This window comes from Pseudomonas iridis (assembly GCF_017980685.1).
Classification (GTDB): Bacteria; Pseudomonadota; Gammaproteobacteria; order Pseudomonadales; family Pseudomonadaceae; genus Aquipseudomonas; species Aquipseudomonas iridis.
This window is the reverse complement of sequence record NZ_JACXXO010000012.1, coordinates 56,678-146,464: the sequence shown is the minus strand read 5'-3', so window position 1 is coordinate 146,464 and position 89,787 is coordinate 56,678. Positions and strand designations below refer to the sequence as shown.

General features: G+C 59.8%; 81 protein-coding genes, 1 other RNA gene and 2 pseudogenes (1 of these 84 running past the window's edge). 23 read left to right on the top strand and 61 right to left on the bottom strand.

Going from position 1 to position 89,787, the window contains the following annotated elements:
• Positions 1-252: 252 nt before the first annotated feature.
• From IEQ42_RS19640 to IEQ42_RS19610, 7 genes and pseudogenes are all read right to left on the bottom strand, one after another.
• Positions 253-813 carry a phosphonate degradation HD-domain oxygenase gene (locus IEQ42_RS19640; RefSeq protein ID WP_210704762.1) on the bottom strand — a complete coding sequence of 187 codons (561 nt, stop codon included), beginning with the start codon at positions 811-813 and terminating at the stop codon, positions 253-255.
• Complete coding sequence (locus tag IEQ42_RS19635) at positions 813-1,946, bottom strand: TIGR03364 family FAD-dependent oxidoreductase (protein WP_210704761.1); 1,134 nt, start codon at positions 1,944-1,946, stop codon at positions 813-815. The genes IEQ42_RS19640 and IEQ42_RS19635 overlap by 1 nt, the downstream gene beginning before the upstream one ends.
• A 200-nt stretch (positions 1,947-2,146) precedes the next feature.
• The gene (locus IEQ42_RS19630; RefSeq protein WP_210704760.1) at positions 2,147-3,172 is read right to left on the bottom strand and encodes a putative 2-aminoethylphosphonate ABC transporter substrate-binding protein; all 1,026 of its coding nucleotides are present in this window, start codon (positions 3,170-3,172) and stop codon (positions 2,147-2,149) included.
• Between the two features lie 34 nt (positions 3,173-3,206).
• Complete coding sequence (locus IEQ42_RS19625) at positions 3,207-4,931, bottom strand: putative 2-aminoethylphosphonate ABC transporter permease subunit (protein ID WP_210704759.1); 1,725 nt, start codon at positions 4,929-4,931, stop codon at positions 3,207-3,209.
• A pseudogene (locus IEQ42_RS19620) lies at positions 4,931-5,721 on the bottom strand (ATP-binding cassette domain-containing protein). The gene IEQ42_RS19625 and the pseudogene IEQ42_RS19620 overlap by 1 nt, the downstream one beginning before the upstream one ends.
• A 185-nt stretch (positions 5,722-5,906) precedes the next feature.
• Entirely contained in the window at positions 5,907-6,770 is an 864-nt protein-coding gene (locus tag IEQ42_RS19615; RefSeq protein ID WP_042562237.1) for a LysR family transcriptional regulator, read from the bottom strand.
• A 16-nt stretch (positions 6,771-6,786) separates the two neighbouring features.
• Positions 6,787-9,042, bottom strand: a complete 2,256-nt coding sequence (locus tag IEQ42_RS19610; protein WP_210704758.1) for a heavy metal translocating P-type ATPase — start codon at positions 9,040-9,042, stop codon at positions 6,787-6,789.
• Between the two features lie 85 nt (positions 9,043-9,127).
• Between IEQ42_RS19610 and cadR the strand changes: the two genes are divergently transcribed.
• Positions 9,128-9,577: a Cd(II)/Pb(II)-responsive transcriptional regulator gene (cadR, locus tag IEQ42_RS19605; RefSeq protein WP_105704602.1), complete on the top strand. Its 450-nt coding sequence runs from the start codon at positions 9,128-9,130 to the stop codon at positions 9,575-9,577.
• 122 nt (positions 9,578-9,699) lie between these two features.
• Here the strand turns inward: cadR and IEQ42_RS19600 are convergent, their stop codons facing one another.
• The 3 genes from IEQ42_RS19600 to IEQ42_RS19590 all read right to left on the bottom strand — a co-directional run bounded on the left by IEQ42_RS19600 (position 9,700) and on the right by IEQ42_RS19590 (position 12,399).
• On the bottom strand, positions 9,700-10,671 hold the full coding sequence (locus IEQ42_RS19600) for a thymidylate synthase (RefSeq protein WP_034153704.1): 972 nt from the start codon (positions 10,669-10,671) through the stop codon (positions 9,700-9,702).
• A 50-nt stretch (positions 10,672-10,721) separates the two neighbouring features.
• Positions 10,722-11,537, bottom strand: coding sequence for a prolipoprotein diacylglyceryl transferase (lgt, locus tag IEQ42_RS19595; protein WP_042561612.1), 816 nt, complete (start codon positions 11,535-11,537; stop codon positions 10,722-10,724).
• Positions 11,538-11,616: 79 nt separating this feature from the next.
• Entirely contained in the window at positions 11,617-12,399 is a 783-nt protein-coding gene (locus IEQ42_RS19590; RefSeq protein ID WP_042561613.1) for a sulfite exporter TauE/SafE family protein, read from the bottom strand.
• Between the two features lie 130 nt (positions 12,400-12,529).
• Between IEQ42_RS19590 and IEQ42_RS19585 the strand changes: the two genes are divergently transcribed.
• On the top strand, positions 12,530-13,276 hold the full coding sequence (locus IEQ42_RS19585; RefSeq protein ID WP_210704757.1) for an NRDE family protein: 747 nt from the start codon (positions 12,530-12,532) through the stop codon (positions 13,274-13,276).
• Positions 13,277-13,402: 126 nt separating this feature from the next.
• Here the strand turns inward: IEQ42_RS19585 and ptsP are convergent, their stop codons facing one another.
• Together ptsP and IEQ42_RS19575 are read right to left on the bottom strand one after the other, a co-directional pair.
• Entirely contained in the window at positions 13,403-15,682 is a 2,280-nt protein-coding gene (gene ptsP, locus IEQ42_RS19580; protein ID WP_042561615.1) for a phosphoenolpyruvate--protein phosphotransferase, read from the bottom strand.
• 22 nt (positions 15,683-15,704) lie between these two features.
• A complete protein-coding gene (locus IEQ42_RS19575) occupies positions 15,705-16,184 on the bottom strand; it encodes an RNA pyrophosphohydrolase (protein WP_003229203.1) in 480 nt (159 codons plus the stop codon).
• A 143-nt stretch (positions 16,185-16,327) separates the two neighbouring features.
• Here IEQ42_RS19575 and IEQ42_RS19570 point away from each other — a divergent pair, with 143 nt between their 5' ends.
• Positions 16,328-16,984, top strand: a complete 657-nt coding sequence (locus tag IEQ42_RS19570) for a histidinol-phosphatase (RefSeq protein ID WP_210704756.1) — start codon at positions 16,328-16,330, stop codon at positions 16,982-16,984.
• Positions 16,985-17,105: 121 nt separating this feature from the next.
• Here IEQ42_RS19570 and IEQ42_RS19565 read toward each other — a convergent pair whose 3' ends face one another.
• Together IEQ42_RS19565 and ilvA are read right to left on the bottom strand one after the other, a co-directional pair.
• Entirely contained in the window at positions 17,106-17,519 is a 414-nt protein-coding gene (locus tag IEQ42_RS19565; RefSeq protein ID WP_210704755.1) for a DUF2269 family protein, read from the bottom strand.
• A gap of 40 nt (positions 17,520-17,559) precedes the next feature.
• Entirely contained in the window at positions 17,560-19,074 is a 1,515-nt protein-coding gene (ilvA, locus tag IEQ42_RS19560) for a threonine ammonia-lyase, biosynthetic (RefSeq protein WP_042561618.1), read from the bottom strand.
• Positions 19,075-19,222: 148 nt separating this feature from the next.
• On the opposite strand from ilvA, the gene rpiA reads away from it, so the two are divergent.
• Positions 19,223-19,897 carry a ribose-5-phosphate isomerase RpiA gene (gene rpiA / locus IEQ42_RS19555; protein WP_042561619.1) on the top strand — a complete coding sequence of 225 codons (675 nt, stop codon included), beginning with the start codon at positions 19,223-19,225 and terminating at the stop codon, positions 19,895-19,897.
• A gap of 146 nt (positions 19,898-20,043) precedes the next feature.
• On the opposite strand, the gene IEQ42_RS19550 is transcribed toward rpiA, so the two are convergent.
• From IEQ42_RS19550 to IEQ42_RS19535, 4 genes are all read right to left on the bottom strand, one after another.
• Positions 20,044-20,961: an SdiA-regulated domain-containing protein gene (locus IEQ42_RS19550; RefSeq protein ID WP_210704753.1), complete on the bottom strand. Its 918-nt coding sequence runs from the start codon at positions 20,959-20,961 to the stop codon at positions 20,044-20,046.
• A 133-nt stretch (positions 20,962-21,094) separates the two neighbouring features.
• Positions 21,095-22,018: an SdiA-regulated domain-containing protein gene (locus tag IEQ42_RS19545; protein ID WP_210704752.1), complete on the bottom strand. Its 924-nt coding sequence runs from the start codon at positions 22,016-22,018 to the stop codon at positions 21,095-21,097.
• Positions 22,019-22,276: 258 nt separating this feature from the next.
• Positions 22,277-22,942 carry a fumarylacetoacetate hydrolase family protein gene (locus tag IEQ42_RS19540; RefSeq protein ID WP_210704751.1) on the bottom strand — a complete coding sequence of 222 codons (666 nt, stop codon included), beginning with the start codon at positions 22,940-22,942 and terminating at the stop codon, positions 22,277-22,279.
• Positions 22,943-22,983: 41 nt separating this feature from the next.
• Positions 22,984-24,378: an FAD-binding oxidoreductase gene (locus tag IEQ42_RS19535; protein ID WP_042561623.1), complete on the bottom strand. Its 1,395-nt coding sequence runs from the start codon at positions 24,376-24,378 to the stop codon at positions 22,984-22,986.
• A 204-nt stretch (positions 24,379-24,582) separates the two neighbouring features.
• Between IEQ42_RS19535 and serA the strand changes: the two genes are divergently transcribed.
• Complete coding sequence (serA, locus tag IEQ42_RS19530) at positions 24,583-25,812, top strand: phosphoglycerate dehydrogenase (RefSeq protein WP_042561624.1); 1,230 nt, start codon at positions 24,583-24,585, stop codon at positions 25,810-25,812.
• Positions 25,813-25,933: 121 nt separating this feature from the next.
• Here serA and IEQ42_RS19525 read toward each other — a convergent pair whose 3' ends face one another.
• Positions 25,934-26,359, bottom strand: coding sequence for a DUF4399 domain-containing protein (locus tag IEQ42_RS19525; RefSeq protein ID WP_047304028.1), 426 nt, complete (start codon positions 26,357-26,359; stop codon positions 25,934-25,936).
• Between the two features lie 135 nt (positions 26,360-26,494).
• Here IEQ42_RS19525 and IEQ42_RS19520 point away from each other — a divergent pair, with 135 nt between their 5' ends.
• Entirely contained in the window at positions 26,495-27,058 is a 564-nt protein-coding gene (locus IEQ42_RS19520) for a transporter substrate-binding domain-containing protein (RefSeq protein WP_210704750.1), read from the top strand.
• A 233-nt stretch (positions 27,059-27,291) separates the two neighbouring features.
• Here the strand turns inward: IEQ42_RS19520 and IEQ42_RS19515 are convergent.
• A pseudogene (locus tag IEQ42_RS19515) lies at positions 27,292-27,777 on the bottom strand (2-thiouracil desulfurase family protein).
• 1 nt (position 27,778) lies between these two features.
• Positions 27,779-28,411 carry a 2OG-Fe(II) oxygenase gene (locus tag IEQ42_RS19510; RefSeq protein WP_210704749.1) on the bottom strand — a complete coding sequence of 211 codons (633 nt, stop codon included), beginning with the start codon at positions 28,409-28,411 and terminating at the stop codon, positions 27,779-27,781.
• A 108-nt stretch (positions 28,412-28,519) separates the two neighbouring features.
• On the opposite strand from IEQ42_RS19510, the gene IEQ42_RS19505 reads away from it, so the two are divergent.
• The gene (locus IEQ42_RS19505; protein WP_042561629.1) at positions 28,520-29,251 is read left to right on the top strand and encodes a DUF2059 domain-containing protein; all 732 of its coding nucleotides are present in this window, start codon (positions 28,520-28,522) and stop codon (positions 29,249-29,251) included.
• A gap of 129 nt (positions 29,252-29,380) precedes the next feature.
• Here IEQ42_RS19505 and bipL read toward each other — a convergent pair whose 3' ends face one another.
• On the bottom strand, positions 29,381-30,328 hold the full coding sequence (bipL, locus tag IEQ42_RS19500; protein ID WP_210704748.1) for a phospholipase BipL: 948 nt from the start codon (positions 30,326-30,328) through the stop codon (positions 29,381-29,383).
• Between the two features lie 99 nt (positions 30,329-30,427).
• Between bipL and IEQ42_RS19495 the strand changes: the two genes are divergently transcribed.
• Together IEQ42_RS19495 and IEQ42_RS19490 are read left to right on the top strand one after the other, a co-directional pair.
• Entirely contained in the window at positions 30,428-31,006 is a 579-nt protein-coding gene (locus IEQ42_RS19495) for a DUF6436 domain-containing protein (protein ID WP_210704747.1), read from the top strand.
• Between the two features lie 102 nt (positions 31,007-31,108).
• Positions 31,109-33,520: a penicillin acylase family protein gene (locus IEQ42_RS19490; RefSeq protein ID WP_210704746.1), complete on the top strand. Its 2,412-nt coding sequence runs from the start codon at positions 31,109-31,111 to the stop codon at positions 33,518-33,520.
• A gap of 380 nt (positions 33,521-33,900) precedes the next feature.
• Here IEQ42_RS19490 and IEQ42_RS19485 read toward each other — a convergent pair whose 3' ends face one another.
• The 8 genes from IEQ42_RS19485 to IEQ42_RS19450 form a co-directional block, all read right to left on the bottom strand.
• Positions 33,901-34,791 carry an ABC transporter permease subunit gene (locus IEQ42_RS19485; protein WP_210704744.1) on the bottom strand — a complete coding sequence of 297 codons (891 nt, stop codon included), beginning with the start codon at positions 34,789-34,791 and terminating at the stop codon, positions 33,901-33,903.
• Positions 34,788-35,669 (bottom strand): ABC transporter permease subunit, encoded by an 882-nt coding sequence (locus IEQ42_RS19480; protein ID WP_232392849.1) that lies wholly within the window; start codon positions 35,667-35,669, stop codon positions 34,788-34,790. Before IEQ42_RS19480 ends, IEQ42_RS19485 begins: the two co-directional genes overlap by 4 nt.
• A gap of 35 nt (positions 35,670-35,704) precedes the next feature.
• Positions 35,705-36,847 carry an ABC transporter ATP-binding protein gene (locus IEQ42_RS19475; RefSeq protein ID WP_210704741.1) on the bottom strand — a complete coding sequence of 381 codons (1,143 nt, stop codon included), beginning with the start codon at positions 36,845-36,847 and terminating at the stop codon, positions 35,705-35,707.
• Positions 36,848-36,913: 66 nt separating this feature from the next.
• Positions 36,914-38,011, bottom strand: coding sequence for a polyamine ABC transporter substrate-binding protein (locus IEQ42_RS19470; RefSeq protein ID WP_210704739.1), 1,098 nt, complete (start codon positions 38,009-38,011; stop codon positions 36,914-36,916).
• Positions 38,012-38,199: 188 nt separating this feature from the next.
• Entirely contained in the window at positions 38,200-39,312 is a 1,113-nt protein-coding gene (locus tag IEQ42_RS19465; RefSeq protein WP_210704737.1) for a polyamine ABC transporter substrate-binding protein, read from the bottom strand.
• Positions 39,313-39,483: 171 nt separating this feature from the next.
• On the bottom strand, positions 39,484-40,848 hold the full coding sequence (locus IEQ42_RS19460) for an aspartate aminotransferase family protein (protein ID WP_210704732.1): 1,365 nt from the start codon (positions 40,846-40,848) through the stop codon (positions 39,484-39,486).
• Positions 40,849-40,905: 57 nt separating this feature from the next.
• Positions 40,906-42,264, bottom strand: a complete 1,359-nt coding sequence (locus IEQ42_RS19455; RefSeq protein WP_042561639.1) for a glutamine synthetase family protein — start codon at positions 42,262-42,264, stop codon at positions 40,906-40,908.
• 95 nt (positions 42,265-42,359) lie between these two features.
• On the bottom strand, positions 42,360-42,719 hold the full coding sequence (locus tag IEQ42_RS19450) for a glutamine amidotransferase (protein ID WP_210704731.1): 360 nt from the start codon (positions 42,717-42,719) through the stop codon (positions 42,360-42,362).
• A 278-nt stretch (positions 42,720-42,997) separates the two neighbouring features.
• Here IEQ42_RS19450 and IEQ42_RS19445 point away from each other — a divergent pair, with 278 nt between their 5' ends.
• Both IEQ42_RS19445 and IEQ42_RS19440 read left to right on the top strand, forming a co-directional pair.
• Positions 42,998-44,374: a glutamine synthetase family protein gene (locus tag IEQ42_RS19445; RefSeq protein WP_210704730.1), complete on the top strand. Its 1,377-nt coding sequence runs from the start codon at positions 42,998-43,000 to the stop codon at positions 44,372-44,374.
• 227 nt (positions 44,375-44,601) lie between these two features.
• Positions 44,602-45,234: a TetR/AcrR family transcriptional regulator gene (locus IEQ42_RS19440; RefSeq protein ID WP_210704729.1), complete on the top strand. Its 633-nt coding sequence runs from the start codon at positions 44,602-44,604 to the stop codon at positions 45,232-45,234.
• Between the two features lie 161 nt (positions 45,235-45,395).
• Here the strand turns inward: IEQ42_RS19440 and IEQ42_RS19435 are convergent, their stop codons facing one another.
• From IEQ42_RS19435 to argE, 11 genes are all read right to left on the bottom strand, one after another.
• Positions 45,396-45,611, bottom strand: a complete 216-nt coding sequence (locus IEQ42_RS19435) for a TOBE domain-containing protein (protein WP_003229256.1) — start codon at positions 45,609-45,611, stop codon at positions 45,396-45,398.
• Positions 45,612-45,717: 106 nt separating this feature from the next.
• Complete coding sequence (gene ssuB / locus IEQ42_RS19430) at positions 45,718-46,524, bottom strand: aliphatic sulfonates ABC transporter ATP-binding protein (protein WP_210704728.1); 807 nt, start codon at positions 46,522-46,524, stop codon at positions 45,718-45,720.
• The gene (gene ssuC / locus IEQ42_RS19425) at positions 46,521-47,303 is read right to left on the bottom strand and encodes an aliphatic sulfonate ABC transporter permease SsuC (RefSeq protein ID WP_210704727.1); all 783 of its coding nucleotides are present in this window, start codon (positions 47,301-47,303) and stop codon (positions 46,521-46,523) included. Before ssuC ends, ssuB begins: the two co-directional genes overlap by 4 nt.
• Before the next feature lie 8 nt (positions 47,304-47,311).
• Positions 47,312-48,460 (bottom strand): FMNH2-dependent alkanesulfonate monooxygenase, encoded by a 1,149-nt coding sequence (gene ssuD, locus IEQ42_RS19420; RefSeq protein ID WP_042561643.1) that lies wholly within the window; start codon positions 48,458-48,460, stop codon positions 47,312-47,314.
• A 25-nt stretch (positions 48,461-48,485) separates the two neighbouring features.
• A complete protein-coding gene (locus IEQ42_RS19415; RefSeq protein WP_210704726.1) occupies positions 48,486-49,451 on the bottom strand; it encodes a sulfonate ABC transporter substrate-binding protein in 966 nt (321 codons plus the stop codon).
• Positions 49,452-49,541: 90 nt separating this feature from the next.
• Positions 49,542-50,135, bottom strand: a complete 594-nt coding sequence (gene ssuE, locus IEQ42_RS19410; RefSeq protein WP_210704724.1) for an NADPH-dependent FMN reductase — start codon at positions 50,133-50,135, stop codon at positions 49,542-49,544.
• Between the two features lie 284 nt (positions 50,136-50,419).
• Positions 50,420-51,058: a peroxiredoxin gene (locus IEQ42_RS19405; protein WP_210704722.1), complete on the bottom strand. Its 639-nt coding sequence runs from the start codon at positions 51,056-51,058 to the stop codon at positions 50,420-50,422.
• Between the two features lie 296 nt (positions 51,059-51,354).
• On the bottom strand, positions 51,355-52,689 hold the full coding sequence (locus tag IEQ42_RS19400) for an OprD family porin (protein ID WP_210704721.1): 1,335 nt from the start codon (positions 52,687-52,689) through the stop codon (positions 51,355-51,357).
• A gap of 426 nt (positions 52,690-53,115) precedes the next feature.
• Positions 53,116-54,444, bottom strand: a complete 1,329-nt coding sequence (locus IEQ42_RS19395; protein ID WP_210704719.1) for an OprD family porin — start codon at positions 54,442-54,444, stop codon at positions 53,116-53,118.
• 570 nt (positions 54,445-55,014) lie between these two features.
• Complete coding sequence (gene argA / locus IEQ42_RS19390; protein WP_150597876.1) at positions 55,015-56,316, bottom strand: amino-acid N-acetyltransferase; 1,302 nt, start codon at positions 56,314-56,316, stop codon at positions 55,015-55,017.
• A gap of 267 nt (positions 56,317-56,583) precedes the next feature.
• Complete coding sequence (argE, locus tag IEQ42_RS19385) at positions 56,584-57,738, bottom strand: acetylornithine deacetylase (protein ID WP_210623138.1); 1,155 nt, start codon at positions 57,736-57,738, stop codon at positions 56,584-56,586.
• 155 nt (positions 57,739-57,893) lie between these two features.
• On the opposite strand from argE, the gene IEQ42_RS19380 reads away from it, so the two are divergent.
• A complete protein-coding gene (locus tag IEQ42_RS19380) occupies positions 57,894-59,264 on the top strand; it encodes a CYTH domain-containing protein (protein ID WP_210704717.1) in 1,371 nt (456 codons plus the stop codon).
• 115 nt (positions 59,265-59,379) lie between these two features.
• Here IEQ42_RS19380 and IEQ42_RS19375 read toward each other — a convergent pair whose 3' ends face one another.
• Entirely contained in the window at positions 59,380-59,844 is a 465-nt protein-coding gene (locus IEQ42_RS19375) for an Lrp/AsnC family transcriptional regulator (protein ID WP_016983809.1), read from the bottom strand.
• 126 nt (positions 59,845-59,970) lie between these two features.
• Here IEQ42_RS19375 and IEQ42_RS19370 point away from each other — a divergent pair, with 126 nt between their 5' ends.
• The 3 genes from IEQ42_RS19370 to IEQ42_RS19360 all read left to right on the top strand — a co-directional run bounded on the left by IEQ42_RS19370 (position 59,971) and on the right by IEQ42_RS19360 (position 62,574).
• On the top strand, positions 59,971-60,309 hold the full coding sequence (locus tag IEQ42_RS19370; RefSeq protein WP_210704715.1) for a hypothetical protein: 339 nt from the start codon (positions 59,971-59,973) through the stop codon (positions 60,307-60,309).
• Between the two features lie 92 nt (positions 60,310-60,401).
• Positions 60,402-62,186 (top strand): type IV pilus assembly ATPase TfpB, encoded by a 1,785-nt coding sequence (gene tfpB / locus IEQ42_RS19365; RefSeq protein WP_210704713.1) that lies wholly within the window; start codon positions 60,402-60,404, stop codon positions 62,184-62,186.
• A gap of 70 nt (positions 62,187-62,256) precedes the next feature.
• A complete protein-coding gene (locus tag IEQ42_RS19360) occupies positions 62,257-62,574 on the top strand; it encodes a DUF2388 domain-containing protein (RefSeq protein WP_042561654.1) in 318 nt (105 codons plus the stop codon).
• Between the two features lie 100 nt (positions 62,575-62,674).
• Here the strand turns inward: IEQ42_RS19360 and gcvP are convergent, their stop codons facing one another.
• The 10 genes from gcvP to IEQ42_RS19310 form a co-directional block, all read right to left on the bottom strand.
• On the bottom strand, positions 62,675-65,548 hold the full coding sequence (gene gcvP, locus IEQ42_RS19355) for an aminomethyl-transferring glycine dehydrogenase (RefSeq protein ID WP_210704712.1): 2,874 nt from the start codon (positions 65,546-65,548) through the stop codon (positions 62,675-62,677).
• A gap of 255 nt (positions 65,549-65,803) precedes the next feature.
• Entirely contained in the window at positions 65,804-66,187 is a 384-nt protein-coding gene (gene gcvH / locus IEQ42_RS19350; protein WP_042561656.1) for a glycine cleavage system protein GcvH, read from the bottom strand.
• A gap of 48 nt (positions 66,188-66,235) precedes the next feature.
• Entirely contained in the window at positions 66,236-67,318 is a 1,083-nt protein-coding gene (gene gcvT / locus IEQ42_RS19345) for a glycine cleavage system aminomethyltransferase GcvT (protein WP_210704710.1), read from the bottom strand.
• A gap of 155 nt (positions 67,319-67,473) precedes the next feature.
• Complete coding sequence (locus IEQ42_RS19340; protein WP_210704709.1) at positions 67,474-69,090, bottom strand: ABC transporter permease; 1,617 nt, start codon at positions 69,088-69,090, stop codon at positions 67,474-67,476.
• Positions 69,091-69,234: 144 nt separating this feature from the next.
• Entirely contained in the window at positions 69,235-70,239 is a 1,005-nt protein-coding gene (locus IEQ42_RS19335) for an extracellular solute-binding protein (RefSeq protein WP_042561659.1), read from the bottom strand.
• 187 nt (positions 70,240-70,426) lie between these two features.
• The gene (locus tag IEQ42_RS19330; RefSeq protein ID WP_210704764.1) at positions 70,427-71,644 is read right to left on the bottom strand and encodes a 2-octaprenyl-3-methyl-6-methoxy-1,4-benzoquinol hydroxylase; all 1,218 of its coding nucleotides are present in this window, start codon (positions 71,642-71,644) and stop codon (positions 70,427-70,429) included.
• 9 nt (positions 71,645-71,653) lie between these two features.
• Positions 71,654-72,139, bottom strand: a complete 486-nt coding sequence (locus IEQ42_RS19325; RefSeq protein ID WP_210623145.1) for a DUF4442 domain-containing protein — start codon at positions 72,137-72,139, stop codon at positions 71,654-71,656.
• On the bottom strand, positions 72,132-73,319 hold the full coding sequence (gene ubiH, locus IEQ42_RS19320) for a 2-octaprenyl-6-methoxyphenyl hydroxylase (protein WP_200612542.1): 1,188 nt from the start codon (positions 73,317-73,319) through the stop codon (positions 72,132-72,134). Before ubiH ends, IEQ42_RS19325 begins: the two co-directional genes overlap by 8 nt.
• Positions 73,316-74,650: a Xaa-Pro aminopeptidase gene (pepP, locus tag IEQ42_RS19315; RefSeq protein WP_150593516.1), complete on the bottom strand. Its 1,335-nt coding sequence runs from the start codon at positions 74,648-74,650 to the stop codon at positions 73,316-73,318. The genes ubiH and pepP overlap by 4 nt, the downstream gene beginning before the upstream one ends.
• A 27-nt stretch (positions 74,651-74,677) precedes the next feature.
• A complete protein-coding gene (locus tag IEQ42_RS19310) occupies positions 74,678-75,238 on the bottom strand; it encodes a YecA/YgfB family protein (protein ID WP_210704708.1) in 561 nt (186 codons plus the stop codon).
• Positions 75,239-75,356: 118 nt separating this feature from the next.
• On the opposite strand from IEQ42_RS19310, the gene IEQ42_RS19305 reads away from it, so the two are divergent.
• The 4 genes from IEQ42_RS19305 to IEQ42_RS19290 all read left to right on the top strand — a co-directional run bounded on the left by IEQ42_RS19305 (position 75,357) and on the right by IEQ42_RS19290 (position 76,774).
• Positions 75,357-75,566 (top strand): TIGR02449 family protein, encoded by a 210-nt coding sequence (locus tag IEQ42_RS19305; RefSeq protein WP_016985919.1) that lies wholly within the window; start codon positions 75,357-75,359, stop codon positions 75,564-75,566.
• Positions 75,563-75,880, top strand: coding sequence for a cell division protein ZapA (locus IEQ42_RS19300; protein WP_007967943.1), 318 nt, complete (start codon positions 75,563-75,565; stop codon positions 75,878-75,880). The genes IEQ42_RS19305 and IEQ42_RS19300 overlap by 4 nt, the downstream gene beginning before the upstream one ends.
• A gap of 30 nt (positions 75,881-75,910) precedes the next feature.
• Positions 75,911-76,089, top strand: a non-coding RNA gene (gene ssrS / locus IEQ42_RS19295) — 6S RNA.
• 79 nt (positions 76,090-76,168) lie between these two features.
• Complete coding sequence (locus IEQ42_RS19290; protein WP_042561665.1) at positions 76,169-76,774, top strand: 5-formyltetrahydrofolate cyclo-ligase; 606 nt, start codon at positions 76,169-76,171, stop codon at positions 76,772-76,774.
• Positions 76,775-76,807: 33 nt separating this feature from the next.
• Here the strand turns inward: IEQ42_RS19290 and IEQ42_RS19285 are convergent, their stop codons facing one another.
• Positions 76,808-76,963 carry a hypothetical protein gene (locus IEQ42_RS19285; protein WP_164488117.1) on the bottom strand — a complete coding sequence of 52 codons (156 nt, stop codon included), beginning with the start codon at positions 76,961-76,963 and terminating at the stop codon, positions 76,808-76,810.
• Positions 76,964-77,160: 197 nt separating this feature from the next.
• Here IEQ42_RS19285 and IEQ42_RS19280 point away from each other — a divergent pair, with 197 nt between their 5' ends.
• Positions 77,161-77,610 (top strand): EVE domain-containing protein, encoded by a 450-nt coding sequence (locus IEQ42_RS19280; RefSeq protein WP_210704707.1) that lies wholly within the window; start codon positions 77,161-77,163, stop codon positions 77,608-77,610.
• A gap of 102 nt (positions 77,611-77,712) precedes the next feature.
• On the opposite strand, the gene IEQ42_RS19275 is transcribed toward IEQ42_RS19280, so the two are convergent.
• A complete protein-coding gene (locus IEQ42_RS19275) occupies positions 77,713-78,120 on the bottom strand; it encodes a flagellar basal body-associated protein FliL (protein ID WP_042561670.1) in 408 nt (135 codons plus the stop codon).
• 150 nt (positions 78,121-78,270) lie between these two features.
• Between IEQ42_RS19275 and IEQ42_RS19270 the strand changes: the two genes are divergently transcribed.
• Positions 78,271-79,248, top strand: coding sequence for an NADPH:quinone oxidoreductase family protein (locus tag IEQ42_RS19270; RefSeq protein WP_042561671.1), 978 nt, complete (start codon positions 78,271-78,273; stop codon positions 79,246-79,248).
• Positions 79,249-79,448: 200 nt separating this feature from the next.
• On the top strand, positions 79,449-80,798 hold the full coding sequence (glpT, locus tag IEQ42_RS19265) for a glycerol-3-phosphate transporter (protein WP_210704706.1): 1,350 nt from the start codon (positions 79,449-79,451) through the stop codon (positions 80,796-80,798).
• Here glpT and IEQ42_RS19260 read toward each other — a convergent pair.
• The 7 genes from IEQ42_RS19260 to IEQ42_RS19230 all read right to left on the bottom strand — a co-directional run bounded on the left by IEQ42_RS19260 (position 80,774) and on the right by IEQ42_RS19230 (position 88,913).
• A complete protein-coding gene (locus IEQ42_RS19260) occupies positions 80,774-81,442 on the bottom strand; it encodes a gamma-glutamylcyclotransferase (protein WP_042561674.1) in 669 nt (222 codons plus the stop codon). The two genes, glpT and IEQ42_RS19260, sit on opposite strands and share 25 nt — an antisense overlap.
• A gap of 196 nt (positions 81,443-81,638) precedes the next feature.
• On the bottom strand, positions 81,639-82,607 hold the full coding sequence (locus tag IEQ42_RS19255) for a CDP-6-deoxy-delta-3,4-glucoseen reductase (RefSeq protein ID WP_210704705.1): 969 nt from the start codon (positions 82,605-82,607) through the stop codon (positions 81,639-81,641).
• On the bottom strand, positions 82,607-84,073 hold the full coding sequence (gene ubiD, locus IEQ42_RS19250; RefSeq protein WP_150593506.1) for a 4-hydroxy-3-polyprenylbenzoate decarboxylase: 1,467 nt from the start codon (positions 84,071-84,073) through the stop codon (positions 82,607-82,609). Before ubiD ends, IEQ42_RS19255 begins: the two co-directional genes overlap by 1 nt.
• A gap of 80 nt (positions 84,074-84,153) precedes the next feature.
• Entirely contained in the window at positions 84,154-86,109 is a 1,956-nt protein-coding gene (locus tag IEQ42_RS19245) for an acyltransferase family protein (RefSeq protein ID WP_210704704.1), read from the bottom strand.
• Positions 86,110-86,247: 138 nt separating this feature from the next.
• Entirely contained in the window at positions 86,248-87,507 is a 1,260-nt protein-coding gene (gene rho / locus IEQ42_RS19240) for a transcription termination factor Rho (protein WP_042561678.1), read from the bottom strand.
• A gap of 248 nt (positions 87,508-87,755) precedes the next feature.
• Positions 87,756-88,085, bottom strand: a complete 330-nt coding sequence (trxA, locus tag IEQ42_RS19235; RefSeq protein ID WP_003206727.1) for a thioredoxin TrxA — start codon at positions 88,083-88,085, stop codon at positions 87,756-87,758.
• Positions 88,086-88,205: 120 nt separating this feature from the next.
• Positions 88,206-88,913: a FadR/GntR family transcriptional regulator gene (locus IEQ42_RS19230; protein WP_210704703.1), complete on the bottom strand. Its 708-nt coding sequence runs from the start codon at positions 88,911-88,913 to the stop codon at positions 88,206-88,208.
• A 255-nt stretch (positions 88,914-89,168) separates the two neighbouring features.
• Between IEQ42_RS19230 and IEQ42_RS19225 the strand changes: the two genes are divergently transcribed.
• Positions 89,169-89,787, top strand: the 5' portion of a protein-coding gene (locus IEQ42_RS19225) for a transporter substrate-binding domain-containing protein (protein ID WP_150616818.1). Its footprint extends 167 nt past the window's final position; the window shows 619 of its 786 coding nt (coding positions 1-619); its start codon is at positions 89,169-89,171; its stop codon lies beyond the right edge, outside the window.

The window sequence follows — 89,787 nt, the reverse complement described above, 5'->3', positions numbered from 1 at the left end:
CATTATTACAATCGGATCAGGCTGCACAGCCACAACGGATATCGAACTCCGGTAGCAATGGAAGCCTTGGCAGCATGAGAAATGACCTAAACCCTATAACCGTGTCCAGTATCATTTGACCAGATCAAAGGGAGCAGATCTTCATGCTTTTCAAATCCTGAGTTCGGCTGGATATCTCAGGTCGGCGCATAACTGAAGATCACTCCGTCGGCCCCCTCTCCCTCTGGGAGAGGGCTGGGGTGAGGGTGACTTTCACAAGCCCGACAACAATGTCACTGCCTTGCGCTTCAATACCCCAAGGTCCATCACCGGCACCGCCCTTTCCTTCGCTAACTCATCCCACTGGCGCATGCGCAAACTCACCGCGCACAACGGATCCCGTTCAAATACCTCAGCTTCGACCTCCGTCATCACTCCGCCCTGATATTCCAGCGTCCTGCGACTCGCCTCACTCAACCGCTCAAAATACCCAGGCTCGCGCAACGTCAGGTAACGCTTGGCCTGCACGTGATACTCCACCAGCCGCGCCATGCGTTCGCTGAATCCGGCCTCACGTAAATAATCCGCCCCGAGCCGTTCATGGCTGACCACGCCATAACCGCCCATGTTCTCCGCGCCCTCGGCACACAAATGGCCGATGTCATGAAAGAACGCCGCCAGCACCACTTCGTCGTCGAAGCCCTCGGCGATAGCCAGTTCGGCCGCCTGGGACATGTGCTCGATCTGCGACACCGGTTCGCCGATGTAATCACGGGTGCCGAAGCGCTCATACAACCCGAACACCCTCGCCACGATTTGCTCACGGCCTGCCATCAAACTTCCTCCAGCAACTGCGCCACGTTGCGCTCGGCCATCGCCGGACCAACGCTCATGCCGACGCCGGTGTGCATCAACGCCACACTCAACCCCGGTGCCGGGCGCAGGAACGAAAACGGTCCCGGCCCCCGAGAACCATAGACGCCCTGCCAGCGTTCAACCACTTGCACCTTGCAGCCCAGGGTCTGTTCGGCCAGCTCTAGCATCCAGGTATCGACTTGTTCGGCGTTGAACGGTGAAGCATCGCTGCCGTAATGGTGCGAGTCGCCGATGATCAACTCGCCATACGGCGTCGGGCTGATCAGCAGGTGGATGCCGTTTTCGTGCAGATGCGGTTGCTCACGCAGAATCTGCGCTTGTACCGCCGCCGCTTCCGGCAGATCGGCGAAGGCGCCGTAGTGCACGCAACTCAAACCCGTGAGCAACGCGTGTTGCAGATCAAGATCGATCTGCGGCCGGGCGCGAAGCATTTGCAGGCGACAGATTTGCGGGTCGAGCGCGGCAATCGGCTCTGCCAGCAACGTCTGATAATCGTGGCCGGAGCAGACGATGATCTGCTTGGCAGTGAACGTGCCGGCCGTGCTTTGCAGGCGTCCGGACTCGACATCGCGCACCAGCGTGGAAAAGTGAAATTGAACACCGAGGTCGCGGCGCAGATAGTCGATCAGCGCCGCAATGGCTTCGCGCGAGTACAGCTGTTGGTCGTCCATCCCGTGTAACGCGGCGCGGTGGTGGCTGAACTGGCCGTTGTACAGATCGCGCAATGCAGCGCCGCGCAGCAAGTCGACGTTGTAACCGTGCTCCACTGCGCGGCTCGCGCAGAAGGCTTCGAGCAGATGCTCTTCGGCTTCGCTGCGGGCGAACAGGTACGAGCCGTTGCGCTTGATTTGCAGCCCGGCGAGTTGCGCCCAGTCCCCCCAGATGTCACGGCTTGCCTTGGCCAGTTCGAGCATTTGGCCGGGGGGTTGGCCGGTGACCAGTGCCTGGCCGAAGTTACGCACCGAAGCGCCGAGTGGCGTGGCGGTGCGTTCGAATACGGCGACCTTGAGACCGCGTTTGGCGGCGGCGTAAGCGTGTGAGAGACCGAGGATGCCGGCGCCGACGACCAGCAGGTCTTTGTGTTGTGTCATATGGAAATGTCCTGCATGAGAGACCGCTTTCGCGAGCAGGCTCGCTCCCACAGGGTACTCCTGGTGCCCACAGAAAATGTGTTCACTGAAATGCAATGTGGGAGGGGCCCTGCCAGCCACCACAGGGAATTGTGTTGTGAACACGATCCAATGTGGGAGCGAGCCTGCTCGCGAAGGGGCCCTGTCAGTCGATAGAAATCTTACTTGGCGGCGACTTTCTCGGACTTGCCGTCGTAGCGCTTGCGCCACTCGGTCAGGATTTCGTCGCGATTTTTCGAGGCCCAGGCAAAGTCGTTCTTGATCAGACGCTGCTCGTAGTCAGCCGGCAATTCGGTCTGCGGCTTGGCGATGCCCGGCTGCGCGAGGACGGCGAAGTTCTCTTTGTACAAGTCCATCGCTTCGGCGCTGGCGGAGAAGTCGGCGAGTTTCCTGGCCGCGTCTTCATGCGGGGTGCCTTTGATCACGGCGGTCGCTTCGATCTCCCAGCCCAGACCTTCCTTCGGCAGGATGATGTCCAGCGGCGCGCCTTGGCGCTTCAACTGTACGGCCGGGTATTCAAAGGAAATCCCGATCGGAAACTCCCCCGCCGCCGCCAGTTTGCATGGCTTGGAACCGGAGTGAACGTACTGGCCGATGTTCTGGTGCAGACCGTCCATGTAGGCCCAGCCCTGTTTCTCGCCGAAGGTTTGCAGCCAGGCGCTGACATCGAGGAAGCCCGTGCCGGACGAGGCCGGGTTAGGCATGACGATCTTGCCTTTGTACTCAGGCCTGGTCAGATCCTGCCAGCTCACTGGCTTGGTCAGCCCCTGCTTTTCGGCCTCAATCGTGTTGAAGCAAATGGTCGCGGCCCAGACGTCCATACCGACCCAGGCTGGCGGGTTGGCGGCATCGCGATAGTTCGCGCCGATCTTGGCCAGATCCTTTGGCGCGTAGCTTTGCAGCATGCCTTGCTGATCGAGGATCGCCAGGCTCGACGCCGCCAGCCCCCACACGGCGTCAGCCTGCGGACGGGCCTTTTCGGCCAGCAGTTTGGCGGTGATGATCCCGGTGGAATCGCGCACCCACTTGATCTCCACGTCCGGGTTGGCTTTTTCGAAGGCGTCTTTGTAGGTCTTCAACTGTTCGGCTTCGAGGGCGGTGTACACCGTCAACTCGGTTTTTGCCGCGAAGGCATTCAGGCTGAAAGTAGCGAGCACAGCAGCGGCCAGGGCCATAGGCTTGAACATGATCGATTTCCTGTAGGTGAGTTGAACGTGTGAATCAGTGACCGGGCGCGGTTTGCCGCCAGGCCTGGGAGCGGCGCAACAAGCCGCGCGAAGCCCACGCCAGCAGCAAGGACACGCCCGCCGAGGTGAACAGAATCAGGGTCGACATCGCCGCCGCGCCGCCCACGTTGCCGGCGTCATCCATGTTCAGCACTGCCACCGCCGCGAGGATGGTGTCGGGGCTGTAGAGGAAGATCGCTGCGGAAACCGTGGTCATCGCCGAGACGAACAGGTAGCGCACGATGTCCAGCAGCGCCGGCAGGCTGATCGGCACGGTCACGCGCAGGTAGTGCCGGTACAGCGGCGCCTTGAGCGACAGCGCGGCGGCTTCGAACTCGGCGTCGAGTTGGCGCAGCGCGGTGGTCGCGGTCATTTGTGCGGTGGTCAGATAGTGCGCAATGGTGCAGACGATCAGCAGCGTCATCGTCCCGTACAATACGTGCAGCGGATTGCCGGTGAGGTTGAAGAAAAAGACGTAACCCAGACCCAGCACCAGCCCCGGCACCGCCATCGGGATGAAACTCAGCATGCGCAACGCCAGGTTGAGGCCGCGCTGAGTGCGGGTCTTCTCCATCAGATAAGCGCCGGTGAAGATCAGCACGCTGCCGATCAGCGCCGTGCCCAACGCCATCTTCAAGCTGTTGCTGTAGGCCAGCCAGCCACCGCCGGCCGTCTCGTTGAACTGGTAGTGATTGAGCGACAGCGACAGGTTGTACGGCCAGAACTTCACCAAGGAGGAGAACACCGCCATGCCGAACACCAGCAGCAACGCCGCGCTGATCAACAGGACAATCGCCAGATAGCAGCTGTCGCGCAGTTTCGACGGTGCCGGTTTGAACACCTGAGCGCGACCGCTCATGGAGTCGCCGTGACGGCGGCGCAGCCAGGCATCAACTCCGAAGCTGAACAGCGCCGGCACCAACAGCACCATGCCGATCAACGCGCCGCGACCGAATTGTTGCTGGCCGACCACCGCTTTGTAAGCTTCCAGCGCCAGCACCTGGTAGTCGCCACCGACCACCACCGGCACACCGAAGTCGGTGATGGTCAGGGTGAACACCAGACAGAACGCGGCGAACACAGCCTGACGCGTCGCCGGCCAGGTGATGCTGCGAAAGGCCTTGGCGGGACTGGCGCCCATGCTCGACGCGGCATCGAACAAACGCGCATCGGCCAGCGACAAAGCCGAGAGCAAAATCATCAGCGCATGGGGAAAGGTGTAGATCACCTCACCCAGCACAATCCCCCAGAACCCGTAAATGTTGTCCGAGAGCAGCCCGCGCAACATGCCCTGGTTGCCGAACAGATAGACCAGCGCAATGCCCGGCAGCATCGACGGCGCCATCAGCGGCAGCAGGGAAATCCCGCGCCAGATGCCCTTCGCCGGTATCAATGTGCGTTGCAGTGCGTAGGCAAACAGGTAAGCCAGCGGTACGACGATGGCCGCAACACTGATGGAAACTTTCAGGCTGTTGCCGAGCAGCCAGTGGAAATTCTCGCTGGTCACCAGTTCCTTCGCCGCGACCCAGCCACCGCCCTGCCCGGCCTCGCTGCTGAAACCACGCCAGAAGATCGCCAGCAACGGCAGCAACACCGCAACGCCGAGCAATACCAGCAACAGCAGTTTGCCGCCGACGACAAAAATGCGGTCGCCGATCTCGGCTCGGGAGGTCTGCCGCACCTGCTTGTGCGGTAGCGGCAGCGCCAGATTGCTGTTCATCAGGCAAACACCTGCAGGCTGCGCGGCGGCAAGGCGACCATGATTTGCTGGGCGCCGAGGCGCGGCATGGCTTCCGGCGCCAGTTCGGCGAGCAGTGCGTGGCCCGGCAATTGATCGAGTTCGAAGCTCATGCGGCAGCGGTTGCCGAGGAAGGTGATCTCGCGGACTTTCGCCGGAAAGAGGTTTTCCTCATGCACCAGCGGATTGACGTTGATCGCTTCCGGACGACAAAACAAACGGCCCGACGCCCGCTGGACGCTGCCGTCACTCAGGCGCAGGTTCATCCCGCCGACCTGGGCGTGGCTTTCGCTGCTGCGCTGGAACGGCAGCCAGTTGCCCTGACCGACAAACTCGGCCACGAACGGCGTGGCCGGGCAGTTGTAGATTTCCTGCGGGGTGGCGTATTGCTCGACACGGCCGTTGTTCATCACCGCGATGCGATCCGCCATCAGCATGGCTTCGTCCTGATTGTGGGTGACCATCAGGGTGGTGATGCCGAGGTTGCGTTGCAGTTGGCGCAGCTCGGTGCACAGATGCTCGCGCACCCGGGCATCGAGGGCCGACATCGGTTCATCGAGCAGCAGCAACGACGGCGCCGGAGCCAAGGCGCGAGCGAGCGCAACGTGGTCTTGCCGCAGCCCGAGGGGCCGAGCAGGCAAACCAGTTCACCGGCGGCGACGTCGAGGGAGACGTTATCCAGCGCGGTGAAAGCGCCGAAGCGCTTCTGCACGCTGCGCACTTTCATCGGCGCACCGGGGTTGGTCAGGGCAGTTGCAATGGCAGGATTCATGGACAGACCTCATCAAGCAGATGAGGCCAATCCTAGGGTTGTAATGCGTCCGTCATGTGGCAGTGAGGCAAAAACGGCCGATAGTGGTATTCGGGGATTTTGGTTCAGAGTCTGGATCTGTGTTGTCTGACCTGGCGCCATCGCTGGCAAGCCAGCGATGAGGCCGGTGCTGCCCACGCAAGGGTTCAGGCCGGGGACATCTCTTGCGCCAACCCGAGAAACGCCGCCGGCAACCGCGCGCCCTTCCTCTCCTTCAGGCAATACAGGTACTCAGGAATCTGCGGCGCGTTCTCGATGGTCAGCACGCGCAACTGCGGATCGTGCGGTACTTCCTGCCGGGCAATGATGCTGATGCCGATATTGCGCAGCACCGCCTCGCGAATCGACTCACGGCTGCCTATCTCCAGCAATGGCCCGAAACTCACCCCGGCACCGGCCAGCAACTCTTCGGTCAGCCGCCGTGTGGTCGAGCCCGATTCACGCATCAACAGCGTATGCCCGGCCAGCGCACTCAACGCCACATGCTCTTGCGCCGCCAACGGATGGTTGCGATGCACCGCCAAGACCAGCGGATCAGTGCCCAGCACCCGGCGGATCAGCCGCGCGTCATCGAGCAACTGCGAGGACGCCGCGATATCCACGCGGTAATCCTCCAACGCTTCGAGCACTTGCTGCGAGTTGCCGATTTCCACCGACACCTCCACCTGCGGCAGGCGCTCACGAAAGGTCTTCACCAGATCGAGGATGTAATACGGCGCGGTCGCCGCGATGCGCAGTGTGCCCTGCACCTGGCCGCTGTTGCGCAGGAAGAACTCGATGTCCGCCTCTTGCTGCAACAGCGTTTTGACCATCGGCAGCAACCGCGCGCCTTCGTCGCTGACGCTCAAACGCCGACCGCCACGGTAGAACAGCTCCACCGAATACTGGCTTTCCAGATTGCGGATCTGCGTGGTCACGGTCGGCTGGCTGAGGCCGAGCTTTTTCGCCGCCAGCGTGATGCTGCCCAAGCGGGCCACCATGTAAAACGCCTTCAGCTCGGCACTCAGCACAACCATCCCTCATCGTTTATTTGCGCAGCAGGCGCAAACCATTGAACACCACCAACAGACTCACGCCCATGTCGGCAAACACTGCCATCCACATGGTGGCGAGCCCGGCGAAGGTTACCCCAAGAAAGATAGCCTTGATCACCAGGGCCAACGCAATGTTCTGTTTCAGGATGCTGGCGGTATCGCGCGACAGGCTGATGAAGGCCGGAATCTTGCGCAGATCATCGTCCATCAGGGCGACATCGGCCGTCTCGATCGCCGTGTCGGTGCCCGCAGCGGCCATGGCAAAACCGATCTCGGCGCGAGCCAGCGCCGGGGCGTCGTTAATGCCGTCGCCAACCATGCCGACGCGATGACCCTGCTTGTACAGGTCTTCGATGGCTTGCAGTTTGTCGGTCGGCAGCAAATCACCGCGCGCTTCATCGATGCCAACCTGCGCCGCAATCGCCTGCGCGGTGTGGACGTTGTCGCCAGTCAGCATCAGGGTTTTCACGCCCAGCGCATGCAACTGACGGATCGCCTCGCGGCTGGTCTCTTTAACGGTATCGGCCACGGCAAACAGCGCCAGCGGGCCAGACGAGTCGAGCAGCAGCACCACGGACTTGCCCTGTTTCTCCAGCGCGAACAGCTTTTCTTCCAATTGCGGCGAGCACAGACCCAGCTCTTCAACCAGACGATGGTTGCCCAAGTGATAGGACTGGCCGTTGATATCGCCCTTCACGCCCCGCCCGCCGAGCGCTTCGAAGTTATCCACATTCAACGGGGCGAAGTTTTTATCCACAGCGGCTTTGGCGATGGCCAGCGACACCGGGTGGTCGGAACGCCCGGCCAATGCGGCGGCAATTGCCGGTGCCGTGGCATCGGCCGTCGGCTCAAGGGACAGGTAATCGGTCTGCACCGGTTTGCCGTGGGTGATCGTCCCGGTTTTATCCAGCGCCAGATAGTCGAGCTTGAAACCGCCCTCCAGGTACACGCCACCCTTGACCAGAATGCCTTTACGCGCCGCTGCCGCGAGTCCGCTGACGATGGTCACAGGGGTTGAAATCACCAGTGCACAAGGGCACGCAACTACCAGCAACACCAGTGCGCGATAGATCCAGTCGAACCACACCGCACCCATGAACAATGGCGGAATGATCGCTACCGCCAAGGCAAATACGAACACCACTGGCGTGTAGATTTTCGAGAATTGATCGACAAAGCGCTGAGTCGGTGCGCGTGCGCCTTGGGCTTGCTCGACGGCGTGAATGATCCGCGCCAGGGTCGAGTTGTTTGCCGCAGCGATCACTGCGTATTCCAGCGAACCTGCCTGATTGATGGTGCCGGCGAAGACTTTGTCGCCGACGGTTTTTTCTACCGGCAGACTTTCGCCAGTGATCGGCGCCTGATCGATGGTCGAATTGCCGCTGACGACTTCACCGTCCAGCGCAATTCGCTCACCGGGTTTAACCCGCACGCGGGCGCCGAGTTCGACGCTCTTCACTTCCTGTTCGAACCAAGTGCCGTCAGCCTGCTGAACGGTCGCCTGTTCCGGGGTCATCTGCATCAGGCCGCTGATCGCGTTACGCGCGCGATCCAGCGAGCGGGCCTCAATCAACTCGGCCACGGTGAACAGGAACATCACCATCGCCGCTTCCGGCCACTGACCGATAAGGATCGCACCGGTGACAGCAATGCTCATCAGCGCATTGATGTTGAGGTTGAAGTTTTTCAGGGCGATCCAGCCCTTTTTGTAGGTGGTCAGGCCACCGCTGAGGATCGAAATCAAGGCGATGATCGCCACCACCCAGTTGGGTGCGGCGTTGGTGAAGTGGATAACTTCAGCCGCCAATGCGCCAACGCCCGAGAGAGCCAGCGGCCACCAGTGTTTTTTTACCGGAGCCGGCGCCGGCGCTTCGACGCCCGCCTCCAACGGCTCGGCGTGCATGCCGATGGATTTGATCGCGTCGATGATCGGCGCGGTGTCCGGCAGATTGTGGGTCACGCCGAGCACGCGGTTGATCAGGTTGAATTCCAGTTGCTCAACGCCAGCGAGTTTGCCGAGCTTGTTCTGAATCAGCGTCTGTTCGGTCGGGCAGTCCATCGCCTCGATGCGGAAACTGCTCAGCCGGGCGTCGGCACTGGTCTTTTCGCTGAGCTGCACCAACGCAGGCGCAGCCGTTTTCGACCCGCAGCAGGAATCGCCGCCATGGACATGTTTATGCACAGGCTGCAGTTTATGACTGTGATCGTGCCCGTCGCCGGGCTTGTGGGTGTGAAGGGAATCGCTCATCGGGTCGCGTCCATGAAGGTGCCTGTTGCCAAGTAAAGACCCTGTAGCCACTATAGGGTCAAGCACCCTTTTGGAGATTGCCGTCATGAAGATCGGAGAACTGGCCAGACTGACCGACTGCGCCGTGGAAACCATCCGCTACTACGAGCGCGAAAACCTGCTGCCGGAGCCGGCCCGCAGCGACGGCAACTACCGCGTCTACACCCAGGCCCACGCCGAACGCCTGACCTTCATCCGCAACTGCCGCACCCTCGACATGACCCTCGAAGAGATCCGCAGCCTGCTCGCCTTGCGCGACAGCCCGCAGGATCAATGCGAAAGCGTCAATGCGCTGATCGACGAGCACATCCAGCACGTGAAGGCGCGAATCGATGGATTGCTGGCATTACAGACGCAACTGCTCGACCTGCGCCAACGTTGTGGCGAAGGGCCGATGGCGGATCAGTGCGGGATTTTGCAGCGACTGGAAGTAAGTGGCGGGGTTGTGGCAACGGAAGTTGAGCACTCCCATGTGGGCCGCAGTCACGGCCATTGAAAACACCGAATATCCCTGTGGGAGCTGGCTTGCCAGCGATAGCGGTCTGTCAGCCACATTAATGTTAAATGTGCCGCCGCAATCGCTGGCAAGCCAGCTCCCACAGGTTTAATGGCAGACCTTCAGACCGCCATCGGCGCGGTCATTGGCGCGTGGTGCTCGTAGCCTTCCAGCGAGAAGTCGCTCGGCTCCACCAATTCCAGCCATTCCGGCTGATACACACCGGTCTTGGCAAACTCCGGCACGCGATCCGAGATTTTCAGCTTCGGCATGGCGAACGGCTCGCGCTTGAGCTGTTCGTTGAGCATGTCCAGGTGGTTTTCGTAGACGTGCGCATCACCGATGAAATAGGTGAACCAGCGCGGCGTGTAACCGGTCAGGCGTCCGATCAGGCTCAGCAGCGCGGCACCTTCGGTCAGGTTGAACGGTGTGCCCAGACCCAGATCGTTGGAGCGGATGTAGAGGGTCAGAGAAATCTCTTTGGTCTCGACATTCGGGTGGAACTGGTACAGCAGATGGCACGGCGGCAAGGCCATTTCATCAAGCTGAGCAACGTTCCAGCCGTGGAACAGAATACGGCGACTGCCCGGATCGTTGATGATCGTGTCGACGCACTGGCGCACCTGATCGATGGCTTTGTACAGGACCACATAGGCCTGACCGTCTTCTTCGCCTTGAGCGATTTGCTTGTAGCCGTTGCTCAAGGTTTGTTCGATGGCGGCGGTGTTGCTCAGCGGAATCTGCTTGTACGCGGGCCATTTGCGCCATTGCACGCCGTAGATTTCGCCGAGGTCGTCGTCGCCCTGACGGAATGGGTTGGCCAGCCACTGCGCGTTTTCGTTGGCGTTCTGATCCCAGACCTTACAGCCCAACGCGCGGAATTCAGCCGCGTTGTTCACGCCACGCAGAAACCCGCACATCTCGCCGATGGCCGATTTGAAGGCCATCTTGCGCGTGGTGATCGCCGGAAAACCTTCCTGCAGATCGAAACGCAGCATCGCACCCGGAAAACTGATGGTGTTGATGCCGGTACGGTTGGCCTGCTTGGTGCCGTTCTGAATGACGTGCGAGACCAGTTCGAGATATTGCTTCATGAATTACCTGTGTCCTTTGAGCCCCGGCGTCGCGCGCCGGGGTTCGTAGTTTAAGCCGTCGGAGCGAGTGGTGCTGCCGGCGCGCGACGATAGGCCAGCCAGATCAGGAACAACCCGCCGACGATCATCGGTACGCACAGCACCTGGCCCATGGTCAGCCAGTTCCAGGCCAGATAGCCCAACTGGGCGTCCGGTACGCGGACGAACTCGACGATGAACCGGAAGATCCCGTAGAACAGCGCGAACATACCCGATACGGCCATGGTCGGACGCGGTTTGCGCGAGAACAGCCACAGGATCAGGAACAGCGCCACGCCTTCGAGCGCGAACTGATACAGCTGCGACGGGTGACGCGGCAGTTGTGCCGGGTCGCTGAACGGCGGGAAGACCATGGCCCACGGCACGTCGGTCGCCTTGCCCCACAGTTCGGCGTTGATGAAGTTGCCGATACGCCCGGCGCCAAGACCGATCGGCACCATCGGCGCGACGAAGTCCATCAGCTGGAAGAACGACTTGCCATTGCGCTTGCCGAACCACAAGGCCGCAAGCATTACGCCGATGAAACCGCCGTGGAACGACATGCCACCCTTCCACACTTCGAAAATCAGCATCGGGTTGGCGAGGTACGCGCTCAGGTCGTAGAACAGCACATAGCCCAGACGTCCGCCAACAATGACGCCCATCGACAGCCAGAAGATCAGATCGGAGAGCTTCTCCTTGGACCAGGTCGGGTCAAAGCGGTTGAGCCGGCGCGACGCCAGCAGCCACGCACCGCCGATGCCGATCAGGTACATCAGACCGTACCAGTGGATTTTCAGCGGACCGATGGCCAGGGCCACCGGGTCGATCTGCGGGTAAGGCAGCATTGCGACTCCTCGTTAGAGTTGAAAGCAGAATTCCCGGGCGACGCTGCCACCTCAGGATTAAGCCAGGATTGCCACGTGGTCAAAGCAGAAAGCTTAATCCCACGCAGAACAGCAAAGCGGCGAACAGTCTTTTCAGCAACTTCGCCGACAACCGATGGGCCAGCCGCGCGCCAAAACGCGCGAAGACCATGCTGGTCAGGGCAATGCCCAGCAGCGCCGGCAAATAGATAAAACCGAGACTATGGGCCGGCAACCGCGCATCGTGCCACCCCAAAATCATGAAACTTAAAGCACTGACCAGCGCAATCGGCAGCCCGCAGGCCGACGACGTGGCGACCGCTTGCTGCATCGGTACGCTGCGCCAGGTCAAAAACGGCACGGTAAGCGAGCCACCACCGACGCCGAAAATCGCCGAGGCCCAACCTATTACGCTGCCGGCGGCCGCCAGCGCAGCCTTGCCAGGCACCGTGCGGCTGGCCTTGGGTTTGACGTCCAGCGCGAGTTGCACCGCAATCGCCAAGGCAAACACGCCAATGATTTTCTGCAGGTTCGGACCGGAAATGGCTTCGGCAGTCAGGGCGCCCAAACCGGCACCGATCAGGATCCCGACCGCCATCCAGACAAAAATCGGCCACTGCACCGCGCCTCGTCGATGATGCTCACGCACGGCATTGACCGAGGTGAAGATGATCGTCGCCAGCGAAGTACCGACCGCCAGATGCGTGAGGATCGACGGATCAAAGCCCTGCAAGGTGAAACTGAACACCAGCACCGGAACAATGATGATCCCGCCGCCAACCCCGAACAGCCCGGCCAACACGCCCGCACAGGCGCCCAGCGCCAGATAAAGCAGAAATTCCATGACCGTCTCCCTGACGCATCCGCAAAACCGGAGCGGCATGGTAACGGATGCACACCCTTCCGCTCCACTTGCGATGGATGCGCGGACGCCGGATGCGTAGAGTGAGCAAAAAACACACAAGGACCACCTTATGTGCCTGATCGTTTTCGCCTGGCGCCCGGACCATGCTCAACCGCTGATCGTCGCAGCCAACCGTGACGAGTTCTACGCCCGCCCAAGCCTGCCGCTGGCGCAATGGCCGGAGACGCCGCAGGTGCATGCCGGGCGCGATCTCGAGGCCGGGGGTACCTGGCTGGGGATCGGTGCCAATGGGCGCTTCGCCGCATTGACCAATATCCGTGACCCGCATCAGCCACCGGCGCGTAAATCGCGGGGCGAGCTGGTGGCCGGGTTTCTCACGGGGGATCAGTCGCTGGAGGATTATCTGGCTGACGTGGTCGACCGCTCGCCGGACTACGCGGGTTTCAACCTGCTGCTCGGCAACCACCATGAACTGTGGCACTTCAATGCGCGGATGTCCGAGCCGGTGATGCTGGAGTCCGGGGTCTACGGGTTATCCAATGCCGGGCTGGATACACCGTGGCCGAAGTTGCTCAAGGCCAAGGCAGCGTTGAGCGCGGTGCTGGAGGATCCGACGCCTGCGCGGTTGCTGGAGTTGCTTGGCGATGCACAGACGGCGCCGTTTGCCGAGTTGCCGGATACCGGCGTGGGGCTTGCGACTGAATCACTGCTGTCGAGTGTGTTTATTGCCAGCCAGAGTTACGGGACGCGGGCGAGTACAGCGCTGATTGTGCAGGCGGATGGGACGCGGCGGATGGTGGAGCGCAGTTTTGGGCCCTATGGCGGGCATCTGGGCGAGGTGGAGATTTTGATTTAGGCGGCGTCTGGACTGACGCTATCGCTGGAAAGCCAGCTCCCACAGGTTTCTTGGGTGCTCACAGATGTCGTGTTCACTGAAGACCCCTGTGGGAGCTGGCTTGCCAGCGATGAGGCCATTGGCCTTTTAGAGGGCCTTGTTGACCGCCGGCGGATTCATCTTCGACAAACCGAGATTCTTCAGCGCCAATTGCAGTGAGCTGTGGATAACTTGCGGATTGTCGATGGTCATCAGCTCGGCCAGCAACTCCTTGGCCTTGCTCAGGTTCACCTGACGCAGCATCCACTTCACCTTCGGCAAGTTGGTGGCGTTCATCGACAGGCTGTCGAAACCCATCGCCATCAACAGCACCGCCGCTGCCGGATCACCGGCCATCTCGCCGCAGATACTGACCGGCTTGCCTTCGGCATGGGCGTCGCGCACCACGTTTTGCAAGGCTTGCAGCACAGCCGGGTGCAGGTAGTCGTAGAGGTCGGCGACGCGCGGGTTGTTGCGATCGACTGCCAGCAGGTACTGGGTCAGGTCGTTGGAGCCGACCGACAGGAAGTCCACTTGCCGCGCCAGTTCCTTGGTCTGATACACCGCTGCCGGAATCTCGATCATCACGCCAATCGGCGGCATCGGCACGTCGGTGCCCTCGTCGCGCACTTCGCCCCAGGCCCGGTGGATCAGGTGCAGGGCTTCTTCGAGTTCGTGGGTGCCGGAGATCATCGGCAGCAGAATGCGCAGGTTGTTCAAGCCCTCGCTGGCCTTGAGCATCGCGCGGGTCTGCACCAGGAAGATTTCCGGGTGATCGAGGGTCACGCGGATCCCGCGCCAGCCGAGGAACGGATTGTCTTCCTTGATCGGGAAGTACGACAGCGACTTGTCACCGCCGATGTCGAGGCTGCGCATGGTCACCGGTTGCGGGTGGAACGCGGCGAGCTGCTCACGGTAGATCGCCAGTTGTTCTTTTTCGCTCGGGAAGCGCTGGTTAATCATGAACGGCACTTCGGTGCGGTACAGACCGACACCTTCGGCGCCGCGCTTCTGCGCCCGCGCCACGTCCGCCAGCAGGCCGGTGTTGACCCACAGCGGCATGCGGTGGCCATCGAGGGTCACGCAGGGCAGGTCGCGCAAGGTGTCGAGACCCAGCGCCAGTTGTTTCTCTTCTTCCACCACCTCGGCGAACTGCTTGCGCAGTACTTCGCTGGGGTTGGTGTAGACCTCGCCGCGTGTGCCGTCGACGATCAATTCGATACCGTCGACCTTGGCGTACGGCAGGTCGACCAGACCCATTACCGTCGGAATGCCCATGGCCCGGGCCAGGATCGCGACGTGGGAGTTACCCGAACCGAGTACCGAAACCAGACCGACCAGCGTGCCTTCCGGCACTTCGCCGAGCATCGCCGGGGTCAGCTCTTCGCTGACCAGAATGGTTTTTTCCGGGTAGACCAGATTCTGCTGACGCTCTTCCTGCAAGTAGGCAAGCAGACGGCGACCGAGGTCTTTGACGTCCGATGCCCGCTCGCGCAGGTAGGCGTCGTCCATCAGTTCAAAACGGTTGACGTGTTCGGTGACCACTTGGCGCAGTGCGCCCTGGGCCCACTGGCCGGTCTTGATCACCGTGGTGATTTCGCTGCCCAGCGAAGCATCGTCGAGCATCATCAGGTAGACGTCGAACAGCGCGCGCTCTTCCGGGCGCAATTGGGTCGCCAGTTTGGCGGACAGTGCGCGCATGTCGGCGCGCACGCCTTCGATGGCGGTCTTGAACAAGCCAAGTTCGGCATTGATGTCGGTGATGGTCTTGTCCGGCACCACGTCCAGGTCGGCAGGCGGCAGCATGACCACCGCGGTACCGACCGCCGCACCCGGCGAGCCCGGCACGCCGACGAATTTGGCTTCCTGAATACCCTTGCCCTGACGGCCCAGACCACGAATCGACCCCGTAGCCTCGGCGTGGGCGATAACGCCTGCGAGCTGCGCGCTCATGGTTACGAGGAAGGCTTCTTCACCTTCGTCGAACTGGCGACGCTCTTTCTGCTGGATAACCAACACGCCGACGACGCGGCGGTGGTGAATGATCGGTGCACCGAGGAACGAGGCATAGCGCTCCTCGCCGGTTTCGGCGAAGTAGCGATAGCGCGGGTGATCCGCGGCGTTTTCGAGGTTCAGGGGTTCTTCACGCGTGCCGACCAGACCGACCAGACCTTCGTTGGGTGCCATGCTGACCTTGCCGATCGAGCGCTTGTTCAAGCCCTCGGTGGCCATCAGGACGAAGCGGTTGGTCTCGGGATCAAGCAGGTAGACCGAGCAGACCTGGCTGCCCATGGCCTCTTTGACGCGCAACACAATAATCCCCAACGCCGCCTTGAGATCCTTGGCGGAGTTAACTTCCTGGACGATCTTGCGCAGCGTATTGAGCATGGCTCGGGGTCGAACTCCGTCGTCAGTCGCGCGCTAAAAGGCGCGGGGCAAGCTCTTTGAGGGCGCGGCGATACACCTCGCGCTTGAATGTCACCACCTGGCCCAACGGATACCAATAGCTGACCCAGCGCCAGCCATCGAACTCCGGTTTACCGGTCAAATCCATCCGCACCCGTTGCTCGTTGGAGATCAGGCGCAGGAGAAACCATTTCTGTTTCTGGCCGATGCACAGCGGTTGGCTGTGGGTACGCACCAGACGTTGCGGCAAACGATAGCGCAACCAGCCTCGAGTACAGGCCAGTATTTCAACATCTTCACGTTCCAGGCCAACTTCTTCGTTCAGCTCGCGGTACAAGGCGTCTTCCGGCGTCTCCTCAGGGTTGATTCCCCCTTGCGGAAACTGCCAGGCATCTTGATTGATACGGCGAGCCCATAGCACCTGGCCGGCGTCATTCGTCAGAATGATCCCGACATTGGGGCGGAAACCATCGGGGTCGATCACGGGCACAACCTCGCAAACGCATGTCGCCGCATTGTTCCACAAAGGTTCATAAGGCGGCAACGAAGCTTCCTACCTTATGTGCACTCTTGTGAAAAGACCGTATTCTTGTCGCCTTTTTACAGACTTATCAGCGGGTAACTGCAATGCGCCTGGCTCTATTCGATTTGGACAACACCCTTCTGGGCGGCGACAGCGATCACGCTTGGGGCGACTATCTGTGCGAGCGCGGCTTCCTCGACCCGATTGCGTACAAGACGCGCAACGACGAGTTCTACCAGGATTACCTGGCCGGCAAACTGGATAACGCCGCGTACCTGAACTTCTGCCTGGAGATCCTCGGTCGCACCGACATGGCCGTGCTCGATCAATGGCACCGCGACTACATGCGCGACTGCATCGAGCCGATCATGCTGCCCAAGGCGCTGGAACTGCTGAAAAAGCACCGCGACGCCGGCGACAAACTGGTGATCATCACGGCGACCAACCGCTTCGTCACCGCGCCGATCGCTGCGCGTCTGGGTGTTGGAACCCTGATCGCTACTGAATGCGAAATGATTGATGGCCGCTACACCGGGCGCAGCACCGACGTTCCGTGCTTCCGTGAAGGCAAGGTAACGCGCCTGAATCGTTGGCTGGAAGAGACCGGGTATTCGCTGCAAGACAGCTATTTCTACAGCGATTCGATGAATGACCTGCCGCTGCTGGAGCAGGTAGCGAATCCGGTAGCGGTTGATCCGGATCCGAATTTGCGCGCTGAAGCCGAAAAACGCGGCTGGCCGGTAATGACTCTGCGCGACTGATGACGCCATCGCTGGCAAGCCAGCTCCCACAGGGACTATCAGTGGACACAAATTTTGTGGACACCTCAAAAACCTGTGGGAGCTGGCTTGCCAGCGATTTGGGTCGACTCGGCCTCAAGCCTTAAACCGGCTTGGCCCCCATCAACGCCGCAATGGCGAGAAATCCGACGCCGCTCACAATGGCCAGCGCCAGATTGAATTTGCGGTTGCCCATCCCGGTTGTCCACAGCCGATTAAGCCGCACAAGCAGCCAGACCGCACTGAACGTTGCCACGGCATAGATCACGCTGGACCCCAGAATCCAGAACTGCCCAAGCGGCCAGCCGATCAGGTGCACCAGCCACCAGCCGGTGAAAGGCATGCTCAGCATACCGATCAGCATCAAACACCAGATAAACAGCCACGGACGCTGCATCGTGCTGGCCGGCCCTTCGCTGCGATTACGCCAGGTCAGAGCGGCAAGCCCCAGCCCGCTCGCGAGTATGACCACGGTCGCCGCGACGTGAAGGACTTTCAGGGTTGTCAGGGTTTCCATGTATTTCTCTTCCTTGGGTCGTGCCCATCAGCGTAGCCGTTCAGCCAAGAAACAGCTTATAGGCCGGGTTGTCGCTTTCGTCCCAGTAGGGATAACCGATTTCCGCCAGCGCCGCCGGCACCAGATGACGTTCATCGTGGGGTACTTGCAGGCCGGCGACCACACGGCCGTCCGCCGCGCCGTGGTTGCGGTAGTGGAACATCGAGATATTCCAGCGCCCGCCGAGCTTGTTGAGAAAGTTGAACAGCGCGCCCGGTCGTTCCGGGAATTCGAAGCGCAGCACCACTTCATCAACCACGTGCGCCGCGCGCCCACCGACCATATGGCGGATGTGCAACTTGGCCAGTTCGTTGTCAGTCAGGTCCAGCACCGGGAAACCCTGCTCGGTCAGGCTCGCCAGCAATGCACTGCGCGGGTCGTTCTCCGGGTGAGTCTGCACGCCAACGAAGATGTGCGCTTCGCTGCCGGTGTTGTAGCGGTAGTTGAATTCGGTGATCTGGCGCTTGCCGATGGCCTCGCAAAACGCCTTGAAGCTGCCGGCCTGCTCGGGGATGGTCACGGCGATGATCGCTTCGCGGCCCTCGCCCAGTTCGGCACGCTCGGCGACGTGGCGCAGGCGATCGAAGTTGACGTTGGCGCCCGAGTCGATGGCGACGAAGGTCTTGCCGCTGACGCCGCGCTGTTCGACGTACTTCTTGATCCCGGCCACACCCAAGGCGCCGGCAGGTTCGGTGATCGAGCGGGTATCGTCGTAGATATCCTTGATCGCCGCACAGATTTCGTCGGTGCTCACGGTGATCACTTCATCCACATGGTCTTTGCAGATGTCGAAGGTGTGCTGACCAATCTGGGCCACCGCCACGCCGTCGGCGAAGATGCCCACGGTCGGCAGCACGACGCGCTCACCGGCAGCCATCGCCGCTTGCAGGCAGTTGGAATCGTCCGGCTCGACGCCGATGACTTTGATGTCCGGACGCAGGTATTTCACGTAAGCAGCGATGCCGGCAATCAACCCGCCGCCGCCGACCGGGACGAAAATCGCGTCCAGCGGTTGCGGGTGCTGGCGCAGTATCTCCATCGCCACGGTGCCCTGCCCGGCAATGGTATGCGGATCGTCGTACGGGTGGATGTAGACGTAGCCTTTTTCGTCGACCAGTTTCAGCGAGTAGGCCAGGGCTTCCGGGAACGAATCACCGTGCAGCACCACTTTGCCGCCACGCGAACGCACGCCTTCGACCTTGATTTCCGGGGTGGTCTTGGGCATGACGATGGTGGCTTTCACGCCCAGCACTTTCGCCGCCAGGGCCAGACCTTGCGCATGATTGCCCGCCGACGCGGTGACCACGCCACGGGCGCGCTCTTCGTCGGTCAACTGGGTCAGCTTGTTGTAGGCGCCGCGAATCTTGAAGGAGAACACGGGCTGCAAGTCTTCGCGCTTGAGCCAAATGTCATTACCCAGCCGCTCGGAGAGCTGGCGAGCATTCTGCAGTGGGGTTTCTACGGCAACGTCATAAACGCGCGAGGTGAGGATCTTTTTGACGTACTGTTCGAGCATCGGAAAGCATCACTGAGCGGGTTGGGCGGGACCACGGAGTCTAACCCGGCTTTTGGGCACACGACCACACGAATCCAGAGGTTTTAGACAGTCTTGAGGCTATAATGCCGGCCTTTCCGTTCTCCCCTTGCCCGCTTCCGGAGCCCGCATGACCCAGGATCAACTCAAACAGGCAGTGGCGCAGGCCGCCGTCGACTTCATCCTTCCGAAACTCGACGACAAAAGCATCGTCGGTGTCGGCACCGGCTCCACCGCCAACTGCTTCATCGATGCGCTGGCAAAGCACAAGGGCGCGTTCGATGGCGCAGTCGCCAGCTCCGAAGCCACTGCCGCACGCCTGAAGGGCCACGGGATTCCGGTATATGAGCTGAACACGGTCAGCGACCTGGAGTTCTACGTCGACGGCGCCGACGAAAGCGACGCACACCTGAACCTGATCAAGGGCGGCGGCGCAGCACTGACCCGCGAGAAAATCGTTGCGGCGGTGGCCAAGACCTTCATCTGCATCGCCGATGCCAGCAAACTGGTGCCGGTGCTGGGCGAGTTTCCATTGCCGGTCGAAGTGATCCCGATGGCCCGCAGCCACGTCGCTCGTCAACTGGTGAAGCTGGGCGGCGACCCGGTGTACCGCGAAGGCGTGTTGACCGACAACGGCAACATCATCCTCGACGTGTTCAACCTGCAGATCACCAACCCGGTGGAACTGGAAGCGCAGATCAACGCGATTGTCGGCGTGGTCACCAACGGCTTGTTCGCGGCGCGTCCGGCGGATTTGTTGTTGCTGGGTACGAGTGAAGGCGTGAAGACGCTGAAGGCTGAGTAAGCCCAGACTGCCCTAAATTAATGGGCAGACGAATAAACCTGTGGGAGCGAGCCTGCTCGCGAAAGCGCCAGATCAGCCAACATTTTCATTGGCTGACACGACGCCTTCGCGAACAGGCTCGCTCCCACAGTGTTTTGTGGTGTTGGTCAGGGCTGTGCTGGTTTTTTGAACACGTAAAACAAGTTCGGCTCACTCACCAGATACAACGTCCCGTCATCATCCATCGCAATGCCTTCCGCCTGCGGCACGGTTTTCTGCAAGCCTTGCCGGCCCTTGTTCAGCGACATGGTGCTGAGCGGGCGACCGTTGACATCCAGCTCCAGAATCAGCCGCGACTCATCCGAGAGCGCCAGCAAATGACCGCTGCGCTCGTCGTATTGCAGGCTCGACAGATCGCGCACGAACATCCCGGCATCGCGTTTGGGGTTGTTGATCACGTGCACCGCGTAGGATTTTTCCGAATTGAAGTGAGGAAAGCCGTGCACTTCGTAGATCAGCATCGGGTCGCGCTCCTTGGCGACGAACAAGCGCTTGCCCACCGAGTCGTAGGCCAGGCCTTCAAACCCCTTGTTGCCGGTCATGTGCACACCGAGGGTCATCTGCTCGGCGTCCGCCGCGTCGAGAAAAGTGGTGTCTTCTTCCAGATGTATCTTGATCAGTCGCTGCTGACGCTCATCGGTGATCACGTAGGTGTCGGCGCTGATGAACTCGACTGCCTCCGCGTCACCGAAGCCAATCAGCGGGATGCGCCGCAGGATCTTGCCCTCCAGCGACAGCTCAACCAGTTCGGAATTCTTGTTGGTCACGGTGAACAGGCTGTCGCGCACCGGATCGTAGGTCAGTGCCGACACATCGTCGTCCAGCCCGTCGATGACGCGCGCTTCGATGTCCACGCGATACTGATCCAGGCCAATGGCCTCGCTGCTCAGCGGCTGCCATAGGGTGTGCAGGTTGAACCAGGCGCGTTCGAACAGGCGCATGTATTGGCCGATCGCGAGCAGCGCGATCAGGGCAATCACCGAAAGGATGAGCAACAGCGGTTTGGGGCGGGCAAGTCGACGCATTCGGGCGGGCTCGGATTCAAGGCAGGCGGATGAAATATCACGCCTGACTGAACTGAAGCTTAATGGCCACTTGCCTTGAACCACAAGACAACCTGTGTAGGCGCAGCCTTCGGCAGCTCCTACAGGGAGTGAGTTATTTGTGCTTTTCGAAGCGATAAAACAGGTTCGGCTCGCTGACCATGTACAGCGTGCCCACCTCATCCATGGTCACGCCTTCGGCGCGGGGAATGGTGTTCTTCAAGCCGTTGAAACCGCCGAGCAGAGTCATGAAGCTGACTTGCTCGCCCTTCTCGTCCAGTTCCAGCAACAGGTGAGAATCGGCGGACAGCACCAGCAGGTGGCCAGTGCGCGGATCGGTTGCCAACGCGGAGAGATTGCGGATATCCAGTTCATCGCTGGAGAGCTTCTGCTTGTCGCCTTTCAGGGTCTGACCGCCATCGCTTTTCCAGGTGAACAGCGCCGGTGGCCGTTCTTCACCTAGCAGCAATTGTTGGTTGCGCGGGTCCCAGGTGATCGCTTCGAAGGCCTTGTTCTGGTCTTTCGACGGGCCGAGGTCGTACTTGGGGAAATTGGCGATGTTCAGTTCACGGGTGTCGGCATCGACCTTGACGATCGACAGCATGTGCTCGCGCTCATCGACGATCGCCATCAGGCCGTTTTCCATGGCGCTCAGGCCTTCCGGATTGCTCCAGCCCACCAGCGGCATCTTGCGCAGCACCTCGCCTTGCAGGCTCAGTTCGACGAGGAACGGATTCTTGCCCATCACCGAAAACAGGGTTTTGGTCTGCGGGTTGTAGGCAAGGTCCGACGCTTCATCCTTCTTCATGCCCGGCAATGACTTGGCATCGATCACCACCCGATAGTCCGGCAGCCAGATGCTTTCCTTTTGCTCGGCCGGGCTTTCAAAGCGTTCCAGCACCCACAGCAAGCCCCGGTCATCCCAATGCATGGCAAACGCCAAGCCATACGCGGCGGCAATCGCCAGCAGCAACCAAGAATACCAGCGCATGGCGAAACGCGACCGGCGTGGGGATTTGAGCTGAGTTTGAGATGACATCAAGGGACGCTTTCCGAAAATTCAGGCTATGGGTAATAGCACAAAGAGGCCGGCTAGGACGCCAGAATTGCGGGAATTATCCAGACACGATGTGAAAAAAACGGCAAATGGCGGGATTGGCGTTTGCTGCAGGCAATTTTCAGGGCACCAAAAACCCTGTGGGAGCGAGCCTGCTCGCGAAGACGGAATGCCAGTCAGCAATGATGTCGACTGACCTGACGCCTTCGCGAGCAGGCTCGCTCCCACAGGTTGTGGCGCTTAGCGCAAGCTGCTGTTGAAGCTGTTGGCGCCGACCAGTTCGAGGACGATCTCATCGCCGACATTCAGCGGGCCGACGCCAGCCGGTGTGCCAGTCAGGATCACGTCACCGGCCTGTAGCGAGAAGCATCCGGCCATGTACTGGATCATCGGCACGATCGGGTTGAGCATCGCGCTGCTGTTGCCGTCCTGACGCACCTCACCGTTGATGGTCAGGCGGATACCGATGTCGGTCAGGTCAGCGAAGGTGCTGCCAACCACGAACGGCGCAAGCACGGCCGCGCCGTCGAACGACTTGGCGATTTCCCACGGCAGGCCCTTGGCTTTCAGCTCGGCCTGCTTGTCGCGCAGGGTCAGGTCCAGCGCCGGGGCGAAACCGGAGATCGCATCCAGCACTTCTTCACGGCTGGGTTTGGTCGACAGCGGCTTGCCGATCAACACGGCGATTTCCGCTTCGTAGTGCACCGAGCCACGCTCGGTCGGAATGCTGAAACCGCCGTCCAGCGGCACCACGCAACTGCCGGGCTTGATGAACAGCAGTGGCTCGGTAGGCACCGGGTTGTCCAGTTCCTTGGCGTGTTCGGCGTAATTACGGCCAATGCACACGACTTTCCCGATCGGGAAGTGAATGCGCGTGCCGTCGACGTACTGGTGCTGATAGCTCATTTACCGACTCCTGCCTTCATTGATTCATCAAGAATTACAGATCAAACCGCGAAGATCTTGCCCGGGTTCATGATGCCGTTCGGGTCGAACACCGCTTTGACCGCTTTCATGTACTCGATCTCGACCGGCGATCGGCTGTAGGTCAAGTAGTCGCGCTTGGTCATGCCCACACCGTGCTCCGCGGAAATCGAACCGTTGTACTTCTCGACGGTTTCGAACACCCATTTGTTGACGGTGGCGCACTTGGCGAAAAACTCGTCCTTGCTCAGGTTGTCCGGCTTGAGGATGTTCAGATGCAGGTTGCCATCGCCGATGTGGCCGAACCAGACGATTTCGAAATCGGGATAGTGTTTGCCGACGATCGCGTCGATTTCCTTGAGAAATGCAGGAACTTTCGAAACGGTGACCGAGATGTCGTTCTTGTACGGCGTCCAGTGCGAGATGGTCTCGGAGATGTATTCACGCAGTTTCCACAGGTTCTGCAACTGGGTTTCGCTCTGGCTCATCACGCCATCAAGGACCCAGCCCTGTTCAACGCAATGCTCGAAGGTTTCCAGCGCGCTGTTGGCCACTTCTTCAGTGGTCGCTTCAAATTCCAGCAGGGCGTAGAACGGGCAATCGGTTTCGAACGGCGCCGGTACGTCGCCACGGCCCATGACTTTGGCCAGAGCCTTGTCGGAGAAGAACTCGAAAGCGGTGAGGTCGAGCTTGCCCTGAAAGGCGTGCAGCACCGGCATGATCGAGTCGAAATCCGCGGTACCCAGCACCATCGCCGTAAGGTTTTTCGGCGCGCGATCCAGGCGCATGGTCGCTTCAACGACAAAACCCAGGGTGCCTTCCGCGCCGATAAACAGCTGCCGCAGGTCATAACCGGTGGCGTTCTTGATCAGGTCCTTGTTCAGTTCCAGCACGTCGCCCTTGCCGGTAACGACTTTCATGCCCGCGACCCAATTGCGCGTCATGCCGTAACGAATGACTTTGATCCCGCCGGCATTGGTGCCGATGTTGCCGCCAATCTGGCTGGAACCGGCCGAAGCGAAGTCCACCGGGTAGTACAGGCCTTTTTCTTCGGCGACGTTCTGCAAATGCTCGGTGACCACGCCCGGCTGACAAACGGCGGTACGGTCAGTGAGGTTCACGTCGAGAATCTGGTTCATGTAATCGAACGACACGACCACTTCGCCGTTGGCCGCCACCGCCGCGGCGGACAGCCCGGTTCGCCCGCCCGAAGGCACCAGCGCGACCTTGTGTTCGTTGGCCCAACGGACAACGGCCTGTACTTGCTCGATGGTCTTGGGAAACACGATGGCACTGGGCGCCGGGGCGAAGTGCTTGGTCCAATCCTTGCCATACGTGTTCAGGGAGTCGGCATCGGTCAGGACCTTGCCAGGCTCGACCAGGGTCTTCAGTTCATCAATCAGGGCAGGATTGGTCATCGACAGAACTCTCGAACAATTCATGGTCATCCTGAGAACGCTTCACGTCGCAGGAATGAGTGTTTAGCGGGGCGGCTATGCTAGCATACCGACCCCGCAGGCCAGTGCCCAACGGCCTTTCTGCGGTGACGGCTTTCCTGCCGTCGCGGTCAGCCTCTGTTGACCATTTCCTGCCATTTTTCTCCGGGATACAGGTTTACGCAGATGAGCAAGACTTCTCTCGATAAGAGCAAGATCAAGTTCCTTCTTCTCGAAGGCGTCCACCAATCGGCTGTCGACGTCCTCAAGGCGGCGGGCTACACCAGCATCGAATACCTGACAGGTTCCTTGCCGGAAGCCCAGCTCAAGGAAAAGATCGCTGACGCTCACTTCATCGGCATTCGTTCTCGCACCCAACTGACCGAAGAGATCTTCGATCACGCGAAGAAGCTGGTAGCCGTCGGCTGTTTCTGCATCGGCACCAATCAGGTTGACCTGAGTGCTGCCCGCGAGCGCGGTATCGCTGTGTTCAACGCGCCGTACTCCAACACGCGTTCCGTTGCCGAACTGGTACTGGCCGAAGCCATCCTGCTGCTGCGCGGCATCCCTGAGAAAAATGCTTCCTGCCACCGTGGCGGCTGGATCAAGAGCGCAGCCAACTCCTTCGAAATCCGCGGCAAGAAGCTGGGCATCGTCGGCTACGGCTCGATCGGTACTCAACTGTCGGTTCTGGCTGAAGGCCTGGGCATGCAGGTGTACTTCTATGACACCGTGACCAAGCTGCCGCTGGGCAACGCGACGCAGGTCAACAACCTGCACGAACTGCTGGGCATGTCAGACATCGTCACCCTGCACGTTCCGGAAACCGCTGCGACCCAGTGGATGATCGGCGAGAAGGAAATCCGTGCCATCAAGAAGGGCGGCATCCTGATCAACGCTGCACGCGGTACCGTGGTCGAGCTTGATCACCTGGCCGCAGCAATCAAGGACAAGCACCTGATCGGCGCCGCCATCGACGTATTCCCGGTGGAGCCACGCTCCAACGACGAAGAGTTCGAAAGCCCGCTGCGCGGCCTCGACAACGTGATTCTGACCCCGCACATCGGTGGCTCGACCGCCGAAGCGCAAGCCAACATCGGTCTGGAAGTGGCGGAAAAACTGGTCAAGTACAGCGACAACGGTACATCCGTTTCGTCGGTCAACTTCCCGGAAGTGGCCCTGCCGGCTCACCCTGGCAAGCACCGCCTGCTGCACATCCACGAGAACATTCCGGGTGTGATGATGGAGATCAACAAGGTCTTCGCCGAAAACGGCATCAACATCTCCGGTCAGTTCCTGCAGACCAACGAAAAGGTCGGCTACGTGGTGATCGACGTCGACGCCGAGTACTCGGAGCTGGCGCAAGAGAAGCTGCAACACGTCACCGGCACCATCCGTAGCCGTGTTCTCTTCTAAAGAAGCAGCGGCAAGCAACTAGCTTCAAGCGGCAGGTGAAAAGCGCTCTTGCCTTTACTTGCAGCTTGTAGCCAGCAACTCGAAGCTGAATAAAAAAGGGAGCCCCGCAGGGCTCCCTTTTTTATTTCACGTTGACGGTGATTTTTTCGGAAACGATCGTCGGGTCAAACGGCATATGGCCGCTGTCGCCAAGAATCAGCTGCAAGGTGTGCTTGCCGGGGGCCAGTTTGATGGTGGCTTCGGTCTGCGCCTTGCCGAAATGCATGTGGTGGGCATCAGTCGGGATAGGTGCGCCTTCAGCCGGCAGGTCGTCGACGTCAATCAGCAGATGATGGTGGCCGGTGTTCTTGGTGACGTCACCCGCGGGCGCCAGCGCGATGTTCTTGACGCCGAACTTGACCTTGAATTCCTGGGAAACCGTCGCACCGTCCTCGGGAGAAACGATGAACACTTCAGCATCTTTCGGCGCCGGCGTCGCCGCACTGGCCAATACCGAAACACCCATCAGCAAACCCGCCAACGCAGCACGTGACATAAAGCTTTTCATTTTCTTCTCCAGTTTTTCCGTAAAATCCGCACGGTCATGACAACTTCATGACCATTCGTTGTCGAAGGCACTCGACAACCATAGCAAAGCGAGCCTGAATCAGAGCATCGCGATAATGATTTCAAAGGAGTGACCATGCGCCTTTTGCCTGGCCTGATCTGCCTGATACCCCTTCTGAGCCCGCTGGCTCATGCCGAGCTGATTGATGACGTCAACGACCGTGGCGAGTTGCGCATAGCCCTGGAGGCTAATACACCGCCCTTCAATTTCAAGGAAGGCGACACGCTCACGGGGTTCGAGGTCGAGCTTGGGCAATTGCTGGCCAAGGAGCTGGATGTACGCGCCGACTTCATCGTTACCGACGCCGGCGATCTGCTCCAGGGCGTTGAGAGCGGCAAGTACGACGTCGCGCTCAACCACATAGCACTGACACCCGAACTAAAGGATCGTTTCGACTTCAGCGAGCCGTACAGCCAGATCGATTCACAATTACTGGCGAAGAAGGATGAGCAGCCGCGCCCCATGGTGCTGGTGCAGGCGCTGACCGAAACGAAGCCGGCAGAGAGTGCGCCGGTGGAATTGGCGATACCGTTTCAGAAGGGTAATCCGGCATTTCGCGCCAGCCTTGAGAGTGCGTTGCAGCGGATTAAGGCGGATGGGCGATTGGCGGCGTTGTCCGAGAAGTGGTTGAAACCGTAAGCCCCCGAAAGAGCCCCTCACCCTAGCCCTCTCCCAAGGGAGAGGGAACTGATTGGGGGATATTTCAGAGATACGCCGATCTGGGATGGCGTTATCGAATCCATGATCGACTGATCACTGCTTTGTCGAATTCATAATCAACCTGGTCTTTCAGGTCGATGTAAAGCTCCAGACACCTCGGTCGGCCCCCTCTCCCTCGGGGAGAGGGCTGGGGTGAGGGCAGCCATTGCGGATCAGCCCAAAATCTTTAAGGCCAGCGCTGCTCGCGGCAATTCAAGCTCACTGAAAACCTGCACACCATGACGTTTCAGCAGCGCAGCAGTAACCCCCTCACCACTGATCTTCACCCCACTGAACGTCCCGTCATACGTCAGCAGATTCCCGCACGACGGACTGTTGGCCTAGAGCACCGCCACCCGTATACCGTGCTTTTGCACCAGTTCCAGCGCCTGCCGCGCACCCTCCAGAAACTGCGCACTGACATCCTCGCCTTCAGTGGTCATCACCGCAGCAACACCATCGAGCACTTCACCCCCCTGCCCGCCCGGAATCTCCGCCGCTGCCCGCGGCGTCGGCAAGCCACCGGCCACTTCAGGGCACAACGGCACCACCCGTCCTTCGGCTATCCACTGCTCCAGCACATCAAACGGCCCGCTGGCCCCGCCGTCGTAACGCACGCGGTGGCCTAACAGGCAGCGGCTGACCAGAATCTTTTGCATGTCAGAAAGGCTCGTTGCCACGACGACGGAACCAGCCCGTCAGCGACAGGCGCTCGCGGTGGGCCGGCAGTACCTCATGCGGTACTTCGCCGGAGAGGAAAACCACCAGACAACCACCGGTAGGTTGCACATCATGAACGCGATCATCGCTCAGATACATGCGCAGCTGACCGCCATCCTCCGGCAGCCAGGCATCATTGAGGTAAACCACCACCGAGACCATGCGCCGGTCATCGTCGCGAAAACGGTCGACGTGCCTGCGATAAAACGCGCCCGGAGGATACAGGGCGAAATGGCACTCGAAGTCTTCAAGCCCCATGAACAAGCCACGGTTGAGCGCCTCGCGCAGGCTGTCCATCAGGTTCAGATAACGGTCACTGGCCTCAGCCTGCCCCGGATCGATCCATTGGATATGGTCGCCGCGGATGCCCTCGCGAATCTCTGAAAACGGCCCACGACCGACCGCCGCCGGCGCCAGCTCACCCTCGGCTTCACGTCTGCGGCATTCGGCCGCCAGCTCGCCGGTCAAACCGGCGGGCAGGAAAATGTTCTGCTGCGACCAGCCGTGTTCGGCCAGGTCGTCGACAATGCGCAACAGCAGCGGGTGTTCAGAGGATATTTGCATGGCGCGCATAGTATGTCGGCGGCAAGAAATCCGACAGAGCCACGCGGCGGCTTGTTACGAATTCTCGACAAGTCACGGCACCGCACGGAGAATAGTCCGCTGCTGACAGGAGTCCCTATGCGCCGTTTGCTTTTTTCACTGTTGATGTTCTGTGTTTTGCCCGCTTGGGCGGACGGCCACGATCAGCTGTACAAGGTCGCCGGCTGGCCAGAACAACGTGCGCATTTCAATGACGCCCTGAGTGCCGCGCAGCAGCGCTATCAAAACAGTCTGCCGCCCGCCGTGTTTCAAGCGCTGGTGAACAACAGCAACCAGCGCTTCGCCCCGCAGGCCATGGATCAACGCGCCGAGGCACAGCTACGGCAGAACCTCGCCGATCCGAAACCTGCGCTGTCTTTTTTCCAGTCGCCGCTGGGCAAGAAAATCGTTGCCGCCGAATTGCTCGCGACCCGCCGGGATCAACTGGCCAAGAACGCCAAGGGCCTGCCGAAAATGCCGGCCAGCGACAGCCGACTTTTGATCATCGGCCATCTCGCCCAGGCGCTGCCTGCGCGGGAGGCTGGCGCCGAGGTGAGCCTGGCGATTGCCGGGGTCGCGGCGGACAGTTTGAGTTCGATGATTCCGGGCCTGCTCGGTGGCGGTCAGGCGCAAGGCATGTTGAACGGTCAGCGTCAGCGCTTGATGGATCAGATCGGCGCGGACATGAACAACACGCTGCTCTACGTTTATCGCGATCTGTCGGATAACGAGCTGGAAGAGTTTGCGACGTTCGCCGAGTCCACCGAGGGCAAGGCGTATTACCAGGCCGCGCTGGCGGCGATCAGGGCTGGGTTGGCGGTGGGCCAATGATCTTCGTCGCCTGACCGGCCGCCATCGCTGGCAAGCCAGCTCCCACAGGTTTTTCGGGCGTTCACAAATCCGTGGTCGACTCAAAACCCTGTGGGAGCTGGCTTGCCAGCGATGAGGTCAGTAAATCCGCTAGAGATTCCGGCCCCTGATCCGCTTGCTCAGAAACTCGAAATATTCCTCACGCATATCAGCCGCCTCATTCGCCAGATGATGCCGCGCCTCGGGTAGCAGCAAGATCTGCGGTCGATCGAACTTCAACTTCAACACCTGCAGATTGTGCTGCCAGTCCACGGTCATGTCCGCCTGCCCCTGAATGATCAGCGGCCGTCGCGGACTTTTTCTGGCGAATTCCACCCGGTTGATCCAGCGTGACAAGGCCCCGACCCATGCCGTCGGCAAGCGCTTGGGCTGCAACGGATCGGCCAGTAGAAACGGCAGGAAATCCGGGTCGTTGGAGTTCTCGCTGAAGCGCCGCGCGATGCCCCTTACGAAAGGCCGCAGCAGGTAATAACTCAGCTGCGACCAGCCCCACGCCCGCGGTCGTACCAGTGGCGACAGCAAAATCACCTGACCCTGCGCCGGACTGTTCTCGCCATGATTGAGCACATGGTCGACGACGATGGCGCCGCCAGTGCTTTGTCCGCACAGGTGCCAGGGTTGCGGCAGGGCAATCGAATTGGCTTCGACGAACAAGGCTTGCAGCGCGTCCTGATATTCAGAGAAGTCGCGGATGCTCGCCCGCGTGCCGCTCGACAGACCATGCCCGGGCAAGTCGCAGGCGATTACCGCAAAATCCTGATCCAGCGCCCACTCGATCACATGCCGATACAGCCCGGTGTGGTCGTAGAAACCGTGCAATAGAAACAGCGTGCCCTTGACCTTCTCCGGCCACCAGCAATGGCTGACCAGTTCGTAGCCATCAACGGCGAAACGACCCATGCCGCGCCAGACATCACGCTCGGGAAAATCGGTTTTGTAGAAGCATTGATAGGCCTTGGCTTCGTCCGACAACGGCTGCCACTCAGCCAAAGGCTTGAGGCTGGCGCGTAATTGATCGGGGTCGAAAGTAGCGGGCATGAGGCAAATTCCAGAGCGGTGAACAGACTTTATCGGCTTGCGATATTCATCTGTCGCGGCAAGCATGGCAAGCTAGCCGCCCCTCAAGGATCGAAATACATGCGTTCGTCCTACCGCACCACACTGTTTGCCAGCCTGCTCGCGCTTGTGTGTGCCGGCGTGTTGTGGACGGCGTACGACTGGTTTCAGGGCCGGTACTTGCGCGCGTTCAGCGAGCACACGGCGGTTTTTTCCGGCGACCCGCTACGCCTGCCGGATAATCTCGCCGGACCTGGCAAGATTCGCCTGGTGCATTTCTGGGACCCGGCCTGCCCCTGCAACGTCGGCAATCAGCAGCACCTGACCGAGATGGTCGAGCATTTCAGCGCCAGAGGCGTCGAGTTTTTCGCGGTGCAGCGACCCGGCAGCCACGGCCAGTTGCCCGTCACTTTGAGCAGCCTGAAAACCATCGCGGTATTGCCCGGTGCCGAGCAGATTCCCGCCAGTCCCGCTGTAGCGATCTGGGACCGCAGCGGCAAACTCGCGTACTTCGGGCCCTACAGCGAAGGCCTGACCTGCAACTCCAGCAACAGCTTTATCGAACCGATCCTGAACGCGTTAACGGATGATCGCCCGGTGAATGCCACGCACACGCTGGCGGTCGGCTGCTATTGCCCTTGGCCGGTGCAGGCGCAATAAGGCATTCCGGACTTTTCAAGGACAGCGATGCACGGCACAGAAGGTCTGTGCTAATTGTTTGCAGCCCGACGGGCGGCAATTCTGCATGCACAAGGAGTCACCATGAAACGCGTGTTCACCGTTCTTGCCTTGCTCATCGTTGTCCTGCTCGCTGGCGCAGGCGGGTACATCTACAGCAAACAGCCAACACGCCAGGGCCAGATTGAACTGCGCAACCTGCAAGGTTCGGTAACGGTGCGCTACGACGAGCGCGGTGTGCCGCACATCCGCGCCGAGAACGAAACCGACCTCTATCGCGCCCTCGGTTATGTGCACGCGCAGGATCGTCTGTTCCAGATGGAAGCCATGCGCCGTCTCGCCCGAGGCGAACTGGCCGAAGTGCTCGGGCCAAAACTCCTCGACACCGACAAACTGTTCCGCAGTTTGCGCATTCGTGAACGCGCAGCCAGTTATGTAGCCAGCCTCGACAAGCAGTCGCCGGCGTGGAAGGGCCTGCAAGCCTATCTGGACGGCATCAACCAATATCAGGACACGCACGCCGCGCCTGTCGAGTTCGACGTGCTGGGCATCCCCAAGCGGCCGTTCACCGCCGAAGACAGCATCAGTGTCGCCGGCTACATGGCCTACAGCTTTGCTGCCGCGTTTCGCACCGAACCGCTGCTGACCTACGTACGCGATCAGCTCGGTGCCGATTACCTCAATGTGTTCGATCTCGACTGGCAGGCCAGAGGCGTACTCGCCACCGATCACACCCGGCACGCGCCGGCCCTCGCCGCTGGCGACTGGCAGGACCTCACCGCCCTCGCCCGCCTCAGTGAACAGGCGCTGATCGACAACGGTCTGCCGCAGTTCGAGGGCAGCAACGCTTGGGTCATCGCCGGCAGCCGCAGCCAGAGTGGCAAGCCATTGTTGGCCGGCGATCCGCACATCCGTTTCTCGGTGCCATCGGTGTGGTACGAAGCGCAGTTGTCGGCACCGGGGTTTGAACTCTATGGCCATCATCAGGCGCTGGTGCCTTTCGCGTTCCTGGGGCACAACCTGGATTTCGGCTGGAGCCTGACCATGTTCCAGAACGACGATCTGGACCTGATCGCCGAGAAGGTCAACCCGGACAACCCGAATCAGGTCTGGTATCGCGGCCAGTGGACCGACATGGTCAGCAGCGAGCAGCAGATCGCCGTGAAGGGCCAGGCGCCGGTGACCATCACCCTGCGCCAGTCGCCGCACGGCCCGATCGTCAACGACGCGCTCGGGTCCGCCGCCGGCAAAACGCCGATCGCGATGTGGTGGGCATTCCTCGAAACACCCAACCCGATCCTCGACGGTTTCTACCAGCTCAACCGCGCCGACACGTTGGCCAAGGCCCGCGCCGCTGCGGCCAAGGTGCAGGCGCCGGGGCTCAACCTCGTTTACGCCAATGCCAAGGGCGATATCGCCTGGTGGGCTTCGGCGTTGCTGCCCAAGCGCCCCGCCGGGGTCAAGCCGGGCTTCATCCTTGATGGCAGCACTGATCAAGCGAACAAGGACGGTTTCTACCCGTTCAGCGCCAACCCGCAGGAAGAAAACCCGGCACGCGGCTATATCGTTTCGGCCAACTTCCAGCCCGTGTCGCCAAGCGGCATGGAGATTCCCGGTTACTACAACCTCGCCGACCGTGGCCAGCAGCTCAATCGACAGCTCAACGACAAGAGTGTGAAGTGGACCAACGAAGCCAACCAGAAACTGCAACTGGGCACCGCCACCGGTTACGGTCCGCGTTTGCTGGCGCCTCTGCTGCCCGTGCTGCGCGAGGTGGTGAGCGATCCGGCGCAGTTGAAACTGGTCTCGCAACTGGCGCAGTGGCCAGGCGACTATCCACTGGATTCGGTAAGCGCGACGGTGTTCAACCAGTTCCTCTATGACCTCGCCGATGCCGCGATGCGCGATGAGTTGGGCAATGACTTTTTCGACACGCTGTTGTCGACGCGGGTGATTGATTCGGCATTGCCACGCTTGGCGGCGAGTGCTGATTCAGTCTGGTGGGATAACCGCAACACGCCGAACAAAGAGACTCGCGCCGATGTCGTGCGCACGGCATGGCAGGCGAGCATGAAGCACCTGAAGCTGACCCTCGGTGACGATGCGTCCGGATGGAAATGGGGCACGGCGCACACGCTGACCCACGGGCATCCGCTGGGGCAGCAGAAGCCGCTGGATCGCATCTTCAACGTCGGGCCGTTCGCCGCACCGGGCAGCCATGAAGTGCCGAACAACCTCTCGGCGAAGATCGGCCCGGCACCATGGCCGGTGACTTACGGGCCTTCTACGCGGCGCCTGGTTGACTTCGCTGATCCTGCTCACAGCTTGACGATCAACCCGGTCGGGCAGAGCGGCGTGCCGTTTGATCGTCACTATGACGATCAGGCTGAAGCGTATGTGGAGGGGATTTATGTGCAGGCGCATTTCAGCGAGGAAGAGGTGACGGCGAATACGCGCAGTACGTTGAAGCTGCTGCCGGCGCGCGGAACCCCTTAAAAGCCCCTCACCCTAGCCCTCTCCCAGAGGGAGAGGGGACCGATTGGGGGATATTCGGGAGAAACATCGACGTGAAGGATCGATGCCGAATCCATATTCGATAAGGTCTTTCAGGTCGATGTAACACGCCAGGCACTACGGCCGGCCGGGGTGACTCTGATCGCCACGCCGGGGGGGGGCAAGCTGATGAACTGTATTGAGAGCATCCGCAAATCCCCTTGGACCCGAAGATCACCACAAAACAACTGTGGGAGCGAGCCTGCTCGCGAAGACTAAATGTCAGCCAACATTTGAGTCGACTGACACTCCGTCCTCGCGAGCAGGCTCGCTCCCACATTGGATTTGGATTGGCCTTGATATTGAGGCCAATCCAGATTGGCTTACACCCCTCCCGGCGCCGGTGCGCGACGTACGTCCGGTTGCTTCCACGAATCGGCAGCGCTTTCTTCGATGGCTTGCTGGATGGCTTTCTTGCGGGCTTCTTCGGCGCGGCGGCTGAAGAACCAGACCATGAAAGTCACGATCGACACCGCCAGCAGAATCAGGCTGGCCACGGCGTTGATCTCAGGCTTGACGCCCAGACGTACCGCCGAGAACACTTCCATCGGCAGCGTCGTCGAACCCGGGCCCGACACGAAGCTTGCCAGTACCAAATCGTCCAGCGACAGCGCGAACGACATCATGCCGCCCGCTGCCAACGATGGCGCGATCATCGGGATGGTGATCAGGAAGAACACCTTCCACGGCCGCGCCCCCAGGTCCATCGCCGCTTCTTCAATCGACAGGTCCAGCTCACGCAGACGCGCCGACACCACCACCGCCACATAAGCCGCACAGAACGTCGTGTGCGCGATCCAGATGGTGACGATGCCACGTTCCTGTGGCCAGCCGATCATCTGCGCCATGGCCACGAACAGCAGCAACAGCGACAGACCGGTGATCACTTCGGGCATGACCAACGGCGCCGTCACCAGGCCGCCGAACAACGTACGGCCCTTGAAATGGGTGATGCGCGTCAGCACGAATGCGGCCAAAGTACCCAGTGCTACCGCAGCCACGGCCGTGTAGCAGGCGATTTCCAGCGAGCGCAGTACCGAGCCCATCAGTTGCGAGTTGTCGAGCAGGCCGACATACCACTTGATCGACCAGCCGCCCCACACCGTCACCAGTTTCGAGGCGTTGAACGAATAGATCACCAGGATCAGCATCGGCAGATAGATAAACAACAAACCCACAACCAGCATCAGGCTGGAGAAACGGAAGCGCTTCATTCTTTACCCTCCATTTCCTTGGCCTGACTGCGGTTGAACAGGATGATCGGCACAATCAGGATCGCCAGCATCACCACCGCCAGCGCGGACGCTACCGGCCAGTCACGGTTGTTGAAGAACTCTTGCCAGAGCACCTTGCCGATCATCAGCGTTTCCGGACCGCCGAGCAGTTCCGGGATGACGAACTCGCCCACGACCGGAATGAACACCAGCATGCAGCCGGCAATAATCCCGTTTTTGGACAGCGGAATAGTGATCTTCCAGAAGCTGTTGAAGGTGCTCGAACCAAGGTCCGAAGCCGCTTCCAGCAGACTGTTGTCGTGCTTCACCAGGTTGGCGTACAGCGGCAGGATCATGAACGGCAGGTACGAGTAGACGATGCCGATATACACCGCGAGGTTGGTGTTGAGGATCTGCAGCGGCTCATCGATCAGGCCGATGCTCATCAGGAATCCGTTGAGCAGGCCATTGTTGCTGAGGATGCCCATCCACGCGTAAACGCGGATCAGGATTGCCGTCCAGGTCGGCATCATGATCAGCAGCACCAGCACCGTTTGCATTTCCTTACGGGCCGTGGCGATCGCGTAGGCCATCGGGTAGCCGATCGCCAGGCACAGAACGGTGCTGATCAGCGCCATCTTCAGCGAGCCGAGGTACGCGGCGATGTACAACTCGTCGCCCGCCAGCAGCGCGTAGTTGCCCAGGTTCAGCAGCAGTTGCAGCTTCTGCTCGGCAAACGTGTAGATCTCGGTGTACGGCGGAATGGCCACGTCGGCTTCGGCGAAGCTGATCTTCAGGACGATGAAGAACGGCAACATGAAGAACAGAAACAGCCAGATGAACGGAACCCCGATGACCAGCTGGCGGCCATTGGGAATTATTCGGTTGATGCGCCGTTTGAATTTGCGCATGTTCATGAGCGAAGTACCACACCGCTGTCGTCTTCCCACCACACGAAAACCTGATCGCCCCAGGTCGGACGGGCGCCACGGCGTTCGGCGTTGGCAACAAAGGACTGCACAAGTTTGCCGCTCGGCAGTTCGACGTAGAACACCGAGTGCCCGCCGAGGTAGGCGATGTCATGCACCTTGCCGCTCGACCAGTTGTATTCGCAAGTCGGTTGATCGGCGGTGACCAGCAGTTTCTCCGGACGAATCGCGTAGGTGACCGACTTGTCCTGCACCGAGGTGCTGATGCCGTGACCCACATAGATCTGCCGGTCGAGGTCCTTGCAAGTGATGGTCGCGTGACCCTCGGCATCGTCGATCACTTCGCCTTCGAAGATATTGACGCTGCCGATGAATTCGCAGACCAGACGACTGGTCGGGGTTTCGTAGATGTCGATCGGGCTGCCGATCTGTGCGATCCAGCCCAGATGCATGATCGCGATGCGCTCGGCCATGGTCATGGCCTCTTCCTGGTCGTGGGTCACCATCACGCAGGTCACGCCGACGCGCTCGATGATTTCCACCAGTTCGAGCTGCATCTGCGAACGCAGTTTTTTATCCAGTGCGCCCATCGGTTCGTCGAGCAGCAACAGCTTTGGCCGCTTGGCCAGCGACCGCGCCAGAGCAACACGCTGACGCTGACCGCCAGACAGTTGATGCGGCTTGCGCTTGGCGTATTGGCTCATCTGCACCAGTTTGAGCATCTCGGCCACGCGGGCTTCGACTTCAGCCTTGGGAATCTTGTCCTGCTGCAAACCGAACGCGATGTTCTGCGCCACGGTCATGTGCGGAAACAAGGCGTAGGACTGAAACATCATGTTGATCGGACGTTCGTACGGCGGCATGTCGGTGATGTCGACGCCGTCGAGAAAAATGCGCCCCTCCGTGGGCCGTTCGAACCCTGCCAGCATCCGCAGCAGAGTGGATTTGCCCGATCCCGAACCGCCGAGCAGGGCGAAGATCTCACCCTTTTTGATTTCCAGGGACACATCGTCCACGGCAATCGTCTCGTCGAACTTCTTCGTGACCCGGTCGATTTTGACCAACACCTGTTTGGGTGTCTGGTCGCCCTCGAGGGCTTTCTTATAGGCGCCGGAGGCAACTGCCATTTACGAAACTCCCAGAAAAAAGAGTGCAGTTCGCCCAATGCGGACGAACCCAGGATAGTTTGTGCCTTACATCCCCGACTTGACCTTGGTCCAGCTGCGGGTCATCAGACGCTGAATGTTCGGTGGCAACTCGGTCGACACGTAGGCCTTGTCAATCACGGTCTGTGGCGGATAAACCGATTCATCGGTACGGATGGATTGATCCATCAACTTGTCCGAGCCCGGGTTGGGGTTGGCGTAACCGACAGAGTCACTGACCTGGGCGATCACCTCAGGTTTCAACAGATAGTTGATGAAAGCATGGGCCTGCTTCACGTTCGACGAATCCTTGGGAATCGCCAACATGTCGAACCACAACGCGCCGCCCTCTTTCGGCACCGTGTAGGCGATGTTCACGCCCTTCTTGGCTTCTGCCGCGCGGTTCTTCGCCTGGAAGATATCGCCGGAGAAACCGATGGCCACGCAGATGTCGCCGTTGGCCAGGTCGCCGATGTATTTCGAAGAATGGAAGTAGGTTACGTAGGGGCGCACGGCGAGCAATTTGTCGGTGGCTTTCTTGTAATCCTTGGGATTGGTGCTGTTGGCATCCAGCCCCATGTAGTTGAGCACGGTCGGCATCATTTCATCGGCCGAATCGAGGAATGCCACGCCGCAGCTTTGCAGCTTCTTGATGTTTTCCGGCTCGAACAGCACACCCCAGGAATCGATCTTGTCGATGCCCAGCACAGCCTTCACTTTATCGACGTTATAGCCGATGCCGTTGGTGCCCCACAGGTACGGCACGGCGTACAGGTTGCCAGGATCGTTCTGCTCCAGACGCTTGAGCAGCGCCGGGTCGAGATTCGAGTAATTTGACAGCTGCGCCCGGTCGAGTTTCTGGAACGCGCCCGCCTTGATCTGCTTGCCGAGGAAGTGGTTCGACGGCACGACCACGTCGTAGCCGGTACGCCCGGCGAGCAACTTGCCTTCCAGGGTTTCGTTGGAGTCGAACACGTCGTAGATCGGTTTGATCCCGGTCTCTTTCTGAAAGTCGGCCAGCGTCGATTCGCCGATGTAATCCGACCAGTTATAAATATGCACCGTGCCGGCGGCTTGGGCACCGACGGCGATCGTCAGGCCGGCAGCGGCCAGCAGGGCATTGCGCAAAGAAGAAAAAACAGGCACGTGAAGGTCCTCTAAATTTAGTTGGGCCCAAGTTGCCCAGCGCTGCATGACAGCCATGGCTGCCCGGCAACAAAACCGGCGCGCAACTTACCCTCGAAAAACCGTTCCAGCAAAACTTTCTGTCATTTAATTATTCCGCTGGCCGCCGTCGCGCAGACGACGGCCAACGGTTACGGCTTCAAACCGGTTTATTTACCGGATTTGATTTTGGTCCAGCTGCGGGTGATCAGACGCAGTGTGGCGGCATCCAGATCACTGATCGCATAGAGCTGCTTCTTCACTTCAGCCGAAGGATAGATGCTCACATCGCTGGTGATGTCTTTGTCCACCAGCGGTGTGGCCGCCTTGTTGCCGTTCGGGAAACGCACGGCGTTGGTGATCTCGGCCATCACTTCCGGCTGCAGCAGGTAGTTCATGAACTTGTAGGCGGCGTCGACGTTGGTGGCATCCTTTGGCATGGCAACCATGTCGTAGAAAGTGCCGGCGCCTTCTTTCGGAATGGTGTAGGCCAGTTTGACCTTGTCACCGGCTTCCTTGGCGCGCGACTTCGACTGCTCCAGGTCACCCGAGTAACCCACGGCCACGCAAATGTTGCCGTTGGCCAGGTCGGAGATGTACTTGGAGGAATGGAAGTAGGCGACCGAAGGGCGAATCTTGAGGAACAGATCTTCGGCGGCTTTCAGATCAGCCTTGTCTTTGCTGTTGGTCGGCTTGCCCAGATAGTGCAGCGCCGCCGGAATCATTTCGGTCGGTGCGTCGAGGAAGCTCACGCCGCAGCTTTTCAGCTTCGCCATGTTTTCAGGCTTGAACACGACATCCCAGGAGTCGATCTTGTCGATACCCAGTGCAGCCTTGACCTTCTCCGGGTTGTAGCCGATGCCGATCGAGCCCCACATGTACGGGAACGCGTGTTTGTTGCCCTGGTCGCTGGCATCGCCAACGGCTTTGAGCAGGTCTTCGTCGAGGTTCTTCCAGTTCGGCAGCTTGGACTTGTCCAGCTCCTGATACACGCCTGCCTTGATCTGCTTGGCGAGGAAGTTGTTGGAAGGCACCACGATGTCGTAACCGGATTTACCGGCCAGCAGTTTGGCTTCCAGGGTTTCATTGCTGTCGAACACGTCGTAGACGACTTTGATGCCGGACTCTTTTTCGAACTTGGCCACGGTGTCCGGTGCGATGTAGTCGGACCAGTTGTAGACGTGCAACACCTTGTCGTCCGCCTGAACCGCACCCGCCATCATGCCCGCGATGGACAGAGCGAGAAGTGTCTTGCCAGCAAGCTTTTTGCCTAATGCCTTCATGCGTAATGCTCCAAATTTTTCTTTTTTGAACCACTTTGTTCAGCGGCCGAACCCGGACAACTGGAACCGCGGCTAGTCTGGCAAGATCCGAGGCGGTCTTTCAAGGAAAGACCAGCCTTTCTGACAGCTTTGCGCGAGAGCGCCGAGGCTTTCCCGCACAAAGCCTAGCACTTAGCCCTGCAACGCACTGAGGGTCAGGTCCAGACACTTGCGTGCCTTTGTAACCAGCTCGTCGATTTCCGCTTTGCTGATCACCAGCGGCGGCGCGATGATCATGGTGTCGCCCACGGCGCGCATGATCAGCCCGTTGTCGAAGCAGAACTGGCGGCAGATCATGCCCACGCCCTTGCCCTCGTAACGTTTGCGGGTAGCCTTGTCCTGTACCAGCTCGATCGCCCCCAGCAGACCGACCCCGCGAACTTCACCCACCAACGGGTGATCGTTCAGTTCCCGCAGACGTTTCTGCAAATACGGTGCCGTTTCGTTGTGCACGTTCTCGATAATCTTTTCGTCGCGCAGAATGCGGATGTTTTCCAGGCCCACTGCCGCCGCCACCGGGTGACCGGAGTAGGTGAAACCGTGGTTGAAATCGCCGCCTTCATTGAGCACCGCGACCACTTCGTCACGCACGATCAGGCCACCCATCGGGATGTAGCCGGAGGTCAGGCCCTTGGCGATGGTCATCATGTCGGGCTTGAGGTCGTAGAAATCGCTACCGAACCACTCACCGGTGCGGCCGAAACCACAGATCACCTCATCCGCGACGAAGAGGATGTCGTACTTGGCGAGGATTTTCTTCACGCGCGGCCAGTAGCTGTCGGGCGGAATGATCACTCCGCCGGCGCCCTGGATCGGCTCGGCAATAAAGGCACCGACGTTGTCGACGCCGACTTCGAGAATTTTCTCTTCCAGCTGATTGGCCGCCCAGATCCCGAACTCTTGCGGGGACATGTCGCCGCCTTCGGCGAACCAGTACGGCTGGGCGATGTGGACGATGCCCGGGATCGGCAAGTCGCCCTGCTCATGCATATAGGTCATGCCGCCCAGGCTCGCGCCGGCCACGGTGGAACCGTGATAACCGTTCTTGCGACTGATGATGACTTTCTTGTTCGGCTGGCCCTTTATCGCCCAGTAGTGGCGAACCATGCGCAACATAGTGTCGTTGCCTTCAGAGCCGGAACCGGTGAAGAACACGTGGTTCATGCCTTCCGGCGCGATTTCGGAGATGGCCTTGGCCAGTTCCAGTGCCGGCGGGTGAGCAGTCTGGAAAAACAGGTTGTAGTACGGCAGTTCGCGCATCTGTTTGCTGGCGGCATCGGCCAGTTCATCGCGACCGTAACCGATGGCCACGCACCACAGACCGGCCATGCCGTCGAGAATCTTGTTGCCTTCGCTGTCCCACAGGTAAACGCCCTTGGCGTTGGTGATGATCCGCGGGCCCTTCTCTTTCAGCTGCTTGAAATCGCTGAACGGGGCCAAGTGGTGATCGCTGCTCAGCGCTTGCCACTCACGGGTTTGCGGGTTGTTGCTGGTCATGCCAATTCTCCTTGTTATCGGTGAAGGCGCGGCGGCTGACCACCGCGCCCCAGCGTATCAGACGGCGAAGAGCAGGTACTCACGCTCCCACGAACTGATCACGCGCTTGAAGTTTTCATGCTCGGCCCGCTTGACCGCGACGTAGCCCGTGATGAAAGTTTTGCCCAGGTATTTCTCGACGGTCGAGCTGTTTTCCATGCGCTCCAGCGCATCCTCGATGGTCAGCGGCAGGCGCAGGTTGCGGCGTTCATAGCCACGACCAACCACCGGCGCGCTCGGGTTGAGGCCCTCGACCATGCCGATGTAACCGCAGAGCAGGCTCGCGGCAATCGCCAGGTACGGGTTGGCGTCGGCACCCGGCAGACGGTTTTCCACGCGGCGGTTCTGCGGGCCGGCATCCGGGACGCGCAGGCCCACGGTGCGGTTTTCTTCGCCCCACTCGACGTTCACCGGGGCCGAGGTATCCGGCAGGAAGCGGCGGAACGAGTTGACGTTGGGGGCGAACAGCGGCAGCAATTCCGGGATCAGTTTCTGCAGGCCACCGATGTGGTGCAGGAACAGCTGGCTCATGGTCCCGTCTTCATTAGAGAAGACGTTTTTGCCGGTCTCGATGTCGATGATGCTCTGGTGCAAGTGCATCGCGCTGCCCGGCTCACCGGTCATCGGCTTGGCCATGAAAGTGGCGGCCACGTCGTGCTTGAGCGCGGCTTCGCGCATGGTGCGTTTGAACACCAGAATCTGGTCGGCCAGCGACAGAGCGTCACCGTGACGGAAGTTGATTTCCATCTGCGCGGTGCCGTCTTCGTGGATCAGCGTGTCGAGATCCAGTTCCTGCAACTCGCACCAGTCGTAGACGTCTTCGAACAGCGGGTCGAATTCGTTCGCTGCTTCAATAGAGAACGACTGACGACCGATTTCCGGACGCCCGGAGCGGCCGATCGGCGGCTGCAACGGGTAGTCAGGGTCGTCACTGCGCTTGGTCAGGTAAAACTCCATCTCTGGTGCCACGATCGGCTGCCAGCCCTTGTCGGCGTAGAGTTTGAGTACTTTCTTGAGGACGTTGCGCGGCGACAGCTCGATCGGGTTGCCTTGCTTGTCGTAGGTGTCGTGAATCACCTGGGCGGTTGGCTCGATGGCCCACGGCACCATGTATACGGCGTTCTGGTCGGGGCGGCAGATCATGTCGATGTCGGCCGGGTCGAGCAGTTCGTAATAGATGTCGTCTTCGACGTAGTCGCCGGTTACGGTCTGCAACAGAACGCTTTCTGGCAGGCGCATGCCTTTTTCGGCGATGAACTTGTTGGTCGGCGAGATCTTGCCCCGGGTGATACCGGTCAAGTCGGCGATCATGCATTCGACTTCTGTGATCTTGTGGTCTTTCAACCAATCGGTGAGCTGGTCGAGGTTGTTACTCATAAATGCCTCTGGGCTGAGTCTCCTGACGCTATGTCAGGCAAGGTTTGACGCTTGTGCGTCGCGTTAAAGGGGGTTTGCTTGCGCGCAGTGCCGGCTTACGCCTGGCACCGCGCATAGACAATGAAAGAGAAGCTTACCTGCCCTTTACGCTGGCGTTGCATTTCCTGTGCACAACCGGCACGTGCAGAATCATGAGCACGGCTTGAAAAGCGGCACAGGCTTTGTGGGAAAAAGAGATCTATATTGGAAGGAGACGCCATAAAGAGGATGGCTTCCCGTGCGTCCAGAATATCGGACGCCGCCGTTTTGACGGCTGCTGCGCGCGAGACCATCGTCGGCAGGCTGCGAGCCTGATTGACTGCGCTCTGCACGGACGATTCGCCACTGATGTGATAAGCATGCAGACCGGACTGTTGCGAGCAGTCGGTGACGCCGATTATCGACAGGCGAGACATGAAGCACCCCGGTATTATTGCTGTTATGGGTTTGATCGGAGCTTAGCCTTGTTCATTTTTTTACACAACACCCCCGTAAAAAATACAACACGGCCTGCTCAAGCCTGCGGGTGCCAAGCGTTCCAAGGGTAAAAAACCACCCGAAAATGCCCCATAAACGCCCTCGCAGCGCTTTTTTAGGGCAAAAAAGGCCTTGCTTGACTTCGGCAAGCCGTTCGGGTTGACTGAAACCAGAAAAGATCAATGATTGATATTTTTAACAACAAAGGTGTTGCATCATGTCGGTACCCCCGCGTGCCGTTCAGCTCAACGAAGCGAACGCGTTCCTTAAGGAACATCCTGAGGTTCTGTACGTTGACCTTCTGATTGCGGATATGAATGGTGTGGTGCGCGGCAAGCGCATTGAACGCACCAGCCTCCACAAGGTTTACGAGAAAGGCATCAACCTGCCGGCCTCTCTATTTGCTCTGGATATCAATGGTTCAACGGTGGAAAGCACCGGTCTGGGCCTGGACATCGGCGACGCCGATCGTATCTGCTATCCGATCCCCGATACCCTGTGCAACGAGCCATGGCAGAAGCGCCCTACCGCGCAACTGTTGATGACCATGCACGAACTCGAGGGCGAGCCGTTCTTTGCTGACCCGCGTGAAGTGCTGGCCAATGTGGTGCGCAAGTTCGACGAACTGGGCCTGACCATCTGCGCCGCGTTCGAGCTCGAGTTCTACCTGATCGATCAGGAGAACGTGAACGGTCGTCCGCAACCACCACGCTCGCCGGTTTCCGGCAAACGTCCGCACTCGACTCAGGTTTACCTGATCGACGATCTCGACGAATACGTCGATTGCCTCCAGGACATTCTGGAAGGCGCCAAAGAGCAAGGCATTCCAGCCGACGCCATCGTCAAGGAAAGTGCCCCGGCGCAGTTCGAAGTGAACCTGCACCACGTTGCCGACCCGATCAAGGCGTGCGACTACGCGGTACTGCTCAAGCGGCTGATCAAGAACATCGCCTACGACCATGAAATGGACACCACCTTCATGGCCAAGCCTTACCCTGGTCAGGCGGGCAATGGTCTGCACGTGCACATTTCGATTCTGGATAAAGAAGGCAAAAACATTTTTGCCAGCGAGGATCCCGAGCAGAACGCCGCGCTGCGTCACGCGATCGGCGGTGTGCTCGAGACCCTGCCCGCGCAGATGGCTTTCCTCTGCCCTAACGTCAACTCGTACCGTCGTTTCGGCGCACAGTTCTACGTGCCGAACTCGCCGTGCTGGGGCCTGGACAATCGCACCGTGGCGATTCGCGTACCGACCGGTTCGGCCGATGCCGTGCGGATCGAACACCGCGTTGCCGGTGCCGACGCCAACCCGTACCTGCTGATGGCTTCGGTGCTGGCTGGCGTGCATCACGGCCTGACCAACAAGATCGAGCCGGGCGCGCCCGTCGAAGGCAACAGCTACGAGCAGAACGAGCAAAGCCTGCCGAACAACTTGCGCGATGCCCTGCGTGAGCTGGACGACAGCGAGGTGATGGCCAAGTACATCGATCCGAAATACATCGATATCTTTGTCGCCTGTAAAGAGAGCGAGCTGGAGGAGTTCGAACACTCCATCTCCGACCTCGAGTACAACTGGTATCTGCATACTGTTTAAGCGGATTGCAGCTACAAAAAACGCCGTTGGCTATCACAGCCTGCGGCGTTTTTTTATGGCCGCCTGCGGCGGATCGCTGGCAAGCCAGCTCCCACAAGGTTCTGTTGTGTACTCAAATTCTGTGTTCGACACAGATCACTGTGGGAGCTGGCTTGCCAGCGATGGTGGCCGACAAGACAACACACAAACCGGCTCGTACAATGCCCGCTGCCCCGCAGGAGACTTTCATGACGCGTCCCGCCCCCGTCCGTAAACCCCGCGCCCGCAGTCAGGCGCGGATCGACTCGATACTCGACGCCGCGCGCACGCTGCTGGCCGCCGAGGGTGTGGCCAGCCTGTCGATCTACAGTGTGGCCGAGCGCGCGCAGATTCCGCCCTCTTCGGTTTACCACTTCTTCGCCAGCGTCCCGGCGCTGCTTGAAGCCCTGACAGCGGATGTGCACGCGGCATTCCGCGCCTGCCTGCAAGCGCCGATCGATCATCAAGCCTTGCGCAACTGGCGCGACCTGTCGCGGCTGGTCGAACAGCGGATGCTGGAGATTTACGACGAAGACGCCGCCGCCCGCCAGTTGATCCTCGCCCAGCACGGCCTCACCGAAGTCACCCAGGCCGACCGTCAACACGACATCGAACTGGGCGACCTGATGCACAAGCTGTTCGATCATCACTTCGAACTGCCAAGGCTGCCGGAGGATGTCGATGTGTTTGCCCTGGCGATGGAATTGGGCGACCGCGTTTACGCGCGTTCAGTGCAGCAGCATGGGCAAATCACACCGCGCATGGCCGAGGAAGGGATGCGGGTGTTTGATGCTTACATCGGGCTGTATCTGCCGCCTTACCTGCCCAAAAGAATTCTCTAGCGTCTTTACCGGCCTCTTCGCGAGCAGGCTCGCTCCCACATTTGGAATGCGATCTCCTGTGGGAGCGAGCCTGCTCGCGAAGGCCGCGCCGCAAATTTCAAGACAGACACAAAAAACCCCGAAGGGCTCACGCCCTCCGGGGTTGTTTTTCGCTCACCGGCTTACAACTTGGCGATCGAGACTTCGGTGGATTTCACAAAGGCGATCACTTCGCTGCCGACCACCAGCTCCAGCTCTTTTACCGAGCGCGTGGTGATGACCGAAGTGACGATGCCGGAAGCGGTCTGCACGTCGATTTCCGACAGCACGTCGCCGAGGACGATTTCCTTGATCGAGCCTTTGAACTGGTTGCGTACGTTGATGGCTTTGATAGTCATGATATTTCTCCTGAGGTCGAAATAAGCGGCAAGTGGCAAGCTTCAGGCGGCAAGCAAAAGCACAGCGCTTCTACTTGTAGCTTGTAGCTTGAGGCTCGCAGCTGCTTCATTGCGCCCAACGCAACTGCGTAGGCAAGGGTGCAACGGGTTCCGGCGCCAGCGGTTCGCCGGGCAGGGACAGAACACGGTTGAGCACTTCGGTTTCCAGGGCGGCCAGCCGATGCGAACCGCGTACACGTGGGCGCGGCAGTTCGATGTGCAGGTCGAGACCGACTTCACCGTCCTCGATCAGAATCACCCGATCGGCAATCGCGACCGCTTCGCTGACGTCGTGGGTGACCAGCAACACCGTGAAACCGTGCTGCTGCCAAAGGCGTTCGATCAGTTGCTGCATCTCGATGCGGGTCAGCGCATCCAGCGCGCCGAGCGGCTCGTCGAGCAACAGCAGACGCGGCTTGTGAATCAAGGCTCGGGCCAGAGCAACACGCTGCTTCTGACCACCGGACAAGGTCGCCGGCCATTCATTGGCACGGTCCGCCAGGCCGACCGCTTCCAGTGCAGCCAACGCTTGCGGGCGCCAGTTGCCTTTGAGCCCGAGACCGACGTTGTCGATGATCTTTTTCCACGGCAACAAACGGGCTTCCTGAAACATCAAACGCGTGTCTTCCCGCGCATCGCCAAGCGGCGCGGCACCTGCCAGCAAGTTACCGCCAGTTGGCTGATCGAGGCCGGCGAGCAAGCGCAGCAAGGTGCTCTTGCCGCAACCGCTGCGCCCGACCACGGCGACGAATTGCCCCGCCGGAATGTGCAGGTCGATGTCGCGCAGTACTTGCCGCGCACCGAAGGTTTTTTGCAGGTTGCGCACTGCCAGCGGAATGCCGCGCAGCAGGCGTGGAGGTTGTTGAGCGGTCATGCTGCACCTCCTTTGGCAACCTGATAGGCCGGATGCCAGCGCAGCCACACACGTTCAAGTCCACGCGCCGCAAGGTCGGCGAGCTTGCCGAGTACCGCGTAAAGCAGAATCGCCAGCACCACCACATCAGTCTGTAAAAACTCCCTTGCATTCATCGCCAGATAGCCGATGCCGGAGCTGGCAGAAATGGTTTCGGCGACGATCAGCGTCAGCCACATAAAGCCCAGGGCGAAGCGCACTCCGACCAGAATCGAAGGCAACGCACCCGGCAGAATCACCTGCCAGAACAGGCTGAAGCCGCTCAATCCATAACTGCGCGCCATCTCGACCAGCGCGGGGTCGACGTTGCGGATGCCGTGATAGGTGTTGAGGTAGATCGGGAATAGCGTGCCCAACGCCACCAGAAAAATCTTCGCCGACTCATCAATGCCAAACCACAGAATCACCAGCGGTATCAGTGCCAGATGCGGCACGTTGCGGATCATCTGCATCGAACTGTCGAGCAAGCGTTCGCCCCACTTCGACAGACCGGTGATGAAGCCCAACACCAGACCGATGCTCCCGCCGATGGTGAAGCCCAGCGCGGCGCGCCAGCCGCTGATTGCCAGGTGCGTCCAGATTTCACCGCTGCGCACCAGACTGACGCCGGCCTCGATCACCGTCACCGGTGCCGGCAGAATCCGTGTCGACAACCAGCCCGCCGACACCGACAACTGCCACACCGCCAGCAGCAACACCGGCAGCGCCCAAGGCGCGAGGCTGTGGATGATTTTCTTCATGGCGCGCCTCAGCTCTGCGACGCGGCTTTGGGAAGAATGTCGTTGGCGACCATCTCGCCGAACGGGCTGACATAACCGGCGCTTTTCGGCAGTTCCGGGCGCTCGATGTCAAGGTGCGGGAACAGCAATTCGGCAACGCGGTACGACTCTTCGAGGTGTGGATAACCGGAGAAGATGAAGGTATCGATGCCCAGATCCGCGTATTCCTTCACCCGAGCGGCCACGGTCGGACCGTCGCCAACCAACGCCGTCCCGGCACCGCCGCGCACCAGCCCGACGCCGGCCCACAGGTTGGGACTGACTTCCAGGTTGTCGCGACTGCCGCCGTGCAATGCGGCCATGCGTTGCTGGCCGACCGAATCGAAACGCGCCAGCGAAGCTTGAGCACGGGCGATGGTGTCATCGTCAAGATGCGAGATCAGACGATCCGCCGCCTGCCAGGCTTCAGCATTGGTTTCACGGACGATCACATGCAGACGAATGCCGAAGCGCACGGTGCGTCCGAGCTTGGCGGCTTTGGCGCGTACCTGTTCGATTTTCTCCGCCACCGCTGCGGGCGGCTCGCCCCAGGTCAACACCATTTCGACCTGTTCGGCCGCCAGATCCTGCGCCGCTTCCGAGGAGCCACCAAAGTACAGCGGCGGACGCGGCTGCTGGATCGGCGGATAGAGCAACTTCGCACCTTTGACGCTGATGTGCTGACCATCGTAATCAACGGTTTCGCCTTCCAGCACACGGCGCCAGATGCGGGTGAATTCCACCGAGGCTTGATAGCGCTCCTCGTGACTGAGGAACAGACCGTCACCGGCCAATTCTTCCGGATCACCACCGGTCACCAAATTGAACAGCGCCCGCCCGCCAGACAGGCGATCCAGCGTTGCGGCCTGACGCGCCGCCACCGTCGGGGAGATGATCCCCGGGCGCAGGGCGACCAAAAACTTCAGACGCTGGGTCACCGGGATCAGCGACGCCGCCACCAGCCAGGAGTCTTCGCAAGAGCGGCCGGTGGGAATCAGTACACCGCCAAAACCCAGGCGATCCGCTGCTTGCGCGACCTGTTGCAGATACCCGTGATCGACAGCGCGAGCACCTTCGGAGGTGCCAAGGTAATGGCCGTCGCCGTGGGTAGGCAGGAACCAAAAGATATTGAGGCTCATGGAGTGGTCTCCTTGGGAATTCGAATTACTGTGCTTTGGCCACAGCGGACGGTGGTGTCCAGATAACATCCTTGATGCTCAAAGGCTTGGGAATCAGTTTGAGCTGGAAGAACGTGTCAGCGATTTTCTGTTGCGCGGCGATCACTTCCGGGGTCAGGAACAGCGCACCGTAGCCCTGGCGTTTGACCGAGGTCAGGGTGATGTCCGCCGGCAGGCCGAGCAGCGGCGCGACCTGTCGGGTCACGTCTTCAGGATTGGCTTTGGACCACTCGCCGACCGCGCGCACTTCTTCGACGAGAGTCTTGATCACCTCGGGATTTTTCTGTGCGTAAGGTTTGGTTGCGAGATAGAACTGGTGGTTGTCGACGATGCCTTTGCCGTCGCGCAGGGTGTGCGCTTGCAGCTGCTTCTCGGCGGCCGCCTGGTACGGATCCCAGATGACCCAGGCGTCAACGCTGCCACGCTCGAACGCGGCACGAGCATCGGCCGGCGGCAGGAATACGGTGTGGATATCGGTGTATTTGATTCCGGCGTCTTCCAGAGCGCGCACCAGCAGGTAGTGGACGTTGGAGCCTTTGTTCAGTGCGACTTTCTTGCCCTTCAGATCGGCCACCGATTTGATCGGCGAGTCTTTCGGCACCAGGATCGCCTCGCTGTTCGGCGCTGGCGGCTCGTAGGCGACATAGAGCAGATCGGCACCTGCGGCTTGAGCGAACACCGGCGGCGTTTCGCCCGTCACGCCGAAGTCGATCGAACCGACGTTCAGGCCTTCAAGCAGTTGCGGGCCACCGGGAAACTCCGTCCATTGCACGTCGACGCCTTGGGCGGCGAGACGTTTTTCCAGCGTGCCCTTGGCTTTGAGCAGCACCAGGGTGCCGTACTTCTGATAACCGATTCGCAACGTTTCGGCTTGAGCTTGAGTGATAGCGCCGAAGGACACAGCCGCAGCAAACAGAGCGACCAGACCACGACGCAAAAATACAGTGCGCATAGCGCTCTCCTTTTTGCTGTTGGGTTTTGGCTGCACCTGCTTGCCCGTTAGCGGGCGAGTAAGGCCAGTTACATCAAGTTTCGGTGTGGCTCAAATGCTCCAGCGAGCACTCAACAAACGTTCGTTCAACAAGCCTGGCTCCAGCGGTTTCGGCCGGCGGGCCATGGCACTGACAAACTGATCCAGCGCTTCATGCAGTCGCTGTTCCAGCGCCGGTGCCAACTGCGCCTGGGTACTGCCTTCGCCATAAGCGATCTGGCTGTCCTCGGCAAAAATCCCCTGGAGCATTTCCTGGGCTTTCAATGCCGACAGCACTGGCTTGAGGGCGTAATCGACCACCAACATGTGGGCGATGCTGCCGCCGGTGGCCATCGGTAAAACAATCTTGTGGTTCAAGGCACGTTCGGGCAGCAGATCGAGCACAGTCTTCAGGGCGCCAGAAAACGAGGCCTTGTACACCGGGGTAGCGATCAGCAAGCCGTCGGCATTTTCAATCTGCTGTAAAAGATCGAGCACCTTGGGGCTATCAAAACGAGCGTGGAGGAGATCTTCGGCCGGGAAATCCCGTACCTGATAACTCACCACTTCCACCCCTTGCTGCTGCAACCAGCGCTGCGAGCGATCCAGCAGAACTCCAGAACGGGAGCGCAGGCTGGGACTGCCACCGAGTGAGACGACCAGCATTGAGATGATTCCTTAAGCGTTACAGGCGATTCGCAGGTTGCGATCTCGCTTCAATGTGAGAGACCTTACCAGCTGATTTATATATCCATAAATCATATTTATTCATTTGTTTATGCGTTTTGGAGATATACGTTTTACCTTTCTCAGGACGAAAAAAAGGCCGTTGAAACGGCCCGAAATCCCCTGCTATGTGGATGCCTCAAAACGATCGCAGCCTTCGGCAGCTCCTACACTGGAATGCGTTTCTCCCTGCAGGCGCTGCCGCAGGCTGCGATCTTTTGATCTTAACGATTGGGCTGTGGCGTCAGACGCAGGTACGGCTTCACGGCGCGATAGCCTTTCGGGAAGCGCTGTTTGATCTCTTCTTCATCCTTGAGCGACGGCACGATCACTACTTCGTCACCGTCCTGCCAGTTGGCCGGGGTGGCCACTTTGTAGTTGTCGGTGAGTTGCAGCGAATCGATCACCCGCAGAATTTCGTGGAAATTGCGCCCGGTGCTCGCCGGATAGGTGATGGTAAGGCGAATCTTCTTGTTCGGATCGATCACGAACAGCGAACGCACGGTCAGGGTGTCATTGGCGTTCGGGTGGATCAGGTCATACAGATCCGAGACTTTGCGATCCGCGTCGGCCAGGATCGGAAAGTTGACGATAGTGTTCTGGGTTTCGTTGATGTCTTCGATCCACCTGTGGTGCGAGTCCACCGGGTCTACCGACAGCGCGATGGCCTTGACGCCGCGCTGGCTGAATTCATCCTTGAGCTTGGCGGTGAAGCCCAGCTCGGTGGTGCACACCGGGGTGAAGTCCGCCGGATGGGAAAACAGCACGCCCCAGCTATCGCCTAGCCATTCGTGAAAACGAATCTTGCCGACGCTGGAGTCTTGCTCGAAATCGGGGGCGATGTCGCCGAGTCTGAGGCTCATGATGCTGCTCCTGATGAGAGGGTGGAGACCTCAACTGTAGCTTGGCTTTTATACTCATGAAAAAGAATATATAACTAGATATGTATGCTTTTTAGGAATATTAAACTTCTGTTCACTGGACGCCTGGCCGCATCGCGACGAACATCGTTAGTAAGGTTCGAGAAGGCCTTGAGTTGCTGTAAAGAGGGAAATGTCGGGGAAGGCTTACGGGGGTGGGCCTGACCCGGAAACGCAAAAGCCCCGTCCGGCGCGATGCCGGACGGGGCTTTTTTACATCCGCGATTCGATGCGCGCTATTACATCAGCGGGATCGAGTAGCTGACGATCAGGCGGTTTTCATCCTGGTCGCGAACGCCCGGAATGTTGGTGCGCCAAGAAGCGTTTTTCCACATGACGCCAACATTTTTCAGCGGGCCTTCTGGCACGACGTAACCGATGGTCAGGTCGCGTTCCCATTCGGAGCTGTTAGTGCCGGCAGGTGCGTTAGCGGTTCTGTTGGTGTCGATATCGTAACCACGCAGGTAGACCATACCCGCTGTCAGGCCAGGCACGCCGACTTTGGCGAAGTCATACGAATAGCGTGCTTGCCAGGTTTTCTCGCCAGCACGACCGAACTTCTGGATCTGCATGTCGGTGATGGTGTAGTTCGACGAGCCGTCGCCTTGGTTCAGCCAAGGGAAGTCGCTGCTACCATTGGAAACCTGATAACCGCCGCCGAAGGTGTGACCAGCAACGGTGTACAGGAACAGGCCGCTGTACAGGTTGTTGTCGACCTTACCCTTGCCGTTCGAAGTGCTGCTGTAGTTACCGTTGCTGTAGTAAGCAGGGGTGTTGCTGTTGGCGCCGTCATCCGAGCTGTTGAAGTAACGGAAGTCGGATTTCAGTACACCTGGACCGATTGCCCAGTTATGTACCAGCCCCAGGAAGTGTTGCTTGTAGAAATCTTCCAGGTTGCCGTAGTAGTACTGAGCTGTCAGGTCCTTGGTGATCTTGTAGTCACCACCGGCATAGATGAACTTGTTGCTGTTGGCGGTACGTGCACTCGCACCACCGATCGACAGATTCTCGTTGTTGCTGGAGTTACGACCTTTCACAGCTTCGATCTGACCGCCGACCAGAGTCAGGTCCTTGATCTCGCCGGAAGTGATTTGCCCACCCTGCCAGGTTTGCGGCAGCAAGCGACCGTCGTTGGTCACGATAACCGGCAGTTTTGGCTGCAGGGTACCCAGCTTCAATTCAGTCTGAGAAACCTTGACCTTCGCAGTCAGGCCCAGGCTGGAAAAGTTATCAACGGCTTCACCGTTGGACTTGCTCGGGAATACGGTGCCGCCGTACGAGTTGTTGCTCGCACCGTTAGTGCCACCGCCAGAATCCAGACGGACACCCAGCAGACCAATTGCATCGAGACCGAAGCCTACGGTGCCTTGGGTGTAACCCGAGATGAAGCGCAGATCGAAGCCTTGGCCCCATTCTTCGTTCTTGTTGGCGCCTGGGCCACTACGGTTATCAGTGTTGATGTAGAAGTTACGCAGCCCCAACGTTGCCTTGCTGTCTTCGATAAAACCGGCGGCGCCTGCCTGCTGCGCCATAACCCCTACGGCCACAGCCAGGGCCAAGGTGGACTTGTTCATGTAAAGCTCCTCTCGTATCTAATTCTTCTGCTTTTCTTTCTGTCGGCTTCGGATCGATTGCCCGAAATCCTGAACGCTTGATCGCTTGATCGCAGTGGACCTTTACCCCCCCAGTCAAAACCGCGAAAGAATACCCCGGCATAGTCCCAAAAAGAATTGTTTCACTCTTTTTCATAGCGCCGAGATATATAAAGGCACTGCAGATTGGGGGTATCGGCTTCAGCACAGATTCCTGAACCCTTGAGATTGTCGAGGGACGAAAACGCCAAAACACCGCAGTGACTCTTGAGCGTTGGACGAGGCCTAATTTAGCTTTTAGCCAAAAAAACAAAAGGAATAAAAAACTTCTACAACCTAGCAATATGGAATATAAAAATATGCACGAAAAAAAACCTTGCCGAACGGCAAGGCTTTTCTCTGGATTTGTTACAAGAAGCTGTAGGTGTAGTTGAAGATCAGGCGGGTCTGATCCTGATCGGCAATATTGATTTCGCTGCCGCGATAAACACCATTGCGCAGTGTTACACCAAAACCTTTGAGAGCACCCTGTTGAACGGTGTAATCGATACGCATGTCCCGTTCCCACTCGGACATGTCGCTACCGGAACCGTTCGTTGCCTTGATGTTGTCGCCATGCAGGTAAGCGACCGAAGCTTTGAGGCCCGGTACACCCAGCCCTGCGAAGTCATAGGAGTACTGGCCGAAGGTCGTGTTTTCACCGGCACGGACGAAACCGTTAATCATGGAGTCGGTGAACAGGTAGAAGCTTGCGCCACCGGCACCCTCTGGGCGACCGTTGCCATCGACCACGTTGCCCTGGTTCAGGTAGACGAAGCCACCGTCATCGTTGACGCGTTGATGGCCGAGCAAGAAGGCGTTGCCACCCAAGGTGTAAGTGAACATGGCGCTCCAGGTCTTGTTATCGACCTCGCCCGGGGTCTTGGCGTAACCACCGTTGTTATTGAAGCGGTAGCCTGCGTCGCCGTTCTTGCCATCAGAGCTGCTGTCGAAATAGCGGATGTCGGTCTTGAACGACTGGTTGGTGCTGATCGGAAGGACGTGCACCAGGCCGAAGAAGTTCTGCTTGTAATAATCCTGCAGGTTCGAGTGGTAGTACTGCAGGGTCAGATCTTTGGTGACCTTCCAGTCAGCACCGGCATAGCGGAACTGATTGCTGTCCTGCGTACCACCGGCCACCGCGAGGCCGGTGCTGTTTGTCGAGGCACGACCCACTGCATGCTCGAGTTGACCAGCATTGAAGGTGACGTTGTCGATTTCCTTGGAGGTGATCGTGCCACCCTCGAAGGTTTGAGGCAGCAGACGGCTATCGTTCGCAACCAGAATCGGCAAGCTAGGTTGCAGCGCGCCACCCAGGTGAGCTTCGGTCTTGGACAGACGTGCCTTGACGTTACCCGCTACGCGGCTCCAGGACTGCGTTGCCGAACCGTCAGAATCACTTGGGCTGAACGAGTTATTGTCTGGGTGGTGCCCACGGCCACCATCAAGGTGAATACCGCTGAGCGCCTGCACATCAAGACCAAAACCGACCATACCTTGAGTGAAACCGGACAGGTAATCAAACTTGAAGCCCTGCGCGGCTTCTCTCTGATCTGCGCCGCCATCACGGTTGTCGTTGTTGAAATACATGGTGCGCGAACTCAGGGAAGCCTTGCTGTCTTCGATGAAACCCGCGGCACCTGCCTGCTGCGCCAATACCCCAAAGGCCACAGCCACGGCCAAGGCGGACTTATTCATTGTCAAGCTCCTCTCGTTTCTAATTATTGTTTGCCTGGCCCGGATCGACGCCCGGGTTCCGAAGGTCAGCGATTAGCGCCAGAGCGTGACCCACAAGTCAATCGTAACTTTGTGTGTCTACGACCATGGTCTAAGCTCCGGTTTTTTGGTCCATGCAGGTTCATGAGTTCGTCATGAATCTGAAAAGAATGAACACCTTCTTTTCTAATACCCTTTAGGAATTTAACCCCGTATTTGCACGCTCTGGTGCCGCCCACAACAACGCGCCGGTCAATTTCTGAAAGGTACTAAGCTGCCCTGTTCAGGCCCATTTGCCCTGAAGCAATCCTGTAACAGTTCCATCACCCCAGCAGCCAGCCCGGGGCACTATCCAGATCAATTGTTACAGTTTGTGTGTCGGTAGGTTTTTTGCAGGCACGGCGCAGCCGCCGTTCTTGCCGGAATGCATCAAGTCATTCCAGTCGTGGTTTTCAGCGAGGGGGAATCAGAAGGAGAGGTTCAGATTGAAATGCACAGGTGTCGCGATGTGGGGAGCTTGCAGCCTGCCCCCACTCGCCACGCCCTGATGAATCAAAGAGTCTTTTCGAAGATCTTCGAATTACGTTGATAGTTGTACAGCGACGCCCGAGCCGCTGGCAGACGCTCAACACTGCTCGGTTCGAAACCACGCTCGCGGAACCAGTGCGCGGTCCGTGTGGTAAGCACGAACAGCGTCTTCAAGCCCTGCGCCCGGGCACGTGTCTCGATGCGCTCCAGCAATTCGTCGCCGCGCCGGCCATGGCGATACTCCGGGTTCACTGCCAGACACGCCAGCTCACCCGCATCCGAATCGGCAATCTGATACAGCGCCGCACAGGCGATGATCATGCCTTCGCGCTCGACCACGCTGAACTGCTCGATCTCACGCTCCAGCACTTCACGCGAACGACGTACCAGAATCCCCTGCTCTTCCAGCGGGCTGATCAGGTCAAGCAAACCGCCGACGTCTTCAATCGCCGCCTCGCGCACCAGTTCGAATTGCTCCTGGGCCACCAGCGTGCCGCCACCGTCACGGGTGAACAGCTCGGTCAGCAATGCGCCATCCTCGACGTAACTGACGATATGGCTGCGCGCCACACCGCCTCGGCAGGCTTCGGCGGCGGCATCCAGCAGTTCCGCTTGATAATTGCTGCTGCCCAGACGCTGCAAGTGCGCCGGCACTTGTTGCGGACGCAGCTCGCGCACCAGTTTGCCGTTCTCGTCGATCAGGCCGAGGTCGGCGCCGAACAGCAGCAATTTGTCTGCACCCAGATCGATGGCGGCGCGGGTGGCGACGTCTTCGCAGGCGAGGTTGAAGATTTCCCCGGTCGGCGAATAGCCCAGCGGCGACAGCAGCACGATCGAACGCTCATCGAGCAAACGATTGATACCCTTGCGGTCGACCCGGCGCACTTCACCGGTGTGGTGATAGTCGACACCTTCAAGTACACCGATTGGTCGCGCGGTAACGAGGTTGCCGCTGGCCACGCGCAGGCGCGAGCCCTGCATCGGCGACGAAGCCATGTCCATCGACAGCCGCGCTTCGATGGCAATGCGCAACTGGCCGACCGCATCGATTACACACTCAAGGGTCGCGGCATCGGTGATGCGCATGCCGTGGTGGTAATGCGGAGTCAGGCCGCGGGCGGCGAGGCGAGTTTCAATTTGTGGGCGCGAACCATGCACCAGCACCAACCGCACGCCGAGGCTGTGCAGCAGCACCAGGTCGTGGACGATGTTGCCGAAATTCGGATGATCCACGCCGTCGCCGGGCAGCATGACGACGAAGGTGCAATCGCGGTGGGCATTGATGTAGGGAGAAGCGTGACGAAGCCAATTAACGTATTCGGGCATGAACCTGGGCCTGTAATAAATAGCAGCCGGAAAAAAGGGCGAAACGGAAAACGCACAGCGGGCTGATGGTTATCGTCGGAACAGGCTTGGCGACACGCGCGCTCTCCTCATGAATACGGGTTGGGTTGCAGGCAATTTACAGCGTTCGGTCAGGTAAAACATGGATCCCTTGTGGGAGCGAGCCTGCTCTCGAATGCGGTGTGTCAGGTACATCAATGTTGATTGACACGATGCCTTCCCGAGCAGGCTCGTTCCCACAGGGGTAGATCATGGTTTGTCAGGGGTCAGGCAGTAATGTTCAATCAACTGTCGCAATAGATGCACGGTAGGCTGCAAACGTGACATTTCAAGGTATTCGCCGGGTTGATGCGCACAGGCAATATCACCGGGGCCAAGTACGATGGTTTCGCAGCCAAGACGCTGAAGATAAGGCGCTTCGGTGCCGAACGCTACTGCTTCGGCAGTGTGGCCGGTGAGCTTTTCGGCAATACGCACCAATTCGGCATCCGCGTCCTGCTCGAATGGCGGCACTTCCGGGAACAATGGCTTGTAGTCGATCTTCACCTGATGCCGCTCGGCAACCGGGTTGAGCTTGCGCAGAATCTCCGCCCGCAGGACTTTCGGGTCCATACCCGGCAACGGCCGCAGGTCGAACTCCAGCGAACATTGACCACAGATGCGGTTGGGGTTGTCGCCACCATGGATGCAGCCGAAATTCATGGTCGGTTGCGGCACGCTGAATTGCGGATTGTTGTATTCGCGCTGCCACAGCAGGCGCAGGCCGCGCAGTTCGCCGATGGCATCGTGCATGGCCTCAAGGGCGCTATGCCCCAGGCGCGGGTCCGACGAGTGCCCGCTCTGCCCAAGGATGTCGATGCGTTCCATCATGATGCCTTTGTGCATGCGAATCGGCTTGAGCCCGGTCGGCTCGCCGATCACTGCCGCGCGGCCCAGCGGTCGTCCAGCCTCGGCCAGCGCGCGGGCGCCGGACATCGAGCTTTCTTCATCACAGGTGGCGAGGATCAGCAGCGGTTGCTTGAACGGCTGGTCGAGCAGCGGCAGCACGGCTTCGATGATCAGGGCGAAGAAGCCCTTCATGTCGCAACTGCCCAAACCGACCCAGCGGCCGTCGACTTCTGTGAGTTTCAGCGGATCGGTCTGCCATAAGGCGTCGTCGTACGGCACCGTGTCGCTGTGCCCGGCCAGCACCAGACCGCCAGGACCGCTGCCGAAACTGGCGAGCAGATTGAATTTGCCGGGGCTGACCTGCTGGATATCGCAGCTGAACCCCAGATCGCCCAGCCATCCCGCGAGCAAATCGATCACCGCCCGGTTGGACTGATCGAGGCTCGGCTGGGTGCAGCTGACCGATGGCGCGGCAATCAGCGCAGCGAACTGGTCTTGCATGGATGGCAAAGGCATCGCTGACTCCAACTCCCGATTTGAAGTCCATCATAGAACCATCCGGCGTCAGGAATAAACCGCCGCAGGGCGTAGGACGAATCAGTCCTGTACACTGCACGGCCTTGGCAGCCACATATTCCCCGGCTGCGCTCCCGATCCTGGATTTTCCGGCCATGCAGAAAGAAACCGAAATCAAACTCCGCGTCAGCCGCGAAACCCTCGCGGCCCTGCGCGAGCACCCTCTTCTGAAAAAACGCAACAAAAGTGGCTGGGAACGCCGTGAGTTGATGAACCAGTACTTCGACACCCCGGAGCGCGATCTGGCCCAGGCCAAAGTCGCCCTGCGCCTGCGCAAGGACGGCGATGAAGTGATTCAGACCCTCAAGACCCGTGGCCAGAGTGTCGCCGGTCTGTCCGAGCGTAACGAGTACGACTGGAAACTGCCCAAAGCCAAGCTCGACGTGAAGAAACTCGACGGCGAATGCTGGCCAGATTCGTTGGCCGAGCTGGATAAGAAAACCCTGAAGCCAATCTTCACCACCGATTTCGTCCGCGAGCGCGCCGAAATCGCCTGGGGCCGCGGCAAGAGCAAAGTGGTCATTGAAGCGGCGCTGGATCTGGGTCATGTCGTGGTTGGCAAACAGAAAGAAGAAATCTGTGAGCTGGAACTGGAACTGCGCGAAGGCGAGCCTGAAGCGTTGCTGGAACTGGCCGCTGAACTGGCACAAACCCTGGCACTGATGCCGTGCGACATCAGCAAGGCAGAGCGCGGCTATCGTCTGTACGACGCCAACAGCTACTCGCTGAGCCTGCCGGCGCCGCAACTGACGGTCGAAACCCAACTGGACGATGCTTTCGCCGCCCTGTGCTGGCATTTGCTCGGCAGCAGCCAGCGTCTGGCCGAACAATATCGTTTCAACGGTCACTGGCGTTTGTTGCAGGACTGGGTCGAGAACCTCGCCGAAATGCGCGCTCTGCTCAGCAGCCTCGGCCAGGCCGCACCACGTCCTTCGACCCACGACCTGCGCGTGGCCCTCGACGCACTGCTGGAAGACTGGCGCCCGCTGGTTCAGGTGGGTATCGAAGACGAAGATGTGCGCAAAGCCGCGCCGGAGCAGTTCCTCGAGGAGCTGGAAGACCCACGCTGGGGCCTGTTCTCGCTGACGGCTTCGCGCTGGTTGCTGGCTCGCACCTGGACGGCTGATCGTAACGTGCGTGGCAACCGTCAGGGTGGCGCGCAGTTGCACAGCTGGTTGCCGCGTCTGCTCGGCGAAGAAGCCACGGCCTTGCAATTGCAGCGCTATCAGCAGCAGCCGGAAGATCTGGCCGAGCAGCTGCCACGTATCGAGCGCATTCAGGTCTGGCTGCACCACGCCCGCAATGTACTGGAGATCCCGGAAATGGATCGCCTGTACGGCGAGCTGAACAAGCTGGCGCAGTTGGCCAACGAGCCGACGATCACTGACGAACTGCTCGATGCACGCAAGCAGCAGGCGATTGCGGTTTATCAGAATCGCGCGTGGAAAATGCTGCTGCGTATGTAATACCGCCATCGCTGGCAAGCCAGCTCCCACAGGGTTTGATGTTGAAATGTAATTTGTGTTTCAACACAAAACCTGTGGGAGCTGGCTTGCCAGCGATGAGGCCAGCAGCCTCACCTCAAACCGGCAGGCTTGTTGTGGACTTGATCTCCGACAGCGCCACAATCGAGTTCACTTCCTGTATCCCCGGCACCAGCGACAGCTTCTCGAAGAAAAACCGCTCGTACGCCTCAATGTCCGCCGCGACAATTCGCAACAGAAAATCCACCGCGCCCATCAGCACATAACACTCCAGCACCTCCGGAAAGCCGCGAATCGCTTCGGTGAATTCGGTGAAGTTCGAACGCCCGTGGGCGTTGAGTTTGATCTCGGCAAAGATCTGCGTGTTGAGGCCGATTTTCTTGCGATCGAGCAAGGTCACCTGGCCGCGAATGATCCCCTCCTCCTTCATCCGCTGAATCCGCCGCCAGCACGGCGATTGCGACAAGCCCACCTGCTCGGCGATCTGCGCGCTCGAGAGCGACGCGTCCTCTTGCAGCAAAGCCAGAATCTTGCGGTCGTAGCTGTCCAGCTCGCTGTGCATAGAAAAACCTCAAAGAGAGCATTTTACGAATTGATCCAGTTAATAAAACGCCAATAACGCTCATCTTAGATAAGAAATACCCGGCAGCGAATGTAAAAATTTCTCCAGTGATTTTGGAGCCCCGCCATGCCGCACCTTGAAGCCGTCAACACCCCCCTGACCCGCGCCGATGTCTGGAACGTCAGTAACGTCCATTGCCTGGCGCAGTATCAGATTCTCGCCGAGGCCGAACCGGATCTGCTGGTGCGCGTGCTCAACCTGTTCGCGCTGCAGTTTCTTACGCCAGAGCACGTGAACGTGCAGCGAATGGATGATCTGTTATCGATCGACCTCGTCATGGGCGGCCTGAGCTGGCATCGCGCGCAAGTGATTGCGGAAAAACTTCGTAACCTGATCAGCGTCTGTTCGGTGAATCTGCAGAACACCGACACGGCGTGGGCTGAACGGGCGCAAGCGGCCGGCTGACAAATCCGGCAACGGCTTCGTCGGGTAGTGGCCCAACGGTCTGCGGGGCCGCGACTATTCTTTTGCGCACTGTCGCTTAAAAGGAAGCCCGCATGTCCGTTCAACTTGCCACTCAGGACCGCTGGCTGGAACTCAATGATGTGTTGCGTGAACTGGTCGCCCAAGGCTTCATCAGCCAGGATTCGGCGGAGCAGGCGCTCAATGCCCGCCGTCGTCACGCCGCGCATGGCCAGAAGCATCCGCTGGAGTTTATCGCCAGCCAGCAACTGGACGACCTCAGCCGTCCGGGCAAGCATCTGGATCTCGAAAGCCTGACCCTGTGGCTGGTGCAACAGGCCGGCCAGCCTTATCTGCGCATCGATCCGCTGAAGATCAACGTTGCCGCCATCACCCCGTTGATGTCCTACGCCTTCGCCCAACGGCACAAAATTCTCGCGGTGACGGTTGATCGCGACTCGGTGACGGTGGCCAGCGCCCAGCCCTATGTGAATGGCTGGGAAGCCGATCTGACTCACGTCTTGAAGTTGCCGATCAAGCGGGTGGTGGCCAACCCGGCGGACATCCAGCGTTTCAGCGTCGAGTTCTTTCGCCTGGCCAAATCGGTCAGCGGCGCCAGTAACGCCGATCAACAGAACGGCAACCTCGGTAACTTCGAACAACTGCTCAACCTCGGCGCCAGCGATCAGGAGCCGGACGCCAACGACGCGCACATCGTCAACATTGTCGACTGGCTGTTTCAGTACGCCTTCCAGCAGCGCGCCAGTGATATCCATATCGAACCGCGGCGCGAACAAGGCACGATGCGGTTTCGCATCGACGGTGTGTTGCACAACGTCTATCAATTTCCGCCGCAGGTAACCATGGCGATTGTCAGTCGCCTGAAAAGCCTCGGGCGCATGAACGTCGCCGAAAAGCGCAAACCCCAGGATGGCCGGGTCAAGACCAAAACCCCTGACGGCGGCGAAGTGGAGTTGCGCCTGTCGACCCTGCCCACCGCGTTCGGCGAAAAAATGGTCATGCGGATTTTCGACCCGGATGTGCTGCTCAAGGACTTCGATCAACTCGGGTTTTCCGCCGACGATCTGCGCCGCTGGCAGGACATGACCCGCCAGCCCAACGGCATCATTCTGGTCACCGGGCCCACCGGTTCGGGTAAGACCACCACGCTCTACACCACCCTGAAAAAACTGGCGACGCCGGAGGTCAACCTCTGCACCATCGAGGACCCGATCGAAATGGTCGAGCCGGCGTTCAACCAGATGCAGGTGCAACACAACATCGACCTGAGCTTCGCCGCCGGGGTCCGCGCGCTGATGCGACAGGACCCGGACATCATCATGATCGGCGAGATCCGCGACCTCGAAACCGCCGAGATGGCGATTCAGGCGGCACTCACCGGGCATCTGGTGCTCTCGACCTTGCACACCAACGATGCGCCGAGTGCGATCAGCCGGTTGCTTGAACTGGGCGTGCCGCATTACTTGATCAAGGCCACGGTGCTCGGGGTCATGGCCCAACGGCTGGTGCGGACCCTGTGCCCACACTGCAAGGCACCGCTGACCCTGGACGATGAAGATTGGCAAACCTTGACCCGCCCCTGGCAGGCGCCACTGCCGGGCAACGCGCAAAGGGCCATCGGCTGCGTGGAGTGTCGCGACACGGGGTATCACGGACGTGCGGGGGTTTACGAAATCATGCAACTGAGCGACAGCCTCAAAGCCTTCATCACCCCGGACACCGACCTCACGGCGATCCGTCGCCAGGCATTCAAGGAAGGCATGCGCAGCTTGCGCCTCTCCGGTGCACAGAAAGTTGCGGCGGGGCTGACAACGGTGGAGGAAGTGCTGAGGGTGACGCCGCAAAGTGAGCTGAAATAGGCGCCCAGGGAACCGGACAGGGGAAATGACGATCCAACCAGTCATTCAACACCAGTGGAGTCACCCCCTCATGCGTCTCAAACTTGCTGTCGCTACCCTTGCCCTGCTGTCTCTGCCTGTTGGTTCGGCAATGGCCGACAGCTTCTGGCGTAACGTCATTTCCTCCGGCGCCACCACCGGCTCGACTTACCTGACCTTCAAGGATCACAAGCTGATCGTCGCCGCGCAGGACGACGCCGGCAGTTTCGTTGCCAGCGATGGCGGCATCCGTGGCCCGTACCTGGAAGCTGCGATGCAGAAAGTCCGTAACGACAATCCGGGCCTGCAGGCGACGGACATGGAACTGGCGAACGCGATTCTGGCGAAGAACGCCGTGGCTTCCGAGTAAGTCGTTCGCAGACAAAAATGCCGCTCATTTGAGCGGCATTTTTTTGCCCGGATTTCAGCCCCACCCTGTAACCCTGTGGGAGCGCATGCTTGCAGGGCAATCAGCGGTAATCGTCGACCGGCACGCACGCGCAATACAGATTGCGGTCCCCATAGACATTGTCGACCCGATTCACCGCCGGCCAGTACTTGTGTGCCTTCGTGTGCGCATCCGGGGTGATGCCTTGCTCGATGCTGTACGGCCGCTCCCACACGCCGGCGACATCCGCCAAGGTATGCGGCGCACGCTTGAGCGGGTTGTCTTCCGCGGGCCAGTTACCGTTCTGCACCTCGGTGATTTCCGCGCGAATACTCAACATCGCGCCGATGAACCGGTCCAGCTCAGCCTTCGATTCGCTCTCGGTCGGCTCGACCATCAAGGTGCCCGGCACCGGGAACGACATGGTTGGCGCGTGGAAGCCGTAATCCATCAGGCGCTTGGCGACATCCTCCTCGCTGATCCCGGTCTGCGCTTTAAGCGGCCGCAAATCGAGAATGCATTCATGGGCCACGCGACCATTGCGACCGCTGTAGAGCACGGGAAACGCACCGGATAAATGCTGCGCCAGGTAGTTCGCCGCGAGGATGGCCACCTCGCTGGCGTCTGCCAGTTGCGGCCCCATCATGGCGATGTACATCCAACTGATCGGCAGAATACTCGCACTGCCCCACGGCGCCGCGCTGACTGCTCCGTTCTGCGCCAGCGGCCCGTCGATCGGCACCACCGGATGGTTGGCGACGAACGGCGCCAGATGTGCGCGAATGCCGATCGGCCCCATGCCCGGCCCGCCACCGCCATGGGGAATGCAGAAGGTTTTGTGCAGATTCATGTGCGACACATCGGCGCCGATGTCTGCCGGCCGTGCCAGCCCGACCTGCGCATTGAGGTTGGCGCCGTCCATATACACCTGACCGCCGTGCTTGTGGATAACCTCGCAGATCTCGCTGATGCCCTCCTCGTACACACCATGGGTCGATGGATAGGTCGCCATCAGGCACGACAACTTATCCCCAGCCTCGGCGGCTTTTGCCTTCAAATCCTCCAGATCAACGTTACCCGCCTCGTCGCACTCGACGATCACCACGCGCATCCCGGCCATTTGTGCCGAGGCTGGATTGGTGCCGTGGGCCGACGACGGAATCAGGCAGATATCCCGTGCCCCTTGCTGGCGGCTCTCGTGATATTTGCGGATCGCCAGCAGCCCGGCGTACTCGCCCTGAGCGCCGGAGTTGGGCTGCATGCAAATCGCATCGAACCCGGTAATCGCGCACAACCAGCGCTCAAGCTCTTCGATCATCAAGGTGTAGCCGACCGCCTGCTCCCTGGGCACGAAGGGATGCAGATTGGCGAACTGCGGCCAGGTGATCGGGATCATTTCGCTGGTAGCGTTGAGTTTCATGGTGCAGGAGCCCAACGGGATCATTGACTGGTTGAGCGCCAGATCCTTGTTCTCCAGTTGCTTGAGATAACGCAGCATCTCGGTTTCGCTGTGATGGGCGTTGAACACCGGATGACGCAGATAAGGTGTGCTGCGCTGAAGATTGTCTGGAATGCCGGAAACCAGCGCCTCAGCGTCAAGATCGTCGACGATCAGCCCATGATCGGCGCCAAGCAGCACATCGAACAGCTTTGCCACGGTGTGCTCGTCACACGTTTCATCGAGGCTCAGACCGACCCGGCCACGGCCGAGAATCCTCAGGTTGATTTGCGCAGCCTTGGCGCTTTCGATAATCGCGGTTTGCGCACCGCCGACGTCCAGTGTCAGCGTGTCGAAAAACTGCGCGTTGACCCGGTTGATACCGTGGCGCTCAAGACCTGCCGCCAGAATGCAGGTCAGCCGATGCACCCGCTGCGCGATGCGCTTCAAGCCTTCCGGCCCGTGAAAGACCGCGTAGAAACTGGCGATGTTGGCCAACAGCACCTGCGCCGTGCAGATGTTCGAATTGGCTTTCTCGCGGCGGATATGTTGCTCGCGGGTTTGCAGGGCCATGCGCAACGCGACGTTGCCGCGGGCGTCCTTCGACACACCGATGATCCGCCCGGGAATCGCCCGTTTGTATTCCTCGCGACTGGCGAAAAAAGCAGCGTGTGGCCCACCATAGCCCATCGGCACGCCAAAGCGTTGAGACGAACCGAACACCACATCGGCGCCCAACTCACCCGGCGGCGTCAGCAACAACAAACTGAGCAAATCAGTGGCGACACAGGCCAGCGCCTGCTGGGCATGCAAGTGATCGATGAGCGGCCGCAGATCGCGGATCTCGCCGTGGGTGTCGGGGTATTGCAGCAATGCTCCAAATACCTGGTGCTGCTTCAAGTTATCCACAGCGTCGATGATCAACTCGAAACCGAAACCTTCGGCCCGGGTCTGCACGACGGAAATGGTTTGTGGATGACAGTTCTCGTCGACAAAAAACAGATTGCTCTTCGACTTGGCGACACGTTTGGCCAGTGCCATGGCCTCCGCCGCCGCAGTAGCCTCATCAAGCAATGAGGCGTTGGCCAATTCCAGGCCGGTGAGGTCGATGGTCAGTTGCTGAAAATTCAGCAGCGCTTCGAGCCGACCCTGGGCAATCTCCGGTTGATACGGCGTGTAAGCGGTGTACCAACCGGGGTTTTCCAGCACGTTGCGCAAGATGACGGTCGGCGTGAGCGTGCCGTGGTAGCCCATGCCGATCAGGCTGGTCCAGACCTGATTCTGCTCGGCGTAGCCACGCAGCCTGGCCAGCGCCGCTTGCTCATCCAGCGCTGGCGGCAGATCCAGTGCGCGATTAAAGCGAACGCCCGGGGGCACGGTCTGCTCGATCAGCTCACCTCGGCTGCCGAGGCCGAGTCTGTCGAGCATGGCCTGCTGCTCGGCGGCGTCGGGACCGAGATGGCGGCGCAGGAAGGCCTCGGGATCGCGTAACTGGCTCAGGGACGGCAACTGGGACATGACGGGCTCTCTCTTGGCTGGCGCTCGGCGTCAAGGCAAATACGGTCAAACCAGCATAGCAGTCCATGTCGCCGTCAATTTTCAGAGCAACCCCCTTTCCCCTTGTGGGAGCGAGCCTGCTCGCGAATGCGGTGTGTCATTCAATTCAAATGTGTCTGACAGACCGCTTTCGCGAGCAGGCTCGCTCCCACAGGGAAAAATCATCGCTCATGAAAAAGCCCCGACAAGTCGGGGCTTTGGGGTGCAGCGCTCAGCTTACTCGCCGATGGCAGCCTTGTAGGCAGCCGCGTCGTGCAGCTTGTCCAGCTCAGCCTTGTCGCTTGGCTTGAGCTTGAAGATCCACGCACCGTACGGGTCGGAGTTCAGCAACTCAGGCGAACCGCTCAGCTCATCGTTGATCGCGATGACTTCGCCGCTGACCGGGGCGTAGATGTCGGAAGCGGCTTTCACCGATTCGACCACACCGGACTGATCGCCAGCCGCAAATACTTTGCCGACTTCGGTCAGCTCGACGAACACCACATCACCCAGCGCTTCCTGCGCGTGATCGCTGATGCCCACAGTGACGGTGCCGTCGGCTTCCAGACGTGCCCATTCGTGACTTTCGGCAAAACGCAGGTCGGCAGGAATATCGCTCATCTTCAGTGTCCTCAAGAAATTGTCAGCGGTGGTGCCCGCCGGAAAAGGTTAGATCAAAGTTTTGCCATGGCGTACGAAGGTCGGTTTGACCACTCGTACCGGGTACCACTTGCCACGGATTTCCACTTCGGCGCGGTCGGCAGTCGCCATCGGAACACGCGCCAGGGCAATCGATTTGCTTAGCGTAGGAGAGAAACTACCACTGGTGATCTCCCCTTCGCCAACATCGGCGATACGAACGACCTGGTGGGCACGCAAAACACCGCGCTCCTCAAGCACCAGACCGACCAGTTTGTGTGCAACGCCAGCGGCTTTTTCCGCCTCCAGCGCAGCACGGCCGATGAACTGACGCGAGGCCGGTTCCCAGGCGATGCTCCAGGCCATGTTGGAAGCCAGCGGCGAAACGTCTTGATGAATGTCCTGACCGTAGAGGTTCATGCCGGCTTCCACGCGCAACGTGTCGCGGGCACCGAGGCCGATCGGGGAAATGCCGGCACCCACCAGATCGTTGAAGAATCCCGGCGCCTGATTGGCCGGCAATACGATTTCCAGACCGTCTTCACCGGTGTACCCGGTGCGGGCAATGAACCAGTCGCCGTCGGTTTCGCCTTCAAAGGGTTTGAGGTGCTGGATCAGCGTGGCACGCGACTGGGTGACCAGTTCGGCAATCTTGTGCCGGGCATGCGGGCCTTGAATGGCCAGCATCGCCAGCTCGGAGCGCTCGTGCAGTTGCACGGTGAAACTGCCGAGTTGCGCCTGCATCCAGGCCAGGTCCTGATCACGGGTCGAGGCGTTGAACACCAGACGATAACCGTCTTCGAGGCGGTAGACGATCATGTCATCGACGATGCCGCCGCGCTCGTTGAGCATGGTGCTGTACAACGCACGGCCGGGGCGGTGCAGGCGTTCGACGTCATTGGCCAGCAAATGCTGGAGCCAGGCCTTGGCCTGGGCGCCGTTAACATCGATTACGGTCATGTGGGACACATCGAACACCCCGCAATCGCGGCGCACTTCGTGGTGCTCCTCGACCTGCGAGCCGTAATGCAGTGGCATGTCCCAACCGCCAAAATCGACCATCTTCGCGCCGAGGGCGAGATGCAGGTCATACAGAGGCGTACGCTGTCCCATGGGTTTCTCCTTCCGGGCGTGGCGAGGGTGCGGACTGCCGCTGCACGGCTGAAAGCCTCGAAATATAAGGCTTTGAGCTGTTTCCAGCGAACGGGTGTGTCAGACGAACCGCACCGAATGCCGCGCATTGTAGCCGCATGATTCAGGACTGACGACTAAGTGTTTCGGTGCGCCGAGCGACGGATCAGACCAATGACCGGCAATAGTCCGACCAGAATCAGGGTCAGCGCCGGCAACGACGCCCTCGCCCATTCGCCTTCGCTGGTCATTTCAAAGATGCGTACGGCCAGCGTGTCCCAGCCAAACGGGCGCATCAGCAGGGTTGCCGGCATTTCCTTGAGCACATCGACGAACACCAGCAGCGCCGCGCTCAACGTACCGGGCAGCAACAGCGGCAGATACACTTTGAAAAACAGTCGCGGCCCACTGACACCCAGGCTACGTGCCGCTTCCGGCAAAGATGGCCGTATACGCGCCAGACTGTTTTCCAGCGGGCCATACGCGACGGCAATAAACCGCACCAGATACGCCATCAGCAACGCCGCCAGACTGCCGAGCAACAAGGGCTTGCCTGCACCACCGAGCCAGCCCGAAAGCGGAATCACCAGTTCGCGATCCAGATAACTGAAGGCGAGCATGATCGACACGGCCAACACCGAGCCCGGCAGGGCGTAACCGAGGTTGGCCAGACTGACCCCGGAGCGGATCGCCCGGGTCGGCGCCAACCGTCGGGCGAACGCCAGCAGCAACGCAACGCTGACAGTGATCAACGCCGCCATGCCACCCAGATAGAGGGTGTGGAGGATCAACCCGGCGTAGCGCTCATCGAGATCGAAACGCCCGCGCTGCCAGAACCACACGACCAATTGCAAAACCGGAATCACAAACGCGCAGGCGAAGACCAATACGCACCAACTCATCGCCGCGACAGCCTTGAGCCCGCGCAGGTGATACAGCGCCTTGATCCGCGGACGCTCGTTGCTCGCCCGGTTCGCGCCGCGTGCACGACGTTCGCCGTACAGCACCAGCATCACCACCAGCAACAACAGGCTGGCCAATTGGGCCGCACTGGACAGGCTGAAGAAGCCGTACCAGGTCTTGTAGATCGCCGTGGTGAAGGTGTCGAAGTTGAACACCGAGACCGCGCCGAAATCCGCCAGAGTCTCCATCAGCGCCAGTGCCACGCCGGCACCAATCGCCGGACGCGCCATCGGCAACGCTACGCGCCAAAAGGCTTGCCAGGGTGATTGGCCGAGCACGCGCGCGGCTTCCATCAGGCCTTTGCCCTGAGCGAGAAACGCCGTGCGTGCCAGCAGATAGACGTAGGGGTAGAAGACCAGCACCAACACCAGAATCACCCCACCGGTGGAGCGAACACGCGGCAGCCGCAGGCCGGAACCAAACCATTCACGCAGCAGGGTTTGAACGGGCCCGGCGAAGTCGAGCAAGCCGACGAAGACAAAAGCGAGCACATAGGCCGGGATGGCGAAGGGCAGCATCAGTGCCCAATCGAGCCAGCGGCGGCCGGGGAATTCGCAAAGGCTGGTGAGCCAGGCGAGGCTCACACCCAGCAGCGTCACACCGAAACCAACGCCGAGCACCAGCGTCAAGGTGTTGCCCAGCAGGCGCGGCATCTGGGTTTCCCACAGGTGCGACCAGATCTGTTGATCGATGGTCTGCCATGACAGCAGCAGAACGCTCAGGGGCAACAGCACCAGCGCGGCAATGGCGAAGACGATGGGATACCAGCGGCGTTGGGCGGGGTGGGCCACTTGCGAACTCTCGTGGAGGAAAAACGTAGAGTGTAAGGAGAAAAGCAAAAAGATCGCAGCCTTCGGCAACTCCTACAGTGGGATTGTGCTCACCCTGTAGGAGCTGCCGAAGGCTGCGATCTTTTGCTCTCTAAATCAGCAGACTCAGTTCCAGCCCGCCCGATCCATCATGCGAATCGCTTCGGCCTGGCGCTTGCCAGCCACTTCCACCGGCAAGGTGTCGGCAATGAACTTGCCCCATGCGGCCACTTCTTCCGATGGTGCAACGGCAGGGTTGGCCGGGAATTCCTGGTTCACGTCGGCGAAGATTTTCTGCGCCTCAGGCGTGGTCATCCACTCGACCAGTGCCTTGGCGGCTTCCGGGTGTGGTGCATGTTTGGTCAAGCCGATACCCGACAGGTTGACGTGCACACCGCGATCCGCCTGATTCGGCCAGAACAGTTTCACCGGCAGTTCCGGCTTCTGCTTGTGCAGGCGACCGTAGTAGTAGGTGTTGACGATGCCGACATCGCACTGCCCGGCATTGATCGCTTCGAGCACTGCAACGTCATCGGAGAACACATCGGTGGACAGGTTGTTGACCCAGCCCTTGAGGATCTTCTCGGTCTTCTCGGCACCATGCACTTCGATCATGGTTGCGGTGAGAGACTGGTTGTAGACCTTCTTCGCCGTGCGCAGGCACAGACGACCTTCCCAGTTCTTGTCGGCCAGTGCTTCGTAGGTGGTCAGTTCGCCCGGCTTCACTCGCTGGGTGGAATAGGCGATGGTCCGTGCGCGCAGGCTCAATCCCGTCCAGGCGTGGCTAGAGGCACGGTATTGCTGCGGGATATTGGCGTCGATGGTTTTCGAGGTGAACGGCTGCAGGATGCCCATCTGCTCGGCCTGCCAGAGGTTGCCGGCATCAACGGTCAACAGCAGGTCGGCGGTGGCGTTTTCGCCTTCAGCCTTGATGCGCTGCATCAGCGGCGCTTCCTTGTCGGTGATGAACTTGATCTTCACCCCGGTTTTGGCGGTGTAGGCATCAAACACCGGTTTGATCAGTTCATCGATGCGCGAGGAATAAACCACCACCTCGTCGGCGGCCTGGGCAGTGGTGCTGCCGATCAGGGTCAAGGCCAGTGCGGTCAGAAGACGCTTGGGTGCCAACATGGGAGTGGTCTCTCGGTCGGGAAATGTGGGCCAAATGATAAGGACTCACATTTACGTTCTCAATCGATCACTTGGGCAAGGAGTTACCAGATGTTGCATGGCGCTAAACGAATCCCTACAAAGGGACGCATTGCCAAATGTAGGAGTGAGCCTGCTCGCGATGAGGCCATCAGCCTCAAAGCAGACCTCAGGGTTTTGCGAGTGCCGGAAGGTCACCCGTCAAACCGAGGGCTTCACGCACAAACAACGCCTTGGCCTCAGGCATCTGCTCAACCAGCTTCAACCCGGCATTACGCAACCAGCGCACAGGCAGCGGATTGGCCTGGAACAAACGCTCGAACCCTTCCATCGCCGCCATCAACGCCAGGTTATGCGGCATGCGCCGGCGCTCGTAGCGGCTCAGCACTTTCACATCCGCCAGCCGTTCACCACGCTCGTTAGCCTGCAACAGCACTTCAGCCAGCACCGCCGCATCGAGGAAACCCAGGTTCACGCCCTGCCCCGCCAGCGGGTGAATGGTGTGCGCGGCATCGCCGATCAGCGCCAGGCCTTCAGCCACATAGCGCTTGGCGTGGCGCTGACGCAGTGGCACGCACAGCCGGGGATCGGCACTGACGACTTCGCCCAGGCGACCTTCAAACGCCCGCTCCAGCTCACGGCAGAATGCCGCTTCATCCAGCGCCATCAAACGCTCGGCTTCGCTCGGCGTGGTGGACCAGACGATCGAGCACCAGTCCTGCTGGCCCTCGCGTTCCAGCGGCAGAAACGCCAGCGGCCCGTGATCGGTGAAGCGTTGCCACGCCGTCATCTGATGCGGCTTGCTGCTGCGCACGCTGGTGACGATGGCGTGATGCAGGTAATCCCACTCGCGGGTCGCGACACCGGTCAGACGGCGCACCGCTGAGTTGGCGCCATCCGCCGCGATCACCAGCGGAGCGCGCAACTGCCGACCATCGGCCAGGGTCAGCAACCAGTCATCGCCGGAACGGCGCATCTGTTCCAGCCGTGCGTTGGCCAGCATGCCCAGATCGCAATCGTGCAAACGATCGAGCAAAGCATCCTGCACCACACGATTTTCGACGATATGGCCGAGTACATCGGCATGCACGCTGCTCGCCGAGAAGTGAATCTGCCCGGTGCCGCTACCGTCCCAGACGTGCATGTCGGTGTACGGACTGCTGCGTCGACTGGCGATGCCTTCCCACACACCAAGGCGTTCGAGAATCCGCTGGCTGGCCGCCGACAACGCGCTCACCCGCGGTTCGAATGGCGCCTGGGCATCGAACGGTTTGACGCTCAGCGGGCTGCCGTCGAGCAGCAAAACTTCCAGGCCACTGTCCTGCAACGCCAGCGCCAGGGCGCTGCCGACCATTCCGGCTCCGACAATCAGCAGATCTGCGCGCATTTCCATGCTTTAAGCCTGTCTCGCTTGCGGCTTGAGCCGCACGTAAAGGGTTTTACCGACCCGCGCGACAAGGTTGCCGGCGCCGTCATGAATATCGACCTGCAACTGCGGCAGGTACTTTTCGCCAGTGGCGGTCTGCCGACGGACCTCATCCAGCAAGGTGTCGTCGATGGTAAACCGGGCGAACACCGGGCCTTTGCCCGGCGCAATGAAATCGATGTCGGCGGCCTTGTCCCAGACGATGTACCGCGACCCGAGGTTTTCCATCAGCATCAACATGAAAAAAGGATCGACCATCGAATACAGACTGCCGCCAAACTGCGTGCCGACGTAGTTGCGGTTGTACCAGCCCAACCCCATCGACACCTGAATGTCGCGAAAGTCGTCGCTGATGTGCCGTACCCGAACACCGGCGCCAAGATACGGCGGGTAAAAGGTCATCACCCAACGCATCAACCGCGCCTTTCCGAATTTGTCGCTCAACCACTTAAGCATCCGGACGTGTTCCCAAACCCATGGCCTGGCGGGCGAACCAGCGCTTGGCGGGTGGTAACAGGTCGAGACCGAGCAAACCGATGTTGCGCCCCAGCGATACCAACGGCTGGGTGCTGCCAAACAGCCGCGTAACCTGATCGGAGAACCCCACCGTGAGGTCCTGATCGAGACGCTGACGCTCGCGATAAGCCTGCAACGTGGCGAAATCGCCCAGCGGTTTGTCGCTGGCGAGCAACGCCGCGGCGAGAGCATCGGCATCACGCAGGGACAGGTTGAAACCCTGCCCCGCAATCGGATGCAAACTGTGCGCGGCGTTGCCAAGTACGGCCAGATGCGAGCGCACCTGCTCTTCGGCTTCGACCAGCGACAGCGGATACAAATGCCGCGCCCCCACCTGTTTCAATGTGCCGAGGCGGTAACCGAACACGCCCTGCAATTCGCTGAGGAAATCGCGCTCGCTCAAATCGGCCAGGCGTTGCGCATCCATGCCCAGACGAGTCCAGACCAATGCGCAACGGTTATCCGGCAGCGGCAGCAAGGCCATCGGGCCCTCGTCGGTGAAACGCTCGAACGCCATGCCGTTGTGCGCTTCGCTCGGGGTGATGTTGGCGATCAGCGCACTCTGGTTATACGGACGCTTGCGCACGTTGATGCCCAACTGCTCGCGCAATCCGGAACGCCCGCCATCGGCCAGCACCGCGAGGTCGCATTCAATGGTGGTTTCATCATTAAGCGTCAGGCGATAGCCGTCGGACAACGGCTCCATGCGCGTGACTTCCGCCGGGCAACGCCAGCTGATCACATCCTTGTCGACGTGCCGCCACAGGCATTGGCCGAGCCAGGCGTTTTCCACCACGTAACCGAGCGCCGGCACACCTTCTTCCATCGCCGACAACCGCGCGGTGGAGAAGCGGCCACGATCGGACACATGGATCTGTTTGATCGGCTCGGCGCGACGGGAGATTTCCTGCCACACGCCCAGCCGTTGATAGATTTGTCGTGCGCCGAAGGACAACGCCGAGGAACGTGCATCGTAGCTCGGCTGCCAACTGTCGCCAGGCGCGAACGGTTCGATCAGCACGATTTTCCAGCCGCGCGCCTTGGCCCCGGCCTGCAGCGCCAATGCCAGACTGGCGCCGACCAGGCCGCCACCGATGATTGCCAGATTGACTCGACTCATGCCGCGTGTGTCCGTGCTTGCGCCATCAGCGCTTCGATGTCGGCGACGGTTTTCGGTACGCCGTTGGTGAGGATTTCACAGCCGGTCTTGGTCACTACCACGTCATCCTCGATGCGCACGCCAATGCCGCGCCATTTTTTCGCTACGTTCTGATTGTCCGGGGCGATGTAAATACCCGGCTCCACGGTGAGCGCCATGCCGACTTCCAGCACGCGCCATTCGCCGCCGACCTTGTACTCGCCGACGTCGTGTACATCCATCCCCAGCCAGTGGCCGGCGCGGTGCATGTAAAACGCTTTATAAGCCTCAGTTGCGATCAATTCGTCGACGTCGCCCTGCAACAGGCCCAGCTTCACCAAACCTGCAGTGATGACTCGAACCGTGGCTTCGTGCGCCTGATTCCAGTGCTTGTTCGGGGCTATTTCAGCGAACGCGGCTTCCTGTGAGGCGAGTACCAATTCGTAGATCGCTTTCTGCTCGGGCGAAAACTTGCCGTTGACCGGCCAGGTGCGGGTGATGTCACTGGCGTAGCAGTCGATTTCGCAACCGGCGTCGATCAGCACCAGATCACCGTCCCTGAGCAGCGCGTCATTTTGCTGGTAATGCAGGATGCAGCTATTGCGCCCGGCGGCAACGATCGAACCGTAGGCCGGCATCTTCGCCCCGCCCTTGCGGAATTCGTAATCGAGCTCGGCTTCGAGGCTGTACTCGTAGAGCCCGGCGCGGCTGGCCTGCATCGCGCGGATGTGGGCCTGAGCCGAGATCCGGGCGGCTTCGCGCATCACCTTCACTTCTGCCGCCGATTTATACAGGCGCATGTCGTGCAGCAGATGATCCAAGGCAACGAATTCGTTCGGGGGCTGGGCGCCGAGGTGCGCTTTGGAGCGGATCACGTTGATCCAGTCCATCAGGTGTCGGTCAAATTCGGGGTTACTGCCCATCGCCGAATACACCCGGTCGCGACCTTCGATCAGGCCCGGCAGGATGTCGTCGATGTCGGTGACAGGGAATGCGTCGTCGGCGCCAAAGTCGCGGATCGCGCCTTCCTGGCCGGCGCGCAGGCCGTCCCACATTTCCCGTTCAGCGTTGCGTTCACGGCAAAACAAAACATATTCGCCGTGCTCGCGGCCGGGCATCAAAACGATGACGGCTTGCGGCTCGGGGAAACCGCTGAGGTACTGAAAGTCGCTGTCCTGACGGTAGACGTGCTCGACGTCGCGGTTGCGGATGGCCACCGCGGCGGCGGGCAGAATCGCGATGCTGTTGGGTTCCATCTGCGCCATCAGGGCCTTGCGGCGACGGCTGTATTCCGCTTTCGGGATATGGGTCATGGGCAGATGGCTTTCCCTGGCTCGCGATTAATGCAGCGACGGCTTGGCGGCTGGCGGCACGTCGGCTTTTTTGGTTTCCGTGAACAGCAGCAGCGGCGCCACGCGCAGGTACTCCATGACTTCCATGTAGTCGGTCTCGCCGTCTTCGGATTCTTCCAGAGCATCTTGCACCTGGGAAATGGCGGCCAGATCCTGCAACACTTCGGTGGCTTCAGTGCTGAGCATGCTGCTGTCGCGGCAGTTCAGGCCGAAACCGCTGAGGAAGCCCTGGCACCATTCGCCCAGTGCGGCGGCACGCTCAGTCAGTGGCGCGTCATCGGTCGGCAGCAGCAGGACGACAGTGACGTCGTCGCCGGTCAGCTCACCCTTGACCATTTCTTGCAGACCGATCAGGGCGTTGCGGATGTTGTCCTGGGGCTCGCTTTCGAGCAGCTCGGCGGCATCGATCAGCCACTCGTCGGCATTGAAGCCGGCACCGGCGCAACTGCGCCCGAGCAGCAAGCCGTGCAGTTCGGCAGGCGAGACGTTATGGCCGCTGGAGGTCAGCAGGGTGGCAAAGGCTTGGTACGGGGAATTCGCAATGGTCATGGGCAGCTAGGCGCCAGACGGCGCTATGTCTAGAATGGAGGCCTTGTATCCTACATCGACAGACTCGCCAAGACTATTAAAGGCTGTCCGCCAGCTAACCCATCAGACAGTGAATCCAATGGAAGACAACGACCTGCAAGCGCTGATGGCCAGACTCGAACTGCTGATTGGCCGAGTCGAGCAACTAAAGAGTCAAAACGCACTCTTACTAGCTCAGGAAAAGACCTGGCGCGAGGAACGCGCGCACCTCATTGAAAAAAACGAAATCGCCCGGCGTAAGGTCGAATCGATGATTTCGCGCCTCAAGGCCCTGGAGCAAGACTCATGAGTTCAAGCAATAGCGTTACCGTGCAGATCCTCGATAAAGAATATTCGATCATTTGCCCGCAGGAAGAGCGCAGCAATCTGGTGAGCGCCGCACGCTACCTGGACGGCAAGATGCGCGAGATCCGCAGCAGCGGCAAAGTCATTGGGGCCGACCGCATTGCTGTGATGGCCGCACTGAACATCACCCACGATCTCTTGCACAAAGAAGAGCGTCCGGACATTCAAGCCAGCGGCTCGACCCGTGAGCAGGTGCGTGACTTGCTCGATCGTGTCGATCTGGTCCTGGCCGACGATCCGGACATCAGCAAGGGCTGATTCGCCCGCCCGCTTGAGGTATACTCGCGGCACTCCCTGGGGTGCTTGCCAGTTGACGATGTCCCTGAGCCGATTCGCACTACCCTGGAAGTTGCACGTTGGGCTGGTGTGCATGTCCGCCAGACGGAAAGCCTTAAAGTCTACTGCATCTTCCACCTTGAACTTTCGGGTTCAAGGGCTAAGTTGACAGCGGTTCTTCCGGGGAGCCTGATTCGAATCCGATGTCGGTGAATGCCGACATCGGATTTTTTATGCGTACGTTTTCGTCCAACCTGCCGAAGCCGAACCATGACCGAACTCGCGCTGCTGCCCCGCCCGCAACTCCGCCGCCTGCTGCGCAAGGCGCGCCGCGCACTGACTGCTGCTGAACAACGCCAGGCCGCCAAAGGCCTGTTCCGGCAATTGGCGCAAGACCCGCACTTTCGCCGGGCAAAACACATCTCCCTGTACCTGCCCACCGACGGTGAAATCGATCCGCGCCTGCTGCTGCGTGAAGCACAGCGCCGGGGCAAGGCCACGTACCTGCCGGTGCTCAGCGCCTGGCCGCGAACCAAAATGGTGTTCCAGCGCATCCGTCCCGGCGAAAAACTCAAACCCAACCGTTTCCGCATTCTTGAGCCGCGCGCCAATCTGGCTCGCCAGCGCAAGATCTGGACACTGGATCTGGTGTTGTTGCCACTGGTGGGGTTTGACGACGTCGGCGGACGTCTGGGGATGGGCGGCGGCTTCTATGATCGCAGCCTGGCGTATCTGGCGCGGCGCAAGAACTGGCGCAAGCCGACATTATTAGGTCTGGCCCATGAATGTCAGAAGGTCGAACGGCTGGCACAGGCGAGTTGGGATGTACCGTTGCAAGGCACGGTCACTGACAAGGCGTGGTATTTCGTAGACTGAACGCCGCAGATCAGCGGCGTCGAGAAGACAGTTTCAGCGCTTGAAGGCTGTTGACTGTTGAACCTGTTGCGCGATTTCAATCGGTGCGTCGGCCTTGTTGGCCCACAGGCTTTGCGCGTAACCGGTGGTCACAACGCCCAAACCAAACAAAATAACCAAAACCCAAAGCAAATCCGGTTTGCGTTTCATCGATTGCCCCCCTCAAGGCACATCATCACGATGACAGCAGCGGTTTCCATTCGTAGGCCGTGCAGCAGCGTCAAGCTTTAAAGGCCGGCATTTTGCGACAACGAGAACCTGCGCGCAAACGCTGACGTCAACCGACTGTCGGTTTGTCATAAAATTGCCCGACAACTTGCCCAAAGAACGCTCCAGGAGCAAAAACCATGGCCTATTGGCTGATGAAATCCGAACCTGACGAACTCTCGATCAAAGATCTGGAGAAACTCGGCAAAGCGCGCTGGGACGGGGTTCGCAACTATCAGGCACGCAACTTCCTGCGCGCGATGGCGGTGGGGGATGAGTTCTTTTTCTACCATTCCAGCTGCCCGGAGCCGGGAATAGCCGGGATCGGAAAAATAATCGAGGCGGCGTACCCGGATCCGACGGCGCTGGACCCTGAAAGTCATTATTTCGATCCAAAGGCCACGGCGGAGAAAAACGCCTGGAGCGCGGTCGATGTCGCCCATGTCGAAACGTTCGCGCGGGTGTTGAAGCTGGACTATCTGAAGCAACAGACCGCCCTGGCCGAAATGCCGCTGGTGCAGAAAGGGTCGCGGCTGTCGGTGATGGCGGTGACGCCGGAGCAATGGGCGGCGGTATTGGCGCTGCGGTAACGGCCACAAAAAAGATCGCAGCCTTCGGCAGCTCCTACAGGGAAGTGCATTCCAATGCAGGAGCTGCCGAAGGCTGCGATCTTTTGACTTTCTAAATATGTCTTACTGAATGATCAGGTTGTTGAACAACAGATCCTCAACCACCGGCTTGCCAGTTTCGTCATTCATCACTTGCTGTGTTTGCTTCAACGCTTCCTGACGCAACTTTTCCTTGCCCTCGATGCTGCCCATCGCTTCTGTGGTCTGCTGGGAGAACAGTGCCACCAGCTGATTGCGAATCAACGGTTCGTTGGCCTTGACCAGCTTGGTCGACTCTTCACCGGTCACACGCAGCGCCACATCGGCTTTGAACACCTTCAGTTTCGGCGTGCCATCGAGCCCGTAGTTACCCACGAACGGCGGGCTCAGGGTGATGTAGTTGACCTTCGGCGCCTCGCCTTCTTTGGCTTCTTCGGCCAGCGCTGCCACAGGCAGAGACAGGGCCAGCAACAACATGATCCACGCTTTCACAATTCGCTCCTTATCCGGTTTGCGGCCTAGCATAACGACCCGCCGCGCAAGCACAAGCTTATGGCTGGCTATCAGGGGCGGGTATGCTCGTTGACCCGTTGACTGACACACCTACACTTATCGGCCATCACTCCCAAAGGAATAGCCCTGATGAAAGCCGTGCTGTGCAAAGCCTTCGGCCCTGCCGAATCGCTGGTGCTGGAAGACGTCGCCAGTCCTGTCGCCAAGAAGAACGAAATCCTGCTGGACGTGCACGCCGCCGGGGTCAACTTCCCGGACACGCTGATCATCGAGGGCAAATACCAATTCAAGCCGCCCTTCCCGTTTTCGCCAGGTGGTGAAGCGGCCGGCGTGGTCAGCGCCGTCGGCGAAAAGGTCAGTCATCTGAAAGTCGGCGACCGGGTCATGGCCCTTACCGGCTGGGGCAGCTTCGCCGAGCAGGTCGCGGTGCCGGGCTATAACGTGCTGCCGATTCCGCCGTCGATGGACTTCAACATCGCCGCTGCATTCAGCATGACCTACGGCACCTCGATGCACGCCCTCAAGCAACGCGCCAACCTTCAGCCCGGCGAAACCCTGCTGGTGCTGGGTGCTTCCGGCGGTGTCGGACTGGCGGCCGTGGAAATCGGTAAAGCCATGGGTGCGCGGGTCATCGCCGCCGCCAGCAGCACGGAAAAACTCGCCGTGGCCAAGGCTGCCGGCGCCGATGAACTGATCAACTACAGCGAAACCAACTTAAAGGAAGAAATCAAACGCCTCACCGACGGCCAGGGTGCCGACGTGATCTACGACCCGGTCGGCGGTGACCTCTTCGACCAAGCCATCCGCGCCATCGCCTGGAACGGACGCCTGCTAGTGGTCGGTTTTGCCAGCGGTCGCATTCCCGAACTGCCGGTCAACCTCGCCCTGCTCAAGGGTGCCGCGGTACTCGGCGTGTTCTGGGGCTCCTTCGCCCAGCGCCAGCCGCAGGACAACGCGGCGAACTTCCAGCAACTGTTCGGCTGGTTTGCCGAGGGCAAGCTGAAACCGCTGGTGTCGCAGGTGTATCCACTGAGCAATGCGGCGCAAGCGATCAATGATCTTGGCCAGCGCAAGGCTGTGGGCAAGGTTGTAGTGCAAGTTCGCTGAACAGCATCAAAGCCGGATTGCCCCCCGCGCAATCCGGCATCTCCTATACGACCGCCATTTATACCTGAGCGACATGTTCATAAAGGAACACTCGATCTCCAACATTTCCCCTTTTTGGTCGATGCGAACCAGTGCTATTTTCGGTAACGAAACTGTAACATTCGCATCCGCAGTCAAAACAAGAAATCTGGAGCTCTTGAATGTTTGCTTTCTTTCGTCCTGCCGCACATCAGGCTCCATTGCCTGAAGAAAAAATAGACAGCACTTACCGACGCCTGCGCTGGCAGATCTTCGCTGGCATTTTCATTGGCTACGCGGGTTATTACCTGCTGCGCAAAAACTTCTCCCTGGCCATGCCGTACCTGATCGACGAGGGCTACAGCCGTGGCGATCTGGGTCTGGCGATGTCGGCCATCGCCATTTCCTACGGTCTGTCCAAGTTCCTCATGGGCCTGGTGTCCGACCGCTCCAACCCACGTTTCTTCTTGCCTTTCGGCCTGCTGGTATCGGCTGGGGTGATGTTCGTGTTCGGTTTCGCGCCGTGGGCGACGTCCAGCGTGACCATGATGTTTATTCTGTTGTTCATCAACGGCTGGGCACAGGGCATGGGTTGGCCGCCGAGCGGGCGAACCATGGTGCACTGGTGGTCGCAGAAAGAACGCGGCGGCGTGGTCTCGGTGTGGAACGTGGCGCACAACGTCGGTGGTGGTCTGATCGGCCCGTTGTTCCTGCTCGGCATGGGCCTGTTCAACGACTGGCACGCGGCGTTCTACGTGCCGGCAGCTGTGGCTCTGGCCGTGGCGGTGTTCGCCTTCATGACCATGCGTGACACCCCGCAATCGGTTGGCCTGCCGCCAATCGAGCAGTACAAGAACGACTACCCGGAAGGCTACGACGCCAGCCACGAAGACGAATTCAGCGCCAAGGAAATCTTCGTCAAATACGTGCTGCGCAACAAAATGCTCTGGTACATCGCCATGGCCAACGTCTTCGTCTACCTGCTGCGCTACGGCGTACTGGATTGGGCGCCGACGTACCTCAAGGAAGCCAAGGGCTTCACCGTGGATAAAACCTCGTGGACCTACTTCTTCTACGAATGGGCAGGGATCCCGGGCACGCTGCTGTGCGGCTGGATGTCGGACAAGATCTTCCGTGGCAACCGTGGCCTGACCGGCATGGTGTTCATGGCATTGGTGACCGTGGCAACGCTGGTTTACTGGCTCAACCCGGCCGGCAACCCGACTGTGGACATGATCGCGCTGGTCTCCATCGGCTTCCTGATCTACGGCCCGGTGATGCTGATCGGCCTGCAGGCGCTGGAACTGGCGCCGAAGAAAGCCGCGGGTACCGCTGCGGGTTTCACCGGTCTGTTCGGTTATCTGGGTGGTTCGGTCGCGGCCAGTGCGGCGATGGGCTACACCGTCGACCACTTCGGCTGGGACGGCGGTTTTGTCCTGCTGGTGAGCGCGTGCCTGCTGGCGATGGCCTTCCTGGCCCCGACGCTATGGCACAAGCAAGTCGCCAGTCAGAGCCGCGAAGCGGTCGCTTGATCGACCTGTGATTTACAACGCTTGAGCCGCGCCTCCAGATTTCGGTCTGGCATGGCGTGGCTGCGCAGGGCGTGGGCGGTCTGCTCGACATAATCGCGAGTGGTGCCGTAACGCCCGCAAGCGCTTGCGAACACCTGGCTCAGCACGTGATCCGGCAAGTTGCCGGCATAGCTGGGCAGGTGTCGCTCCAAAACAAATCCTAATGCCTGAACCTGACTGCCATCTTCGAGCCGGCAGTTGAGCCAGTGTGGCCGATAGGACGGGAATGGCATCTCGCGCTTCCACAGTGCATACAGCGCACTGTCCAGATCGTCTTCGGGCAAGCGATAAGCAAATCCACTGCACGAACCGCCACGATCCAGACCGAACACCAGCCCCGGCATTTCCGGGGTGCCGCGATGTTCGTGCGACCACAGGTACAAGCCACGATGATAGCCATGCACGCGACCGCGCATGCGCTGCGCCGAATTGCATTCCGGCCGCCAGATCAGCGAACCGTAGGCGAACAGCCACACCGGCCCGCCCTTGTGGCGCGCCATGGTCGATTGCATGGAAGCGAGAAGTTGTTCGTGCGTCAGCTGCGGCCCAAGATCGAGCCGCGGAGGGTAAGCCAGGTTCAGAAAAGCGTTTTCAATGGCACTCATGGCGAATAGCGTTCAGCTCCCCGCGGGTGAAGAATTACTTAATAGAACGCACCGCTGTAACAATAAGGAACATATGTTTTAAGGCAATTTAGGTGCCATGGCACACTTCTTAATAGATTGCCTGCTTGATATATAACCTAGCGGTATTTACCTATTTAGATAAATACCGATCGGCTATATAGAGAGTTATAACGATCTAGCCACGCGGGGCATACGCGAACACATCGGCGCGCATTTGATGTGCATCCATCCCCGCATCGACCAGCGCGTCCAGCGTCCCGTAGACCATGGCCGGCGAGCCGCTGGCGTAGACGTGAAGGGACTTGAGATCGGTAAAGTCTTCACAGACCGCCTCGTGCAGCATTCCGCAGCGGCCTTCCCAGCCACATTGGTCGCTGACGACTTTGTGCAGGAACAGATTGGGCAGCTTCACCCATTCGTCCCAATGTTCGATCTCATAGAAATCTTCCGGCCGACGCACGCCCCAATACAGATGCACCGGGTGCTTGAAGCCGTTGGCGCGGCAATGTTCGATCAGGCTGTGGATCTGGCCCATTCCTGTGCCAGCGGCAACCAACACCAGCGGCCCGTCCGGCAGCTCGGCGAGGTGAGTGTCACCGAATGGCAGTTCGACGCGCACCATTGCGTTGCGTTGCAGCTGTTCGATCAGGCTCAACGCACTGGCTTCGCGCGCCAGCACGTGGATTTCCAGGTCGCGCCCACCGTGCGGTGCCGAGGCCATGGAAAACGCTGACTTCTCGCCGCTCTCGCGCTCGATCATCAAATATTGCCCGGCGTGATAGCGCGGTGGCTTGCCGGCCGGCGCACGCAGACGCACTCGCCAGGTGTCGCCGCCGACGTCGCGGCATTCGATGACCTGACACGACAGGCTACGCACCGGCAGTTCTCCCAGCGCAAGCACGCCATCCCACAGCACGATGCAGTCTTCCAGCGGCTCGGCTATGCAAGTGTAGAACTCGCCGTGGTCGCGCACTGTGCCGGCCTGTTCGACCCGGCCTTCCACCAGCAGCGCCGCACACACGTGGCAGTTGCCGTTGCGACAGCTTTGCGGGCAATCGTAGCCCAGGCGCCGCGCACCATCGAGAATCCGCTCACCGGGCTGTATCTCAAGTACCGCTCCGGAAGGCTGCAGGGTTACACGCATCAATCTATTCCTAACTGATTCCAGATGGCATCGATCCGCTGGGTGACAGCGTCGTCCTTGACAATCACACGGCCCCACTCGCGAGTGGTTTCGCCCGGCCACTTGTGGGTGGCATCGAGGCCCATTTTCGACCCCAGGCCGGAGACCGGCGAGGCGAAGTCGAGGTAGTCGATCGGCGTGTTATCGATCATCACCGTATCGCGCTTGGGGTCCATGCGCGTGGTGATGGCCCAGATCACGTCGTTCCAGTCGCGGGCGTTGATATCGTCGTCACAGACGATAACGAACTTGGTGTACATGAACTGTCGCAAAAACGACCAGACACCCAGCATCACGCGCTTGGCGTGGCCCGGATACGACTTCTTCATGGTCACGATGGCCATGCGGTACGAGCAGCCTTCCGGCGGCAGGTAGAAGTCGGTGATTTCAGGAAACTGCTTCTGCAGGATCGGCACGAACACTTCGTTCAGTGCCACGCCGAGGATCGCCGGCTCATCCGGCGGACGGCCGGTGTAAGTGCTGTGGTAGATCGGTTTGATCCGGTGGGTGATGCGCTCGACGGTGAACACCGGGAAGCTGTCGACTTCGTTGTAATAACCGGTGTGGTCGCCGTACGGGCCTTCATCTGCCATTTCGCCCGGATGAATCACGCCTTCAAGGATGATTTCGGCAGTGGCCGGCACTTGCAGGTCGTTGCCACGGCACTTGACCAGTTCGGTGCGGTTGCCGCGCAACAGGCCGGCGAAAGCATACTCGGAGAGGCTATCTGGCACTGGCGTCACGGCGCCTAGGATGGTCGCCGGGTCAGCACCGAGAGCCACTGAAACAGGGAACGGCTGGCCTGGGTGCTTCTCGCACCACTCGCGATAATCCAGAGCGCCACCACGGTGGCTGAGCCAGCGCATGATGACTTTGTTGCGGCCGATCACCTGCTGACGGTAGATGCCGAGGTTCTGGCGGTCCTTGTTCGGGCCTTTGGTGACGGTCAGGCCCCAGGTGATCAGCGGGCCGACGTCGCCGGGCCAGCAGGTTTGCACCGGCAGCATCGCCAGATCGACGTCATCGCCTTCGATAACCACTTCCTGGCACACGGCGTCTTTGACGACTTTCGGTGCCATGGCAATGATCTTGCGGAAGATCGGCAGTTTCGACCACGCGTCTTTCAAGCCCTTCGGCGGTTCCGGCTCCTTGAGGAAAGCCAGCAGCTTGCCGATTTCGCGCAGTTCGCTGACCGACTCGGCGCCCATGCCCATGGCCACTCGCTCGGGGGTGCCGAACAGGTTGCCGAGCACAGGGATGTCGTAGCCCGTCGGCTTCTCGAACAGCAGCGCCGGGCCTTTGGCCCGCAGCGTGCGGTCACACACCTCAGTCATCTCCAGCACCGGCGAGACGGGAATCTGGATGCGTTTCAACTCTCCGCGCTGCTCAAGCTGCTGCACGAAATCCCGAAGATCCTTGAATTTCATTGACGATGGCACCCTCAAAATAGGCGTACATCCTACCTGCTCTGACGGGCAAACAGCAGCCCGTCAGCGCCCGGCATCGCTCAATTTTGGTTCGTACCCAGCAGCAGCGGCGCAAACAACGGGCTCAACCTGGCACTGCCCACGTCCGACAGGTGATCTTCATCCTTGTACTGTGAATGTCCGTTGACCTCGATACTGCAAATCCCGTCAGGGCACATCAGCGGCGTCGGATCAATCACGTGAACCCCTGGATCCTCGGCGCTCATGGACGTGAACAACTCACTGAGAAAATGCTGGCGCGCCAGATGTTCTTCAAGCGGACGCCCCAGGCCTTCGGCCGAACGCCCGATCCGCGCCAGGCTGGTCAGGCGGTTGATGATGCCTTTGCGTTGCAACGGCACTTCGCGAAACAGCCAGACTTGCACTCCAGCCTCGCGCAACGCGGCGACCCGTGCCTTTAGAGCAGCAGCCATACGCTGCTCAGCCTGCGCGGTATTGTCATGAGCATTGAGCAAAACTTTTTTATCGCCGTCTTCACGACCATAAACGTAGAGGCTCCAATTGGACGCCAGCACCACATCTTTGACCCCCAGGCTGCGGACGCGCTCCATGGTTTGCTCGTTGAAGTCCTGGCAACGCTGACGAATGTCCTCGCTGAGAATCGGTGGGCAGGCGCTCATGCTGAATAGCCACACCGGGCGTCCTTCACGCCGGGCGTTGCTCTCGATGGCCGGCAACAGCGCGGCGGCGTGGCTATCGCCCCAGAATAGCTGGGTAGCGGGAGTGTTCTGATTGCCACCCACCAGACAGGCCTTGTCCAAAGATTTGTCCTGGGTGACCAGCATGCATTTCATCTGCCCAGCACGCCATTCACGCGACTGCGCATACTCCAGCGCTTTACCGGTCAAGCGCTGGGGCACACCGTCGGCCGAGCGAATTGCCGAACCCGTTGCCACCAGTACGACGATAGCTGCAAGTCCACCGGCCAGCACCGCGTTGCGTCCGGCGAGCAGGCGCTTCTCCCGGAAAGGCAATTCGACATAGCGCAGACTCAGCCACGCAAGGCCAAGCGACAATGCCATCCAGCCGATCGCCTCGACCGGCTGTATTCCATCGATCGAAATCGCGTTGGCGTAGACGTAAACCGGCCAATGCCACAGATACAGCGAATACGAAAGCAATCCGACCCAGACCAACGGTCGCAGGCTCAACAGCCGCGCTGTCCAGCCCGCACCTTGCGCGCCCGACCAGATCAACGCAGCCGTCCCCAGCACAGGCGGCAACGCAGCCCAGCCCGGGAACACCGTGGACTTGTCAAACGTGAACACCGCGGCCAGCACGGCCGCCAATCCAGCGAGGCCGACAGCCTGATACAACCACGGACGCACAGCCTGCTTCGGCGCTGGCAGTACCGCGAGCATCGCCCCGCAGAGCAACTCCCATGCACGGGTCGGCAACGAGAAGAACGTGAACTCCGGTTTGCTCTGTATATAGGCGAGGTTCAAACCGAACGAAACCAGCAACACCGCAAACAGCATCCAGCGCCAATGACGGACATAGCGGATCAGCACTGCCATCAGCAGGGGAAAGAAGATGTAGTACTGCTCTTCCACCGCCAGCGACCAAGTGTGCAGCAGTGGCTTCAAATCGGAGGCAGGCTGAAAATAGCCATCCTCGCGCATGAACAGAATGTTGGAAATGAACAGCGACTGATAGCGCACTGTTCGTCCGAGTTCGGAGAAATCCTTGGCTGTCAGCAGTAACCAGCCCAGCGCCAACGTGACCAGCATGACGACGGTCAGGGCGGGAATGATGCGACGGGCACGGCGCGCCCAGAAATCCACAAAGCTGAAACGCTTTGCGCTGATTTCACGGAACAGGATCGTGGTGATCAGGAATCCGGAGATGACGAAGAACACGTCAACGCCGACAAAGCCGCCACTGAATGTATTGAATCCGAAATGAAACAGTACGACGGGAATAACCGCCAGCGCCCTTAATCCATCGATATCACGGCGATTGCCAAACGTGTGCATGAAAAACCTTTCTCGTTCTGGATACAGAGTCCCTGGAAAGCGCGAAAGTTATCAGCAGCGTACATTTCAATCCAGATACAAATAATTCAAAGCAAAAAAAACGCCCCTTTCGGGGCGTCCTTTTGAACAGCGCTGGTATTACTTGCGCTTCATCGACAAGAAGAACTCGTCGTTGGTCTTGGTCGTTTTCAGCTTGTCGATCAAGAACTCGATGGCCGCTACTTCGTCCATCGGGTGCAGCAACTTACGCAGAATCCACATACGCTGCAGTTCGTCGTCGGCGGTCAGCAACTCTTCGCGGCGGGTGCCGGAACGGTTGATGTTGATCGCAGGGAACACACGCTTCTCGGCGATCTTGCGATCCAGAGGCAGTTCCATGTTGCCGGTACCCTTGAACTCTTCGTAGATCACTTCGTCCATCTTCGAGCCGGTTTCAACCAGCGCGGTGGCGATAATGGTCAGCGAGCCGCCTTCTTCGATGTTACGCGCAGCACCGAAGAAACGTTTCGGCTTCTCCAGGGCGTGGGCGTCGACACCACCGGTCAATACCTTGCCGGAGCTCGGGATCACGGTGTTGTAGGCACGCGCCAGACGGGTGATGGAGTCAAGCAGGATCACCACGTCTTTCTTGTGCTCGACCAGGCGCTTGGCCTTCTCGATCACCATTTCGGCAACCTGGACGTGACGGGTCGGCGGCTCGTCGAAGGTCGAGGCAACCACTTCGCCGCGCACCGTGCGCTGCATTTCGGTTACTTCTTCCGGACGTTCGTCGATCAGCAATACGATCAGATGAACTTCAGGGTTGTTACGGGCGATGTTCGCTGCGATGTTTTGCAGCATGATCGTTTTACCGGCTTTCGGCGGTGCAACGATCAGACCGCGCTGGCCTTTGCCGATCGGAGCGCACAGGTCGATCACACGACCGGTCAAGTCTTCGGTGGAACCGTTGCCGGCCTCCATCTTCATGCGCACGGTCGGGAACAGCGGGGTCAGGTTCTCGAAGAGAATCTTGTTTTTCGCGTTCTCCGGGCGATCGAAGTTGATCGTGTCGACCTTGAGCAGAGCGAAATACCGCTCGCCTTCCTTCGGAGGGCGAATCTTGCCAACGATGGTGTCACCGGTGCGCAAGTTGAAGCGGCGGATCTGGCTCGGCGAGACGTAGATATCGTCTGGGCCGGCGAGGTAGGAAGCGTCAGCGGAGCGCAGGAAGCCGAAGCCGTCCTGGAGAATCTCCAGCACGCCATCACCGGAGATTTCCTCGCCGCTCTTAGCGTGCTTTTTCAGCAGGGAGAAAATCACGTCCTGCTTGCGCGAACGGGCCATATTTTCTATGCCCATCTGTTCGGCCAATTCGAGCAGTTCGGTAATCGGCTTTTGCTTGAGTTCAGTCAGATTCATATAGGAATGACGTAATCATTTATGGAGGGGGGAAATTAAGCTTTTGGCTTAATGAGGCCGCGCCGCAGAGAAGGCGACAGGATCGCGTACTTATTCGAAAAGGAGTGCGTCGGCGACGGCTAGCAGGGGGCATTGGAGAAACCAGTGCGGGGCCGAATGTACCACCTGAGTTTCGGAGCGTCTAGCCCTGAATACGCAAAAAGCCCCGCTAATTGCGGGGCTTTTTTTCAGGCACTTTGCTGCGACGCTTAGATGTTGGCGTCGAGGAAAGCAGCCAGTTGCGACTTCGACAGGGCGCCGACTTTGGTCGCTTCAACGTTGCCGTTCTTGAACAGCATGAGCGTCGGGATACCACGTACGCCGTGCTTGGCCGGGGTTTCCTGGTTCTCGTCGATGTTCAGTTTGGCAACGGTCAGCTTGCCTTTGTAAGTCTCGGCAATTTCGTCCAGAACCGGAGCGATCATTTTGCAAGGGCCGCACCATTCAGCCCAGTAGTCGACCAGTACAGCGCCTTCGGCCTTGAGTACGTCGGCTTCGAAGCTAGCGTCGCTAACGTGTTTGATAAGATCGCTGCTCATGGAATTCTCCAGGTTGTAAGCAAAAAAACGTGGCCCATCATATCCGCCCCGCTCCGGTTCAGGAAGCCGCAGATGATTGAGTCTTGCTATGGTGCCTCATGAGTTTGGGTATAGCTCAAGTCAAGCGCTGGCGGGAGCAATGAAGGCGATTCCGGTGCGCAGTGCGGCGTTGCGCACGTGTTCCTGCATGGCTTTTTGCGCTGCACCCGAGGCACGCCGGGCCAGCGCGCGAAGGATCTTGCGGTGCTCCTGCCATGTTTCCATGGCGCGTTCGGCGCGGATGAACGGTAGTTTCTGACTCTCCAGAAAGATCTCGGCGCTGGCGGTAAGGATGCTCAGCATCGCCTGATTACCGCTGGCCAGCAGGATTCGTCGGTGAAATTCGAAATCCAGCTTCGCCGCGGCTTCGAAGTCGGCGCATCGCAATTGCTCGCGCATAGCGGCGACATTGTCTTCCAGCGCATCCAGATCAGCTGTGCTCAACGTCACCGCCGCCAGCCCCGCCGCGAAGCCTTCAAGGGCATAGCGTAATTGAAAGATATCCAGCGGCGAGGCCTGCGCCGCGAAGGGCCAGCTCCCGGCACTCTCCCCGCGCGACAAATCCACCGGCGACTGCACGAACACACCCTTGCCCGGCTGAATGCTGACCAAACCCAGCGCGCTCAGCGATGACAGCGCCTCACGCAACGACGCCCGGCTGACGCCCAGTTGAAGCGCCAGATCACGTTGCGACGGCAAGGCATCGCCCGCGCCGAAGCCCTGTTCGGTGATCAATTTGCGGATCGCTTGCAGCGCCACTTCGGGCACGGCGCGGGAGATCGAGTTCATGATTTTCAGACGTACCAGACCAATATGCGGCTAGTTGTAAAGCTATTCGCCGAGTCCGGCAAGTCGTGCCCCAGCGGGGTTCGGCGAACCTGAGCGATGCGCTATCGCAGTGCGAAAAACAACCTGACTGTTCAGACCAGTAAGACCGAGCAAACCCGCTGAAACTGCGGCGTGCCGGGACGAAAGCTGCGTATTGGCACGGCCCATGCTCTGTCCGATCGCAGAAAATACTTCCCGCCGATCCGGAGATTGTCCATGACCCTGCGTTACAGCGCCCTCCTCGCTTCCCTGTTTGCCGGCCTGTTGTTGTGCCAGGCGCCCGCTCACGCCGACGGTCTCGACGACGTGGTCAAACGCGGCACGCTGAAAGTCGCCGTGCCGCAGGACTTCCCGCCGTTCGGCTCGGTCGGCCCGGACATGAAACCCCGCGGCCTGGACATCGACACGGCGAAACTGCTGGCCGATCAGCTCAAGGTCAAACTCGAACTCACCCCGGTCAACAGCACCAATCGCATCCCCTTTCTGACCACCGGCAAGGTCGATCTGGTGATTTCCAGCCTGGGCAAGAACCCGGAACGCGAGAAAGTCATCGACTTCTCGCGCGCCTACGCACCGTTCTACCTCGCCGTGTTCGGCCCACCAGACGCGGCGATTACCAGCCTCGACGACCTCAAGGGCAAGACCATCAGCGTCACCCGTGGCGCCATCGAAGACATCGAATTGAGCAAAGTCGCCCCTGAAGGCGTGACCATCAAGCGCTTCGAAGACAACAACTCGACCATCGCCGCCTACCTCGCAGGCCAGGTCGACCTGATTGCCAGCGGCAACGTGGTGATGGTCGCCATCAGCGAAAAGAACCCGAAACGGGTGCCGG

What these genes read in the sequence shown, in the direction of transcription:
- IEQ42_RS19640 (WP_210704762.1), bottom strand. Translation starts at nt 813, where the DNA reads ATGGCAGGCCGTGAGCAAATCGTGGCGAGGGTGTTCGGGTTGTATGAG.
- IEQ42_RS19635 (WP_210704761.1), bottom strand. Translation starts at nt 1,946, where the DNA reads ATGACACAACACAAAGACCTGCTGGTCGTCGGCGCCGGCATCCTCGGT.
- IEQ42_RS19630 (WP_210704760.1), bottom strand. Translation starts at nt 3,172, where the DNA reads ATGTTCAAGCCTATGGCCCTGGCCGCTGCTGTGCTCGCTACTTTCAGC.
- IEQ42_RS19625 (WP_210704759.1), bottom strand. Translation starts at nt 4,931, where the DNA reads ATGAACAGCAATCTGGCGCTGCCGCTACCGCACAAGCAGGTGCGGCAG.
- IEQ42_RS19610 (WP_210704758.1), bottom strand. Translation starts at nt 9,042, where the DNA reads ATGAGCGATTCCCTTCACACCCACAAGCCCGGCGACGGGCACGATCAC.
- cadR (WP_105704602.1), top strand. Translation starts at nt 9,128, where the DNA reads ATGAAGATCGGAGAACTGGCCAGACTGACCGACTGCGCCGTGGAAACC.
- IEQ42_RS19600 (WP_034153704.1), bottom strand. Translation starts at nt 10,671, where the DNA reads ATGAAGCAATATCTCGAACTGGTCTCGCACGTCATTCAGAACGGCACC.
- lgt (WP_042561612.1), bottom strand. Translation starts at nt 11,537, where the DNA reads ATGCTGCCTTACCCGCAGATCGACCCGGTGGCCCTGGCCATCGGTCCG.
- IEQ42_RS19590 (WP_042561613.1), bottom strand. Translation starts at nt 12,399, where the DNA reads ATGGAATTTCTGCTTTATCTGGCGCTGGGCGCCTGTGCGGGCGTGTTG.
- IEQ42_RS19585 (WP_210704757.1), top strand. Translation starts at nt 12,530, where the DNA reads ATGTGCCTGATCGTTTTCGCCTGGCGCCCGGACCATGCTCAACCGCTG.
- ptsP (WP_042561615.1), bottom strand. Translation starts at nt 15,682, where the DNA reads ATGCTCAATACGCTGCGCAAGATCGTCCAGGAAGTTAACTCCGCCAAG.
- IEQ42_RS19570 (WP_210704756.1), top strand. Translation starts at nt 16,328, where the DNA reads ATGCGCCTGGCTCTATTCGATTTGGACAACACCCTTCTGGGCGGCGAC.
- IEQ42_RS19565 (WP_210704755.1), bottom strand. Translation starts at nt 17,519, where the DNA reads ATGGAAACCCTGACAACCCTGAAAGTCCTTCACGTCGCGGCGACCGTG.
- ilvA (WP_042561618.1), bottom strand. Translation starts at nt 19,074, where the DNA reads ATGCTCGAACAGTACGTCAAAAAGATCCTCACCTCGCGCGTTTATGAC.
- rpiA (WP_042561619.1), top strand. Translation starts at nt 19,223, where the DNA reads ATGACCCAGGATCAACTCAAACAGGCAGTGGCGCAGGCCGCCGTCGAC.
- IEQ42_RS19550 (WP_210704753.1), bottom strand. Translation starts at nt 20,961, where the DNA reads ATGCGTCGACTTGCCCGCCCCAAACCGCTGTTGCTCATCCTTTCGGTG.
- IEQ42_RS19545 (WP_210704752.1), bottom strand. Translation starts at nt 22,018, where the DNA reads ATGTCATCTCAAACTCAGCTCAAATCCCCACGCCGGTCGCGTTTCGCC.
- IEQ42_RS19540 (WP_210704751.1), bottom strand. Translation starts at nt 22,942, where the DNA reads ATGAGCTATCAGCACCAGTACGTCGACGGCACGCGCATTCACTTCCCG.
- IEQ42_RS19535 (WP_042561623.1), bottom strand. Translation starts at nt 24,378, where the DNA reads ATGACCAATCCTGCCCTGATTGATGAACTGAAGACCCTGGTCGAGCCT.
- serA (WP_042561624.1), top strand. Translation starts at nt 24,583, where the DNA reads ATGAGCAAGACTTCTCTCGATAAGAGCAAGATCAAGTTCCTTCTTCTC.
- IEQ42_RS19525 (WP_047304028.1), bottom strand. Translation starts at nt 26,359, where the DNA reads ATGAAAAGCTTTATGTCACGTGCTGCGTTGGCGGGTTTGCTGATGGGT.
- IEQ42_RS19520 (WP_210704750.1), top strand. Translation starts at nt 26,495, where the DNA reads ATGCGCCTTTTGCCTGGCCTGATCTGCCTGATACCCCTTCTGAGCCCG.
- IEQ42_RS19510 (WP_210704749.1), bottom strand. Translation starts at nt 28,411, where the DNA reads ATGCGCGCCATGCAAATATCCTCTGAACACCCGCTGCTGTTGCGCATT.
- IEQ42_RS19505 (WP_042561629.1), top strand. Translation starts at nt 28,520, where the DNA reads ATGCGCCGTTTGCTTTTTTCACTGTTGATGTTCTGTGTTTTGCCCGCT.
- bipL (WP_210704748.1), bottom strand. Translation starts at nt 30,328, where the DNA reads ATGCCCGCTACTTTCGACCCCGATCAATTACGCGCCAGCCTCAAGCCT.
- IEQ42_RS19495 (WP_210704747.1), top strand. Translation starts at nt 30,428, where the DNA reads ATGCGTTCGTCCTACCGCACCACACTGTTTGCCAGCCTGCTCGCGCTT.
- IEQ42_RS19490 (WP_210704746.1), top strand. Translation starts at nt 31,109, where the DNA reads ATGAAACGCGTGTTCACCGTTCTTGCCTTGCTCATCGTTGTCCTGCTC.
- IEQ42_RS19485 (WP_210704744.1), bottom strand. Translation starts at nt 34,791, where the DNA reads ATGAAGCGCTTCCGTTTCTCCAGCCTGATGCTGGTTGTGGGTTTGTTG.
- IEQ42_RS19475 (WP_210704741.1), bottom strand. Translation starts at nt 36,847, where the DNA reads ATGGCAGTTGCCTCCGGCGCCTATAAGAAAGCCCTCGAGGGCGACCAG.
- IEQ42_RS19465 (WP_210704737.1), bottom strand. Translation starts at nt 39,312, where the DNA reads ATGAAGGCATTAGGCAAAAAGCTTGCTGGCAAGACACTTCTCGCTCTG.
- IEQ42_RS19460 (WP_210704732.1), bottom strand. Translation starts at nt 40,848, where the DNA reads ATGACCAGCAACAACCCGCAAACCCGTGAGTGGCAAGCGCTGAGCAGC.
- IEQ42_RS19455 (WP_042561639.1), bottom strand. Translation starts at nt 42,264, where the DNA reads ATGAGTAACAACCTCGACCAGCTCACCGATTGGTTGAAAGACCACAAG.
- IEQ42_RS19450 (WP_210704731.1), bottom strand. Translation starts at nt 42,719, where the DNA reads ATGTCTCGCCTGTCGATAATCGGCGTCACCGACTGCTCGCAACAGTCC.
- IEQ42_RS19445 (WP_210704730.1), top strand. Translation starts at nt 42,998, where the DNA reads ATGTCGGTACCCCCGCGTGCCGTTCAGCTCAACGAAGCGAACGCGTTC.
- IEQ42_RS19440 (WP_210704729.1), top strand. Translation starts at nt 44,602, where the DNA reads ATGACGCGTCCCGCCCCCGTCCGTAAACCCCGCGCCCGCAGTCAGGCG.
- IEQ42_RS19435 (WP_003229256.1), bottom strand. Translation starts at nt 45,611, where the DNA reads ATGACTATCAAAGCCATCAACGTACGCAACCAGTTCAAAGGCTCGATC.
- ssuB (WP_210704728.1), bottom strand. Translation starts at nt 46,524, where the DNA reads ATGACCGCTCAACAACCTCCACGCCTGCTGCGCGGCATTCCGCTGGCA.
- ssuC (WP_210704727.1), bottom strand. Translation starts at nt 47,303, where the DNA reads ATGAAGAAAATCATCCACAGCCTCGCGCCTTGGGCGCTGCCGGTGTTG.
- ssuD (WP_042561643.1), bottom strand. Translation starts at nt 48,460, where the DNA reads ATGAGCCTCAATATCTTTTGGTTCCTGCCTACCCACGGCGACGGCCAT.
- IEQ42_RS19415 (WP_210704726.1), bottom strand. Translation starts at nt 49,451, where the DNA reads ATGCGCACTGTATTTTTGCGTCGTGGTCTGGTCGCTCTGTTTGCTGCG.
- ssuE (WP_210704724.1), bottom strand. Translation starts at nt 50,135, where the DNA reads ATGCTGGTCGTCTCACTCGGTGGCAGTCCCAGCCTGCGCTCCCGTTCT.
- IEQ42_RS19405 (WP_210704722.1), bottom strand. Translation starts at nt 51,058, where the DNA reads ATGAGCCTCAGACTCGGCGACATCGCCCCCGATTTCGAGCAAGACTCC.
- IEQ42_RS19400 (WP_210704721.1), bottom strand. Translation starts at nt 52,689, where the DNA reads ATGAACAAGTCCACCTTGGCCCTGGCTGTGGCCGTAGGGGTTATGGCG.
- IEQ42_RS19395 (WP_210704719.1), bottom strand. Translation starts at nt 54,444, where the DNA reads ATGAATAAGTCCGCCTTGGCCGTGGCTGTGGCCTTTGGGGTATTGGCG.
- argA (WP_150597876.1), bottom strand. Translation starts at nt 56,316, where the DNA reads ATGCCCGAATACGTTAATTGGCTTCGTCACGCTTCTCCCTACATCAAT.
- argE (WP_210623138.1), bottom strand. Translation starts at nt 57,738, where the DNA reads ATGCCTTTGCCATCCATGCAAGACCAGTTCGCTGCGCTGATTGCCGCG.
- IEQ42_RS19380 (WP_210704717.1), top strand. Translation starts at nt 57,894, where the DNA reads ATGCAGAAAGAAACCGAAATCAAACTCCGCGTCAGCCGCGAAACCCTC.
- IEQ42_RS19375 (WP_016983809.1), bottom strand. Translation starts at nt 59,844, where the DNA reads ATGCACAGCGAGCTGGACAGCTACGACCGCAAGATTCTGGCTTTGCTG.
- IEQ42_RS19370 (WP_210704715.1), top strand. Translation starts at nt 59,971, where the DNA reads ATGCCGCACCTTGAAGCCGTCAACACCCCCCTGACCCGCGCCGATGTC.
- tfpB (WP_210704713.1), top strand. Translation starts at nt 60,402, where the DNA reads ATGTCCGTTCAACTTGCCACTCAGGACCGCTGGCTGGAACTCAATGAT.
- IEQ42_RS19360 (WP_042561654.1), top strand. Translation starts at nt 62,257, where the DNA reads ATGCGTCTCAAACTTGCTGTCGCTACCCTTGCCCTGCTGTCTCTGCCT.
- gcvP (WP_210704712.1), bottom strand. Translation starts at nt 65,548, where the DNA reads ATGTCCCAGTTGCCGTCCCTGAGCCAGTTACGCGATCCCGAGGCCTTC.
- gcvH (WP_042561656.1), bottom strand. Translation starts at nt 66,187, where the DNA reads ATGAGCGATATTCCTGCCGACCTGCGTTTTGCCGAAAGTCACGAATGG.
- gcvT (WP_210704710.1), bottom strand. Translation starts at nt 67,318, where the DNA reads ATGGGACAGCGTACGCCTCTGTATGACCTGCATCTCGCCCTCGGCGCG.
- IEQ42_RS19335 (WP_042561659.1), bottom strand. Translation starts at nt 70,239, where the DNA reads ATGTTGGCACCCAAGCGTCTTCTGACCGCACTGGCCTTGACCCTGATC.
- IEQ42_RS19330 (WP_210704764.1), bottom strand. Translation starts at nt 71,644, where the DNA reads ATGCGCGCAGATCTGCTGATTGTCGGAGCCGGAATGGTCGGCAGCGCC.
- IEQ42_RS19325 (WP_210623145.1), bottom strand. Translation starts at nt 72,139, where the DNA reads ATGCTTAAGTGGTTGAGCGACAAATTCGGAAAGGCGCGGTTGATGCGT.
- ubiH (WP_200612542.1), bottom strand. Translation starts at nt 73,319, where the DNA reads ATGAGTCGAGTCAATCTGGCAATCATCGGTGGCGGCCTGGTCGGCGCC.
- pepP (WP_150593516.1), bottom strand. Translation starts at nt 74,650, where the DNA reads ATGACCCATATCCCGAAAGCGGAATACAGCCGTCGCCGCAAGGCCCTG.
- IEQ42_RS19310 (WP_210704708.1), bottom strand. Translation starts at nt 75,238, where the DNA reads ATGACCATTGCGAATTCCCCGTACCAAGCCTTTGCCACCCTGCTGACC.
- IEQ42_RS19305 (WP_016985919.1), top strand. Translation starts at nt 75,357, where the DNA reads ATGGAAGACAACGACCTGCAAGCGCTGATGGCCAGACTCGAACTGCTG.
- IEQ42_RS19300 (WP_007967943.1), top strand. Translation starts at nt 75,563, where the DNA reads ATGAGTTCAAGCAATAGCGTTACCGTGCAGATCCTCGATAAAGAATAT.
- IEQ42_RS19290 (WP_042561665.1), top strand. Translation starts at nt 76,169, where the DNA reads ATGACCGAACTCGCGCTGCTGCCCCGCCCGCAACTCCGCCGCCTGCTG.
- IEQ42_RS19285 (WP_164488117.1), bottom strand. Translation starts at nt 76,963, where the DNA reads ATGAAACGCAAACCGGATTTGCTTTGGGTTTTGGTTATTTTGTTTGGT.
- IEQ42_RS19280 (WP_210704707.1), top strand. Translation starts at nt 77,161, where the DNA reads ATGGCCTATTGGCTGATGAAATCCGAACCTGACGAACTCTCGATCAAA.
- IEQ42_RS19270 (WP_042561671.1), top strand. Translation starts at nt 78,271, where the DNA reads ATGAAAGCCGTGCTGTGCAAAGCCTTCGGCCCTGCCGAATCGCTGGTG.
- glpT (WP_210704706.1), top strand. Translation starts at nt 79,449, where the DNA reads ATGTTTGCTTTCTTTCGTCCTGCCGCACATCAGGCTCCATTGCCTGAA.
- IEQ42_RS19260 (WP_042561674.1), bottom strand. Translation starts at nt 81,442, where the DNA reads ATGAGTGCCATTGAAAACGCTTTTCTGAACCTGGCTTACCCTCCGCGG.
- IEQ42_RS19255 (WP_210704705.1), bottom strand. Translation starts at nt 82,607, where the DNA reads ATGCGTGTAACCCTGCAGCCTTCCGGAGCGGTACTTGAGATACAGCCC.
- ubiD (WP_150593506.1), bottom strand. Translation starts at nt 84,073, where the DNA reads ATGAAATTCAAGGATCTTCGGGATTTCGTGCAGCAGCTTGAGCAGCGC.
- IEQ42_RS19245 (WP_210704704.1), bottom strand. Translation starts at nt 86,109, where the DNA reads ATGCACACGTTTGGCAATCGCCGTGATATCGATGGATTAAGGGCGCTG.
- rho (WP_042561678.1), bottom strand. Translation starts at nt 87,507, where the DNA reads ATGAATCTGACTGAACTCAAGCAAAAGCCGATTACCGAACTGCTCGAA.
- trxA (WP_003206727.1), bottom strand. Translation starts at nt 88,085, where the DNA reads ATGAGCAGCGATCTTATCAAACACGTTAGCGACGCTAGCTTCGAAGCC.
- IEQ42_RS19230 (WP_210704703.1), bottom strand. Translation starts at nt 88,913, where the DNA reads ATGAACTCGATCTCCCGCGCCGTGCCCGAAGTGGCGCTGCAAGCGATC.